The sequence below is a fragment of the Methylobacterium sp. J-090 genome, from assembly GCF_022829345.1.
GTDB lineage: Bacteria > Pseudomonadota > Alphaproteobacteria > Rhizobiales > Beijerinckiaceae > Methylobacterium.
Genome location: NZ_JAKSXV010000096.1, coordinates 332,675 through 428,343, shown reverse-complemented (window position 1 = coordinate 428,343; position 95,669 = coordinate 332,675). Strand labels below are relative to the sequence as shown.

Annotated in this window: 93 protein-coding genes, 3 tRNA genes and 3 pseudogenes (1 of these 99 cut by a window edge); 48 read left to right on the top strand and 51 right to left on the bottom strand. The window is 69.9% G+C overall.

Annotation, left to right across the window (positions count from 1 at the left end):
- Window positions 1-232 precede the first annotated feature (232 nt).
- On the bottom strand, window positions 233-3,961 hold the full coding sequence (locus tag MKK49_RS19040; protein ID WP_244031256.1) for a vitamin B12-dependent ribonucleotide reductase: 3,729 nt from the start codon (window positions 3,959-3,961) through the stop codon (window positions 233-235).
- A gap of 475 nt (window positions 3,962-4,436) precedes the next feature.
- On the opposite strand from MKK49_RS19040, the gene MKK49_RS19035 reads away from it, so the two are divergent.
- Together MKK49_RS19035 and MKK49_RS19030 are read left to right on the top strand one after the other, a co-directional pair.
- Window positions 4,437-4,853, top strand: coding sequence for an NADH:ubiquinone oxidoreductase subunit NDUFA12 (locus MKK49_RS19035; RefSeq protein ID WP_244031255.1), 417 nt, complete (start codon window positions 4,437-4,439; stop codon window positions 4,851-4,853).
- 188 nt (window positions 4,854-5,041) lie between these two features.
- On the top strand, window positions 5,042-5,668 hold the full coding sequence (locus tag MKK49_RS19030) for a DUF2155 domain-containing protein (protein WP_244031297.1): 627 nt from the start codon (window positions 5,042-5,044) through the stop codon (window positions 5,666-5,668).
- A 321-nt stretch (window positions 5,669-5,989) separates the two neighbouring features.
- Here MKK49_RS19030 and aat read toward each other — a convergent pair whose 3' ends face one another.
- Window positions 5,990-6,658 carry a leucyl/phenylalanyl-tRNA--protein transferase gene (gene aat, locus MKK49_RS19025; protein WP_244031253.1) on the bottom strand — a complete coding sequence of 223 codons (669 nt, stop codon included), beginning with the start codon at window positions 6,656-6,658 and terminating at the stop codon, window positions 5,990-5,992.
- 115 nt (window positions 6,659-6,773) lie between these two features.
- The gene (locus MKK49_RS19020) at window positions 6,774-7,109 is read right to left on the bottom strand and encodes a hypothetical protein (RefSeq protein ID WP_244031251.1); all 336 of its coding nucleotides are present in this window, start codon (window positions 7,107-7,109) and stop codon (window positions 6,774-6,776) included.
- Between the two features lie 319 nt (window positions 7,110-7,428).
- Between MKK49_RS19020 and MKK49_RS19015 the strand changes: the two genes are divergently transcribed.
- The gene (locus tag MKK49_RS19015) at window positions 7,429-7,626 is read left to right on the top strand and encodes a DUF4926 domain-containing protein (protein ID WP_147709200.1); all 198 of its coding nucleotides are present in this window, start codon (window positions 7,429-7,431) and stop codon (window positions 7,624-7,626) included.
- Window positions 7,623-7,958: a DUF6883 domain-containing protein gene (locus MKK49_RS19010; protein ID WP_244031250.1), complete on the top strand. Its 336-nt coding sequence runs from the start codon at window positions 7,623-7,625 to the stop codon at window positions 7,956-7,958. Before MKK49_RS19015 ends, MKK49_RS19010 begins: the two co-directional genes overlap by 4 nt.
- A 64-nt stretch (window positions 7,959-8,022) precedes the next feature.
- On the opposite strand, the gene MKK49_RS19005 is transcribed toward MKK49_RS19010, so the two are convergent.
- The 4 genes from MKK49_RS19005 to MKK49_RS18990 all read right to left on the bottom strand — a co-directional run bounded on the left by MKK49_RS19005 (window position 8,023) and on the right by MKK49_RS18990 (window position 11,268).
- Window positions 8,023-8,328, bottom strand: a complete 306-nt coding sequence (locus tag MKK49_RS19005; RefSeq protein ID WP_244031248.1) for a hypothetical protein — start codon at window positions 8,326-8,328, stop codon at window positions 8,023-8,025.
- 202 nt (window positions 8,329-8,530) lie between these two features.
- Window positions 8,531-9,886, bottom strand: coding sequence for an acetyl-CoA carboxylase biotin carboxylase subunit (accC, locus tag MKK49_RS19000; protein ID WP_244031246.1), 1,356 nt, complete (start codon window positions 9,884-9,886; stop codon window positions 8,531-8,533).
- Window positions 9,887-9,899: 13 nt separating this feature from the next.
- Entirely contained in the window at window positions 9,900-10,379 is a 480-nt protein-coding gene (gene accB / locus MKK49_RS18995; RefSeq protein ID WP_244031244.1) for an acetyl-CoA carboxylase biotin carboxyl carrier protein, read from the bottom strand.
- A gap of 100 nt (window positions 10,380-10,479) precedes the next feature.
- Complete coding sequence (locus MKK49_RS18990; RefSeq protein ID WP_244031242.1) at window positions 10,480-11,268, bottom strand: DsbA family protein; 789 nt, start codon at window positions 11,266-11,268, stop codon at window positions 10,480-10,482.
- A gap of 190 nt (window positions 11,269-11,458) precedes the next feature.
- On the opposite strand from MKK49_RS18990, the gene MKK49_RS18985 reads away from it, so the two are divergent.
- The 3 genes and pseudogenes from MKK49_RS18985 (at window position 11,459) to MKK49_RS18975 (ending at window position 14,713) form a co-directional block, all read left to right on the top strand.
- On the top strand, window positions 11,459-12,655 hold the full coding sequence (locus MKK49_RS18985) for a pyridoxal phosphate-dependent aminotransferase (RefSeq protein ID WP_244031241.1): 1,197 nt from the start codon (window positions 11,459-11,461) through the stop codon (window positions 12,653-12,655).
- A 310-nt stretch (window positions 12,656-12,965) separates the two neighbouring features.
- A pseudogene (locus MKK49_RS18980) lies at window positions 12,966-13,766 on the top strand (transglutaminase-like domain-containing protein); the annotation flags it as partial.
- A 272-nt stretch (window positions 13,767-14,038) separates the two neighbouring features.
- On the top strand, window positions 14,039-14,713 hold the full coding sequence (locus MKK49_RS18975) for a metallophosphoesterase family protein (protein ID WP_244031240.1): 675 nt from the start codon (window positions 14,039-14,041) through the stop codon (window positions 14,711-14,713).
- A gap of 272 nt (window positions 14,714-14,985) precedes the next feature.
- Here MKK49_RS18975 and MKK49_RS18970 read toward each other — a convergent pair.
- Window positions 14,986-15,519, bottom strand: a pseudogene (locus MKK49_RS18970) (helix-turn-helix domain-containing protein); the annotation flags it as partial.
- A 279-nt stretch (window positions 15,520-15,798) separates the two neighbouring features.
- Between MKK49_RS18970 and MKK49_RS18965 the strand changes: the two are divergent.
- Complete coding sequence (locus MKK49_RS18965; RefSeq protein ID WP_244031239.1) at window positions 15,799-16,764, top strand: helix-turn-helix domain-containing protein; 966 nt, start codon at window positions 15,799-15,801, stop codon at window positions 16,762-16,764.
- Between the two features lie 189 nt (window positions 16,765-16,953).
- On the opposite strand, the gene MKK49_RS18960 is transcribed toward MKK49_RS18965, so the two are convergent.
- Complete coding sequence (locus tag MKK49_RS18960) at window positions 16,954-17,820, bottom strand: tetratricopeptide repeat protein (RefSeq protein WP_244031238.1); 867 nt, start codon at window positions 17,818-17,820, stop codon at window positions 16,954-16,956.
- Between the two features lie 124 nt (window positions 17,821-17,944).
- Between MKK49_RS18960 and MKK49_RS18955 the strand changes: the two genes are divergently transcribed.
- Window positions 17,945-19,333, top strand: coding sequence for a leucyl aminopeptidase family protein (locus MKK49_RS18955; protein WP_409565104.1), 1,389 nt, complete (start codon window positions 17,945-17,947; stop codon window positions 19,331-19,333).
- A 12-nt stretch (window positions 19,334-19,345) separates the two neighbouring features.
- Here MKK49_RS18955 and MKK49_RS18950 read toward each other — a convergent pair whose 3' ends face one another.
- On the bottom strand, window positions 19,346-20,284 hold the full coding sequence (locus MKK49_RS18950; RefSeq protein WP_244031237.1) for an EcsC family protein: 939 nt from the start codon (window positions 20,282-20,284) through the stop codon (window positions 19,346-19,348).
- Window positions 20,281-21,747: an AmpG family muropeptide MFS transporter gene (locus MKK49_RS18945; RefSeq protein ID WP_244031236.1), complete on the bottom strand. Its 1,467-nt coding sequence runs from the start codon at window positions 21,745-21,747 to the stop codon at window positions 20,281-20,283. The genes MKK49_RS18950 and MKK49_RS18945 overlap by 4 nt, the downstream gene beginning before the upstream one ends.
- 363 nt (window positions 21,748-22,110) lie before the next feature.
- Here MKK49_RS18945 and MKK49_RS18940 point away from each other — a divergent pair, with 363 nt between their 5' ends.
- Both MKK49_RS18940 and MKK49_RS18935 read left to right on the top strand, forming a co-directional pair.
- Window positions 22,111-23,229, top strand: coding sequence for a histidine kinase dimerization/phosphoacceptor domain -containing protein (locus tag MKK49_RS18940; protein ID WP_244031235.1), 1,119 nt, complete (start codon window positions 22,111-22,113; stop codon window positions 23,227-23,229).
- Window positions 23,217-23,666: a response regulator gene (locus MKK49_RS18935; RefSeq protein ID WP_244031234.1), complete on the top strand. Its 450-nt coding sequence runs from the start codon at window positions 23,217-23,219 to the stop codon at window positions 23,664-23,666. Before MKK49_RS18940 ends, MKK49_RS18935 begins: the two co-directional genes overlap by 13 nt.
- Before the next feature lie 535 nt (window positions 23,667-24,201).
- On the opposite strand, the gene mutS is transcribed toward MKK49_RS18935, so the two are convergent.
- Both mutS and MKK49_RS18925 read right to left on the bottom strand, forming a co-directional pair.
- Window positions 24,202-26,958: a DNA mismatch repair protein MutS gene (gene mutS / locus MKK49_RS18930; RefSeq protein WP_409565100.1), complete on the bottom strand. Its 2,757-nt coding sequence runs from the start codon at window positions 26,956-26,958 to the stop codon at window positions 24,202-24,204.
- Window positions 26,959-27,116: 158 nt separating this feature from the next.
- On the bottom strand, window positions 27,117-27,419 hold the full coding sequence (locus MKK49_RS18925; RefSeq protein ID WP_244031233.1) for a hypothetical protein: 303 nt from the start codon (window positions 27,417-27,419) through the stop codon (window positions 27,117-27,119).
- Between the two features lie 602 nt (window positions 27,420-28,021).
- On the opposite strand from MKK49_RS18925, the gene MKK49_RS24715 reads away from it, so the two are divergent.
- From MKK49_RS24715 to MKK49_RS18910, 3 genes are all read left to right on the top strand, one after another.
- Window positions 28,022-29,965 carry a methyl-accepting chemotaxis protein gene (locus MKK49_RS24715; protein WP_313899190.1) on the top strand — a complete coding sequence of 648 codons (1,944 nt, stop codon included), beginning with the start codon at window positions 28,022-28,024 and terminating at the stop codon, window positions 29,963-29,965.
- Window positions 29,966-30,050: 85 nt separating this feature from the next.
- Window positions 30,051-32,543, top strand: a complete 2,493-nt coding sequence (gene hrpB, locus MKK49_RS18915; protein WP_244031232.1) for an ATP-dependent helicase HrpB — start codon at window positions 30,051-30,053, stop codon at window positions 32,541-32,543.
- A gap of 351 nt (window positions 32,544-32,894) precedes the next feature.
- The gene (locus MKK49_RS18910) at window positions 32,895-33,326 is read left to right on the top strand and encodes a DUF805 domain-containing protein (protein WP_244031231.1); all 432 of its coding nucleotides are present in this window, start codon (window positions 32,895-32,897) and stop codon (window positions 33,324-33,326) included.
- Between the two features lie 124 nt (window positions 33,327-33,450).
- Here MKK49_RS18910 and cmk read toward each other — a convergent pair whose 3' ends face one another.
- The gene (gene cmk / locus MKK49_RS18905) at window positions 33,451-34,092 is read right to left on the bottom strand and encodes a (d)CMP kinase (protein WP_244031230.1); all 642 of its coding nucleotides are present in this window, start codon (window positions 34,090-34,092) and stop codon (window positions 33,451-33,453) included.
- Entirely contained in the window at window positions 34,089-35,438 is a 1,350-nt protein-coding gene (gene aroA, locus MKK49_RS18900) for a 3-phosphoshikimate 1-carboxyvinyltransferase (protein WP_244031229.1), read from the bottom strand. The genes cmk and aroA overlap by 4 nt, the downstream gene beginning before the upstream one ends.
- Window positions 35,439-35,706: 268 nt before the next feature.
- Between aroA and MKK49_RS18895 the strand changes: the two genes are divergently transcribed.
- From MKK49_RS18895 to MKK49_RS18880, 4 genes are all read left to right on the top strand, one after another.
- On the top strand, window positions 35,707-36,099 hold the full coding sequence (locus MKK49_RS18895; protein WP_313899189.1) for a TIGR02300 family protein: 393 nt from the start codon (window positions 35,707-35,709) through the stop codon (window positions 36,097-36,099).
- A 207-nt stretch (window positions 36,100-36,306) separates the two neighbouring features.
- A tRNA-Ala gene (locus MKK49_RS18890) sits at window positions 36,307-36,382 on the top strand.
- Window positions 36,383-36,429: 47 nt separating this feature from the next.
- Window positions 36,430-36,505 (top strand) — tRNA-Ala (locus MKK49_RS18885).
- Between the two features lie 182 nt (window positions 36,506-36,687).
- Entirely contained in the window at window positions 36,688-37,251 is a 564-nt protein-coding gene (locus MKK49_RS18880) for a hypothetical protein (RefSeq protein ID WP_244031228.1), read from the top strand.
- A gap of 229 nt (window positions 37,252-37,480) precedes the next feature.
- On the opposite strand, the gene rfbA is transcribed toward MKK49_RS18880, so the two are convergent.
- The 4 genes from rfbA to rfbC are packed head-to-tail and all read right to left on the bottom strand — an operon-like array spanning window position 37,481 to window position 40,939.
- Window positions 37,481-38,374: a glucose-1-phosphate thymidylyltransferase RfbA gene (gene rfbA / locus MKK49_RS18875; protein WP_244031227.1), complete on the bottom strand. Its 894-nt coding sequence runs from the start codon at window positions 38,372-38,374 to the stop codon at window positions 37,481-37,483.
- Window positions 38,371-39,276: a dTDP-4-dehydrorhamnose reductase gene (rfbD, locus tag MKK49_RS18870; protein ID WP_244031225.1), complete on the bottom strand. Its 906-nt coding sequence runs from the start codon at window positions 39,274-39,276 to the stop codon at window positions 38,371-38,373. The genes rfbA and rfbD overlap by 4 nt, the downstream gene beginning before the upstream one ends.
- Entirely contained in the window at window positions 39,277-40,353 is a 1,077-nt protein-coding gene (rfbB, locus tag MKK49_RS18865; protein WP_244031223.1) for a dTDP-glucose 4,6-dehydratase, read from the bottom strand.
- 34 nt (window positions 40,354-40,387) lie between these two features.
- Window positions 40,388-40,939, bottom strand: a complete 552-nt coding sequence (rfbC, locus tag MKK49_RS18860; RefSeq protein WP_244031222.1) for a dTDP-4-dehydrorhamnose 3,5-epimerase — start codon at window positions 40,937-40,939, stop codon at window positions 40,388-40,390.
- Between the two features lie 168 nt (window positions 40,940-41,107).
- Between rfbC and MKK49_RS18855 the strand changes: the two genes are divergently transcribed.
- The 4 genes from MKK49_RS18855 to MKK49_RS24845 all read left to right on the top strand — a co-directional run bounded on the left by MKK49_RS18855 (window position 41,108) and on the right by MKK49_RS24845 (window position 42,530).
- A complete protein-coding gene (locus MKK49_RS18855) occupies window positions 41,108-41,533 on the top strand; it encodes a DUF2147 domain-containing protein (protein WP_244031221.1) in 426 nt (141 codons plus the stop codon).
- A gap of 394 nt (window positions 41,534-41,927) precedes the next feature.
- Window positions 41,928-42,200: a DUF4926 domain-containing protein gene (locus MKK49_RS18850; RefSeq protein ID WP_244031220.1), complete on the top strand. Its 273-nt coding sequence runs from the start codon at window positions 41,928-41,930 to the stop codon at window positions 42,198-42,200.
- A gap of 23 nt (window positions 42,201-42,223) precedes the next feature.
- Window positions 42,224-42,433, top strand: a complete 210-nt coding sequence (locus MKK49_RS18845; RefSeq protein WP_244031219.1) for a DUF6883 domain-containing protein — start codon at window positions 42,224-42,226, stop codon at window positions 42,431-42,433.
- Window positions 42,375-42,530: a DUF6883 domain-containing protein gene (locus MKK49_RS24845; RefSeq protein WP_409565099.1), complete on the top strand. Its 156-nt coding sequence runs from the start codon at window positions 42,375-42,377 to the stop codon at window positions 42,528-42,530. Before MKK49_RS18845 ends, MKK49_RS24845 begins: the two co-directional genes overlap by 59 nt.
- A 193-nt stretch (window positions 42,531-42,723) precedes the next feature.
- On the opposite strand, the gene alaS is transcribed toward MKK49_RS24845, so the two are convergent.
- On the bottom strand, window positions 42,724-45,375 hold the full coding sequence (gene alaS, locus MKK49_RS18840; RefSeq protein ID WP_244031218.1) for an alanine--tRNA ligase: 2,652 nt from the start codon (window positions 45,373-45,375) through the stop codon (window positions 42,724-42,726).
- 227 nt (window positions 45,376-45,602) lie between these two features.
- On the opposite strand from alaS, the gene MKK49_RS18835 reads away from it, so the two are divergent.
- From MKK49_RS18835 to MKK49_RS18825, 3 genes are all read left to right on the top strand, one after another.
- The gene (locus MKK49_RS18835) at window positions 45,603-46,013 is read left to right on the top strand and encodes an MAPEG family protein (protein ID WP_244031217.1); all 411 of its coding nucleotides are present in this window, start codon (window positions 45,603-45,605) and stop codon (window positions 46,011-46,013) included.
- Window positions 46,014-46,152: 139 nt separating this feature from the next.
- Complete coding sequence (locus tag MKK49_RS18830; protein ID WP_244031215.1) at window positions 46,153-47,442, top strand: PQQ-dependent sugar dehydrogenase; 1,290 nt, start codon at window positions 46,153-46,155, stop codon at window positions 47,440-47,442.
- A gap of 414 nt (window positions 47,443-47,856) precedes the next feature.
- Window positions 47,857-48,177, top strand: a complete 321-nt coding sequence (locus MKK49_RS18825; RefSeq protein ID WP_244031213.1) for a c-type cytochrome — start codon at window positions 47,857-47,859, stop codon at window positions 48,175-48,177.
- A gap of 54 nt (window positions 48,178-48,231) precedes the next feature.
- On the opposite strand, the gene MKK49_RS18820 is transcribed toward MKK49_RS18825, so the two are convergent.
- From MKK49_RS18820 to MKK49_RS18810, 3 genes are all read right to left on the bottom strand, one after another.
- Complete coding sequence (locus tag MKK49_RS18820) at window positions 48,232-48,618, bottom strand: hypothetical protein (protein ID WP_244031211.1); 387 nt, start codon at window positions 48,616-48,618, stop codon at window positions 48,232-48,234.
- A gap of 84 nt (window positions 48,619-48,702) precedes the next feature.
- On the bottom strand, window positions 48,703-48,912 hold the full coding sequence (locus MKK49_RS18815; protein ID WP_244031210.1) for a hypothetical protein: 210 nt from the start codon (window positions 48,910-48,912) through the stop codon (window positions 48,703-48,705).
- A 224-nt stretch (window positions 48,913-49,136) separates the two neighbouring features.
- Entirely contained in the window at window positions 49,137-50,057 is a 921-nt protein-coding gene (locus MKK49_RS18810) for a LysR family transcriptional regulator (RefSeq protein ID WP_244031209.1), read from the bottom strand.
- Between the two features lie 89 nt (window positions 50,058-50,146).
- On the opposite strand from MKK49_RS18810, the gene MKK49_RS18805 reads away from it, so the two are divergent.
- On the top strand, window positions 50,147-50,959 hold the full coding sequence (locus MKK49_RS18805; RefSeq protein WP_244031208.1) for an NAD(P)H-dependent oxidoreductase: 813 nt from the start codon (window positions 50,147-50,149) through the stop codon (window positions 50,957-50,959).
- 274 nt (window positions 50,960-51,233) lie between these two features.
- Here the strand turns inward: MKK49_RS18805 and recA are convergent, their stop codons facing one another.
- The 8 genes from recA to flgB form a co-directional block, all read right to left on the bottom strand.
- Entirely contained in the window at window positions 51,234-52,325 is a 1,092-nt protein-coding gene (recA, locus tag MKK49_RS18800; protein ID WP_244031207.1) for a recombinase RecA, read from the bottom strand.
- A 139-nt stretch (window positions 52,326-52,464) separates the two neighbouring features.
- The gene (gene cckA, locus MKK49_RS18795) at window positions 52,465-55,113 is read right to left on the bottom strand and encodes a cell cycle histidine kinase CckA (RefSeq protein ID WP_244031206.1); all 2,649 of its coding nucleotides are present in this window, start codon (window positions 55,111-55,113) and stop codon (window positions 52,465-52,467) included.
- Window positions 55,114-55,505: 392 nt separating this feature from the next.
- On the bottom strand, window positions 55,506-56,573 hold the full coding sequence (gene flhB / locus MKK49_RS18790; protein WP_244031205.1) for a flagellar biosynthesis protein FlhB: 1,068 nt from the start codon (window positions 56,571-56,573) through the stop codon (window positions 55,506-55,508).
- A gap of 263 nt (window positions 56,574-56,836) precedes the next feature.
- Window positions 56,837-57,601 (bottom strand): flagellar biosynthetic protein FliR, encoded by a 765-nt coding sequence (gene fliR / locus MKK49_RS18785; protein ID WP_244031204.1) that lies wholly within the window; start codon window positions 57,599-57,601, stop codon window positions 56,837-56,839.
- 18 nt (window positions 57,602-57,619) lie between these two features.
- Window positions 57,620-57,886, bottom strand: a complete 267-nt coding sequence (fliQ, locus tag MKK49_RS18780; RefSeq protein WP_244031203.1) for a flagellar biosynthesis protein FliQ — start codon at window positions 57,884-57,886, stop codon at window positions 57,620-57,622.
- A gap of 290 nt (window positions 57,887-58,176) precedes the next feature.
- Complete coding sequence (gene fliE / locus MKK49_RS18775) at window positions 58,177-58,494, bottom strand: flagellar hook-basal body complex protein FliE (protein ID WP_244031201.1); 318 nt, start codon at window positions 58,492-58,494, stop codon at window positions 58,177-58,179.
- 60 nt (window positions 58,495-58,554) lie between these two features.
- The gene (gene flgC / locus MKK49_RS18770; RefSeq protein ID WP_244031200.1) at window positions 58,555-58,965 is read right to left on the bottom strand and encodes a flagellar basal body rod protein FlgC; all 411 of its coding nucleotides are present in this window, start codon (window positions 58,963-58,965) and stop codon (window positions 58,555-58,557) included.
- A gap of 30 nt (window positions 58,966-58,995) precedes the next feature.
- Window positions 58,996-59,463 carry a flagellar basal body rod protein FlgB gene (gene flgB, locus MKK49_RS18765; RefSeq protein WP_244031199.1) on the bottom strand — a complete coding sequence of 156 codons (468 nt, stop codon included), beginning with the start codon at window positions 59,461-59,463 and terminating at the stop codon, window positions 58,996-58,998.
- A gap of 232 nt (window positions 59,464-59,695) precedes the next feature.
- Between flgB and MKK49_RS18760 the strand changes: the two genes are divergently transcribed.
- Window positions 59,696-61,231, top strand: a complete 1,536-nt coding sequence (locus tag MKK49_RS18760) for a hypothetical protein (RefSeq protein ID WP_244031198.1) — start codon at window positions 59,696-59,698, stop codon at window positions 61,229-61,231.
- A 108-nt stretch (window positions 61,232-61,339) separates the two neighbouring features.
- The gene (fliP, locus tag MKK49_RS18755; RefSeq protein ID WP_244031197.1) at window positions 61,340-62,095 is read left to right on the top strand and encodes a flagellar type III secretion system pore protein FliP; all 756 of its coding nucleotides are present in this window, start codon (window positions 61,340-61,342) and stop codon (window positions 62,093-62,095) included.
- 3 nt (window positions 62,096-62,098) lie between these two features.
- Here the strand turns inward: fliP and MKK49_RS18750 are convergent, their stop codons facing one another.
- From MKK49_RS18750 to fliL, 7 genes are all read right to left on the bottom strand, one after another.
- Entirely contained in the window at window positions 62,099-65,446 is a 3,348-nt protein-coding gene (locus tag MKK49_RS18750; RefSeq protein ID WP_244031196.1) for a hypothetical protein, read from the bottom strand.
- Window positions 65,447-65,669: 223 nt separating this feature from the next.
- Window positions 65,670-66,071 carry a hypothetical protein gene (locus MKK49_RS18745; RefSeq protein ID WP_244031195.1) on the bottom strand — a complete coding sequence of 134 codons (402 nt, stop codon included), beginning with the start codon at window positions 66,069-66,071 and terminating at the stop codon, window positions 65,670-65,672.
- 91 nt (window positions 66,072-66,162) lie between these two features.
- On the bottom strand, window positions 66,163-66,846 hold the full coding sequence (locus tag MKK49_RS18740; protein ID WP_409565103.1) for an invasion associated locus B family protein: 684 nt from the start codon (window positions 66,844-66,846) through the stop codon (window positions 66,163-66,165).
- A gap of 161 nt (window positions 66,847-67,007) precedes the next feature.
- Window positions 67,008-67,853, bottom strand: a complete 846-nt coding sequence (locus MKK49_RS18735; RefSeq protein ID WP_244031194.1) for a MotE family protein — start codon at window positions 67,851-67,853, stop codon at window positions 67,008-67,010.
- Window positions 67,850-68,380, bottom strand: a complete 531-nt coding sequence (locus tag MKK49_RS18730) for a DUF6468 domain-containing protein (protein WP_244031192.1) — start codon at window positions 68,378-68,380, stop codon at window positions 67,850-67,852. Before MKK49_RS18730 ends, MKK49_RS18735 begins: the two co-directional genes overlap by 4 nt.
- Before the next feature lie 5 nt (window positions 68,381-68,385).
- Window positions 68,386-69,591: a flagellar motor switch protein FliM gene (gene fliM / locus MKK49_RS18725; RefSeq protein ID WP_147710209.1), complete on the bottom strand. Its 1,206-nt coding sequence runs from the start codon at window positions 69,589-69,591 to the stop codon at window positions 68,386-68,388.
- Window positions 69,592-69,630: 39 nt separating this feature from the next.
- Window positions 69,631-70,128, bottom strand: a complete 498-nt coding sequence (fliL, locus tag MKK49_RS18720) for a flagellar basal body-associated protein FliL (RefSeq protein ID WP_244031190.1) — start codon at window positions 70,126-70,128, stop codon at window positions 69,631-69,633.
- A 271-nt stretch (window positions 70,129-70,399) separates the two neighbouring features.
- Between fliL and flgF the strand changes: the two genes are divergently transcribed.
- The 4 genes from flgF (at window position 70,400) to flgH (ending at window position 73,841) form a co-directional block, all read left to right on the top strand.
- Window positions 70,400-71,140: a flagellar basal-body rod protein FlgF gene (gene flgF, locus MKK49_RS18715; RefSeq protein ID WP_244031188.1), complete on the top strand. Its 741-nt coding sequence runs from the start codon at window positions 70,400-70,402 to the stop codon at window positions 71,138-71,140.
- A 12-nt stretch (window positions 71,141-71,152) separates the two neighbouring features.
- Window positions 71,153-71,944, top strand: coding sequence for a flagellar basal-body rod protein FlgG (gene flgG / locus MKK49_RS18710; protein WP_056093146.1), 792 nt, complete (start codon window positions 71,153-71,155; stop codon window positions 71,942-71,944).
- Between the two features lie 17 nt (window positions 71,945-71,961).
- Window positions 71,962-73,014: a flagellar basal body P-ring formation chaperone FlgA gene (gene flgA / locus MKK49_RS18705; protein WP_244031186.1), complete on the top strand. Its 1,053-nt coding sequence runs from the start codon at window positions 71,962-71,964 to the stop codon at window positions 73,012-73,014.
- An 80-nt stretch (window positions 73,015-73,094) separates the two neighbouring features.
- On the top strand, window positions 73,095-73,841 hold the full coding sequence (flgH, locus tag MKK49_RS18700; protein ID WP_244031185.1) for a flagellar basal body L-ring protein FlgH: 747 nt from the start codon (window positions 73,095-73,097) through the stop codon (window positions 73,839-73,841).
- A 78-nt stretch (window positions 73,842-73,919) separates the two neighbouring features.
- Here the strand turns inward: flgH and MKK49_RS18695 are convergent, their stop codons facing one another.
- From MKK49_RS18695 to MKK49_RS18685, 3 genes are all read right to left on the bottom strand, one after another.
- Window positions 73,920-74,096: a hypothetical protein gene (locus MKK49_RS18695; RefSeq protein WP_244031184.1), complete on the bottom strand. Its 177-nt coding sequence runs from the start codon at window positions 74,094-74,096 to the stop codon at window positions 73,920-73,922.
- 213 nt (window positions 74,097-74,309) lie between these two features.
- Entirely contained in the window at window positions 74,310-74,729 is a 420-nt protein-coding gene (dksA, locus tag MKK49_RS18690) for an RNA polymerase-binding protein DksA (RefSeq protein ID WP_056093152.1), read from the bottom strand.
- Window positions 74,730-74,961: 232 nt separating this feature from the next.
- On the bottom strand, window positions 74,962-76,326 hold the full coding sequence (locus MKK49_RS18685) for an MBOAT family O-acyltransferase (protein ID WP_244031183.1): 1,365 nt from the start codon (window positions 76,324-76,326) through the stop codon (window positions 74,962-74,964).
- Between the two features lie 247 nt (window positions 76,327-76,573).
- Between MKK49_RS18685 and MKK49_RS18680 the strand changes: the two genes are divergently transcribed.
- Window positions 76,574-76,807: a DUF2171 domain-containing protein gene (locus tag MKK49_RS18680; protein WP_279595622.1), complete on the top strand. Its 234-nt coding sequence runs from the start codon at window positions 76,574-76,576 to the stop codon at window positions 76,805-76,807.
- A gap of 52 nt (window positions 76,808-76,859) precedes the next feature.
- Window positions 76,860-77,405, top strand: a pseudogene (locus MKK49_RS18675) (ferritin-like domain-containing protein); the annotation flags it as partial.
- Between the two features lie 235 nt (window positions 77,406-77,640).
- Here MKK49_RS18675 and MKK49_RS18670 read toward each other — a convergent pair.
- Window positions 77,641-78,066 (bottom strand): flagellar assembly protein FliX, encoded by a 426-nt coding sequence (locus MKK49_RS18670; protein ID WP_244031182.1) that lies wholly within the window; start codon window positions 78,064-78,066, stop codon window positions 77,641-77,643.
- Between the two features lie 367 nt (window positions 78,067-78,433).
- On the opposite strand from MKK49_RS18670, the gene MKK49_RS18665 reads away from it, so the two are divergent.
- The 3 genes from MKK49_RS18665 to MKK49_RS18655 are packed head-to-tail and all read left to right on the top strand — an operon-like array spanning window position 78,434 to window position 80,412.
- Window positions 78,434-79,525, top strand: coding sequence for a flagellar basal body P-ring protein FlgI (locus MKK49_RS18665; RefSeq protein WP_244031287.1), 1,092 nt, complete (start codon window positions 78,434-78,436; stop codon window positions 79,523-79,525).
- Window positions 79,526-79,562: 37 nt separating this feature from the next.
- A complete protein-coding gene (locus tag MKK49_RS18660) occupies window positions 79,563-79,943 on the top strand; it encodes a rod-binding protein (RefSeq protein WP_244031181.1) in 381 nt (126 codons plus the stop codon).
- Window positions 79,927-80,412 (top strand): hypothetical protein, encoded by a 486-nt coding sequence (locus tag MKK49_RS18655; RefSeq protein ID WP_244031179.1) that lies wholly within the window; start codon window positions 79,927-79,929, stop codon window positions 80,410-80,412. Before MKK49_RS18660 ends, MKK49_RS18655 begins: the two co-directional genes overlap by 17 nt.
- A gap of 4 nt (window positions 80,413-80,416) precedes the next feature.
- Here MKK49_RS18655 and MKK49_RS18650 read toward each other — a convergent pair whose 3' ends face one another.
- The gene (locus MKK49_RS18650; RefSeq protein WP_244031178.1) at window positions 80,417-80,734 is read right to left on the bottom strand and encodes a porin; all 318 of its coding nucleotides are present in this window, start codon (window positions 80,732-80,734) and stop codon (window positions 80,417-80,419) included.
- Between the two features lie 113 nt (window positions 80,735-80,847).
- On the opposite strand from MKK49_RS18650, the gene MKK49_RS18645 reads away from it, so the two are divergent.
- Window positions 80,848-81,315, top strand: coding sequence for a BLUF domain-containing protein (locus MKK49_RS18645; RefSeq protein ID WP_244031177.1), 468 nt, complete (start codon window positions 80,848-80,850; stop codon window positions 81,313-81,315).
- Window positions 81,316-81,430: 115 nt separating this feature from the next.
- Entirely contained in the window at window positions 81,431-81,883 is a 453-nt protein-coding gene (locus MKK49_RS18640) for a response regulator (protein ID WP_244031176.1), read from the top strand.
- Between the two features lie 60 nt (window positions 81,884-81,943).
- On the opposite strand, the gene MKK49_RS18635 is transcribed toward MKK49_RS18640, so the two are convergent.
- On the bottom strand, window positions 81,944-82,735 hold the full coding sequence (locus MKK49_RS18635) for a DUF2189 domain-containing protein (RefSeq protein WP_244031175.1): 792 nt from the start codon (window positions 82,733-82,735) through the stop codon (window positions 81,944-81,946).
- Between the two features lie 463 nt (window positions 82,736-83,198).
- Between MKK49_RS18635 and MKK49_RS18630 the strand changes: the two genes are divergently transcribed.
- From MKK49_RS18630 to MKK49_RS18615, 4 genes are all read left to right on the top strand, one after another.
- A complete protein-coding gene (locus MKK49_RS18630) occupies window positions 83,199-84,782 on the top strand; it encodes a cryptochrome/photolyase family protein (RefSeq protein WP_244031174.1) in 1,584 nt (527 codons plus the stop codon).
- 47 nt (window positions 84,783-84,829) lie between these two features.
- Entirely contained in the window at window positions 84,830-85,927 is a 1,098-nt protein-coding gene (locus MKK49_RS18625) for a spore photoproduct lyase family protein (RefSeq protein ID WP_409565098.1), read from the top strand.
- A 185-nt stretch (window positions 85,928-86,112) separates the two neighbouring features.
- Window positions 86,113-86,496 carry a DUF6894 family protein gene (locus MKK49_RS24710; protein ID WP_313899187.1) on the top strand — a complete coding sequence of 128 codons (384 nt, stop codon included), beginning with the start codon at window positions 86,113-86,115 and terminating at the stop codon, window positions 86,494-86,496.
- Window positions 86,497-86,672: 176 nt separating this feature from the next.
- Window positions 86,673-86,915 (top strand): hypothetical protein, encoded by a 243-nt coding sequence (locus MKK49_RS18615; RefSeq protein ID WP_244031172.1) that lies wholly within the window; start codon window positions 86,673-86,675, stop codon window positions 86,913-86,915.
- Window positions 86,916-86,984: 69 nt separating this feature from the next.
- Here MKK49_RS18615 and MKK49_RS18610 read toward each other — a convergent pair whose 3' ends face one another.
- The gene (locus MKK49_RS18610; RefSeq protein ID WP_244031170.1) at window positions 86,985-88,604 is read right to left on the bottom strand and encodes a peptide chain release factor 3; all 1,620 of its coding nucleotides are present in this window, start codon (window positions 88,602-88,604) and stop codon (window positions 86,985-86,987) included.
- A 117-nt stretch (window positions 88,605-88,721) separates the two neighbouring features.
- Complete coding sequence (locus tag MKK49_RS18605) at window positions 88,722-89,474, bottom strand: SDR family oxidoreductase (protein ID WP_244031168.1); 753 nt, start codon at window positions 89,472-89,474, stop codon at window positions 88,722-88,724.
- Between the two features lie 99 nt (window positions 89,475-89,573).
- Here MKK49_RS18605 and MKK49_RS18600 point away from each other — a divergent pair.
- Window positions 89,574-89,648, top strand: a tRNA-Gln gene (locus tag MKK49_RS18600).
- 525 nt (window positions 89,649-90,173) lie between these two features.
- Here the strand turns inward: MKK49_RS18600 and MKK49_RS18595 are convergent.
- Window positions 90,174-90,587: an Hpt domain-containing protein gene (locus tag MKK49_RS18595; RefSeq protein WP_244031166.1), complete on the bottom strand. Its 414-nt coding sequence runs from the start codon at window positions 90,585-90,587 to the stop codon at window positions 90,174-90,176.
- A 78-nt stretch (window positions 90,588-90,665) separates the two neighbouring features.
- Between MKK49_RS18595 and MKK49_RS18590 the strand changes: the two genes are divergently transcribed.
- Window positions 90,666-91,052, top strand: a complete 387-nt coding sequence (locus MKK49_RS18590) for a response regulator (RefSeq protein WP_244031164.1) — start codon at window positions 90,666-90,668, stop codon at window positions 91,050-91,052.
- 21 nt (window positions 91,053-91,073) lie between these two features.
- Here the strand turns inward: MKK49_RS18590 and MKK49_RS18585 are convergent, their stop codons facing one another.
- Window positions 91,074-91,967: a WcbI family polysaccharide biosynthesis putative acetyltransferase gene (locus tag MKK49_RS18585; protein WP_244031162.1), complete on the bottom strand. Its 894-nt coding sequence runs from the start codon at window positions 91,965-91,967 to the stop codon at window positions 91,074-91,076.
- Between the two features lie 178 nt (window positions 91,968-92,145).
- On the opposite strand from MKK49_RS18585, the gene MKK49_RS18580 reads away from it, so the two are divergent.
- Window positions 92,146-93,195, top strand: a complete 1,050-nt coding sequence (locus MKK49_RS18580; protein ID WP_244031286.1) for a GSCFA domain-containing protein — start codon at window positions 92,146-92,148, stop codon at window positions 93,193-93,195.
- Window positions 93,196-93,199: 4 nt separating this feature from the next.
- Here the strand turns inward: MKK49_RS18580 and hemC are convergent, their stop codons facing one another.
- Entirely contained in the window at window positions 93,200-94,147 is a 948-nt protein-coding gene (hemC, locus tag MKK49_RS18575) for a hydroxymethylbilane synthase (RefSeq protein ID WP_279595621.1), read from the bottom strand.
- Between the two features lie 207 nt (window positions 94,148-94,354).
- On the opposite strand from hemC, the gene MKK49_RS18570 reads away from it, so the two are divergent.
- A complete protein-coding gene (locus MKK49_RS18570; RefSeq protein ID WP_244031160.1) occupies window positions 94,355-94,693 on the top strand; it encodes a hypothetical protein in 339 nt (112 codons plus the stop codon).
- Between the two features lie 41 nt (window positions 94,694-94,734).
- Window positions 94,735-95,148, top strand: coding sequence for a hypothetical protein (locus MKK49_RS18565; RefSeq protein ID WP_244031158.1), 414 nt, complete (start codon window positions 94,735-94,737; stop codon window positions 95,146-95,148).
- Between the two features lie 123 nt (window positions 95,149-95,271).
- Here the strand turns inward: MKK49_RS18565 and MKK49_RS18560 are convergent, their stop codons facing one another.
- Both MKK49_RS18560 and MKK49_RS18555 read right to left on the bottom strand, forming a co-directional pair.
- Entirely contained in the window at window positions 95,272-95,571 is a 300-nt protein-coding gene (locus MKK49_RS18560; RefSeq protein WP_244031156.1) for an antibiotic biosynthesis monooxygenase family protein, read from the bottom strand.
- Between the two features lie 26 nt (window positions 95,572-95,597).
- Window positions 95,598-95,669, bottom strand: partial view of a Kdo hydroxylase family protein gene (locus tag MKK49_RS18555; RefSeq protein WP_244031154.1) — the final stretch only. Its footprint extends 795 nt past the window's final position; the window shows 72 of its 867 coding nt (coding positions 796-867); its start codon lies beyond the right edge, outside the window; the stop codon is at window positions 95,598-95,600.

Here is a 95,669-nt window from a genome sequence, read left to right as displayed (position 1 = left end):
CGCCGGCCTCAGATGCCGTGATCGCGATGGAGGCCGGGTGCCGGCACGTCGCCCAGGGAACCGCCCCGGACCGGAACCTCACGGGGCTCGTAGTCGCGTACGGCCGACATGCTCGACGACTTGATGAATCGAGCCACCACGGCGCATCTCAATGCCGTTTGACTGACCTGAAACGCCGCGCAACACGCAACGTTTCAGTCCTCAACATGCCGACATCACGTCCGGGGCGTGGTTACGAGCAGCCCGTGGTCGAACCGCAGGTGTCGCACTTCAGGCAGGTTCCGTTGCGGACCAGCGTGAAGTTCGCGCATTCGGGGCAGGCTTCGCCGACGTAGCCCTTCATCTTCGCCTCGGCGCGGCGGTCGGAGACCGTGCGCTCGGGTTTGGCGAAAGGCAGGGACTCGACCAGGGTCTCGGCGATCCCGGCCGGGACCGGCTCCGACTTCAACGCCGTGGCGCCGCGCAGGGCGTGGACCACGCCGCCGGCCGGGGCCGAGACGCCGGCACTCGGCGCTCCGACGCCCACCGTGCCGCCGGCCGGGCCGCCCTGGATCAGGGTGAGGCGGTCGGCCGAGCCGCGCAGGAGGCCGCGCGAGACCACGTTGGCGGCCACCGGATCGGGCTTGTCGCCGCGCGCGCCCTCGCCCTCGCCCTTGCCCATCACCGTGTTGCCGATCTCGGACGGGTCGACATGGGCGAGATCCATGCGGCCGAGATACGAGATGGCGAGTTCGCGGAACACGTAGTCGAGGATCGAGGTGGCGTTCTTGATGGCGTCGTTGCCCTGCACGAAGCCCGCCGGCTCGAAGCGGGTGAAGGTGAAGGCGTCGACGTACTCCTCCATGGGCACGCCGTACTGGAGGCCGATGGAGATCGCGATGGCGAAGTTGTTCATCAGGCTTCGGAAGGCGGCGCCCTCCTTGTGCATGTCGATGAAGATCTCGCCGATGCGGCCGTCATGGTACTCGCCGGTGCGGAGATACACCTTGTGGCCGCCGACCACGGCCTTCTGGGTGTAGCCCTTGCGCCGGTCGGGCAGCTTTTCGCGAGACCGGATGCGCTCGACGCGCTCGATGACCCGCTCGACGATCTTTTCCGCGAGCTGGGCGGCCTTCGCCGTTGCCGGCTGGGCGGTGAGCGCCTCGATCACCTCCTCGGCATCCTCCTCCTCGTCGGCGATGAGGGCCGAGTTCAGGGGCTGCGACAGCTTGGAGCCGTCGCGGTAGAGGGCGTTGGCCTTGAGCGCCAGGGTCCAGGACAGCTTGTAGGCGTTCTTGCAATCCTCGACGGTGGCGTCGTTCGGCATGTTGATGGTCTTGGAGATGGCGCCCGAGATGAAGGGCTGGGCCGCCGCCATCATGCGGATGTGGCTCTCGACGGACAGGTAGCGCTTGCCGATGCGGCCGCACGGGTTGGCGCAGTCGAACACCGCGTAGTGCTCGAGCTTGAGGAACGGAGCGCCCTCGAGGGTCATCGCCCCGCAGATGTGGGTGTTGGCCGCCTCGATGTCCTTCTTCGAGTAGCCGAGGAACGGCAGGATCTCGAAGGCCGGATCGGAGAGCTTTTCGGCAGGAACCTTCAGCACATCCGTGAGAAAGGCATCGCCCAGCGTCCAGCGGTTGAACACGAACTTGATGTCGAAGGCCTGCTTCAGTCCGGCCTCGATGGCCGCGATCTTGTCGTCGGTGAAGCCCTTGGCCCGCAGGCTCCCGGCGTTGATGGCCGGGGACTGGCCCATGGAGCCGTGACCCACGGCGTAGGCCTCGATCTCGGCGATCTCGGATTCGCGGTAGCCGAGCGTCCGGAGCGCATCCGGCACGGCGCGGTTGATGATCTTGAAGTAACCGCCACCGGCGAGCTTCTTGAATTTCACGAGGGCGAAGTCGGGCTCGATGCCCGTCGTGTCGCAATCCATCACCAGGCCGATGGTGCCGGTGGGCGCGATGACGGTCGCCTGGGCATTGCGGAACCCGTGCTCCTCGCCGAGCTGGAGGGCGCGGTCCCAGGCGTGGCGGGCCCGCTCCGCCAGATCGGCCTGCGGGATGTTGGCGAGGTCCAGCGGCACCGGGTTGATCGAGAGGAACTCGTAGCCCTCCGCCTCGCCGTGGGCGGCGCGGCGATGGTTGCGGATCACCTTGAGCATGGCGTCGGCATTCTCCTCGTAGGCCGGGAAGGCCCCGAGTTCGCCGGCCATCTCGGCCGAGGTGGCGTAGGACACGCCGGTCATGATCGCGGTGAGCGATCCGGCGAGCGCCCGGCCCTGATCGGAATCGTAGGGCAGGCCCATGCTCATCAGGAGGCCGCCGATATTGGCGTAGCCGAGACCCAGCGTGCGGTAGCGGAACGAGAGCTCGGCGATCTCCTTCGACGGGAACTGCGCCATCATCACCGAGATCTCGAGGACCACGGTCCAGAGGCGGTTGAGGTGCTCGAAGGCGGCGACGTCGAAGCGGTTGGTGGCGCGGTCGTACATGGTCAGCAGGTTGGCGCTGGCCAGGTTGCAGGCGGTGTCGTCGAGGAACATGTATTCCGAGCACGGATTCGAGGCGCGGATGCGCCCGCCCGCCGGGCAGGTGTGCCAGTCGTTCATGGTGGTGTTGAAGTGCAGGCCCGGATCGGCCGAGGCCCAGGCGGCCTCGCCGATCTTGTCCCACAGCTCACGCGCCGGCAGGGTTTTCGTGGTTTTGCCGGTTGTCCGGGCCTTGAGCTCCCAGTCCGAATCGGCCTCGACGGCGCGCAAAAAATCGTCGGTGAGGGAGACGGAATTGTTGGAGTTCTGGCCGGCGACCGTGAGGTAGGCCTCCGAATCCCAGTCGGTGTCGTAGACGGGGAACTCGATCTTGGTGAAGCCCTGACGGGCGAACTGGATCACACGCTTGGTGTAGGAATCCGGCACCATGTCCTTGCGGGCGGCCTTCACGGCCTTCTTCAGGGCCGGGTTGCGCTCGGGGTCGAAGCAGGCGTCGCCCTCGGCCTCGCACTGGGTGCAGGCCTTCATCACGGCGGTGAGGTGCTTGGAGACGATCTTGGAGCCGGTCACCAGGGCGGCGACCTTCTGCTCCTCCTTCACCTTCCAATCGATGTAGGTCTCGATATCCGGGTGATCGATGTCGACGATGACCATCTTGGCCGCGCGGCGCGTCGTGCCGCCGGACTTGATGGCGCCGGCCGCCCGGTCGCCGATCTTGAGGAAGCTCATCAGGCCCGACGACTTGCCGCCGCCGCCGAGCTTCTCGTTTTCTCCACGCAGCATCGAGAAGTTGGAGCCGGTGCCGGAGCCGTACTTGAACAGGCGGGCCTCGCGGACCCACAGGTCCATGATGCCGCCCTCGTTGACGAGGTCGTCCTGCACGCCCTGGATGAAGCAGGCGTGGGGCTGCGGGTGCTCGTAGGAGGACGCCGACTTCGTCAGCTCACCGGTGCGGTAATCGACGTAGTAGTGGCCCTGCGCCGGACCATCGATGCCGTAGGCCCAGTGCAGGCCGGTGTTGAACCATTGCGGCGAGTTCGGCGCCACCATCTGGCGGGCGAGCATGAAGCGCAGCTCGTCGAGGAACGCGGAGGCGTCCTCCTCGGACGTGAAGTAGCCACCCTTCCAGCCCCAGTAGGTCCAGCAGCCGGCGAGCCGGTCGAACACCTGCGTCGAGGAGATCTCCGAGACGTAGCGCTCGGCCTCCGGCACCTCGGCCAAAGCCGCCTCGTCGGCCACCGAGCGCCACAGGAACGACGGGACGTCGTTCTCTTCCACCTTCTTCAAGCGGGCGGGGACGCCGGCCTTGCGGAAATACTTCTGGGCCAGCACGTCGCTGGCGACCTGGCTCCAGCTCTCGGGGACCTCGATGCCCTCCAGGCGGAACACCACCGAGCCGTCCGGATTGCGGATCTCGCTCAGGGTCTTGCGGAAGGGAATCGTGGCGTAGGGGGATTGCCCAGCCGTGGTGAGGCGACGCTCGAACCGCATGAAACCTGTCTCCCGCCCATGGCGCGATGGCGCCGGCGCTGTGATGCTGGACTGGTGCGGACACGCGACCGCGAACGCCCGCGCCGCGCTGTTCGAACCAGACAAAATCGATGAACCGCCGAGGGACCGGATCGCTTCGGCGACATCCGAAAGCTAGCGCGTCGAGGGCCCTCGCGTCAACAACTTGTGTGCGTCGGCTATGTTCCTGACTAGATGTTGTGTCGGCATCCTAAATCCTGTGGATATCCGAGGCTTTCGGATAAGTGCTCTTTGGCGCTCGCGGAATCGCCGCGAAGATTTTTGGAGCCCACAGGTTGGAGCCGATCGGACCCGGTCCGCCGCATGGTTAACGTCGGCGGGGTGTGACAATCCGGGCGCAGGCGGGCACCCCGACTGGACTTGGGGGCAGCGCCTCACCATAGTCCCGCGCGAATGACGGACCGGCGGCCGTGACGGCCCCTTTCAGGCGAACGCGATGGCTCTCAAGGACACGCTCCTGCGCATCTTCACCTGGTGGAACGGGCAGACCATGTCGCTCGCCCTCTACACGGCGCGCAAGGGCCAGCTCGTCGGCACGGATGACGGCGGCAACACCTATTACCGGGCGCTCGGGCCCCTCATCGACCGGTCGGTCGGGCCGGAGCGGCGCTGGGTCGTCTATAACGGCTACGCCGACGCCTCGAAGGTGCCGCCCGGCTGGCGCTCCTGGCTGTGCCACAACGGCGACGTGCCGCCGAGCGAGGAGGCCTACACCCCGCGCGCCTGGCAGAAGCCCCATGTCGAGAACCTGACGGGGACGCTCGGCGCCTACCGCCCCAAGGGCTCGCAGCTCAGCACCGGCCAGCGCCCGGCCGCCACGGGCGACTACGCGCCGTGGACTCCCGGAGACTGAACTCCTGGCGACTGAACTTTTGGCGACTCAACTCCCGGCGGCGGAATCGCCGGGCGCGGCCCTTTTTCCACCAAGGTTGCGCCCTTAAACGCAGGGCGCGCCGCCCCTGCCCGGCCGCGCCTTGTCCAAGGGAGCGAGCCGTGAGCCGCAGCACCGCACGCGTTTCGCGCGCCCGCCTTCTCGCCGCCCTGGTCGCCGTTCCGGCCCTGGCCGCGACGGCGTTCCCGGCCCAGGCCGACAAGATCAAGAACCCCACGGCCGTGTTCTCCGGCCTCGACAAGATCACCGGCCGGATCGTGTCGTTCGAGGTCGCCGTCGACGAGACGGTGCAGTTCGGCGCCCTCCAGCTCACCCCGCGCGTGTGCTACAGCCGCCCGCCCACGGAGAGCCCGAAGACCACCGGCTTCCTCGAGGTCGACGAGGTCACCCTCGACTCGAAGTACCGCCGCATCTTCACCGGATGGATGTTCGCGGCGAGCCCGGGCCTGCATGCCATCGAGCACCCGATCTACGACGTCTGGCTCGTCGACTGTAAGGGTGGCTCCGACGTGATCGCGGAGGCGAAGGAGCAGGAGGACGTGCCGGTCATGGCCTCCAAGCCCGAGAAGACCCGGCGCCAGCGCGGCGGGCAGGACGCGACCCGCACGGCCCAGCAGGTCAACCCCAACGGCCAGGTCGACGTCGAGGCGCCGCGCGGCGTGCCGGTGCAGCCCAAGCAGAAGCCCTCGCGCAAATTCTTCCCGACGAACGAGGGCCCGGCCCCGGCCCCGCCGCCCCAGCAGCCGCAGAACCTGTTCGACGCGCTGTTCCGGTAGGCTGACGGGCGGTCCGAACGGCGTTGCCAACCGCAGCGGTCGAAGCGCGCTTCCCCTCACGCCGACTGGATTCACCGATCGGTTCGGCAGTGGATTTCGAGAGGCATGCTGCGTCGGCGTCGGGCGCAATGGTGCTCCCTCTCCTGTCTGGGAGAGGGTTGGGGTGAGGGTCGTGGACGCTCCGGAAAGCTCGCACACCTCACCCTGTCCCTCTCCTTCCAGGAGAGGAGACCCGCGCTGCTCGCACGATGTCCGAACCCGGTCGCCACGATGGAGCCACCGGACCCGCGCGCGCCCTGCGTCATCCTTAGAACTTTTTCCTCAAGGCGCCGCGAGCGCCGCCAGCGCGGTTTGTCCGTCGATGATCACGCCGCGCGGCCACACGTCCCAATCGGCCGAATGGGTGATCGCGTCGGCCAGACGCCGCTTGTAGACGTGGCGCGGCACCTCCTCGGCGCCGAACTGCAGCAGGTGGTCGGTGACGAACTGGGTGTCGGCGAGGCGGTAGCCGCCGGCCCGCAGGCGGGCGACGAGGTGGACCAGGGCCACCTTCGAGGCGTCCCGGACGGTGTGGAACATGCTCTCGCCGAAGAAGGCCGCGCCGAGGGACACGCCGTAGAGGCCGCCGACGAGGCGGCCCTCGGCGTAGACCTCCACCGTGTGGGCGTGGCCGGCGTCGAACAGGGCGCCGTAGAGGTCGCGGATGCGGGCGTTGATCCAGGTCTTCTCGGCGTCCCGGCGCGGGGCGGCGCAGCCCCCGATCACCGCGTCGAAATCGTGATCGACCCGGACCTCGAACCCATCCGCCCGCACGGTGCGGGCGAGGCGCTTGGCGACGTGGAAACCGTCCAGCGGCAGGATACCGCGCGCCTTGGGCTCGACCCAGTAGATCGCCGGATCGTCCGCATCCTCCGCCATGGGGAAGATGCCCGCCGCGTAGGCCTTGAGCAGGATCTCGGGCGTGATGTCCACGCGGTCTGCGTCGTGCATGCCGGGACTGTGGCGTGGCCGACGCCGGAACGCCAGGGCGGAAGCACCGCTCCCGACGCAAAACGGCGAAGCCCGAAGGCTTCGCCGCTGCGCGAATCGGGTCCTGCAGGAGGCCTTAGAACTCCGGGCCGCCCGAGGTGGTGCCGAGGTTCGGCACGGTGCGGTTGATCTGCTCGGCGTTGCCGCCCTTGGCCGAGTCGACGATGATCGCCTCGCTGTTCGACGGCAGCGGACGGGGTCCGACGCTGCCGGTGGCGTCGAGATCGAGGAGGCCGGTATCGGCGTTGCGGTAGGCGCCGGTGACGGACGGATTGTCGAGGGGACCGCGGGTGGTGTTGCCGGCCTGCGGGAACGCCCGCTCGGGCTGGCCGACATTGCCGGAGGGGGACTGGGCCAGGGCGCCGGTGACGGACAGGGCGAGGGCGGCGACGGCGAGGGTCACGGAACGCATGGATGTCTTTCGGGATGTCTTGAGCGGGATGTTTTGGGATGTGTCCGGGTGGCGCGGAGCGTTTGCCCCGGCTGGAGGAACGATCGTCTTCCGTCCGGTGTGATTGGGCAATTCAATTGCGCGCAATCAGTTCCCAGAAAAACTGCGTCGGCAAAATGTCACGCGAAATCGGGTTTGCGGCGGGTGGCTGACAGGCACCGGGCGGGCGCCTATGTTCGATGGCGAACCGAGGCGCAAGATGCCCCCACCTCCCCACCCAGGTCCGTCCACGCGATCCACGCTCCGTAAGAGTGGCGCCTCCGACGTTGCCCGGACGCCCATGCCGGAATTCAGCATGGTGACGCTGTCCGCTCCCGTCGACTTGGACGATGGGCGGACCCTTCCCGTCGGCGCGGAGGGCGCCATCGTCGCCGTCTGGGCGGACGGGGAAGCCTACATGGTCGAGTTCGTCGCCCCGTTCCCGGCCGTGGTGACGGTTCCGGCACCGAGCCTGTCGCGGGCCCCGGCCGACGCGTGAGCGCGACGGTCCCGCCGCGCGCCGTCGCACAGGCGAAAATCACTCGCTATCTGCTCAACCCCACCCACAAGCTCGGTGGTCCGAAATCGGTGTTCTTCCGGGCGTTCGGTTTCTCGGTCGACCGGTGGGAGATCATGGCGGCCGCCCTCGCGCAGCACCCGGATCGCAACCCCGTCGAGAAAACCATCTCCGATCGATGGGGCCTGACGTTCGTCGTCCGATGCAACATCAAGACCCCGGACAGACGCAATCCGTGCATCCTGTCCGTCTGGATCGTCCGCCCCGGTCGGCCGGACGCCGAGTTCGTCACAGCGTATCCCGCGGCTTCGTAGGCACGAAAAAGGCCGGCCCCGCGGGACCGGCCTTCGCGCCGTCGAGGACGCTGTCGCGAGAAGGCTAGCGCGCCGGGCCGCCCGCGGTGCCGCCGGTGTTCGGCACCGGGCGGTTGTTCTCGTCGGCATTGCCGCCCTTGGCCGAATCGACGGCGCCCACGCCCGGCGACATGCCGTTCTCGCCGGACGGCATCGATCCGGTCCGGGCCGGCGCCATGTCGCGGGTCGAGGGCTTGTCGATGGGACCGCCCGCCGTGTTGCCGGCCTGCGGCACGCCGCGCTCGGGCTGGCCGACATTGCCGGACGGCGACTGGGCCAGGGCCGGGGTGGCGAGCAGCGCGGACGCGATCAGAAGGTGGGACAGGCGCATGACAAAATTCCTCGGGACGCTCGGGTACGGTACCGGCCGGCGGGTCGCGCGGGTGGCGCGGCCGGTCCGGCGGTCTGCCGAATGAACGAAGTCCGCCGCGTCCCGTTCCCGTTCCGAAAGATCGGCCCACATCATCGGTGCCCGGGCAAGGTATCGGCACTCGGGCAAGTCATCGGCGCCCGGCGCCGATGATGTCGCGGCCCTACGGCTCGTCGAGGCCGCCCGCCGCCAGGAAGTTCTCCAGCCAGTGGATGTCGTAGGCGCCGTTCAGGACGTCGGCGTTGCGCACCAGGGTGCGGAACAGGGGCAGCGTGGTGTCGACGCCGTCGACCACGAACTCGTCGAGTGCCCGGCGCAGGCGCATGAGGCACTCGTTGCGGGTGCGCCCGTGCACGATGAGCTTGCCGATGAGCGAATCGTAGTGCGGCGGGATGCGATACCCCTGGAACACCGCCGAATCGACGCGCACGCCGAGGCCGCCCGGCGGGTGGAAGTAGGTGATGAGGCCCGGCGACGGCCGGAAGGTCGCCGGGTGCTCGGCGTTGATCCGGCACTCGATGGCGTGGCCCGAAACCTTGATCTCGTCCTGGGTGACCGACAGCGGCAGGCCGGCGGCGACCCGGATCTGCTCGTTGACGAGGTCGATCCCGGTGATCATCTCGGTGACCGGATGCTCGACCTGGATGCGGGTGTTCATCTCGATGAAGTAGAACCGGCCGTCCTCGTAGAGGAACTCCACCGTGCCGGCGCCGAGGTACTTCAGCTCCTGCATGGCCCGGGCGCAGATGCCGCCGATCTCGGCCCGCGTCGCCTCGTCGATGACGGGCGAACCGCCCTCCTCCCACACCTTCTGGTGCCGGCGCTGGAGCGAGCAGTCGCGCTCGGCCAGATGCACGGCGTTGCCCTGCCCGTCGCCCAGCACCTGCACCTCGATGTGGCGCGGCTTCTCTAGGTACTTTTCGAGGTAGACGGCGTCGTCGCCGAAGGCGGCCTTCGCCTCCTGGCGCGCCATGCCGAGGGCTTCCTCGAGGTCGGCCTCCGTGCGCGCCACCTTCATGCCGCGGCCGCCGCCGCCGGAGGCCGCCTTCACCAGCACCGGATAGCCGATCTCGGCGGCGATGCGCCTGGCCTCCACCGGGTCCTCGACGCCGCCCTCGGACCCCGGAACGCACGGGATGCCGAGGCGTTTCGCCGTGCGCTTGGCCTCGATCTTGTCGCCCATGATGCGGATATGCTCGGCCTTGGGGCCGATGAACCCGATCTCGTGGTGCGCCAGCACCTCGGCGAAGCGCGCGTTCTCCGACAGGAAGCCGTAGCCGGGGTGCACCGCGTCCGCCCCGGTGATCTCGCAGGCGGCGATGATGGAGGGGATGTTGAGGTAGCTGTCGCGGGCGGCCGGGGGGCCGATGCACACGCTCTCGTCGGCGAGCCGCACGTGCATGGCGTCGGCGTCCGCCGTGGAATGGACGGCGACGGTCGCGATCCCGAGTTCCTTGGCCGCGCGCAGGATGCGCAGGGCGATCTCGCCGCGATTGGCGATCAGGATCTTGTCGAACATGATGCCTCGCGCCTCACTCGATGACGAGGAGGGGTTCGCCGAACTCGACGGGCTGGCCGTCCTCGACGAAGACGGCCGTGACGGTGCCGGCCCGGGGGGCCACGATCTCGTTGAAGGTCTTCATCGCCTCGATGAGGAGGACCTTCTCGCCCGCCTCGACCTTCGAGCCGACATCGACGAACACCTTGGCGTCCGGCGACGGCCGGCGGTAGGCGGTGCCGACCATGGGCGAGGGCACGGCGCCGGGATGGCCCGCGCCCGCCCGCGCCCGCTCGGGGACCGCGCCCGGACCAGCCGCGGGCTGGGGCGCCGGGGCCAGGGCGGCCAGCGCCGGGGCGGGGGCCGCCACCTGGACGTGGACGGGCTCGATACGGCGGGCGACGCGGATGCGCAGGTCGCCCTTCTCGACCTCGATCTCGGTGAGATCCGTCTCGGTGATGAGCTTGGCGAGCTCGCGCACGAGCTCCGGATCGAAGGGATCGTTCTTGGACATCGGCTCCTTGGGCATCGGCTCGGTCGTCGTCAGGCTGGAAGTTTCTTCGTCGGGAGGCCAGCGGTCTCCCGGGTTCGGGACCCGTGCGGGTTCGGGCGGTTCAGCAGCTGGCGTGGCCGCACTGCCGGACGTCGCTGATGGTCTTGCGGATCGGGTCGACGCCGACGGCGCCGGGGATGATCTCGTCGCCGATGATGAAGGCCGGGGTGCCGGACAGGCCGAGCTTGTCGCCGAGACTCACGTTCTCGGAGAGCGCCGTCTTCACTTCGGGGCCCTGGGCATCCTTGGCGAGACGCGCCGTATCGAGGCCCATCTCCTTGGCCACCGCCAGGGCGCGCTCGCCCGTGACCCGGCCCTTGGTCTCCAGGAGCTTCACGTGGAATTCGAACATCCGATCGGCCTTGAGCTGCTGCTTGGCCGCGAGCGCCAGCTTGCTGGCCTCGAGCGATTCGGCCCCGAGCACGGGGAAGTCGCGCAGGACCACGCGCAGCTTCGGATCGGACTTGATCAGGGTCTGGATGTCGCCGAGGGCCTTGCGGCAATAGCCGCAATTGTAGTCGAAGAACTCCACCACGGTGACGTCGCCCGCCGGGTTGCCGACGACGACGCCGTGGGGCGAATTGGTCAGGGTCTCGCGGGATTCCTTCACGGCGGCGGCCTGGGCGAGCTTCTGGGTCTCCTGGGCGCGCTTCTCGCCCTCGGCGATGGCCTCCTGCAGCACGTCCGGATTCTTGACGAGGTAATCCTTGACGATGGCCTCGATGGCCTGGCGCTGGGTGTCGGAGAAGACCGGGGCCGCCGCCGGAGCCGTCTGCGGGGTGGTCTGGGCCCAGGCGGCGGAGGCGCCGAACAGGACGACGGAGGTGAGTAGGGACCGGAGCAGGGGCATGCGTCCTCGCGGGGGGCGACCGGATGGGAAACGCGGCCGGCCTGGAGAGGATCGGACACGAGATCGGGTGCGTCTATCGGCGGGGTTAGGCGTTTTCGCGGCGGCCGGTCAATCGCGCACGGCCGCGCGGCGCGGTTTCCGTCTCGTGGCGCGGTTTCCGTCCCGGGGCGAACGGCTTTACGGAGGGAGGATGACGGTTCTGCTTTCCCCCTCCGCCGGCTTGTCCTCCAGCTCCCCCTTGCCCTCGCAACGCGCCGCCCGCGTCGCGCCGTTCCTCGCCATGGACGTGATGTCGGCCGCCGCCGCCCGGGAGGCGCGCGGCGACGCCGTGATCCACATGGAGGTCGGCCAGCCCTCGGCGCCGGCCCCGCGCGCCGTGATCGCGGCGGCGCAGGGCGCGCTCGCCGGCGGCGCCCTGCCCTACACCCAGGCCCTGGGCCTCCCGGCGCTGCGCGCCCGCATCGCCCGGCACTACGCCGACACCCACGGCATCGACGTGGCGCCCGGGCGCATCGTCGTCACCACGGGCTCGTCCGCCGGCTTCATCCTGGCCTTCCTCGGGCTGTTCGACGCCGGCGCCCGGATCGCCGTGCCGCAGCCGGGCTATCCCGCCTATCGCAGCATCCTGCACGCCCTCGACCTCGTGCCGGCCCCCCTGCCGCTCGCGGACACGGACCGCTACGCCCCGACGAGCGCGGGCCTGCGCGCGCTCCACGCGGCGGACCCGCTTGCCGGCGTGCTGGTGATGAGCCCGGCCAACCCCTCCGGCACGGTCATCGCGCCCGAGCGCCTCGCCGACCTCTGCGCCACGGCCCGCGCCCTCGGCCCCCGCTTCATCTCCGACGAGATCTACCACGGGCTGAGCTACGGCGTGCCGACGGACACGGCGCTCCGCTACGACCCCGACGCCGTCGTCATCAACTCGTTCTCGAAGACCTGGTGCATGACCGGCTGGCGCATCGGCTGGATGGTGGTGCCCGAATGGCTGGTGCGCGCGATCGAGCGGCTGGCCCAGAACCTGTTCATCTCGGCGCCCTACCTGTCGCAGGTGGCGGCCATGGCGGCCTTCGACGCCGTGGAGGAGGTCGAGGCCGTGCGCGCCGGCTACGCCGCCAACCGCGCCCTGCTCCTCGACGCGTTCCCGGGCCTCGGCCTCGGCCGCACCCACCCCGCCGACGGGGCGTTCTACCTCTACGCCGATGTCTCGAACCTCACCGACGACGCGGCCGGCTTCTGCCGTCGCATGCTCGACGAGGCCGGAATCGCCGCGACCCCGGGGCTCGATTTCGACGCGACGGAGGGACACCACCACGTCCGGTTCTCCTTCGCCGGCTCCCACGCGGACTGCGCCGACGCCGTGCGGCGCCTTCGGGGCTGGCTCCGCTGAGCGGGCTGGCCCTCTTCCTGCATGGGACTTCGGCCTGAAGGAGGCTCGGACCCGAATGGGTTTCGGACGATCGACGCCGATGGCAACGTCCGAACAATCCTGCACCGGCAAAACGCGGCGCCGCCTTGCCACCCGGTGTCGGGCTCTGCATCCTGGCCGGATATACGATGGTGCCTGTGTTCGGATCAGTCTCCGGCCGATCCATAATTCATAGGCTTCGGTGCAACGACGATCTGTTGCGGGCGTTGTCTGTTTTATCCCCGATTTCGACAGGTCCAGCTTGGGCTTGCACTGGAGCATAGCCGCCATCATGAAGATCCGGACCGGTTATGCCATCACGTACGAGACGTTCCAGCCGACTCCGATGATGTTCCTCCTGAGCGTCCATCCCTCGCGGGCGGCGGACATCCTCACGCCGGAGGTGATGACGTTCGATCCGCCGGTGGACGCGCACCAGTACCGCGACGCCTTCGGCAACGTCACCACCCGCATCCTGGCGCCCGCCGGCCGCATCACCGTGGCGACGGACTTCCTCGTCCACGATTCCGGCGAGCTCGACCCGGTGGTGCCGGACGCGGTCCAGCATCCGGTGCAGGACTTGCCCGACGAGGCCATGCGGTTCCTCCTCGGCAGCCGCTACTGCGACACCGACAAGCTCTCGAACATCGCCTGGGAGCTGTTCGGGGCCGGGCCGGAGGGCTGGGCCCGGGTCCAGGCCGTGTGCGACTTCGTCAATCAACACATCAAGTTCAACTATCAGGACGCCGACGCCACCCGCTCGGCCTACGACGCCTACACCCAGCAGCGCGGCGTCTGCCGCGACTACGCGCATCTCGCCGTCGCGTTCTGCCGCTGCCTCAACATCCCGGCGCGCTACTGCACGGGCTACCTCGGCGATATCGGCGTGCCCGTGGTGCCGCCGCCGGACTTCTCGGCGTGGTTCGAGGTCTATCTCGGCGGCGCCTGGCACACCTTCGACGCGCGCAACAACCGCCGCCGCATCGGCCGCATCGTCATCGCCCGGGGCCGCGACGCCACGGATGTGGCGATCTCGACGAGCTTCGCCACGGCCCTGCTGATCCGCTTCGACGTGCACACGGACGAGGTTCTGGAGGCGGGCCAGAAGCCGACGCCGATCCTCACGAAAGAGCAGGCCGCCGCGGTCCCCGGACAGGTGGACAAGCCGAAGGCCGCCGCGCCGGCCCGTGCGGTGGAGAAAGCCGCCGTTCCGCCCGGCGCTGCCGTGGCGGAGTCGCCCGGGAGTCCCAAGGCGTCCGAGGCGCAGAAGACGCCCGAGAGTCCCAAGGCGTCCGAGACGCAGACGGCCCCGAAAACGGCCGCCGGCCTGACGAAGGTCGCCTGACCGGCCGGCGCGACGGCGCGATGTCCACCGGCCTGACCTACGCCATCGGCGACATCCACGGATGCGCCGAGGCCCTGCGGCGACTCCTGGCCGCCATCGACACCCACCGGGCCGGCGCCCCGCGCCGCCTCGTCTTCCTCGGCGATGCCATCGATCGCGGCCCCGACAGTGCCGGCGTCGTCGCGACCTTGCGCGCCCTCCAGACCGCCGAGCCCGACGCCGTCACCTGCCTCATGGGCAACCACGAGAGCCTAATGCTGACGGCCTACCGCGATGGCTTCGGCACCGCGCCCTGGCTCGAGAACGGCGGGGTGGCGACCCTCAAATCCTACGGCACCCGCGACCCGCAGGCCCTGCCCCACGACGTGCTGAACTGGATGTCGGCCCTGCCGACGGTCTGGGAGGATGCGCGGCGCTACTACGTCCATGCCGGCTTCCGCCCCGGCCGGCCCGGCATCGACCCGGACGTGCCGACCCGCCTGTGGATTCGCGAGCCGTTCCTGTCCGCGGATTACGATTTCGGCCGCCACGTCGTCCACGGCCACACGCCGCAACTGACCGGCCGGCCCGACCTGCGCCGGCACCGGACCAACCTCGACACCGCCTGCGTCTTCGGCGGCACCCTCACGGCCGGCGTGTTTTCGGACGCGCAGGACGGGCCGGTGGACATGTTGCAGGTGGCCGCGGAGGGGTGAGTCCGCGCCGTCGCCTGCCCCGGACGGGTGCAGCGCGAAGTCCCGGATCCCCGTCCGCTGCGCTTCAGGCGTCCGGGACAGGACGGCGGCTCCGCTCGTTCGAGTGATCCAAATCCAACGCTTGGTCCCGTCCGCTTGCGACCCTACACAGACCCTCAGAGGGTCCGCTTCGGGGCAGCTTGGTGGAGGATGATCTACATCCGGGTCGGGTGGAAAACATATTGCTCTGGTCGTGCCCCGAGAACTCTCGGCCAGTCATTACGCCACACCCTTGCCAGATAGGCCGCGCGGCCCTGGGCCTGATGGCGCGGTCGAGCCGAGAGTTTGCGATACCCCATCGCCCGCAAGACCCGGCTCAAGGTCTGCTCAGAAACCGACACCCTGTGATCCTCGCACAGGATCTGCGCCAAGATCTGCGCCAAGTCGCACAAGCGCCAGCGCACCACGCCGTGGGCGGCGGGCGTCGGCTCCCGTTCGACGAGCCCCTTGAGGACCTCGCGCTGATCGGCGTTCAGGCGCGGGCGGGCACCGGGGGCCTTACCGTCGATCAGTCCGTCCGGACCGTCCGAGTTGAAGGCCACCACCCAGTCGCGCACCGTCTGCAACCCGACCCCGCCGATCTCGGCCGCGTCCGAACGCAACCCGCCCGCCGAGATCGCCGACAGCGCCAAAAGGCGGCGGGTCTGGGCCGGATCGCGCGAACCCCTGGCCAAAGCACGCAAGGCTTGCGCATCGAAATCCGACCGCAGCGGCACAGGAGCAGCCATCGCATCCTCCTCAGGCTTCAAACCCGAGGACTGAATCACAGCCCGCTCCGTACCGCTACTCAGTGTGAGTCCTTATCAACGAGGCTTGGTATGAGAGCGCAAATTCTTCTGCTGTCCTGCGAACGCCAATCATTGTTCGCTGCCGTACAAGTTTAAGTGTCTTCTGTATATATCGCATGGGTAAATAAGGTAATTTAAATAGAAGCATAAATAATACATAGTCTAAGATACGGACGTGACATAGGCACTTGTGCAAATTGCTGCAATGCAGTATTCGTGCATCTGTACCCTAATATCGGATCTAAACTAAAAGTTGCAATGCAAACCATTTTCTCGACAGACGGGGTGCTACCGAAAAATCGGTTTCGCCATGGGAAAGATATTTGCGAAGATCGAATTGTCTCGCTGAATCAAAGTTGCCTCGACGATGAGCCCTTCAACGCCTCTATTAAGGGCGCAAATATTGGTGGCTTGGACTTCACATGGTTCGCGTTGAGTAATCTTAGAGTCTCGACGACACCGCGGACACTTCGGAACGAAAATCACAAGACCGATCAGCTCTTCTTAAACATAGTGTTGACCGGCACCGTATGCTCACACCAGAACGACCGATCGAGCACTGACGAGGCCGGTGACTTCGCCATACGCGACACGAACACACCCTGGGCTAACGAGCACAACGGTTACAGCGAAGTAGTGGCCATCTCAATCCCGCGGAGGCGGCTTGAGGGCGTCCTGGGGTCAGCCCGAATTTTCGCTGGTCTGACGGTCGATAGCCACCAGCCGGTGGCGACCCTGACCCGCTCTTTCCTGTGCAACCTTATGCGCGAAGGCGATCGGCTGCCGCCTTCTGCTGCTGAAAGAATGGCTGAGGTAGGGATCGACCTTGTCATCGCCAGCCTTGCTGAGCGCCTCGCAAAGGAGGTTCCTGGACCAATTTCAGGAGTTTTGGTGATCCAACGCGCCAAAGCGTACGTTGAGGCAAATCTCAACAACGTAAGCCTGGATCCGCCGCTACTCGCAGCAGCAGTTGGCGTTTCGCTGCGGCGACTTCAGCAGCTGTTCCACAATCACGGACAGCATATATCCGACTGGATCTGGCAGCGGCGGCTGCTGGCGGCGTCCAGACATTTGAAGAATCCCGGATGCCGCCACATATCGATCGGTATACTTGCATATGAGTGTGGTTTCGCAAGCCAACCGCACTTCTCCCGCCGCTTCAAGGCACACTTCGGAATGACGCCGAGCGAATACCGACATGCGTCGAGGATGCGAGATCTGTAACAGCGCCTACGCGTCCAGAATTCCCTAAGCTGCAGCGCAGTCAAACGTCCGTCTTCGCAGCGGCACGAGGGTCGCGATACAGCCGTGAAGGGTCGAACACCGAACATCCGCTTCCGGGCGGAGGGCTAAAGCCCGCTCCCCACCCATCACGGACGCACGCGGCGGGTACCAAGCGTCAGAGTTCCCCCACTAGCCCCGCCCGGCGGGCTTGGCCTTCGCGTCCGACGCCTTGATGGCCTTCCAGGTGTTCGGCTGGGCGACGACGGCGCGCAGGGCCGCCGTGTTGGCGGCGGCCTCGTCGGGGGACAGGTCCTGGCGGGACACCGCCTCCGCGTCCGAGAACTTGCCCTTGAGGCCGTAGACCAGGGCGAGGTTCTGGCGCACCCGGGCATCGGCGCGCGGCTGGGCGGCGGCGCGCTGCAGGGTCGCCTCGGCCGCGTCGAGGCGCTTGGCCAGGGCGTAGGACAGGCCGAGATTGGACAGGATCACCGGATCGTCGGGCTGGATCTTGAGGGCGGCCTCGTAGAGTCCCTGGGCGCGGGCATGGTCGCCGAGCTGGTCGGCCACCGCCCCCTGCGCCGAGAGCACGCGCCAGTCCGGCTGGGCCGCCGTGTGGGCGTTCTGGAGCACGTCGGCCGCTTCGGCGAAGCGGCCGGCTTCGGCCAGACTCTTGCCGTAGGCGGCGAGCACGGCGGTGTTCTTGGGGTTGCGCAGGGCGATCTGCTGCAGCACGGCCACGGCCTGGGCGCGCTGGCCCGTGGCGCGCAGGGCCTGGGCGTAGCGCAGGGCCATGGCGACGTCGCCGGGGTCGGCGGTGTAGCGCTCGCCGAGCGCCTCGACGTCGCGGCGGGACACCACGTTGGACGGCTTGCGGCCGAAACCCGGCAAGCCCAAGCCTGCGAAGGAATTCGTGCCGCCGGAAGACTCCGTGCCGCCGATGGAGCCCGTGGTCTCGGGGCCGCTCGAGCGGTTGCAGGCGCTGGCGAGGACGGCCAGCCCGACGACGGCGCCGAACCGCAGGGCCCTGCGAGACGCTTCCAAACGCGGCCTGACCATCTCGCGACTCCGCTATCCCACGGCCGGCGCGCTTCCCGCCACCGGTCGGCCGGTGATAGACCGTTAACCCTAAGCGGCGGTTAACCCGCCGCCGCGTCCGAGGAGCCCCGCCCTGTCCCAGCTGATCGCCCGCGCGCCGGATTTCACGCCCCTCATCCCGATCACCTGCGTCGGCGGTCCCGACTGGCCCGCGGTCGAGGCCGGCCTCGCGTCCCGCGAGGCGGCCTATGCAAGGGCGACGGAGTTCGCGCCGACGGCCGGGCGCATCGCCCTGCTGCCGGGGCCGGAGGGCGGGCTCGCCCGGGTGCTGTTCGGCCTCGGCGAACCGGGACCGGCCCGGGACCGGCTGCTCGTCGGCAAGCTGCCCGGGTCACTCCCCGCCGGCACCTACCGCCTCGAAGGACCCGTCGACGGCGCCGAGGCGAGCCTCGCGTGGCTGCTCGGCAGCTACCGCTTCACCCGCTACCGCGCGGCCGTTCCGGCCGGCGCGGCCGGCGCCGCCCTGCCCGGCCTCGTCGCCCCCGAAGGCGTCGATGCGGACGCGGTGGCGCGCATCGCCGCCGCCGTGGCCATGGGGCGCGACCTCGTCAACACGCCGGCCAACGATCTCGGCCCCGCCGAGATCGAGGCGGCGGCCCGCACCCTCGCCGAGAAACACGGCGCCTCCCTCACGGTGGTGTCGGGCGACGCCCTCGCGAAGGACTTTCCCCTGGTCCACGCGGTGGGCGCCGCCTCCCCGCGTGGCCCCCGCCTCATCGACCTCGCCTGGGGCGATCCGGCGGCCCCCCGCGTCATCCTCGTGGGCAAGGGGGTGGCCTTCGACACGGGCGGCCTCGACATCAAGCCGTCGGCCGGCATGCTGCTGATGAAGAAGGACATGGGCGGGGCCGCCGCGGCGCTGGCCGCCGCCGACATGGTGATGGGGGCGGGTCTCCGGCTGCGCCTGCGCGTCCTCATTCCGGCGGTGGAGAATTCCATCTCGGGCGCGGCCTTCCGCCCCGGCGACGTGATCCGCAGCCGCGCCGGCCTCACGGTGGAGATCGGCAACACCGACGCGGAGGGCCGCCTCATCCTCGCCGACGCCCTGGCGCTGGCGGATGCGGAGAAGCCCGACCTCCTCATCGATTTCGCCACCCTGACGGGGGCGGCCCGCGTGGCCCTCGGGCCCGACCTCCCGGCCTTCTTCACCGAAGACGAGGATCTCGCCGGGGCCGTCACGGCGGCGGGCCGGGCCGTCGCCGATCCCGTGTGGCGCCTGCCGCTGCACGCACCCTATGCGGGCCTGCTCGACTCGAAGGTGGCCGACCTCAACAACGCGCCGGGCGGCCCCTTCGCCGGGGCGATCACCGCCGCCCTGTTCCTGCGCCGCTTCGCCCCCGGGACGACGGCGCATGTGCATTTCGATCTCTACGGCTGGAACCCGTCGACCAAGCCCGGCCGGCCGGAGGGGGGCGAGGTCCAGACCGCGCGCCTCGTCCACGCGCTCCTGGCGGCCCGGTATCCGGCGGCCTGACCCGCCACCGGCTCAGGCGGCGGTCGCGGCCTTCTCGGCCTCGTAGGCCGTGCGCACGAGGGCGGCGCCGTAGGTCCGCTCCAGGCGGCGCACGGTGAAGTGCGCCCGGGCCATGGCCTGGAAGTGGTCCATGAAGGCGGCGTTCACGGCGGCGCCGCCGACGGCGCCGAGGATCGGCACCGCCTGCGCCGCCACCTTCTGCGAGACGACGATGCCAAAACGCGCGGCGATCTGCGCCGAGAAGCGGATGAGCGCAGGGGCCGCCTCGTCGAGGAGCGCCCGGTTGCCGGCGTAGCGCGCCGCCTCCGCCATGGTCTTGGCGAGCGCCGCGCGCACGGCGAAGTAGCCGCTCTCGGTGAGCGGGGTCTCGCTGCCACGTCCGCCCAGCGCGAACACCTGCACGCAGGCGAGCGCGTTCTCCGGGTCGGCCAGATCCTCGCCCTCCTCGCGGGCGATTCCCGCGATGGAGCGCAGCATCAGGGTGGTGGAGAGGGGCAGCTCCACCGCCAGCGTCGCGAGGCCGAAGGCGCCGCCCACGGCGCCCGAGACGGCCGCCATGGCCTTGTGGGCGAAATCGCTCGACGGCAGCATCCGACCGAGCCGACTCGCCGTGCTCACGGGTGCGGCCGCGACGGTCTCCACGAGATCGGTGCCGGCGGGCACCAGGGTCTTCTGCGCCTCCGGCAGGGTGGCGAGCGCCACCCGCAGGGCCGTGTGCATGGCGCTCTCGGTGGCGCGCGACACCGCGCCGGTGACGGCCTCCGGCAGGGCGCGGCCGATCATGTCGAGGGGCGCGCCGGCGGCGGCCGACAGGCGCGCGGCCAGCCCCGGATTCTCCAGGGTGCGCACGGCCCGGCGCAGGGCGGCGGCGTCCGCGTCGCTCAGGGCGGCGCCGCCGGCGGGCACGGGCGCGGTGTCGGAAGAGGTGTCGACGAGGGAAATGTTGCTCACGTCTGCGGTCTCATGCCTGGGCCGGGCGCCGGAACGCCGCGGCGGTCGGGAGAAGCAAGCCCGGGGCCGCCGGGATGGTTCCCGCCGGACGCGTCGGGGTCGGTTGCATCCGGCAGAACCGCCGCGGTCGCGGTGGCCTCGGCCGCCCGCGCGGCGCTGCGCTCGCCGGCCCGCCCGACGAACAGGCACAGCACCACCACGGGGATGCCGACCGCCGCCGTGATGGCGAAGAACACCGGGTAGCCGTAGGCCGCCACGATGTAGCCGGAGGTGCCGGCGACGAGCTTGCCCGGCAGGGCGTAGAGCGAGGAGAACAGGGCGTACTGGGTCGCGGCGAAGCCCGGTGCGGTCAGGCTCGACATGTAGGCGATGAGGGCCATGCCGGCGAAGGAGCCGCAGAAATTGTCGATGGAGATCGCCGCCGCCAGGCGCCACACCTCCGGCCCGCCGAAGGACAGCCACGAGAATGAGAGGTTCGAGGCGGCGCCGAGGAAGGCCCCGACCATGAGGGTCGGGAACAGGCCGAACCGGGTCATCGCCCAGCCGCCGACGAAGGCGCCGGCGATGCCGACCCAGATGCCGTAGAGCTTCGAGACCGCGCCGATCTCCGTGAGGGTGAAGCCGACCTGGCGGTAGAGCGGGCTCGCCATCACGCCGGAGATGAAGTCCGGCATCCGGTAGAACGCCACGAGGACGAGGATCGCCCACAGGCCGACGCCGAGGCGGCGGTGGAGCTCGGCCAGGGGCTCCAGCACGGCGCCCCTGAAGGTCCAGACCTTGGCCGGACGCCCGGCGGCTTCCTCGACGGCCGCCGCCGCGCGGGCCGCGTCCCCCGTCCGGTCGAAGGCGGGGGCCAGCAGGGCGGCCACGAGCCCGACGACCATGAGGGCCGCCATGGCAAGGTAGGCCACCTTCCAGCCGTAGGCGTCGGCGACGAACAGGGCGCCGGCCCCCGCCGACATCAGGCCGAAGCGGTAGCCGAGGTTCGAGGTCGCGGCGAGCACGCCCTGGAGGTCGGTGCCGGCGGCATCGATGCGCCAGCCGTCGATGACCACGTCCTGGGTGGCGGCGCAGAACGCCAGGAGGAAGGCGCCGAGCCCGAGGAGGGCGAGGCTGGTCGCGGGGTCGGCGAACGCCATCAGGGCGAGGGCGGCGGCCACCGCGCCCTGCGTCGTGACCATCCAGGCGCGCCGGCGCCCGAGGCGGCGGGTCAGCCCCGGCACGTCGAACCGGTCGATGAGCGGCGCCCACAGGAACTTCAGGGTGTAGGGTAGCGCGAGGTAGCTGAAGAGGCCGATGGCCTTGATGTCCACGTCCGAGTAGGCGAGCCGCGTCGAGAAGGTGCCGAGCACGAGGAGCAGCGGCAGGCCCGACGAGAAGCCGAGTGCCAGCATCAGCGGGATGCGCGGGTCCTCGGCGAGATCGCGCAGGCGCGGGCGGCTACGCACTCGGCTTGTCGCCATGGGATGGAACTCCTCTCAGGCCCGACGCTTACTTCGGACGAGCGTCGCGGATGGCGACCATGACCCGCCGCCCGGTCGCGCGGCCACTCCGGCCGCGGCCGCCGGACCAACCTCAGAAATGGCCGATAACTTGTTAACAGGGTGCGTTCAAACTGCTCGTCTGCCAATCGGGACCTTGCGCCACGGTCCGTCCGTAGGGTGCAGTCCGATCGTCGGCGGTGCGACGCCGTGCTCAATCGGGATGCCCCACGTGACGAACCGTCTCATGCATCCCCGAACCCTTCGGCCCCATTCGAGCCGGCCATGACCGACAGGATCAGTCCCGACGCGCAGGTTTCGTCCCAGAAGCGATTTCTTCCCCCGATGCAGACGCAGCTCGAGGGCACGACCCTTGTCTCGGCCTTCGCCGAGAGTCCGACGCCGATGGTGCTCACGGAAGCCCGCGGTAGCGACCATGCCATCGTCTGGACCAATGCGGCGTTCCTGGCGATGACGGGCTACGCGTGGGACGAGGTCGCGGGCCGCGACTGCCGGATGCTCCAGGGGCCGCTGACGGACCGGGAGACGGTGGCGCGCATCCGCGACGCCCTCGCGGCGGGACGCACCTTCGAGGCCGAACTCGTGAACTACCGCAAGGACGGGTCGTCGTTCTGGAACGGCATGACCCTCTCGCCCGTGCGCGATGCCGCCGGCACCATCACCCACTACTACGCGGCGCAGGCCGACATGACGGGCAAGCACAGCCTCGAAGTCGCCATGACGCACGCCAACCTCGATCTGGAGCGCCGCGTCGCTGAGCAGACCGCGGACCTGCGCGCCGCCCTGGAGCAGAAGACTGCCCTGCTCCACGAGGTCGATCACCGGGTCAAGAACAACCTCCAGGTGATCTCGTCCCTGATGCTGCTCAAGGCGCGGCGCACCCCCGAGGGCGAGGCCCGCGCGGCCCTCAACGGCATGGCCGAGCGCATCGGCGCCCTGTCGACGGTGCACCGCATGCTCTACTCGGCCGGCGACGTGACCCGGTTCAACCTGCAGGAATTCGCCGACGACTTTCTGGCTGACCTCGTGGCCGGCCTCGACGGCGAGCGCACGGCCGTGAGCGCGGCCATCGATCCCATGGCGGTCTCCGCCGCCATGGCGGCGCCCCTGGCCCTGATGCTGCATGAGCTGGCGACCAACGCCGTGCGCCACGCCTTCCCGGACAACCGGGCCGGCCGGGTCAGCATCACGGCGCGGCGCCGGGACGGGGCGCTCCACATGCTCATCGAGGATGACGGCGTCGGCCTGTCCGCCACCGTCCCGAACCCGGCCGGCTTCGGGCGCTCCCTCGTCGAGATGGTGGTGCGCCAGCTGCGCGGCACCATCGCGTGGAGCGAGACCGCCCCGGGCACCCGGGTCGAGATCAACGTGCCCCTCGACGCGGTCTCCCTCAGCGAGGCCGTACCCGATCCAGACGTCGAGGTTCCCCGATGGGCCACGTGATCCCGCCCCTGCGAATCCTCGTGGTCGAGGACGAGGTCCTCATCGCCCTCGAGCTCGAATGCCTGCTCGACGACCTCGGCCACGTCACCGTGGGGGTCGCCGGCTCGTCGCAGGAGGCCATCGCGCTGGGCCTCGCGACCCATCCGGACGTCGCCCTGGTGGATATCCACCTCATCGACGGGCCGACCGGCGTCGCCGTGGCGCGGGCGCTCAGTGCCGACCCGCGCACCACGGTGGTGTTCATGACCGCCAACGCCAAGCGCATCCCGGACGATTTCGCCGGGGCCCTCGGGGTGATCGCCAAGCCCTATTCCGAGCGGGTGGTGGCCGGGGCCCTGCGCTACGTCGCCGACCACCGTGCCGGCCACCCCGCGAGCCTCGAAGGCCTCGACGGGTTTCGGCTGGCCGCCGACGGGTCCGAGCGGCTGCACCACTGAGGGCGTGCCGGGTGCCGGTTTTCGGAGTTCGGCTCGGGCCTACGGCCGATGATCGGCCCATCGTGCGTAGCGGAGGGCACCGTAGCCCAGGGCCAGGGCGGCGGCCGGCACGAGGGCGAGGGCGAGGAAATCCAGAATGCTCATCCGATCAGCTCCCCGAGATACCGGCGTGCAGAGATATGTAGGGCCCCGCTGGCGATCCAGCAAACCAGCGAAATGCTGACGATTGCCCAGACGGGGATCACAGGTTGAGTGCTGGTATAGAGCACTGCAAAGATCTGTGCCAAGCCGCCAACTGTAAAAACTGACCCGGCGATGGTGTTGACGTATCCGGCAGTCAGCTTTGCTCGTTCGTTCGCAACGAGAATCGTTCGAGAATTGGGTTTTGACCGAAAGAGTGCCCTGTCCATTGCCGAGGGCCTCTCTTCGCGAATTCCGATCACCCCTTCGAGATGAGGGGGCCGCATTTCCCATATCCAGGCTACCCAATGCATGCAACCTGAAAGATAGCTTACGAGAAAAACAACTCAGAGATTCACCCGTCCCGCGCCGCCTTCAGGCGATACAGCGCCTCCAGCGCCTCGCGCGGGGTGAGCGCGTCTGGGTCGATCTCGTCGAGCACGCGGCGCAGGCCGTCCGCGCGCTCCGGGGGGGCTTCCTCCATCGGCGGCGCCGAGAGGGCGGCGAAGAGCGGCAGGTCGTCGATGCGCGGGCGGGTCGGGCGGTCGCGCTCGGGTTTCTCGAGGTTCTTCAGGATGGCGCCGGCCCGCGCGATGACGCCCGGCGGCAGGCCGGCGAGGCGCGCGACCTGGAGCCCGTAGGAGCGGTCGGCGACGCCCGGCACCACCTCGTGCAGGAACACCACCGTGCCCTTGTGCTCGGCGACCTTCAGGGTGGCGTTGTCGAGGTGCGACAGGCGCTGGCCCAGCGCCGTCAGCTCGTGGAAGTGGGTGGCGAACAGGGCGCGGCAGGCGTTCTTCTCGTGCAGGTGTTCGAGGCAGGCCCAGGCGATGGACAGGCCGTCGAAGGTCGCCGTGCCGCGCCCGATCTCGTCGAGGATCACGAGGGAGCGCCGCGTCGCCTGGTTCAGGATCGCGGCGGTCTCGACCATCTCGACCATGAAGGTCGATTGCCCGCGCGCCAGATCGTCGGCGGCCCCGACGCGGGAGAACAGGCGGTCGACGAGGCCGAGATGGGCCGACGCCGCCGGCACGAAGGCGCCGATCTGCGCCAGCACGGCGATGAGGGCGTTCTGGCGCAGGAACGTCGACTTGCCGCCCATGTTCGGGCCGGTGATGAGGCGGATGCGGCCGCGCCCCTCCCCCGACAGGTCGCAATCGTTGGCGATGAACGGCGCGCCCGAGAGCTTGAGCGCCACCTCGACCACGGGATGGCGCCCGCCCGTGACGGTGAATCCGTAGCCGTCATCGACCACCGGGCGGCGCCAGTCGCGCTCCACGGCGAGATCGGCGTGGGAGGCGGCGACGTCGAGGGCGGCCAGGGCGTCGGCGACGGACGCGATGGCCGCGGCCTCGGCCAGGACCTCGCCCGAAAGGGCGTCGAACACCGCCGATTCGAGCCTCAGCCCCCGGTCGGAGGCGCCGGAGATGCGGGTTTCGAGGTCACCGAGCTCGACGCTGGTGAAGCGCATGGCGTCCACCATGGTCTGGCGGTGGATGAAGGTCTCGCGCATCACCCCCTTGAGGCAGCCCTCCCCCACGGCCTGGGGCACCTCGATGTAGTAGCCGAGCATGTTGTTGTGCTTGATCCGCAGCGTCCGGCAGCCGGTCTCCTCGGCGTAACGCGCCTGGAGCGCCGCGATCACCTTGCGGGAATCCTGGCCGAGCACGCGGCACTCGTCGATCTCGGGCGCGTAGCCCTCGCGGACGAAGCCGCCATCCGTGCGCTTGAGGGGCAGGTCGTCGGCGAGCGCGGCGCTCAAGTGAGCCACGAGGCCGGCATCGACCTGCGCCAAGCGCTCGCCCAGGGCGGCGAGGTCGTCGGGCAGATCATCGAGGGCGGAAAGATGCGCTGCCAAGCCCTGCGCGGCGTCGAGTCCGTCGCGGAGCGCGGCGAGGTCGCGCGGACCGCCGCGCCCGAGGCCGAGGCGCGACAGGGCGCGGGCGAGGTCGGGCGCCCGCGCCAGGATCTCGCGAAAGGCCTTTCGCGAGACGCCCTGCTCGGCCAGCCACGCCACGACCGCATGCCGCCGTTGAATCGCGAAAAGGTCGGTGAGCGGTCCCGCGAGGTGCTCGGCCAGCAGCCGCGCCCCGCTCGCCGACACCGTGCGGTCGATGGCGTCGAGGAGGCTGCCCCGGCGCTCGCCGGCCAGGGTGCGGGTGAGTTCCAGGTTGGCCCTGGTCGACGCGTCGATGGCGAGCGTCGCCCCGGCGGTCTCGCGGGTCGGCGGCGACAGGGTCGGGCGCGCGCCGATCTGGGTGCGCTCGATGTAGAGCAGGGCCGCGCCCGCCGCCGCGAGTTCGGCCCGGCCGAACTGGCCGAATCCGTCCAGCGTCGAGACGCCGAACTGCGCCTTGATCCGCCGCTCGGCCGCTGCCGGCTCGAGCTCGGCCTGGGCCAGCGGCGTCACGGGGGCCGGGATCTCGCGCCACAGGCGGGCGAGGGCCGGATCGGCGTGGATCGTCTCCGACAGGACGATCTCGCGCGGCTCGTGCCGGGCGATGGACGAGGCGAGCTCAGAGGCCGGCACCTCGCTCAGATTGAACCGCCCCGTGGAGATGTCGAGGGCGGCCAGACCGTAGACGTGATCCGCCTCCCCCTTGCCGGTCCCGCCCCTGGTCCGGCCGATGGCGAGCAGGACGTTGGCGCGGGCCGGATCGAGGAGCCGGTCCTCCGTGATGGTGCCGGGGGTGACGAGGCGCACGACCTCGCGCCGGACCACGGATTTCGGCCCGCGCTTCTTGGCCTCCGCCGGGTCCTCCGTCTGGGCGCAGACGGCGACGCGGTGGCCGAGCGCGATGAGGCGGCTGAGGTAGTCGTCGGAGCGCTCCACCGGAACGCCGCACATGGGGATGTCGGCGCCGCCGTGCTTGCCGCGCTTCGTCAGGACGATTCCCAGCGCCCGCGAGGCGATCTCGGCATCCTCGAAGAACAGCTCGTAGAAGTCCCCCATCCGGTAGAACAGCAGGCAATCGGTGTTGGCGGCCTTGATCTCGATGTACTGCGCCATCATCGGCGTGGCGCCGGCTGTGTCGAGAATCGCCGCGCTGGTGGTGTAGTCCGACGGGGCGGAGCCGGTCTTCGGCACGGAGCGGGCGGGGCGCTGTTGCATGGCGCCAGCCTAGCAGACCCGGGCGGGCCTGATCAGCGCGGGCGCCCATCTGCCCTGGGGAGAAGGGTGGACAAGGGGGCCGCCCACGAAAAAGGCCGGCGCTCGCGCACCGGCCTCCTCCGTCGGCCGACCTGAACGGTCGGCGTCCTGCGAAAAGCTCAGTAGCGCGGGCCGCCCGTGGTCTGGCCCTTCTGCTGCATGAAGCCCGGCTGCTGCGGGTTGCGCGAATTCGGGTTGCTGCCCATGCGCGAGGCCGGCATGCGGCGCATGTGGCGGCCGTGGCCCATGCCGCGGTGGCGCATGCCCTGGTAGTGGCGGTGACGGTAGGCGGCCTCGTCCACCGAGTGATCGCCGGCGACGATGGGGGCGCCGACCGGCATGGCCGGGGCAGCGGAGGCGGCGGTCATTCCGAAGGCGCCGAGCAGGGTGCTGGCGGCGAGGGCAATGGCGATCTTGGTCATGCGGTTCGTCTTTCGTCGATGCACCCGGCGGGCGTCGGGGCATCAAGTCGCCGCTCCGGATTCCGTTCCCGGAAATTCGTCCGGGAATCGCCGCCAACGGCCTGAAACCACTGATAATTTTCGTAACCTGAACGGGATTAAGTACTCCACCCCGGTTTGACCGCCGAATCCCGGCGGCGCGGGGGCGGGATCGCTGCCCCCGGACCGCCCTGGTCGCGGCGCGGGCCGTGTGCGTGCCGGGCCGATACGGCCGCCGGGATGGTCGTTTCCCCGGAACATCACCGGATCGACGGTCGCCACCGAGCAAGGCGACCGGCCGGAAGGCTCTCGACGGTCGCGAATGCGGACACGCGACTGACGAGGACTGTTTCGCGCGGCGGGACGGGACGGGAAAAGCTTGCCGGCGTCGGCAGGACCGGATGGCGATAGCGTTTTTCGGTGAAAAGTCTTCTTCGTCTCCGCATCGTCTTCTATTGTACAAGATATCGAGACCCTTGAGCTTTCGGGATCGGGACAAGAGGGGGCGTTTCAGCGGAATATTAATTGTTACCCGTCTAATGTTCCGACGGTTTCAGGGATGTGTCGCCGCTATGAGATTGCCCGTGCTCCGGTTCGACCTGCGGTTCCAGATCGCCGCGCTCGGTGTCGGCGGCGTGCTGACCCTCGGAATCGTGTCGTTCGCGGCCGGGCAGATGCAGGCGCATTACCAGCGGGTCGCCGATGCGAGCCTGCACCTGCAGGAGCAGATTTCCGCCGTCGCCGACGACCTGCTCGCCGCCCGTCAGATCGAGACCGAGTTCCTGCTTCGCCGCCGGGACGCGCTCATCGCCCAACGGCAGGCGTTGATCACCCGGGCGGGGGAGCGCCTCGGCGCCGTCGAGGGCCTCGTCGCGTCGCTCCCCGCCGACGATCCCCTGCGCAAGGCCGAGGTGATCCGCGCCGGGCTCAACATCTACGCCATCCGGTTCCAGAACGTCGCCGCCGCCCAGCGGACCCTCGGCTTCACCGAGCGGGACGGCCTGCAGAACGGCCTCCGCACGGCGGTGCACGCCGTGGAGCAGCGCCTCTTCGAATTCGACCAGCCGCGCCTGTCCGTGCTGATGCTGATGATGCGCCGGCACGAGAAGGATTTCATGCTGCGCGGCGAGGACAAATACGGCGACGAGCTGCGCGAGCGCGTGTCGGAGTTCGAGACCGCGCTTCCGGCCTCGTCCCTGGCGCCGTCCGTCAAATCCGAGATCGCGGGCCTGATCAGGGCGTATGAGAGCCGCTTCCTCGCCTATTCGGCGGGCGCCTCGAGCCTGAGGGAAGAGGCGGACGATCTCGCGGCGATCTACGGGCGCCTGGAGCCGCTCGTCGCCGAGGTGAAGCGGGCGGGGCAAGCCAATTACGGGCGGGCGCAGGCCGAGAGCGCGACGTCCCGGGCCCGGTTCGCCGAACTGCTCTGGGCGATCGTCGGCCTGACGATCCTGTGCGCCGCGTCCCTGTCCTGGTGGGTCGGGCAGCGCACGTCCGGGCCGCTCCGGACGATGGAGCGACTGGCCGGGGGCGACCTTTCCGTGACCGTGCCGCGCCTGGAGCGGCGCGACGAGATCGGGGCCATCTCGCGGGCCTTCGCGATCTTCCAGGCGAAGATGGCCGAGAACGACAGTCTGACCCGCGCGCAGGCGGCGGCCCGGACGCGGGGCGAGGCCGAGCGGAAGGCGGCCCTGCGGGCGATGGCCGATGGCTTCGAGCGCGCGGTGAGCGGCATCGTCGGCCTCGTGGCGTCGGCGGCCACCGAACTCCAGGCCACCGCGCAGGGCATGGCCGGCACGGCGACCGAGACGGCCCGGCAATCCGGCACCGTGGCGACGGCGGCCGAGGAAGCCGCCGCCAACGTCGATTCGGTGGCCGCCGCCGCCGGGGCGTTGGGCGCGTCGGTCCAGGAGATCGGCCGCCGGGTCCAGGGATCGGCCTCGTTGACGCAAATCGCGGTGAGCGAGGCGGCCCAGACGGCGCGGCTGATGCAGGACCTCGACGGCGCGGCGACGCGGATCGGCGACGTGGTGACCCTCATCGCCGCCATCGCGGGGCAGACCAACCTGCTGGCGCTGAACGCGACCATCGAGGCGGCCCGCGCCGGAGAGGCGGGACGGGGCTTCGCCGTGGTCGCGGCGGAAGTGAAGGAACTGGCCGGCCAGACGGCCCGCGCCACCGCGGAGATCAACGGCCAGATCGGCCGGATGCAAGGTTCGACGACCCGGGCGGTCTCGGCCATCGACGGCATCGCGGCCCGCATCCGGGAGATCGACGGGGTCGCGAGCGCGATCGCGGCGGCGGTCGAGGAACAGGGGGTCGTCACGCGTGAGATCGGGTCCAACGTCACCCAGGCGTCCATGGGCACGAGCGCGGTGACCGGCACCATCGTGGGTGTGGCCCGCGCCGCCGGGGAAACCGGTGCGGCGGCGAGCGAGGTGCTGTCGGCGGCGTCCGAACTCTCGCGCCAGTCCGAGCATCTCGCCGGTGAGGTCGAACGCTTCCTCGCCACCGTGCGGGCGGCCTGAACCGGGGCGCGTCCGGGGCCGATTCGCGCGGTCGTCCGATCCGCCGGCTTGCGGCAACGCCCGGTTCGCGGCACCAGCATGGGCGATGCCGTCCGTGCCCCCCCTCCCCGATCTGCCCATCGAAGCGGTGCTGCCCGCCCTCGGGGATGCCCTCGCGGCGCGCGCTTCCTGCGTCCTCGTGGCCCCGCCCGGCGCCGGCAAGACCACCCGTGTCCCCCTCGCCCTGCTCGACGCGCCATGGCTCGCGGGCCGAAACATCATCCTGCTCGAACCGCGCCGCCTCGCCGCCCGGGGCGCGGCCGAGCGCATGGCCCGGACCCTCGGCGAGCGCGTCGGCGACACGGTGGGCCTGCGCGTGCGCCTCGGCTCGAAGATCTCCGCCCGCACCCGCATCGAGGTGGTGACCGAGGGCGTCTTCACCCGGATGATCCTCGACGATCCCGAACTCACCGGCATCGGCGCCGTGCTGTTCGACGAGTTCCACGAGCGCTCCCTCGACGCCGATCTCGGCCTCGCCTTGGCGCTCGATGCACAAGCCGGCCTGCGCGAGGACCTGCGCATCCTCGTGATGTCGGCGACCCTCGACGGGGCCCGCGTCGCCCGCCTGCTCGCCGACGCGCCGGTGATCGAGTCGGAGGGCCGCGCCTTTTCCGTCGAGACCCGCCATATCGAGCGCGACCCCAACCGGCGCATCGAGGACGCGATGGCGGACGCGATCCTGCGGGCGCTCAGGGCCGATCCGGGCTCGGTCCTCGCCTTCCTCCCCGGCCAGGGCGAGATCCGCCGGGTCGCGACCCTGCTCGCCGAACGGGTCGACGGGACCACGGACATCGCCCCCCTGTACGGCGCCCTGACGCCGGCCGAGCAGGACCGCGCCATCGCGCCCGCCACGCCCGGCCGGCGCAAGGTGGTGCTCGCCACCAGCATCGCCGAGACCTCCCTCACCATCGAGGGCGTGCGCATCGTGGTCGATTCCGGCCTGTCGCGGGTGCCGGTCTACGAGCCCGGCCTCGGCCTGACCCGCCTCGTCACCGCCCGGGCCTCGCGCGCCTCCGTCGATCAGCGCCGGGGCCGCGCCGGCCGCACGGAACCGGGTGTCTGCCACCGCCTGTGGTCGGAGGCGGCGACGAACGCCCTCGAGCCGTTCGGGCGCCCCGAGATCCTCGCCGCCGACCTCGCGGGCCTGCTCCTCGACTGCGCCGCCTGGGGGGTGGCCGACCCGACCACCCTCGCCTTCCTCGATGCCCCGCCCGCCCCCGCGCTCGCGGAAGCCCGCGCCATGCTGCGCGAACTCGACGCCCTCGACGCCGACGGCCGCCTCACCCCCATGGGCGAGGCCCTGCGCGCCCTCCCCCTCCCCCCGCGCCTCGCCCGGATGGTGGTGGCCGCCGCCGCGCACGGCCGCGCCCGCGCGGCCGCCGATCTCGCCGCCGTCCTGGTGGAGCGGGGCCTCGGCGGCGACGCCGTCGACCTCGGCGACCGGGTCGACCGCTACGGCCGGGATCGCGGTCCCCGCGCGCAGGACATGCGCCGCCTCGCGCAAGGATGGGCCAGGCAGGCCGAGACCTTCGCGTCGAAGGCGCGGCCCGCCGCGCAAGCCCCCGTCGATCTCTCCGCGCCCGGTCCCCTCCTGGCGCTGGCCTATCCCGACCGGGTGGCGCGGGCGCGGGGCCGCGACGGCGAGTTCGTCATGGCCAATGGCCGCGCCGGGCGCCTCGATCCGGCCCTGGCGCTCGCCCGCGAACTGTTCCTCGTCATCGCCGACATCACCGGCACCGCCGCCCAGGCCCGCATCCTCGCCGCCGCGCCGATCTCCCTCGAGGCCATCGAGGCGCTGTTTCCCGAGCGCATCGCGTCCGCGACCCAAGTGGCGTTCGACCGGGGCGCGCGGGCCCTGCGCGCCCGGGCGCTCCGCCGCCTCGGCCCGATGATCCTCGGCGAGCGCATCCTGCCCGTGCCGCCGGACGCCGACTCCGCCGCGATCCTGGCCAGGGGCATCGCGGAGATCGGCCTTGCCGCCCTGCCCTGGACGCCGGCCCTTTCGCAATGGCTCGCCCGCCTGCGCTTCCTGCGCGCGGCGGACGCCTCCTGGCCCGACCTGTCCGACGAGGCCCTCACGGCGACGGTGGACGCGTGGCTCGCCCCCGAGATCGTCGGGCGCCTGAACGTGGACGCGATTCACCCCGACGATCTCGGCCGGGCGCTCCACGCCCTCGTGCCGTGGGACCTCCGCGCCCGCCTCGACGCGGAGGCGCCGACCCATATCGCGGTGCCGACGGGCTCGCGCATCGCCCTCGACTACGCCGCCGAGGGCGGTCCGGTGCTGGCGGTCAGGGTGCAGGAGCTGTTCGGCCTCGAACGCCACCCGTCCATCGCGGGCGGGCGGATACCGCTGGTGCTGCACCTGCTGTCCCCGGCCTCGCGGCCGATCCAGATCACCCGCGACCTGCCGGGTTTCTGGCGCGGCTCGTGGAGCGCCGTGCGCGCCGAGATGCGCGGGCGCTATCCGCGCCATCCCTGGCCCGAGGACCCCGTCGCCGAGCCGCCGACCCGGCGGGTGAAGCCGCGCGGCACGTGATACGAGTTCTGGTCGATCCGCTCGATCGATCGCACGTTCCGCCTGAGGCAGAGACAAAGCCTGGGTCCCCTCTCCGTCCCGGCAGGGCGATCGCAGATGAACCGCGACGGGCCCCCTCTCCTGTTTGGGAGAGGGTTGGGGTGAGGGTCGTGGACTGTCCGGAAAAGTCACACACCTCACCCCCGCCCTCTCCTTCCAGGAGAGGGGGCCTGTCGCGACCGTTCGAAGCGCTTTGCCTCGCCGTTCGAACGCCGGGAAAACTCATCTGCGATCGCCCTCCCTGGAAGGAGAGGGGGCCTGTCGCGACAGCGCGATCCGAAGCGATCGAATGGGAACCGCATGAGTCTTTCGATGGCCCTCGGGTGCGTGGCGGGCGCCTTCGATCCGCGCGGGCGGATGTCGGCGGGCGCCTATCGTCGGTTCATCGTGCGGACGATCCTGTCCGGGGCCGTCCTGCTCTGCCTCGGCATCTGGCTCGGCTCGCTCGGCGCGCGCTGGGCGGCGATCCTCACGATCGCGGCCCTTCCCGCGGTCGGGCTCGTGGCGCTGGCCGCGACGGCCCGCCGCCTGCACGACCGCGACCGCTCCGCCGGATGGCTCGCCGTCTGGGTCCTCGCCCAGGCCCTGGGCTTCGCGCCCCTCGACCGGTTCGTGGACACGCAGCCCCTCCCGGTGATCGGCCTGCTGCTGGCCATGCTCGGCTATTCGGTGTGGTTCTTCCTGGAGACCGTCCTGCGGCGGGGCACGCCCGGCCCCAATCGCTTCGGTGCGGCGGAGGAGTGAGGGACCTCGGATCGGCCCCTTCGCCACCGTTCATCGGACGGGCGAAGGCCCTGCGCGCAGGCCCTCGCCCCGCTTGCGGGGAAAGGGGGATGCGCGCAGCCGTTCGGTCTTGTGAAAAGAAAGACTAATGCGGCCGCACGCGGTCGATCACGTCGCGCGCCGCTGCGAAGGCGGCGTCGGCGTCGAGATCCGTGGTGTCGAGCAATACGGCGTCGGCCGCCGCCTTGAGGGGGGCGGTGGAGCGCTGGGCGTCGCGGGCGTCGCGGGCGACGATGTCGTCGAGGATCGCCCCGAGGGACGTGGTCTCGCCCCGGCGCTGGAATTCGAGGTGGCGCCGGCGCGCCCGCTCCTCGGGCGCCGCCGTGATGAACAGTTTGACCCGCGCGTTGGGGCATACCACCGTGCCGATGTCGCGCCCGTCGAGGACCGCGCCGGTGCTGTTGCCGGCAAAGCGCTGCTGCCACGCGAGCAGGGCCGAACGCACGGCCGGCACCGCCGAGATGCGGGACGCCGCCTCGCCCATGGCGCGGTCGCGCAGGCGCGGGTCGGCGAGCCGGTCGGCGATGAGGCCGGCGGCGGCCCGGGCGGCGGCCTGATGGTCGTCGAGGTTGTAGCCGGCGTCGATGACGGTGAGCGCCACGGCCCGGTAGAGCAGGCCGGTGTCGAGGTGGGGCAGGCCGTAATGGGCGGCGATGCGCTTGGCCAGCGTCCCCTTGCCGGAGGCCGCCGGCCCGTCGATGGCGATGACCAGGGGGATAGTGCTCATGGGGCGATCCGCCCGCCCAGCGCCTGCATGGTCGGCAGGAAGCTCGGGAAGCTCGTGGCGATCATGGCGCCGTCATCCACGGTGACGGGCTCGTGGGTGGCCAGACCCAGCACGAGGAACGCCATGGCGATGCGGTGGTCGAGATGGGTCGCCACCGTGCCGCCGCCCCGGGGCGCCGTGCCGTCGCCGTGGACCACGAGGTCGTCGCCCTCGACGACGTGGGCGATGCCGTTGGCCTTGAGGCCGTCGGCCACCGCCGCGAGGCGGTCGGATTCCTTCACCCGCAGCTCGTGCAGGCCGTTCATCCGGGTGGTGCCCTCGGCGAAGGCGGCGGCGACGGCCAGGATCGGGTACTCGTCGATCATCGCGGGCGCCCGCTCGGGCGGCACGTCGACACCCTTGAGGCGGCTCGCGCGCACGCGCAGGTCCGCCACGGTCTCGCCGCCCTCGTCGCGCTCGCGCAGGCGCTCGATGTCGGCGCCCATCTCGATGAGTGTCGTGATGAGGCCGGTGCGGAGCGGGTTCATCATCACGCCCTCGATGACGACCTCCGAGCCCGGCACGATGAGGGCCGCCACCAGGGGGAAGGCCGCCGAGGACGGATCGGCCGGCACCACCACGTCGGTGCCGCGCAAGGTCGGCTGGCCCGTGAGCGCGATGGTGCGGCCGTGGCCCTCCGGCCCGTGGGCGGTGACCTCGACATGGGCGCCGAACAGCCGCAGCATCCGCTCCGTGTGGTCGCGGGTGGCCGCCGCCTCGATCACCGTGGTGGTGCCGGGCGCGTTGAGGCCGGCGAGCAGCACCGCCGACTTGATCTGTGCCGAGGCCACCGGCGTCTCGTACGTGATGGGGATCGCCTCGCGCGGGCCCCGCAGGGTCAGGGGCACGCGCCCGCCCTCCTGCTCGCCGACCACCTCGGCGCCCATCCGCACCAGGGGATCGAGGATGCGGCGCATGGGGCGCTTGCGTAAGGACGCGTCGCCGTCGAACGTCGCGGTCACCGGCTGGCCGCCGACGACGCCCATCATCAGGCGCGAGCCCGTGCCGGCATTGCCGAAATCGAGCACGTCCGCCGGATCGGCGAGGCCGCCGAGCCCGACGCCGACGATGCGCCAGCGACCCTCGCCGAGGCGCTCCACCGTGGCACCCAGCGCCTCCGCCGCCGCGGCGGTGCGCAGGACGTCGTCGCCTTCGAGCAGGCCCTCGACCCGGGTCTCGCCGATGCTGAGCAGGCCGAGGATCATCGCCCGGTGCGAGATCGACTTGTCGCCGGGCGGCCGCAGCGCCCCCCGGAGGGCGAGGCCGGCGGTGGCGGTGAGGGGCTGGGGCGGGAGGTCGTGTGACACGGGCAGCGACTTTTCGGCGTCTGGGTCACGTCACCGTCCCGGACGAGGGTCCGGGCCGGTTCGTGCCGCGAGGGGGCCGGGATCGGTGATCCGGCTCTATGACAGGCCGGTTATCACGCAGGCGGGGCCGCGTCATCCGAGCCGGCCCGACCCGGAACGATCGCCGCAGGAAAAGCCGGCCCCGCCGCGGGCCGGGACCCGTATTTGACAGGAGCGTCGTGCGCGACTAACGGGGCCCCTCCCCGAAAAATGACTCTAGAGGTTGCCCGTGGCCAGACCGGAACTCGGCTTGAAGCGTCAATGCATGAGCTGCGGCGCCAAGTTCTACGACCTCGACAAGGACCCGGCCACCTGCCCGAAATGCGGGACGATCTATCAGGCCATCGCGTCCACCAGCCGCGTCGCCGCCCCGGCGCTGGCTGCCCGCGCCGCCGCCGTGCCGGCCGATGACGACGAGGATGCCGACGCCGAGAAGGGCGGTCCCGAGATCGTCTCCCTCGACGAGGTCGAGGCGGCCGAGGACGAGGCCGACACCGCCACCGACGACAGCGAGTCCGATACGGCCGATGCCGACGACACCTTCCTCGAGGAGGAGGATGCCGGCGACGACGACGTCGCCGACCTCATCGACGGCGACATCGAGAACGACGAGGAGAGCTGAGCCTCCTTCCTCGGGCTCCCTTCCCCCGGGCTCCTTCCCCCGGGCTCCCATCGGACGAGGCCGGCAAAAAACTTTGCCGGCCGGCGAGAAAGGGGGTTGAGGCCCGCGCGGGGGCCGAATATAGAACCGCCATCGCCGGCCGCCACCGCGGAGGCCGGTCGAGACGCTCCCGGAGATGGCCCCCCAGGCCGGTTTCGGGGCGAAAGTGGGGCCTTAGCTCAGCTGGGAGAGCGCTTCCATGGCATGGAAGAGGTCATCGGTTCGATCCCGTTAGGCTCCACCAATCAGGTTTTCCCGAACCTGACCCGAGACGACCAGACGCGACAATGTGGGGCCTTAGCTCAGCTGGGAGAGCGCTTCCATGGCATGGAAGAGGTCATCGGTTCGATCCCGTTAGGCTCCACCAGTCCGGTCCGTCGTCGCCGGACCATCCTCCCATCCCAAGCGAGATGTACTCCTGCGGCCCGGCCGTGACGGAGTGACGACGCCAGACCCGGCGAAGGTTCGCCGCGGGGTCCGCGTTCGCATGCCGGTCTCCAGTTCCGATCCCCCTGTTCTAACTCCCTTGCCGATCCGGTGTCCCAGGTCATGACGCTGCCCGCCGATCCGGCATCCGACGCCGAGGGCGGACGCGCGCAGACGCTGACCGCCGCCCTCATCGCCCGCCTCCTGGCCGGCTCCAGCGCCACCGCGGTTCTGGAGACGTGGTGCGCCGAGCGTGGGCTGTCGGAAGCCGGCCTCGGGGCCGAGCGGATCCCGGGACCGGAGAAGCCCCTGGGAGCCGCCCAGCGCCAGCGGCTCGCCCTCGCCGCCCGCGAGACCGTGCGCCACCGGCGCGTCCGCCTCGTCTGCGGAGCCCACATCCTCTCGCTCGCCGACAACTGGTACGTCCCCGGCCGTCTGACGCCGGCGATGAACCGGAGCCTCGACGCCACGCGGGTGCCGTTCGGCCGCGTGGTCCACGCCCTGGCGCCGACGCGCCGGACCCTCGCCGTGCGCCTCCGGTGGAGCACCCCCGTCGCCCCCGGGGCCGACGAGCCCCTGTTTTCCGTCTCGGCGCTCCTGGCGACGCCGGACGGCGTGCCGTTCTGCGAGGTCGAGGAGACCTATCTCGGGGCGGTTCTTCGCCTGTCCCGGGACGGAGCGGCCTAGCGCATTTTCCGCCGAAGTGGTTGCCGGCTTTCGGAAAAGGACGATGCTCTAAGTTCTTGTGTTCGCAGGGTGGTTTCGAAAAAACCGGCGTCCGCTTTCCCGCCTCATGCGCCGGGGCGCGGTCCGACGAAGGGTCGGCGGGTCGTCGAAGGGATACGGCGCCGCCACGACGAAAAATGCCCGATCCTGGCGGATCGGGCATGGAAGACGAACCGTCCTGGCAGGCCGCTCAGCGCGCGGCGAATTCCGCGAACGCGTCGTCCTTGGCGAGCCGCAGAAGATTCTGCCCGTAGGCGGTCTTGGCGAACAGGTTGCCGCGCGCGATGAGCTGCTCCTTGTCGATGAAGCCCTGCAGGTAGGCGATCTCCTCCAGGCACGCCACCTGAAGCCCCTGGCGGTGCTGGAGGGTGCGGACGAATTCGGCCGCCTCCAGCAGGCTGTCGTGGGTGCCGGTGTCGAGCCAGGCGTAGCCGCGCGACATCCGCTCGACATGGAGCTGGCCGCGTTCGAGATAGGCCTGGTTGACGGATGTGATCTCGAGTTCGCCGCGCGGCGACGGGGTCACGGCGGCGGCGATGTCGAGGACCTGGTTGTCGTAGAAATACAGGCCGGTGACCGCCCACGGGCTCTCGGGCTCCGGCGGCTTTTCGACGAGGCGCAAGGGGCGGCCGTCCTTGTCGAGGGTGACGACGCCGTAGGCCGCCGGATTGTCGACGTGGTAGGCGAACACCGTGGCGCCGGACGTGCGGGTGCGGGCGCGGGCGAGGAGCTCGCTCATGCCGTTGCCGAAGAACAGGTTGTCGCCGAGCACCAGGGCGACGTCGTCGGTCCCCACGAAATCGCGGCCGATGACGAAGGCCTGGGCGAGGCCTTCGGGGCGCGGCTGGATCGCGTAGGAGAACTGCAGGCCGAACTGCTCGCCGGTGCCGAACAGGCGCTTGTAGTTGTCGAGGTGTTCGGGGCTCGAAATGATCAGGATCTCGCGGATGCCGGCCAGCATCAGAACCGAGACCGGGTAGTAGATCATCGGCTTGTCGTAGACCGGCAGCAGCTGCTTGTTGATCGACAGGGTGGCCGGGTGCAGGCGCGTGCCCGATCCGCCGGCAAGGACGATGCCCTTCATGCCCGGGTCTCCGTTCTGGTGTGAACCGGCCCGACGAGCCGGTCGAGGATGTCGCCGAGGGCGGCTTCCCAAGGGCGCGGCACGATCCCGTAGGCCGCCGTCAGGCTCGCCGTGGAGAGCCGGGAATTGGCCGGGCGCCGGGCCGGCGTCGGATAGGCGCTGGTCGGGATGCCGGTGACCGGGATCGACCGGCCGCCGCGCGCGGCCGAGCCCGCCACGATGGCTTCGGCAAAGCCGGCCCACGTGGTCGCGCCGGCATTGACGCAGTGGAACGTGCCGGTGGGCGCGTCCGGCTCGGCCGCGAGCCGCAGGGCGATGGTGGCGCAGGTCTCGGCCAGATCCGTCGCCGAGGTCGGGCAGCCGTGCTGGTCGTCGACCACGGAGAGCGCGTCGCGCTCGGCCGCGAGCCGCAGCATGGTTTTCACGAAGTTGCCCCGGTGCGGGCTCACCACCCAGGCCGTGCGCAGGATCGCGTGGCGGGGGTTGGCCGTGCGCACCGCCATCTCGCCCGCCGCCTTGCTGGCGCCGTAGACGCTGCGCGGGTTCACGGGGGCGTCGGGAGCGTAGTCGCCCGCGTCGTCGCCGGCGAAGACGTAATCCGTCGAGACATGCACCAGCGGGATGCCGCGCGCCTGCGTGGCGGCGGCGAGGATCGCGGGGGCCAGGGCGTTGAGGCGCCAGGCCGCGACCACGTCGGACTCGGCCTTGTCCACGGCGGTGTAGGCCGCCGTGTTGATCACGGCCGAATACGCCGTGGCGTCGAGGGCCCGGGCGACGGCCTCCGCATCAGTGATGTCCAGCGCCGCCCGGTCGGGGGCATGGACGCGCACGCCGCCGCCCCAAGCATGGGCCTGCAGCTCGGTGCCGACCTGACCGGCGCCGCCGAGGATCAGGATCTCCATTCAGGAGGCTTTCGTCGCGGACGCCTGCGCGGCGCCGAGGCCGAGGCGCTCGCCGGTGTAGCGGCCCTCGCGGATCGGGCGCCACCACGCCTCGTTGTCGAGGTACCAGCGCACGGTCTCCTCGAGCGCCGTCTCGAAGTTCTTCGTCGGCGCCCAGTCCACCTCGGCTTCCGCCTTCGACGGGTCGATGGCGTAGCGCCGGTCGTGGCCCGGACGGTCGGCGACGTAGGTGATGAGGCGCTCGTGCGGCGCGTGCTCGGGGCGCAGGCGGTCGAAGGCGGCGCACAGCCCCTTCACCACCGCGAGGTTGTTGCGCACGGAGCGCCCACCGAGCAGGTAGGTCTCGCCGAGCCGCCCGTTCTTCAGCACGGCCACCAGCCCCTTGGCGTGGTCCTCGACGTGGATCCAGTCGCGCTCGTTCAGGCCGTCGCCGTAGACGGGCAGGTTCCTGCCCTCCAGGGCGTTGAGGATCATCAGCGGAATGAGTTTTTCGGGGAAGTGGCGCGGGCCGTAATTGTTCGAGCAGTTGGTGATCAGCACCGGCAGGCCGTAGGTCTCGTGCCAGGCGCGGGCGAGGTGGTCGGACGCCGCCTTCGACGCCGAGTAGGGCGAGCGCGGGTCGTAGCGGCTCTCCTCGGTGAAGAACCCGTCGGGCGGGAGCGAGCCGTAGACCTCGTCCGTGGAGACGTGGAGGAAGCGGAAGGCGGCCTTCGCCGCGCCGGTCAGCGCGTCCCAATAGGTGCGGGCGCCGTCGAGCATCACCTGGGTGCCGACCACGTTGGTGCGGATGAACGCGCCCGGATCGGTGATCGAGCGGTCGACGTGGCTCTCGGCGGCGAGATGCATCACGGCATCCGGCTTGAAGTCGGCGTAGAGGGCGTGGACCGCCTGCGGGTCGCAGATGTCGGCCTCGGCGAAGCGATGGCGCGGGTTCTCGGCCAGCGGCTGCAGGGAGATGGGATTGGCCGCGTAGGTCAGGGCGTCGAGGGTCAGGACGTCGTGGCCCAGATCCTGAACCAGATGCAGGACGAGGGCGGAGCCGATGAAGCCGCAGCCGCCGGTGACCAGGATGCGCATGCGTGTCTTCTCCCTAGAACCTTGCGATGGATTGTCAGAACGCGGCGCCGAGATCCGCGAAACGCGGGGCGGCGCGGTCCTTGTCCGACAGCACGGCGGCGGCCTCGTCCACGGGCCAGGCAATCGCGAGGTCGGGGTCGTTCCAGACCAGGTTGCGGTCGTGCGCCGCGCTGTAATACGCGCTGACCTTGTAGGCCACCATGGTGTCGGGCTCCAGGGTGCAGAAGCCGTGGGCGAAGCCGGCGGGCACGTAGAGCTGCTCCCCGCCCTTGGCGTCGAGGGTCACGGCGACGTGGCGGCCATAGGTCGGGCTGTCGCGGCGGAGATCCACGGCCACATCGAGGATGGAGCCCGCGAGCACCCGCACGAGCTTGGCCTGGGCCGCCGGGTTCAGCTGGAAGTGCAGGCCCCGCACGGTGCCGGTCTGGGCCGAGAACGACTGGTTGTCCTGCACGAACGGAACGTCGATCCCGCCGGCCGCGAGGGCATCCACGCGGAAGGTTTCCGAGAACCAGCCCCGGTCGTCGCCGAAGCGGTTGGGCACGACGCGCTTGACCGCCGCGATCTCCGTCTCGATCACCCGCATGGTGGATTCCGCTCCGCGCACCCGAAATTCGAACCGTCCTAGGCCGGGGTTCTCGCCGGGTTGTCAAGGCTGGGACACGACTTGAAGCGCTTCGGGCGCCGCTTGCCCAGCCCGTCGGGCCCGCGCTATGCCGCCCGCCCGCACAGGGCCTTCGAGGGAGATCGCACGATGACGACGATGACGAACCGGACCGCCCGCGCCGCGGCGGTCGCCCTCCTCCTCGCCCTCACGGGCACGGCCTCGGCCCAGAAGGCGCCCGACCCCACCGGCCTCTGGCTGACGGAGACGGGGGATTCCAAGGTCCGCATCGCCCGCTGCGGCGACGGCTATTGCGGCATCCTCGCCAGCGTCTCCGGCCCCGGCCTCGACGCTCAGAACCCCGACGCATCCCTGCGGGGCCGCAGCCTCATCGGCGTGCAGATCATGAATGCCAACCGCCCCAAGGGCGATGGGTTCGAAGGCTCGCTCTACAACCCGAAGGACGGCAAGACCTACGCCGGAAGCCTGACGCCGAAGGGACCGAACGTGGTCGAGGTCGCCGGCTGCGTCATGAGCGTGTTCTGCAAGACCCAGACGTGGAAGCGGGTGAACTGACGCCTGTAAGCGGATTGGCCGGCGCGGGTGACCGAAATCGGCCAAACTCGGCCGGTCGCCGACCGGGGGCGGATCACAGGCCAGAACCCTGTTTGTGCTTCGCCGGTTAGCCCGGCATCGCGGCGTTCCGGCAAAGCCGAGGCGGATCGTGCCGAACCGGCAAAGGCAGCGTGGGGAGAGGATTTCCTTGCCGCCATCGATGCCCGAAGGCTCCGGCGGACCGCCGCCGAACGGGGTGATCCCGATTCCGTCCGGCGCTTCAGTGCGCTCGCTGGTCGCCTGGACGCGTCCTCGTCCCGAGTACCTTGCCATCGCGACGACGGAAGGCGCTTTCGACCCATGACCTGACATCCGGGGAGGTTGGGCCTATATTGATTTTGAACCTCGGTGCAGAATGACCCGCCCCCTGACCTACTTCGCAACGGCCGGCCTCCCAAAGCGCCGCACGCGTGTCGCCAAGACGCGTACGCCTCTGGACGAACTGTCCATGGCTGTCCTGTCGGCTCCCATCACACTGGACGACGGCCGAACTCTGCCCATCGGCTCGCGTGGTGCCATCGTGTTCGTTTACGAGAACGGCGCGGCCTACGAATTCGAGTTCAGCGAACCATTTTCGACCGTCGTGACGATTGAAGCACAGCATCTTAAAGAGGCGATGCTTGCGTGACTGCCCGAGTTCCTGAACGCAGTGTGCCGCAGTTCAAGATTACCAAATACCTTCTCAATCCGGATCATGAAAAAGGTGCTGCCAAAGCGGCCTACTTCGCCCGCTTCGGCTTTTTGGCCGATCAATGGGAAGCCCTAGCAGACGGCTCTGCACGACCACCCGGACCGCAATCCAGTGGAGGACGTGATCCGAAGCCGTTGGGGGACGAAGTACGTGGTCCGATGCAACGTTGAGACCCCGGATGGACGCAACCCGTGCATCCTGTCCGTTTGGAACGTTCTACCCGGCACGACCAATGCGCTGTTCATCACCGCTTATCGAGGGGATTGATGCGCTCGCGCCGGATAGCGCTTCAAGCGTCCTTGTTTCTGAGCGTCACTCGAAGAAAGGCATTCACCCGGTCGCTGTCCGTCTCGTGACTTGAGAAGGGCGACGCCGGAGGTGGGTTTCGGCCCGGCTACCCCCCACGGCGAACGCCTTCCCATCACGGGAGCAGAGGCGCTCGGTCGCGTCGCGTCCGGGTTCAGCCGGCCAGCACGGCCCGGATCGCGTCCAGGGCACCTTGCGCCCCCGCCCCGTCCGGGCCGCCGGCCTGGGCCATGTCGCGGCGGCCGCCGCCGCCCTTGCCGCCGAGGTGGCCGGCGCCCGCCCGCACCAGGGCGACGGCGTCGAAGCGCTCGATCAGATCGGCGGTGACGCCGACGACGAGGCCGGCCTTGCCATCCGGCGCGACGCCGACCAGGGCGACGATGCCGGAGCCGATCCGGGCCTTGCCCTCGTCGGCGAGGGACTTGAGGTCGCGCATCTCGACGCCCTCGACCACGCGGGCCATGAGCTTGACCCCGCCGATTTCGGCGATCTCGTCGCCGCCCGAGCCGGCGCCGCCCATGGCGAGCTTCTTCCGGGCGTCGGTTAGTTCCCGCTCCAGGCGGCGGCGGTCCTCGATGAGGTTCGCCAGACGCTCGGGCACGTCGGCGGTCGCGGATTTCAGCAGCCCGGCGATCTGCGCCAGGGTCCGGCCCTCCTCGGCGCGGAAGCGCCGCGCCGCGCCCGCCGTCAGGGCCTCGATGCGGCGGACCCCGGCGCCCACCGCGCTCTCGCCCACCACCGAGACCTGCCCGATCTCGCCCGTGCGCGCGGCGTGCGTCCCGCCGCAGAGCTCGACCGAGAACGCCTTGCCGCCGCCTTCTCCGGGCAGGCCCATGGAGACGACGCGGACCTCGTCGCCGTACTTCTCGCCGAACAGGGCGCGGGCGCCCGAGGCCACGGCCTCGTCCTGGGCCATGAGCTTCGTCACCACGGGCGTGTTCTGCAGCAGCACCGCGTTGGCGATGTCCTCGACGGCGCGGATCTCGGCCTCGTCGAGGGGTTTGGGGTGGCTGAAATCGAAGCGCAGGCGCTCGGCCGAGACCAGCGAGCCCTTCTGGGCGACGTGGTCGCCGAGCACCTGGCGCAGGGCCTCGTGCAGGAGGTGGGTCGCCGAGTGGTTGGCCCGGATGGCGGCGCGGCGGCCGGCCTCGACGGCGAGCTCGACGGCCTGATTGAGGGACAGCCGGCCCTCGTCCACGGTGACGTGGTGGACGAACAGGTCGCCGAGCTTCTTCTCGGTGGCCGTCACCCGCGCCCTGAGGCCGCCCGCCGTGAGGGTGCCGGTGTCGCCGACCTGACCGCCGGATTCGGCGTAGAACGGGGTCTGGTTGAGCAACGCGAGGCCGGTCTGGCCGGCCTCCAGGGCCTCGACCTCGGCGCCGTCGCGAAGCAGAGCCGTCACGATTCCTTCGGCCGCCTCCGTCTCATACCCCAAAAACTCGGTGGCGCCGGTGCGCTCCCTGATCCCGTACCACACGGTCTCGGTGGCGGCCTCGCCGGAGCCCGTCCAGGCGGCCCGCGCGGCCTTGCGCTGGCGCTCCATGGCGGCCCCGAACGCGTCCGTATCGACGCCGATGCCGCGCGCCTTGAGGGCGTCCTGGGTCAGGTCGAGGGGAAAGCCGTAGGTGTCGTAGAGGGTGAACGCCGTCTCGCCCGACAGGTTCTGACCCTGCGCCAGCTCGCGGGTCTCGGCGTCGAGGATGGCGAGCCCCCGCTCCAGGGTGCGGCGGAACCGGGTCTCCTCCAGCCGCAGGGTCTCGCCGATGAGCGCTTCCGCGCGGGTGAGCTCGGGGTAGGCCTGCCCCATCTCGCGCACCAGGGTCGGCACGAGGCGGTACATCACCGGCTCGCGCGAGCCGAGCAGTTCGAGGTGGCGCATGGCCCGGCGCATGATCCGGCGGAGCACGTAGCCGCGGCCCTCGTTGCCCGGCAGCACGCCGTCGGCGACGAGGAAGGACGCGGCGCGCAGGTGGTCGGCGATGACCCGGTAGGAGGCGACGTTGCTGGGTTCGGGCGGGCGCCCGACGGCGTGGCTGACGGCGTCGATGAGGGCGCGGAACAGGTCCGTCTCGTAGTTGCTCGTCACCCCCTGGAGGATGGCGGCCATGCGCTCCAGGCCCATGCCGGTGTCGATGCTGGGCCGCGGCAGGGCGAGGCGGTTGCCCGGCTCGATCTGCTCGTACTGCATGAACACGAGGTTCCAGAACTCGAGGAAGCGGTCGCCGTCCTCGTCGGGGGAGCCGGGCGGTCCGCCCTGAAGGCCCGGGCCCTGGTCGATGAAGATCTCCGAGCACGGGCCGCACGGGCCGGTATCGCCCATCTGCCAGAAGTTGTCCGACGTGCCGATGCGGATGATCTTGTCGTCCGAAAACCCGGCGATCTTCTTCCAGAGCGCGGCGGCCTCGTCGTCGTCGGCGTAGACCGTCACCAGCAGGCGGTCCTTCGACAGGCCGAACTCCTTGGTGATCAGGGTCCAGGCGAGCTCGATGGCCTGCGGCTTGAAGTAGTCGCCGAAGGAGAAGTTGCCGAGCATCTCGAAGAAGGTGTGGTGGCGCGCGGTGTAGCCGACATTGTCGAGGTCGTTGTGCTTGCCCCCGGCCCGGACGCATTTCTGCGCCGTGGTGGCGCGGTCGTAAGCGCGCTTCTCGACGCCGGTGAAGACGTTCTTGAACTGCACCATGCCGGCATTGGTGAACATCAGCGTCGGATCGTTGCGCGGCACCAGCGACGAGGACGGCAGCACCGTGTGGCCCGCCGCTGCGAAGTAGTCGAGGAAGGTCGACCGGATCTCGTTGACGCCGCTCATCGCTGTAATGACTCTGTCGGTTGGCCCTGCCGGGTCGGTGCGGGCCGCCCCGAAGGCCGGAGCGCCCGCGCAACGGCTCGCAAGGCGAGCCGACCGCGCAGGCGTCTCATACGGAGGGTTCCGGCTCAAGTCACGGGCGGTTTCGCGTTTCGCACCGGCGGGTGCCCCTGGCGGGCGCAATGCATTAGGTACGGGGAATCACCGTTCACGAAGGACACACCGCCAACATGCCCGTCGAAATCCGCCTCCTCGCCTGGTCCTGCTTCCTCGGCCTCGTCCACGTCATCGCCGCCTCCTACAGCGGCCTGCAGCAGCGCGGCGGGTTCGCCTGGGCCGCCGGCAACCGCGAGGGCAAGACGCCCGAGGTGACGGGGGCCGCGTCGCGCCTGGAGAAGGCCTCGAAGAACTTCTTCGAGACGTTCCCGATCTTCGCCGCCCTGGTGCTCGCCTGCGTCGCCACCGGCCGCCACAACACCGCGGTGGTGCTGGGCGCCTACCTCTACTTCTTCGGGCGCCTCGCCTACCTGCCGGTCTACGGGCTCGGCATCCCCAAGGTCCGCTCGCTCCTGTGGGGCGTCTCGGTGGTCGGCATCCTGCTCGTGCTGTGGGGTCTGTTCATCAAGATCCTGCCGTACTGATACCCGCGATTCGGGCACCCGCGATCCGCGCCGCGTCTCGCGGGCATCCCGCCGCAAGTCTTGTGGAGACGGCCGACAAGCCGGTATCGTCCATCCGGCAACCGCCCCGATCACGCGGGCGGAGCCGGGAGAGAAGCCCATGCGATCCGTCCTCACCGCGACGCTGCTGGCCGGCGTCGCCGTCTGTCTGACCGGTTTCGGCGCCCTGGCGCAGGGCGCCGCCCCCGCCGAGACCAAGGCCAAGGCCGATGCCCTGGAAAAACTCCAGGGCATGCAGAGCACGGGCACGGCGGAAGCGCCCGAGATTCCCCAGACCGGCCGGCGCGCCGATGCGCTCCGCAGGACCCTCGCCAAGATCAAGCTCCCCGAGGGCTTCAAGATTGATCTCTACGCCGTGGTGCCCGATGCCCGCTCCATCGCGGTCGGCCCCAATGCGGGCGTGCTGTTCGTCGGCACCCGCAAGACCAAGGTCTACACGGTGACCGACCGGGACAAGGACCGGGTCGCCGACGAGGTCCGGGCCTTCGCGCCGGGCCTCGACTTCAAGATCCCCAACGGCGTCTGCTTCTCCAGGGACGGCGTGCTCACCATCGCCGAGCAGAACCGGGTGCTGTCGTTCCCGGCGGCCGAGTTCTTCTACGAGAGCCCCGACGTCGCCGCCGGCGTGCTGGTGAAGCAGGGCGCGCTGATCCCGGCCGCCGAGGAAAGCTACAACCACACCGCCCGGATCTGCCGCGTCGGCCCCGACGGCAAGACCTACATTTCCCTGGGCCAGCCCTACAACGTGCCGCCGGCGGACAAGCGCGACCTCTACGCGAAGACCGGCATCGGTGGGATCATCCGCCTCGACGCCGACGGCAAGAACCGTGAGGTGTTCGCCACGGGCATCCGCAATTCCGTCGGCATGGATTTCAGCCCCGCCGACAAGTCCCTGTGGTTCACCGACAACCAGGTCGACGGCATGGGCGACGACACCCCGCCGGGCGAACTCAACCGCGCGGCGAAGGCCGGCGAGAATTTCGGGTTCCCGTGGTACGGCGGCGGCACCGTCCGCACCGTCGAGTACAAGGACGAGACCCCGCCGAAGGACGCCGTGCTGCCCCAGGCCGAGCTGCCGCCCCACGCCGCCGACCTCGGCATGGCGTTCTACACGGGCAAGCAATTTCCGAGCTCGTATCGCGGCGGCATCTTCATCGCCGAGCACGGCTCGTGGAACCGCACCACGCCCGTCGGCGCCCGGATCATGTTCGTGGCGATCGATACGAACGGCAAGGCCGGCGCACCGACGCCGTTCGCGGAGGGCTGGCTCACGGCCGACGGCGAGTATCTCGGCCGCCCGGCGGACGTCGCCGTGTTCCTCGACGGCTCGCTGCTGGTCGCGGACGACACGGCCGGCGCGATCTACCGCATTTCCTACGAGGGGAAGTGATTTTTCGGGGAGGATGGGTGTGGCGCCCCGCTCTCTCCTGACCCCCGCTCTCGCAACTCTCGCGTAAGACGCGGGTCTCCTCTCCGTCCGGGCTACCGGATTCACACAACCCAGCCGTTGCCCACTTCATTGAGGGATCGCGTCAAGCATAGTGTCCGAGCGTCGGCGTAGAGCGCAGCGGCGCTCCCTCTCCTGGAAGGAGAGGGTTGGGGTGAGGTGTGCGAACTCTCCGGAAAACCCCCACACCTCACCCTGTCCCTCTCCTTCCGGGAGAGGGGACCCGCGCTCTCTGCGAGATGTGTGGGAGGCATGGCTCGCCGGGAGAGGAAATCCGCGCGTCTCGTCCCGGCGCTTTCGCCTCTCGAATGAGAGTCAGGGCGCGGATGCGTGATCGCCAATCTACCCGGAGCCCACATGACCCGTTCCGCTACCGTCCTGATCCTCGCCCTCCTCGCCACCCACCCGGCGCAGGCCGGCGACGCCAGGGCGGGCCGCAAGGCCGCCACCGCCTGCCAGACCTGCCACGGCATGGACGGGCTCTCGAAGCTCCCCGAGGCCCCGAACCTCGCCGGTCAGGTCGAGCCCTACCTCGTCAAAGTGCTCACCGAGTACCGCGACGGCCGGCGCACGAACGAGATCATGAACGTCGTCGCCAAGGGCCTGTCGGATGCCGAGATCGCCAACCTCGCGGCGTTCTATGCCGGCATCGCCATCGAGGTGCTGCCGCCGGGGTGAACCCGGCGGAGCCGCCGGGATGAACCCGACGGTGCCGCTGGAGTGAGCGCCGCGTCAATCGAGGCAGCGGGCGAAGGTGATCTGCCGGATCTGTTCCATGGCGGCGAAGCCCTCGGCGCGGGGGCTGAGCAGCTCCGGCCCGTCGGGCACCCGGCCGAAGAACCCGCTCGACAGGTCGACGACGAAGCCGCGCTCGCCCGTGTAGAGATCGTCGCGGTTCTTGACGTTGACGGAGCCGCACACCCACGGGCCGTCCGCCCGGCGCAGGACCGTCACCTTCGGGTCGAGGGCCTTGAAGCGCTGGGCGATGAGATCGAGGATTGTCCGCGTATCGGCCTTGCCCAAAGCCGCATCGGACCCGTCCTCGACGACCTGCGCCCACGCGGGGGGCGGGCCGACGAGCGCGAGGGCGAGGACACCGGTCAGGAACGCCCTTCTCATCGGCTGCTTCTCAAGGATGGGTCGGGGGGCGGTTCCGCCCGCCCCGGCAGTGACGCGAACCGGTGCCGGCCCACGCGTCGGGGCTCAGCGGCCCGATGTCCCGACGCGTTTCCCCTGCGGGGAGGCCGGCCTGGATTCGGCGATCAGGATGTCGAGGGACTGGCGCACGATCTCGACGGCGCCGACGCCCTTGGCATCCGCTTCGGCCTGGACCTGCGCCCGCTCCGCCGGGGGCATGCCGTCGAGCAGCACCTGCGCCACACCGGCGGAGGCATCCTTGTGATGTTTGGTCATCGAGACTGTGCCGGCTGCGGGGTTGCGAATATTGCGGGGTTGTAGATATGGACGACCACTAATCTGATAAATTTCTTATAAGGTAGTGTGCACGATCGATCCGATACGCAAGTCCACTGTCAGGAACCATGTCCTCGTCCGCGCCGTCAAGATCCCGACGTCGCGAAACGTCGGGATGGGCCCAGCCCCTCCGCCGTTCGCGTTCGGGCGATCGGATACCGGCTTCAGGCCGGGTCGATGCCGGGCAGGGCCGCCAGGGCGGCGGCGATCTCGTCGACGAGGAGGCGCACCCGCCGGATGCAGGTGCGGCCGGGGACGATGAGGATGGAGAGGGGGACCGGGTCCGGGGTGAAGCCCGGCAGGACGACCTCGAGGGCGCCCGTCGCCAGGAGGTCCTGCACGAGCCAGACGTGGCTCGCCGCGATCCCGCGCCCCTCGGCCACCGCTTCGCGCGCCGCCAGCCCGTGATCGATCAGCATCCGGCCATCGAACGGCAGGCTGGTCCGCGCGCCGTCCGGTCCGCGCAGCACGAGCGTCTCGCTCCCGGCGACGTTGCTCATGCGGATCGCTTCATGCCGCAGGAGGTCGTCGGGCCGGTCCGGTCGCCCATGGGCGTCGAGGTAGCCGCGCGACGCGACGAGGAGGCGGCGCGACAGGCCGATCGCCCGGCGGTGCAGGGTGCTGTCTTCGAGGGGGCCCAGGCGGATGGCGACGTCGGTCGCCTCGCGGACGAGATCGATCGGCGCGTCGCACAGGCTGAGATCGACGCGGATGCCCGGGTAACGGTCCTGGAACGCGAACAGCGCCCGGCAGACGTGGCGCACGCCCAGGGCGGCGGTGCACGAGACGCGCACCTGTCCGGTCAGGCCGCCCCCGGCGTTGCGGGCCTCGTCCGTCGCCTCGTCGACGAGGCGCAGGATGGCGCGCGCCTCGGCGTGATAGCGCCGGCCCTCGTCGGTGAGCGTGACCCGGCGGGTGGTCCGGCTGAGCAGGGTGACGCCGAGGGCGGCTTCCAATTCGGCGAGGTGTCGCGTGATGGTGGATTGGCCGACACCCCGCTCGCGGGCGACCGCCGACAGGCTGCCGCGTTCGACGACGCGAACGAACGAACTCATCCGCTCCAGGGTGACGAGCGACTTATCCAAGTTTTGGAATTGTCCTATTCATTGTCCCGCTCTACCGCACCAATGAAAACCTGCCTAGCCTCGGGCTTCGACAGTCGAGAGCCCCCGGCATGAACATCCTCATCGTCTCCGCCCACCCCGAGCCGGCCTCGCTGACCCATGCGCTGCGTGACGTGGCGGCAACGCAGTTGCGCGCCGACGGGCATCACGTCCGCCACACCGATCTCTATGCCGAGGGTTGGAAGAGCGCCGTCGACGGGGCCGATTTCCAAGCCCTGCACGGGGGCACGCACCCGCGCGAGACCCCGCGCCTGCACGTGCCGGCGGCCTCCGGTGCGGCCTTCGCCGCCGGAACGCTGACCGACGATGTCCGGGCCGAGCAGGCCAAGCTGCTGTGGGCGGACGCCCTGATCCTGGCGTTCCCGCTCTGGTGGTTCTCCATGCCGGCGATCCTGAAAGGCTGGATCGACCGGGTCTATTCCTTCGGGTTCGCCTACGGCGTCGGCGAGCACAGCGACACCCGCTGGGGGGACCGCTACGGCGAAGGCACCCTCGCGGGCAAGCGCGCGATGCTCCTCGTGACGGCCGGCGGCTGGGAGGCGCATTATGGCCCGCGCGGCATCAACGGGCCGATGGACGACCTGCTGTTTCCCATCCACCACGGCGTGCTGTTCTATCCCGGCTACGCGGTCCTGCCGCCGTTCGTCGTCTACCGCGCCGACCGCCTCGACGACGCCGCCTTCGACGCCGCCGCGGACGCCCTGCGGACCCGCATGCGCGGGCTGTTCACCACCGCGCCCATCGCGTTCCGGCGCCAGAACGGTGGGGACTACCTGTTCCCGTCCATGACCCTGGACCCCGGGATCGTGTCCGCGACCGGATTCGCCGCCCATGTGCGCGACCCGGAGCCGGAGGCCGATTAGGGCCCCGCCCCATCGCCCTCCGGAACGACGCAAAAAGCCGCCGGGTCCGGACCCGGCGGCTTTTTGCCTACACGCGACGCTTCAGGAACTCATACGATTTCCGGGTGATCCGTTCGGCTTCTGGCAGGCGCGGGTCCCCACACCTTCCGGGAGAGGGACAGGGTGAGGTGTGCGAACTCTCCGAAAAGGTCCCACACCTCACCCCAACCCTCTCCTTCCAGGAGAAGGAGCCTGTCGCGAGCGCACGATCCGAAGTGATCAAGCGGAGGCCGTATCAGGCCTCGCCCTCGTCCAGATCGTCCTCGGTGGGCTTGGCCGTATCCAAAATCTTGTCGGCCAGGATGCCGGAATTCTGGCGGATCGAGGCCTCGATCTTGGCCGCGATGTCCGGGTTGTCCCGTAAGAAGCCCTTGGAGTTCTCGCGGCCCTGGCCGAGGCGCTGGCTGTTGTAGGAGAACCAGGCGCCCGACTTCTCGACGATGCCGGCCTTGACCCCGAGGTCGATGAGCTCGCCGACCTTGGAGACGCCCTCGCCGAACATGATGTCGAACTCGACCTGCTTGAACGGCGGGGCGACCTTGTTCTTCACCACCTTGACGCGGACCTGGTTGCCGATGGCCTCGTCGCGGTCCTTCAGGGTCGAGATGCGCCGGATGTCGAGGCGCACGGAGGCGTAGAACTTCAGGGCGTTGCCACCCGTGGTGGTCTCCGGCGAGCCGTACATGACGCCGATCTTCATGCGGATCTGGTTGATGAAGATCACCATGCACTTCGAGCGCGAGATCGAGCCCGTGAGCTTGCGCAGGGCCTGGCTCATGAGCCGGGCCTGGAGGCCGGGCTGGCTGTCGCCCATCTCGCCCTCGATCTCGGCGCGGGGCGTCAGCGCCGCCACGGAATCGACCACGAGGACGTCGATGGCGCCCGAGCGCACCAGGGTGTCGGTGATCTCCAGCGCCTGCTCGCCGGTGTCGGGCTGCGAGATCAGGAGATCGTCGAGCTGCACCCCGAGCTTGCGGGCGTAGATCGGGTCGAGGGCGTGCTCGGCGTCGACGAAGGCGCAGACGCCGCCCTTCTTCTGGGCCTCGGCGATGGTGTGGAGCGCCAGCGTGGTCTTGCCCGAGGATTCCGGGCCGTAGATCTCGATGACGCGGCCGCGCGGCAGGCCGCCGACGCCCAGCGCGATGTCGAGGCCCAGCGAGCCGGTGGAGACCACCTCCACCTCCGCCACCTGGGCGTTCTTGCCCAGCCGCATGATCGAGCCCTTCCCGAAGGCCCGCTCGATCTGCGACAGCGCGGCGTCGATCGCCTTCGCCTTGTCCTTGTCCACCATGGGAGCGTCCACAACTTTCAGCGCGGGCTGGGCCATTCGTCGGCATCCTTATGCATGGGGTGGGAGCAAGGCTCAATGCGCCCCGGATGACGATTGATGTACTCGTTTTGTTCTCATCGTGCAAGGCCGGCGCCCGCGGATTCCCGCGAACGCCGGCACAACGCCCCGCACAAAATCAGCGCGCGATAGTCTCCTTCACCGTCTCGACGAGCTGCTTCAGGCTGAAGGGCTTGGGCAGGAAGTTGAAGTCCTCGCCGTCGGGGAGGTTCTTGCGGAACGCGTCCTCGGCGTAGCCGGAGACGAAGATCACCTTGAGGTCGGGGTGGTGCTTGCGCAATTCGCGCAGGAGCGTCGGGCCGTCCATCTCGGGCATCACCACGTCGGAGACGACGAGGTCGATGACCTGCGTCTTGTCCTCGATGATCTTGAGGGCGTCGAGGCCCGAGGCCGCCTCCAGCACCGTGTAGCCGCGCGCCGAGAGGGCGCGGCTGTTGACGGCGCGCACGGGGTCCTCGTCCTCGACGAGGAGGATGACGCCCTGGCCGGTGTGGTCCGGCGCCGGCTTGCGCGGCGACGGGGCCGCGAGTTCGGGCGTGCCCTTGAGGCGGTGGGCGGCGATCTCGCCCGTCGTGCTGGCGGCGGGGAGCGGCACGGGTTCGGGCTCGGCCGCCGGCTCGTGGCGCGGGAAGTAGATGCGGAACGTGGTGCCCTCGCCCACCGTGGAGCGCACGTCGATGGTGCCGCCGCTCTGCTTGACGATGCCGAACACCGTCGAGAGCCCGAGGCCCGTGCCCTTGCCGATCTCCTTCGTGGTGAAGAACGGCTCGAAGATCTTCTCCATGACGTCCGGCGGGATGCCCTGCCCGGTGTCGATGACCTCGATGAGGACGTGGTCGCCCGCCGGCATGCCGAGGCGGGCCTCCGCCGGGGTGGCATCGTGCACCACGTTGGCCGTGCGGATGAGGAGGCGCCCGCCCTCCGGCATGGCGTCGCGGGCGTTGACCGCGAGGTTGACGATCACCTGCTCGAACTGGTTCACGTCGGCCTTGATCGGCCAGATCTCGCGCCCATGCTTGAGGTCGAGGTCGACCCGCTCGCCGAGCAGGCGCTTGAGCAGCAGGGTGAGGTCGGACAGCGCCTCGCCGACGCTCATCACCTCGGGCCGCAGGGTCTGGCGGCGGGAGAAGGCCAGCAGCTGCCGCACCAGGCTGGCGGCCCGGTTGGCGTTCTGCTTGATCTGCATGATGTCCTGGAAGGCCGGGTCCGTCGGCCGGTGGCTCGCCAGCAGCAGGTCCGAGTAGCCGATGATCGCCTGGAGGACGTTGTTGAAGTCGTGGGCGATGCCGCCAGCGAGCTGGCCGACCGTGTCCATCTTCTGGGCCTGGGCCACCTGCTGCTCGAGCTGGCGCTGGGCGGTGGTGTCGAGGGCGTAGAGGATCACCCGCTCGCGGTCGCCGGATTCGTCGGGGCGGCCGCCCTCGGCGGCGCCCTCGACGCCGGCCGGGCTGAGCCAGACCCGGGCCGAGCGGTTGCCGGGGCCCGTCAGCATCACCTCGATGGGCTCGATGGCGGCCAGGCCCTCGGCGGCCTTGGCGAGCGCCGTCTCCAGGGCGGCCCGGTCGCGCTCCACCAGGGCGTCGCAGACCGTGGGTTCGGCCTCGAGGCTGCCCTGCCCGTCCGGCATCGCCTGGCGCGGGGTGCCGCCGAACAGGCGCGCGAACGAGGCGTTGGCCCGGGCGATGTGGCCGCCGTGATCGACGGTGGCGATGGCGATGGGGCTGTTGTTGAGGAAGCGGGCGAGGCGCACCTCCGCGGCGCGCTGGGGCTCGTCGGTCTCGGCCCCGGCCGAGCGGTTGAGGACGATGGTGCGCGACGGGCCGGGCCTGCCGTCCTGCCCGAAGGCGACGCGGTGGTAGAGCCGGGCCGGGAGCGGATGGCCGTTGCGGCGGCGCAGATCGAGGTCGAACCGGTCGGTGCGGACCTCCCCGGGCAGGCCGCCCGTGGCCGTGAGCACGTCGGCGCCGGGCGCGATCTCGGGCAGGCGCAGGCCGCCGGAGCCGACCGTGGCGAGGTCGTAGCCGAGCCAGGCGGCGAGGGTCGCGTTCATGTAGACGACGGACCCGGCCGGATCGATGGAGAGGAAGCCGGCCGGCGCGTGGTCGAGGTAGTCGATGGCGTGCTGGAGCTCCTGGAAGACGTTCTCCTGGCGCTCGCGCTCGTGGGTGATGTCGGAGACGCTCCACAGGGCGGCGGACCGGCGCGGCCGGTCGATGGGGCGCACGGCGATGCGGTACCAGGCGAAGGCCCGGTCGCCGGCCCCGTCGGGGGGCGGCGCCATGCGGATCTCCTCGCCGTGGCCGAGCCCCTCGCGGGCGGCCTGGGCGAGGCGATAGACCGCCTCCGACACCTCCGGTGAGCCGACGAAGACCCGTTCCACGGGGCGCAGGTTGGCGAAGGTCTCGCCGCCGGCGATGCGCAGGTACGCCTCGTTGGCGTAGATGAGGCGGCCGCCCTCCTCCACCACGATGGTGCCCTCGGGGGACGCGTCGACGATGGCCTTGGTGATGTCGTCGCGCCCGGTCTGGCCGGCGAGCTGGAGGGCGCCGATGGCGAGCGCGAACAGGCAGAACACGCCCGCCATGGCGAGGAGCGCCAGCAGGCCGAGGATGAGTGGCTGGGCCTGCTCGTTGGCGACGAAGGACAGGCCGACGGCCGCGCCCACGAGGAGTCCGGCCAGGACGAGGAGCAGCCCGACGCGGCCGGGCCGCTCGGACCGGTCGATCGCGTTCGGCGCGGCCTTGGTTGGTCCGCTGAACTCAGCCATCCCGGGTCGATCCACCTGTCTTGTGACACCCGGTTAGCGCCCGGTCCGCCCGTGCGGCAAGGGTCATCCCGCCACGGCGTCCGACAAAATACGGGGAAAAAGGTGCACAAACCGTGGTGCTTGGCCGATGCGGCGCACAGCCGCGATGCAGACGCGTCCCGGAAGAATGGCGGTGCGGTGAACCCCATTGGTCGCGGCCTGCACGGGTCCCCTCTCCTGGAAGGAGAGGGACAGGGTGAGGTGTGTGACCTTTTTGGAGAGTTCGCACACCTCACCCCAGCCCTCTCCTTCCAGGAGAGGGGGCCTGTCGCGCTTCACGCCGGCCCATGGCGACTTGCGAGAGCGGTGATCGGGCGAAGGTATGACGAGAGTCTCAGGGGCGTGGAGACCGCTCACGCCGCCCGGCGCCGCAGGCGCATGACGAAGCCGATCACCTCGGCGACCGCGCGGTAATGCTCGGCCGGAATCTCCTCGTCGATGTCCACGGTGGCGTGCAGCGCGCGGGCGAGGGGCGGGTTCTCCAGCACCGGCACGTCGTGCTCCTTGGCCAGCGCCCGGATGCGCAGCGCGAGGGAATCGACGCCCTTGGCGACGCAGATCGGCGCCTGCATCCCGGCCTCGTAGCGCAGGGCCACGGCATAGTGGGTCGGGTTCGTGACGATGACGGTGGCGGTGGGCACGGCGGCCATCATGCGCTTCTTCACGCGCTGGGCGCGGATCTGCTTCATGCGGCCCTTCACCTCGGGGTTGCCGTCGCTCTCCTTGTGCTCCTGCTTCATCTCCTCCTTGGACATGCGCAGCTTCTGGCGCCACTTGAAGCGCTGGTAGACGGCGTCGCCGAGCGCGATGGCGACGAACACCGCCAGCATGCCGCCCATGAGCTTCAGGCACAGGGACAGGATCGCCGCGAGCGTCGCCGACGGATCGAGGCGGACGAACACCTCGAGGCGGTCGCGCTCGCCCCACAGGATGGTGCCGCCGACGATTCCGACCATGGCGAGCTTGGCCAGACCCTTGATGAACTGGAACAGGGCCTCCATGCCGAAGATGCGCTTGGCGCCGGCCATGGGGGAGACCCGCTCCCACTTGAGGCCGATGGCCTCGGTGGAGAACACCAGGGGGTGCTGGAGGAGGCCGGCCGCCAGCCCCGCCACCACCACGAGGCCGATGGGGATGGCCAGCGCCTGGGCGTAGAGGAGCATCGTGCGCAGGCCCATGGCGGCGTAGACGTGCGGGTCGGACGGGACCGCGTGGGCGTTCATGAGGAAGCCGCGCATGCCGGCCACGAGGTCGCGCGCGATGGACCCCGACGCCATCACCAACGCGAGGGTGAAGGCCGCGAGGATGAAGAACGTGTTGATCTCGACGGAGTTCGGGACGTTGCCCTGCTCGATCGCCTTCTCGATGCGCCGCGGTGTCGGGTCTTCGGTCTTGTCTTCCTGTTCCGCGCCCTCGGACATGGCTCAGACCGTTCCGCGGGGGGTGGGGAGATGAGTCCGAGTGGGGAGGCTCCGATCTCCCCGACGCGCCGCGCCACGAGGCGCATTCGCAGAATTGGGTGAGACACCGCCGTGCTCCCTCTCCTGGAAGGAGAGGGTTGGGGTGAGGTGTGGGACCTTTCCGGAGAATCCGCACACCTCACCCTGTCCCTCTCCTTCCAGGAGAGGGGACCCGCGCCGCCCTCGGGAGGTCCCGACGACGCGAGCGATGGCGAAAGGCCCCGTCACCGCCCGGCCAGATCCGAGAGGTAGTGGCCGATATTGTCCAGAAACACCGCCATCATCACGCCGAGGCTGCCGAGCAGCACCAGCATGCCGATGAGGACCGAGGCCGGCACCGCGACGAAGAACACCTGCATCTGCGGCATCAGCCGGGCCAGCACGCCGAGGCCGACGTTGAACAGGATGCCGAAGGCGATGAACGGCGTCGAGATCTGCACGCCGAGGGCGAAGCCCCGCGCGATCGCCTTCAGGGCGAGGGCCGCCGCCTCGCCGAGGCCCGGGATGCCATCGGGCGGCAGCAGCACGTAGCTGCGGCCGATGGCGTAGAGGGCGACGTGATGCAGGTCGGTCGCCACGATCAGGGTGACGCCGAGCAGCGCCAGGAAGTTGCCGATGGCGGTCTGCTGGCCGCCCTGCGTCGGGTCCACGGTCATGGCGTAGGACAGGCCGAGCTGCTGCGACACCACCACGCCGGCGGTCTGCAGGGCGGCGAGCACCATCCGGACGGTGAGCCCGAGCACCAGCCCGACCAGCACCTCGCCGAACAGCAGCGCGACGAGCCCCGGCCCGGCGATGGCCCCGCCCTGCATCGGCAGCAGGGGCCGCACGGTCGGGAACAGCACGAGGGTGAGCAGCAGGGCGAAGGCCAGCCGCAGGCGCGGCGACACGAGCTGCTCGCCGACGCCCGGCATCAGCATCACCAGGGTCCCGACCCGGGCGAAGGTGAGCAGGAAGGCCGCCGCGATGCCGGGCAGGAGCAGGTTCATGACCCGTCATAGCAGGCTTCACCCGCCGGCGACGATGCGCGCGGCGATGCGGGTCATGTAGCCGCCGAGCGCGTCGCCCATGAAGGGCAGCATGAACAGCAGGGTGGCGAACACGGCCACGATCTTGGGCACGTAGATCAGGGTCTGTTCCTGGATCTGGGTCAGGGCCTGGAGCAGCGAGATCACGAGGCCGACCAGGAGGGCGACGAGCATGATCGGCCCCGCGACCTTGAGGAACACGAAGATCCCGTCGCGCGCGACGTCGATAATGGCGAGGCCGGTCATGCTGGTTTCGATTCTCGAGTCCGGGGGATCGTCGAGGCCGTCCATCCAGAGAGGGTGGCCGCTTTGGGGTCGTCCCGCAGGCAGCGCGGGTCCCCTCTCCTGGAAGGAGAGGGACAGGGTGAGGTGTGCGAACTCTCCGGAGATGTCCCACACCTCACCCCAACCCTCTCCTTCCAGGAGAGGGGGCCTGTCGCGTTTCACGCCGCCCCCGTCATGACGTCCGAAAACCAGCCACCGAGCGGGTGTCCGGTCCCGGAAGCCCCCGAGTGGAAGGGCGCGCGCTGTTCGTCCTAGATCTGCATCCGCATGATCTCCTCGTAGGCCGAGATCATGCGGTCGCGCACGGCCACCAGGGTCTGGAGGGCGGTCTCGCTCTCGGCCACCGCCGTGACCACGTCGACGACGTTGGCCTTGCCGCCCGCCACCGCCAGGGCCTGGGAATCGGCCCGGCGCCCGGCGTCGCCGACGGAATCCAGGGTCGAGGACAGCAGCGAGCCGAAGTTCATGCCCTGCGGGTTGGCGACCGGCGCGGCCTTGGCCATGGCGCCCTTGGCGCCGATGTTCTGGATCGCGGCGTAGGCGCCGGCGGCGAAGGCGTTGGTGGCCATGGCGGAGGGTCTTTCGGGCGCAGGGTCTTATGGGCAGGGGGCGGCGGGCCGGAGGGTCGATCAGGCCTTGAGGATCTCGAGGGTCTTGGCCACCATCCGGCGGGTGGCGGTGACCATGTTGAGGTTGGCCTCGTAGGAGCGCTGGGCCTCGCGCATGTCCATGTTCTCGATGAGCCCGTTGACGTTGGGCAGGCTCACGTCGCCCTTCGCGTTGGCCGCGGGGTTGCCCGGATCGTGCTTGACGCGGAACGGCGCGGAATCGCGGCGGACCCGGCCGGTCTCGACGAGGCTCGCCCCGGTCTCGCGGTCGATCTGCTGGGTGAAGGTCGGGATCTTGCGGCGGTAGGGCTCGCCGCCCGGCGAGGTCGGGGCCGATTCCGCGTTGGCGATGTTCTCGGCGATGACCCGCATCCGGCTCGACTGGGCCTTGAGGCCGGACGCCGCGGTGGTGAGGGATTTGAGGAAGTCCATGGCGCTCTCGCGGGTTCAGGGGGACGCGGTTCAGCGCTTGCCGATGGCGATCTTCAGGGTCTCGAGGCTCTTCTGGTACATCGACGAGGCGAGCTGGTAGTCGGCCTGGTTGTCGCCGGCCTTCATCATCTCCTCCTCGAGGTTCACGCCGTTGCCGCTCGGGCGGATCTCGAAGCCCTTGACCCGGCGCGGATCGGCGCCCGGTCCCTCCCCCGCCTGGGCCAGGGCGATGTGGGACGGGCTCGTGACGGCGAGGCCGGCGCCGGACGCCCCCACGGGCTGGGCGAGCGCCATGGCGCCGAAGCTCGCCGCGCCCCCCATCCCGGCGGCCGCACCCGCCCCGGCGCCGCGACCGAGATCGGGGTTCGCCAGGTCGCGGGGCTTGAAGCCCGGCAGGTCGGCGTTGGCGACGTTCTCGGCGAGCAGCTTCTGGCGGGTCTGGTGCCACTGCATCCGGGTGCGCAGCATGCCGAGGATGGGCAGGTCGGTGACGGACACGGCGTGGCTCCAGCCCCCGCACCCGGTCAGATTTGCCGGGCGATGGGCAAAATCTGCCGCCACCATGGTTAACGTCGCGTTAAGACCCCGCGCCGACGCCACTCTTCGCCGGTGCGTGAAGGAGCTGTTAACGAAGTCTTAACGTTATTGCCCCGGCCCGGCGGGAGCGTGATACTGCTGCGGTCAGCGTTGCGTCGGGCCGGTGGCCCCCAAAAAGCGAGAGACCCCGGTCTTGTCTTCGTTCTTCAGTTCAGACGGTTCTTCGACGATCCAGTTTGCGATCATCTTCCTCGTCATCTTCGCGGTGCTGGCGGCCGTGGTGTTCGCCTTCCGCCGCCTGACCGGACGGGGCCATGCCCTGTCCTCGAAGCTCGGGGCCCGCGGCCGCCAGCCCCGCCTCGGGATCGTCGACATCTACGAACTCGACCGGCAGCGTCAGCTCATCCTGCTGCGCCGAGACAACGTCGAGCACCTGCTCCTCGTCGGCGGGCCCAACGACGTGGTGATCGAGCGCAACATCTCGCGCGGCGTCGGCGCGCGGCTGGGCACCGACGAAGCGGCCCGCCCCGAGCCCGAGGCGGAGCCGGCCGCCTCCCTCGAGCCGCCCCGCTACCCGCCGGCCTTCGAGCCCGCCTTCGAGATGCCCGTGGTGGTGGCCCCGCCCGTGCCGGGCTCGACGGCGCGGCCGGCGAGCGTCGGCCGGCCCCTCGACCTGTCCGGGCCCGATGCGCCGGACCGGACCGACCCGGTGCGGGCGCCCGATCCCCTCGAGATCTTCGAGCCGCAGCCGGATTTCGAGCCGAGACGCGACGGCGCGTCCGCACGGTCGTCCGACGCGACGGTCGTCCCGCCCCGTCCACCGGCCGAGCCCCCCGCGGCGTCGCGCCCGGCCCGGCGCCTGCCGCCGTCCCTCGCCAACCTCGTCCCCGGCGCGGCCAAGCGCGCCCGCGCCGCCGAGGAGGCCTCGGCGGCGGAGGTCCGCTCCGAGCCGCCACCGGTCCCGGCCCCCTCGATCCCCGCACCCCCGGTCCGGGATTCTTCAAGCCGGGATTCTTCGGTTCTCGCGCCCCCCGCGCCGCGCAGCTTCGATGCGGCGATCCTCTCCGACATGGCCCGTCAGCTCGAAGAGGCGGTGCGGCGCCCGTCCTCGGCGGTGATGCCAGCCCGTTCCGCCGAGACCGAGGCCCCGTCGCCCGAAATCTCCCAGCCCGAGATCTCCCCGTCCGAAAGCCCCTCGCCCGAGCCCGTCGAGCCGACCTTCGTCGCCGCCCCGGCGGCTCCCGTGCCGGTGCCTCCGCCGGTCTCGATGGCCGGGCCGAATCCGCAGCCCGAGGTGGCGTCGTTCACGGAGGTCGCGCCCGCGGAGCCGAGCTCCGTCGCGCTCGCGGTTCTGATCCCCGATTTGCAGGAACCGGCGCCCGTCGAGCACCCCGTTGATCCCGCCGTCGATCCTATGGCTGCCGCCATGGCGGCGACGGCGGAGGTGACCGAACCCGACGCGCCCGCGACCGACGACCTGTTCGAGGCGGACCGTCCCACCCCGGTCGCGGACCGTTCCGCACCCCCGGTGGACCGTTCCGTCTCGCCCGCGGGCCGTTCCGCGCCGACACCGGACGGAACGGCGTCCGCCCCCGCGATTCCGGCACCGCCCGACCCCGCGCCGGCCCGTCCGGCCAGACCGAACGCGGCCCCCAATCCGTTCTCCGTCGAGGAGATCGAGGCCGAGTTCGCCCGTCTCCTCGGCCGGCCCCTCGACAAGAAGAACTGACCCGCGGGCACCGCCCCGGCCATGACGCCGACAGTTTTCCGGCGGAAGACGGCTTGCCCTGGAGCGTCGGCCCATCCGATTCTCCGGGCTATCCCCTTCGGAAACCAGATGATTCGCCTTCCGCTCCGCCTCCCGCGCCTCGCCGCCGTGTCGACGCTCGCGGCCCTCGGTCTGACCCTGGCGGCGGGCGGTGCCGCGGCCCAGAGCCTGTCCGTCGATCTCGGTGCCGGCGGCGTCACGGAGCGGGCGCTGCAGCTCGTCGCGCTCATCACGGTCCTGGCGCTCGCGCCCTCGGTCCTCGTGATGGCGACCTCGTTCACCCGGATCGTGGTGGTGTTCTCGATCCTGCGCTCGGCCCTCGGAACCCAGAGCGCGCCGCCCAACGCCGTCGTCACGAGCCTGGCCCTGTTCCTCACGGCCTTCGTCATGGCCCCCGTCGGCCGGGAGGCCTACCGGACCGGGATCGAGCCCCTCATCGCCGGCCAGATCACCCAGAGCGTCGCCTTCGAGCGGGCCTCGGCGCCGTTCAAGGCGTTCATGCTGAAAAACGTCCGCGAGAAAGACCTCAAGCTTTTCCTCGACATGGCCAAGGTGCCCACCCCCTCGGGGCCCGAAGCCATCGGCCTTGAGATCGTCACCCCGGCCTTCATGATCTCGGAGCTGCGGCGCGCCTTCGAGATCGGATTCCTGCTGTTCATCCCCTTCCTGATCATCGACCTCGTGGTGGCCTCGATCCTCATGGCGGTGGGCATGATGATGGTGCCGCCCGCCACCGTGGCCCTGCCGTTCAAGCTGATCTTCTTCGTCCTCGTCGATGGCTGGACCCTGGTCGCCGGCTCCCTGGTGCAGAGCTACGGCACCTGAGCCTCAACCGGGTGGCGGCGCCGGGCTGCCCTGCGCGTCGGCGCGGGTCTCGCCGTCGCGCTTGCCCCGCTCCGGCACGGCGGTCTCGGGATAGCGCTTGCGGTACTCGGTGAGGAACGACTGCAGGGTCTCGGCGCTGGTGGCCTTCTGGGCGATCTCGCGAAAGCCCGTCGTGCGCACGGCGTTGGGCTGGGTCAGGAGGGCGAAGGTGCGCGCGTCGAGGCTCTCGGCCATGGGATCCGCGAACTTCGCCCGGAGGCGCTCGAGGCTCAGGACCTCGTTCGCCAGGCCGTACGCGATGGCTGCACGCAGGACGTCCGTGCGGGCCTTGTCGTCCAGGGGCACGCGCTGGCGCCAGGCATCGCCCACGAGGGTCTCGTGCGCCTCGCCGGCCTCGCGCCAGCGCCGCCCGGTCCACAGGATGTCGGCCCGCAGGCGCGCGGCGTCGGCCCCCGCCTCGCCGTCGATGGTCTCCAGGGCGAGATCGGTGCGCGAGAGGTCGGACAGCGCGCGGGCGCGCAGGAGCGCGCGGGCGCGGCGCAGGTCCTCGGGCAGTTCGGGCAGGTAAGTCGCGTCGAGGACCTGCAGCGCGGGGAGTGGTTTCTCGTCCATCAGCCGGATGGTGGCCAGGCGCGCCGCCACCTCGGCGCGGGCCGGCCCGGTCAGGCGGTGATCCACCTGATGCTGCAGGAGATCGCCCGCGGAATCAAGAAGGTCGAGTTCCACGAGGCGGTCCGACAGGCGACGGACGATTTCGTCGCCGCGGCGCCCGATGGGCGCATAGTCCTTGAAGTCGAAATACAGCCCCAGGGCCTCGACACCGGACAGGTTCGCTCCGCGCTCTCCGAGGTAGAGCTCGTCGAACAGCGCCATGGCCGAGTCGTGCAGGGTGTGGGCGATGGGCGATTGGCCGCGCAGGGCGTCGGCCCGGCGCGCGGCGGTGAAGGCCTGGCGCCAGCGGCCGGCTTCCTTGTACAGGCCGGCGAGGGCCGCGATGGCCCGCGTCTCGATCTCGTCGCCGTGCCAGGTGAGCGTCAGGGCCTCGATGCGCTCGATGGCCTTGGCGAGTGGCAGCTTTCCCGACGCATGGCCGAGGATCGCCGCCCGCAACGCGGCATCGGCGGCCACGGGCCCATTCCCCGCCTCTGCGAGGCGACGGTAGCTCTCCAGGGCGACGACGGTCCGTCCCGTCACTTCGTCGATGCGCGCGCGGAGCAGGCCGAGCTGGTCGCGCTGGGACGGCTCGGGTGAGCGTGCACCCGCCAGGGTGAGGTGGCGGCTTCCCGAATCCCAGTCCCCCGCTTCGATGGCCGCTTCCGCCGCCGCGCTGCGCAGGACGACCTGGAGGTCGTCGGGGTAACGCTCGATGACCCCGGTCGTCTCGCGAAACGCCGCGTCGGCCTTGCCCCACCGGCCGGCCAGGGTGTCGAGGTACCCTTGCCAAAGGCGCACTTCGGCATCGGATTTGAGGCCGTCGCCCTCGAGAATTTGTCGAGCTTCCGCCGCGTGCCCCATGCGTGCGGCGGCGATGGCGATGAGAAGGGCCACGTCGCGCTGCCCGGCAAGGACCGGGTCTTCGGCCACGGCGACCTTGAGAACGCCGTAGGCCTCGACGGTCAGACCATTGGCGAGGAAGCCTTTGGCGAGGGTCAGGCGCAGGAGCCCGCGCGCGACGCGGGGGGCCTCCGTGACGGCTTCGAGCTGGCGGCGCAGGAGGTCGCGTACGTCGCCACGGCGGGATGCTTCCCAGGGCGCGCGATCGACGGCGAGGTCGCCGATGCCGGCAAGCGGCGCGTCCACGGCACGCGCGACGCCGGAGACCGCCATGCCGGCGTCGCGCCCGATGGCGACGCCGTCGATATCGGGCCGGACGAGCAGATCATCGGCCTGTGCGAGGACGGCGACGCCCTGGCGGCTCGGCAGCAGTTCGAAATCGACGAAGGTCTGCCGTTTGGGAATGCCGGCGGGCTTCGGGCCGTATCCGGTGACGACACCGATGCGCTCGCCGTCGAGGTCGAGCCATGTGGCCCCGCCGGGGTTCGGCAGCTTCACACCGACGCCGAGGCGGCCGTTCGCTCCGGCCGTCCGGATCGCCGACAGGGGCTCGCTCGCGGAGAGATCGGTCCCGGCCACCAGCTCCCAGCCCGTGGGGGCGTCGGCGGGACCGGTCGGCACGAGGTCGAGGAGGCGCTCGCGCGGCACGGGAAGACGGATGGTGACGAAGCCGCCCGTCCGGATGGGAGCCCCGAACGGCACGAGGATTGGATCACCCGCCGGAATCGTGACAGGTTGGGACGTCTCGAACACCAAGGTCGCGATCCCGGCCCGCTCGAAGAGGGCGGCGGCCGGCATCCGCGTGAAGGGAAACACCCATCCGGGGCCGGCTGGGCGGACGACGACGGGGGGTGACGCAGATGTCGGCGGTTTGATCGACGCCTGTGCGACGGGTTTCGCCTCGATCCGGCCCGTCCCGGCCTCACTGCCCGCCGTCCCAGCGTCCTCGGATGCTTGCGGAATCCGTGCCTCGACCGGCTTCGTCTCGCTCGCCCTGCGCACCACATCGAGGGTGGCACCGTCCGCATCGCGGGCTGACCTGATTTCGTAGCCATCGGCCGGCGTTACCAGGAGGCGCGCGCCCATCGCGTCGTCCTCGACGGACAGGGCCGCGATGGCGGGCTTGAGGCGTCCACGCGTGGCGGTCTCGTCAATCCGCCAGGACCCGGGCAGATCGAGTCGCGTGACCGGACCGTCGCGTTCAAATCGCGCCGCCGCGGACTCGGGCAGACGCAGGCTGAGACGCACGAGGTTCGGGCGCAGGGCGAGCTCGAGGGGCAGGCGCACAATCTCCGGCGGTTTCGGTCGCGCGGCCCTCAGGGCGGCCTCGGCGGCCTGGGTCCGGGCGAACAGCTCGGCCACCACCTCCGGCGGCAGGGGCGGCGGCAGGCCCGCCCAGTCGAGGGGCAGGAGATCGATGAAGGTGGTCTCGCCCGCATTCTGCACGTTGACGCGATACGGGCGCTGCAGGGCGAGGCGCAGGCCCGTGCCGTCCGGATCGCGTCGGACCACGGACACGTAGTCGGGCATCTGCGCGGCAAGCCGCTCGGCGAAGGCGGAGCTGCGCTCGGAGAAGGCGATGACGAGGACAGTGCCCGAGACGCGGGCCTTGACCGTGACGGCCGTATCGAATGTCAGGGTGATGCGGCCGTAGCGCTCTGCCTGGACCCCCGCGGCGGCCGTCAGGCGCGCGGCCGCGGCGGGGCCGCACAGGACGAACCCGGCAAGGATCGACGCTGCGGCGAGGCCGACCCAGGGCCGACGTCGTCGTGTCGCGATACCGGCACCCAGACCCATCGCAGGATACGCCAACTCCGACTGGCGCCCCACCCGCTCGGCGAGCGGGGCGCCTTACGCCACACAGTCCGGCCACTCTCTATGGTCTGGGCTAACGGGCGCTTAAGAGCCCGATGCCCCCTTCCGCTTGCTCGAAGCGGAAGGAAGCAAGCCCGCGCGACGTCTGAGGATGATCGATCTTCGCCATCCCGAAGCGATCCGTCGGGCGTCCTATGACATGCCGCTAAGGTGTTGTGCGCTTGACGACGAGGTTGGGGATCGTGGTGCCCGCGGGACCAAAATTGGCGTCGGCCCGGGCGCAACTCGCGGACGTATCCTTAGTGTAGACCTCCGTGTAGGTGCGCGAGCGCAGCAGGAGATCGCCCGCCGACAGATCCTCCAAGGTTACACCGAGACCTGCCACGACGTCCTTGAAGCGGGTGTAGTCGGGCTTGAGGTCCGGGCAGGCGTTCTGGACGAAGTAGAGCAGGCCGGCGAGCTTGGCGGCGCTATTGCGTTGGCGCTCGGCTTTCGTTTCGGGGGGACGGGTCTCGGGTGCGGCGGCGTCGGGCGGCGGAGCGTTCTGAGCCAGGGCGGGCGCGGTCAGTGCGGCCACCAGCAGGCCGGCGGTCAGGAATCTTCTCATCGGCGTTTCCTCGCGGTTGGTTCTGGGAGCAGCGTCGTCGTTGATCGAATTTTTTCGGGATGCGCTGCCGTTCTCAATCGCGCTGCCGAACTCAACCGGTCAGGGCGACCGCGCGTGCCAGGGCCGGTCCAAAGCCACCGAGCGGTACGGTGATCACCAGCGGTTCCTTGGCATCAGGCCTAGTGGCCGTCACGGTCAGGGCCTTGGCCGTCTTCATGGTGTCGGTGGCCAGGGTCGGGAAGCTGACGGGGACGATGCAGCCCTCCTGGCTGCAGCTGAGATAGGGAGCGCCCTGCCCGAGGACCGCCTCGTCGAGCTTGAACTGGACGCCGCCCTCGATGTTGACGCCCAGTGGCATCAGGATTAGCCCAGCGGCGCGGCCCTCGGCCGGCGCGCGCAATTCGATGGCGAAGGAGCGGCGTCCATCGGTCTTCGAGCCTTGCGCCTGCATCAGGGTACAGGTCGCCGGCCCGGCTCCCTCTCGGGCGCAGACCACAGTCCAGTCGCCGTAGACTTCGCTCACCGAGGCGGCACCGACCGGCCAGACTGCCGTTGGGGCCGGTGCCGCCGTCGCGGTGGCGGGTTTTGCGGCCGGCGCGGGCTTGGCGGCGGGGACGGGCTTCGGTTTGGGCTTCGGCTTCGGGGCCGTTTCCACTGGGGCCTCCGGCTCCCCGGTATCCTGGGCGAGGGTCGGACCGATGGCAGCCGGTAGGAGGATGAGGGTCAGGAGCACACCGAGCGCGGCGGAGGGAAGCGGTCGGAGCAGACAGGGCAGCGGCAAGCGGGGCCTCCAGGGACGTCTCGGGCATCGGAGGCTCTCACGCAGCGTCTTAACCCGCCCTCGATGGGGAGCTTCGCGCGCGATAACCTCTGAGCCTGCCGCCTAACCCCGACGCACGGCACACGCAACCGTAAGGGTTCGTTAAGATCGTCGCCTCAGCGTCTCGGGTCTACCCTGCCCGCGGATTCGATGGCCGGAAGCTCGTTGGGTCCAAGACCGGCAACCGACGGGGCCTGTGACGGCGGTTGGGTGCCGCGCGCGCGATTCGCGAGGGCGACAGTGAGTTTCTCGGCGGGTTCCGACTGCATCAACGCCAGGACCTCCGCCATCTTGCGCGGGTTCATGGCGAGGACGATGGGCACCAACACTTCGAGGGTGAGGCGATCGAAGACCCGTGCGGCGTCTTTGGGCTTCATGGTCTCGTACATGGTGACGATATTCTTGAGGGCGGCCTTCTCGGTCTCGGCGCGCTGATTGGCCCCGCCCTCGGCGCTTCCCTCGCCCTGCCTGAGGGCATCGACGCCGGTCTCCAGCTTGCGTTCGGCGGTACCGATGAGCTGCTCGCGCAGGTCGAGGGCGTCGCTGCGCTGTTTGAGGGTGTCACGGCGGGTCGCCAAGCGCTCGAGGATCGCACGCTCGGATGCCGGCATCGCCTCCGGGGGCGGAGGGGGGCGAGCCACCGGCTTCTCGGGTTCCGGCGGCGGCTTCTCGGGCTCCTTCGCGCTGACGGAGCCGGTGGTGGTTGGGTCGGACGGCTCGTAGCCCGTACGGGCTTTGGCGAGCACGCGGGCGAAGTCCGGTAGGGGCGCGTCCGGCGCGGGTTTCGAATCCTCGATGGTGATCGCCCCGAGCTTCAGGACGAGAAGGCCGACAGCCGCGAGGGTGACGGCATCGATCAGGCGTAGCTTGAGCGGGCGCGGCTGTGGAAAACGGACGCGTAGACCCGGCTTCCCGGCCTTCTTGGCCTGTCCCGGAAGCCGTGGAGAGGCCGGATTGGTCATGCGGCCTTGCTCCGCAGGCGTTCGAGGGCCCGTTCGGACATGGCGAGCGCGGCGGCGGCGGCGGCTCCGAGACGCTCACCATTCGGGCTGGCCGGAACACTTATCGGGATACGGGACTGAGGTCTCACGGACTGCGGGGCGTCATGGGCGGGCTCGTCCGCGATGCGTGGTGCCGGGCGGGCAATGCCTCCGTGCGCGCCGCCGGCTTGCGCGACGATGGCCGAGATCCGTCCGATCACCGTCTCGCCGGCTATCACGTGGGCGGAGAGGTCGGCGGCGTAGCGCTCGGCGGTGGCGAGACGGTCGGCGAGGGTCCGGTCGCATTCGTCGAGGGTGGCGCGCAGGCCCGCTACGGCGCGTTCGGCGGTGGCGCTGGCCACCACGAGGTCGCCGATGGTCTGCCGCATACCCGCCTCGTCGGCCTTCATCCGGGAGATACGCCGGCTCAGCCGCACGGACGAGACGATCGTGGCGACGAGCAGGATGGCGACGAGGATATCGGCGCTGAGGGTGGCGAGGAGACTCATGAGGCTCACCCGTCGTTGCGGTTGTTCATGGAGGCCTCGAAAGCCTGGAAAGTGGTGCGGGACCGGCGTAGCGGCCGGGTCAGCTGCACGGCGATACTATCGTCCACCCGGCCGATCCGTCCCTGCGTCAGGGCCCAGTCGCCGCAGCGGACGGAAATGAGGTCGGAGGGTTTGGTATCGAACATCAGGGTGTCGCCCACCTTCAGGGACAGCACCTTCTTCAAGGGGAGCATCGTCTCGTGGAGCACGGCCTCCATGGTCGCGTCGGCCTGCCAGATCTCCGTGGCGAGATGGCTTTCCCAGACGTGGTCGCGTCCGAGCTTCTCGCCCATGAAGCTCTGCATGAGCAGTTCACGGATCGGCTCTATGGTGGCGTAGGGGAACAGGATCTGGAGCAGGCCGCCGCGCCCGTCCATGTCGAGCTTGAGGCTGATCAGGATGGCGGCGTTGGCCGGGCGCGTGATGGTGGCGAAGCGCGGGTTGGTCTCGATTCGGTCGATGGCGAAGCGGACGGGCGAGAGCGGCTGGAACGACAGTTCGAGGTCGGTGAGGATGATCTCCACGAGACGGCGCACGAGCTGCATCTCGATGGTGGTGAAGGGCCGTCCATCGAGGCGCGTCGAGGTGCCGCCGCGCTTGCCGCCGAGCAGCAGGTCCATGGTCGAGTAGGCGAGATTCGATTCGACGGTGACGAGGCCTGAGTTCTCCCAGGCATCGGCCCGGAACACGCCGAGCAGGGTCGGCAGGGGGATTGCGTTGAGATAGTCGCCGAACCGCACTGAGGTGATGTTGTCCAGCGTCACCTCGACGTTGTCCTGGAAGAAATTGCGCAGGCTCGTCGAAAGCAACCGGATCATCCGGTCGAAGACGATTTCCAGCATCGGCAGGCGTTCGTACTGAACGACGCCCGAATCGACGATGGCGCGCACGCCGCCGGCCCCGGAGGCCGACAGTTCGCGCAAGGAGAAGCCGAGGACGCCGTCGATCTCATCCTGGTTCAGGATACGGTCGTTGCCGCTGAGCTCAGGTAGGTTGTCGGTCTCCCCGTCCTCGATCATCGTCGCCCATTCGGCGGCGACGTCGCTGGCGTGGGTGGTCGTACCCTGTTCGGCCAGGGCCGCGCCCCATTCGTCGGCGAGGGAGGAATCGCCCCCGGCCTCGTTCTGCGCGATGAGGGCTGCGGCCCAGTCGTCCTCGTCGGCGTCGGCCATGGAAGTTCCGAATGCGGGTGTGAAAGGGGTCGGTGAGGGCTACTGGACGATGACGTCCTTGAAGAGCACCGCCTCGGCCCGGGCCGGGTGGATCGCGACGTTGACCCGCCGCAGCAATTCCTCTCGCAGGCGGTAGAGACCGGCGGAACCCGACAGATCGCTGGCGCGCAATTCGCGCATATAGACTTGGAACGCGTCTTCGATGCGCGGCATCAGGGGCTTCACCTCCTGCTCGACCTTGGCGTCCTTGAGCTCGATGGAGATCTTGATCTTGGCAAAGCGTGCCTTGTCCTGGCCAGCCTCGCTCGACAAGTTGACCATCATCTCCCGTACGTCGAGGAACACGATCGGCGCCTTGACCTCTGCCACGGCCGGCCCGTGCCCGTCGCCGCTGGCCTTCTTCTTCATCAGGAAGACCCCGCCGCCGCCGAGCGCCAGGACGGCCACCGCCGCGATGATGATGAGCTTCTTCTTCGAACCGGCCGGAGCCTCGCCCTCCGCGCCCTCAACAGCGGCCTTCTTGGGCTTCTTGGCCATCGATCCCGCCCCGAATACAGCGCCGTCCTTCCAAGCTTCGCGCACATGCGAGGCCCGTGAGAGCGAGATATCGGCCGCGAGGGTTAACGCGCCGTTAAGGCGGCAAGAACTGCCGGGTCGGACTTGCCGCGCGGACCCGGCATGGGCTGCGGGTGCCGGACAGATTTATCGACAAGTAATTGAAAGAATTTGATAAAATTTGATCGCTCGGCCTGGCACGGCCCATGCGGACCTGTTCCGTAGTTACCGCTCGTCGCAGTTGGGTCGTGTCATGCAGAACGCAATGTTCGTGGGGGTCTCGAGCCAGGTCGCGCTTCAGCGCGAGCTGGAGGTGATCGCCAACAACATGGCCAACGTCTCGACCAACGGCTTCAAGGCCCGCAATTCGCGTTTCCAGGAATACCTGATGCCGGTGGCAAGCGCGGATTCGTTCCAGAAGCCGGATCGGCGCGTCTCCTACGTCATCGACCAAGGGACGGCCCTCGATCTCGGCCAGGGGCCCATCGAACAGACCGGCAACCCCCTCCACGTCGCCGTGCGGGGCGAGGCCTTCCTCGTGGTGCGGACCCCATCGGGCGATCGCTACACCCGCAACGGCGCGTTCGAGACTGACGCCCAGGGCAACCTCGTCACCAGTGACGGCTATGCCGTGCAGGGCGACGGCGGTCCGATCCAGATCGGCCCGCAGGAGACCGGGATCGCCATCGGCCCCGACGGCACGGTCTCGACCAATCTCGGCATCCGCGGCCGGGTCCGGCTCGTGACCTTCGCCAACCCGCAGGCCCTCACCAACGAAGGCGCCAACCTCTACGCCTCCACCGCCGCGCCGACCCCCGCGGGACTCGCCGGCCGCGTCGAATCGGGGGCGCTGGAGCGATCCAACGTCAAGCCGGTCATCGAGATGACGCGGCTCATGGACGTGAACCGTACCTACACCATGGTTTCGGGCGTGATCTCGCGCCTCGACGAACTGCGCGGCACGGCGATCCGTCGCCTCGCCGACGTCGCCTAAGGATCAGCACCCATGCGCGCGCTCTACGCTGCCGCCACCGGCATGGCGGCCCAGGAACTCAACGTCCAGGTCATCTCCAACAACATCGCCAACCTTCGGACCACGGGCTACAAGCGCCAGCAGCCGCATTTCCAGGATCTGCTCTACCAGAACCTGCGACGGGCCGGCTCCTCGACTTCTGACCAGAACACCCAGTTGCCCGCGGGCCTCGCCATCGGTTCGGGCGTGAAGACCACCTCGACGGCCCGGGTGATGTCGCAGGGCACCCTGACCTCGACGGAGAAGGACTACGACGTCGCCATCCGCGGCGAGGGCATGTTCCGCGTCACCATGCCGGACGGGCGCACGGCCTATACCCGCGACGGCTCGTTCGACCTCTCCGCGCAGGGCCAGCTCGTCACCCGCGACGGCTACCTCGTCGATCCCGGCATCACGGTCCCGAACAACGCCACCTCCGTGACCATCAGCGCGCAGGGCGCGGTGCAGGCGACCGTGCCGGGACAGACGGCGCCCCAGGCGCTCGGGCAGTTCCAGTTGGCGCGCTTCGTCAACAAGGTCGGGCTCGAATCCATCGGCGACAACCTGTTCATCGAGACCGCCGCTTCGGGCCCGGCCATCGCGGCGACGCCGGGTTCGGAGGGATTCGGCAACCTGCAGCAGAGCTACCTCGAAGAGGCCAACGTCAACGCGGTGACCGAGATCTCGTCCCTGATCGCGGCTCAGCGTGCTTACGAGATGAATTCCAAGGTCGTCACTGCCGCCGACCAGATGATGTCCACCACATCTCAGATGTTCCGCGGTTAATCGGGAGCGCCATCATCATGTACGCCCTGAAATACGTTCATCCCACTGTGCGGACCCGCGTGTCACCGGTCAATCCGGCGATGGTCGTTCGCGCATTGCTGGCGCTCGTGGCGCTTGGACTGCTCACCCTTCCGGTGCTGGCGGAAGGGCCGGCCCAGCGCCTGCGCCTGCGCGGCGACGTCACGGCGCGCGGCGACGTGCTGACATTGGGCGATCTTGTCGAGGGGGCGAGCCCGGATCTCTCGGCGCGCCCGCTGTTCCGCGCGCCGTCACTCGGGGCCAGCGGAACGATCCAGGCCCGGCGCATCGCCGAGGCCGTAACGGCACTCGGCCTGGGTGAGATCGAGACGGGCGGGCGCGTCCAGGTCGCGGTCCAGCGCGCGGCACGGCGCGTCGCGCAGCCCGAGATCGAGGCCGCCCTGAAGCGCTCCCTCGAGACGGCCTACGGCCTCGACGGCCGCACTCTGGCGATCCGGCTCGACGGCGAGGCCCCGGTGCTGCTCGCCCCCGTCGACCTCGACGGCCAGGCCTCCGCCCTCGACCTCACCTACGATCCGCGCTCGCGGCGGCTCGCCGCCCTGGTGACGCTCGGCGAGCGTCAGGCGTCGCTCCGGGTCACCGGCCTCGTCCTCGAGATCCGCGAGGTCGTCGTCCTCGGCCGCCAGCTCAATCGCGGCGAGGCCGTCACGGCGGCCGACTTCACCATCGAGCGCCGCCCCAGGGAGGCGGTCCCCACCGATGCCCGGACGGGCGCGGCGGATTTGGCCGGCCAAGTGGCGCAGCGGGCCTTGAGCGCCGGTGCGATCCTGCGCGGGGGCGACGTCGCCCCGCCCGACCTCGTCCTGCGCGGCGAGGCCGTCACCATCGTGTTCGACGCGCCCGGCCTCGCCCTGTCCCTGCGGGGGCAGGCCAACGAGAGCGGCCGCCTCGGCGCGGCGATCACCGTGACCAATCCGGTCTCGAAGAAGGTGCTGCCCGCCACCGTCACCGGACCGGGCCGGGTCTCCGTCGGCCCGGCGCCCGCGCCGGTCGTGCGGCAGGCCAACGCCGCCCTCGACGGCGCCCGCTGATCCTCATGTCGCGAAACGCCATGTCCCCGAACGCCATGTCCCCGAACGCCATGTCCCAGCACGCTTCGAGCACGGTCCCGATGAGCCATCGCGTCCGCCCCGCCCTCGCCGTCGCGCTCCTGTGCACGGGTTTGTCCGCCTGCAACACCGCCGACCGGCTCTCGCAGATCGGCGCGACGCCGGCCCTCTCGGCCATCGAGGACCCGACGTCCCAGGCCGGCTACAAGCCCGTGCGTCTGCCGATGCCCGAGGTCCAGCCGGTCTCCTACGCGCCGAACTCCCTCTGGCGCACGGGATCGCGAGCGTTCTTCAAGGACCAGCGCGCGGCCCGCATCGGCGACCTCGTGACCGTGAAGGTCAACGTCACCGACAAGGCCAACCTCAACAACGAGACCAAGCGCTCGCGCTCCAACGCCGAGGGGTTCGGGCTGCCCAACGCCTTCGGCCTGGAGAAGAACGCAGGCGTGGCCGCCGCCGGGATCGCCGCCGACAAGCTTCTCAACGCCACCTCGACCACGTCGAGCGACGGCACCGGCTCGGTCCAGCGCAACGAGACCGTCACCACCAGCATCGCCGCCATCGTCACGCAGATCCTGCCCAACGGCAATCTTGTGGTGGAGGGCAAGCAGGAGATCCGCATCAACTTCGAGGTGCGCGAACTCGTCGTCGCCGGCGTGGTCCGGCCCGAGGACATCGAATCCGACAACACCATCGAGTCGACCAAGATCGCCCAGGCCCGCATCGCCTATGGCGGCCGGGGCCAGATCACCGACGTTCAGCAGCCGCGCTACGGCCAGCAGATCGTGGACGTGCTGCTGCCGTTCTGACGCGATTGCGAGGTCGCCGCGACGGTACCGATGCGCCGTCGCGGCGGGAGCAACGCGGGGCCGTGAAGGGGGAAGCCCTCAATGCTCCGTGCCCGGACGGTTCGGGCGCGGGGCCTCGCCGTGATCCCTGGTGAAGGCGGAGCGCTCGGGGTCGTTCTTCTTGGCCGCGACGCGGGCGCGTTGCCAGAGGGCGACGCCGATGACGAGGCCGAGGGTCACGACGGCGAGGACGAGGACGAGAACTTCATTGTTCATGGCGTTGTCTCCCGGACGATTCTGTTCTCGTCAGGAAGCCGAGCCGGACTCGGAAGGTTCCGTGATCCGGGTGCAGGTCTTCGTCAAGTCACCGGATTGTATCGAGGCCGCGATCGCAGTGTGCCCGATCGGAAAGGGGCTCGCGCGGCGCCAAGTGCTTGACGGGAACTGAATTCCCGCGCCGGGCCGGTGCCCGTCGCGTCCGACGAATGCCTAATCGTCGCGGTAGACCCGCTCGCGGCGCTCGTGCCGTTCCTGGGCCTCCAGGGACAGGGTCGCGATGGGGCGGGCGTCGAGGCGCTTCAGGGAGATCGGCTCGCCCGTCTCCTCGCAATAGCCGTAGGAGCGGTCCTCGATGCGCGCCAGGGCCGCATCGATCTTGCCGGTGAGCTTGCGCTGGCGGTCGCGGGCGCGCAGTTCGATGGCCCGGTCGGTCTCGGACGAGGCCCGATCGGCGAGATCGGGATGGTTCTCGTTCTCGCTCTGGAGGGCGACGAGGGTGTCCTGGGCCTCGCGCAGGATGTCGGATTTCCAGCCCAGGAGTTTCCGGCGGAAGTACTCGCGCTGCCGATCATTCATGAAAGGCTCGCTCTCGCTCGGTACGTAGCCGTCCTCGAGTGTGATCTTCGCCATTCGCGCCCCTCGCAAGTCCGTCGCGGTCAGTCTGCGGCGATATTTTGCGTGGCTATAATGCAGGGATCGGTCCACGACAACGCGCGGATACCACAGGGAAGCCCAATCGTAACAGATGGAGCGTGCGATGCGGCAAACACGCAACGGCTGTAGGGCGTGATGGTGCACCCCGGCACCCTCGCCCCCCGTGCGTTCTGCCCACCGTGCGCCCTGCCCCGTGATCGCGGCCGGATCAGAACTGGAAGTAGATGAAGGCGTAGTTCGCGTCCTCGCCGATCCGCAGCAGGAGGGCGACGAACAGCAGGCCGAAGCCGACGGCCGCGAGGCGGCTCGGTGGCGTGCGCTGCACGACGGTCCAGGCCGTGGGGCCGAGACAGGCGATCGCCGCCGCCGGCGCCAGGGTACGCCAGGGCAGACCGGTGCCGAGCGGCGCCTGCCCGGCGAGACCGCCGAGGATCGCCAGGGCCGCCGGGAGATTGTGCGCGCGAAACAGCACCCAGGTCGCCGCGACGAAGCCGAAGGTGAGGAACCAGCCCAGGGCCGCCGGCAGGGCGAGCCCCGCGCGCCGCCACAGCAGGCCGACGCCGAGGCCGAGGCCGTGGGCGGCGCCCCAGGCCACGAAGGTGAGGCCGGCGCCGTGCCACAGGCCGCCCAGCGTCATGGTGGCCCCGAGGGCGAGGAACTGGCGCGCGAGGCCATGGCGGTTGCCGCCCAAGGGAACGTAGAGGTAGTCGCGCAGGAAGCGCGACAGGGTCATGTGCCAGCGCCGCCAGAACTCCCGCAGGGAGGTGGCCCGGTAGGGACGGTCGAAGTTCGGCGGCAGGACGATCCCGAACATCAGGCCGAGGCCCAGGGCCATGTCGGTGTAGCCGGAGAAGTCGAAGTAGATCTGGAAGGTGAAGCCGAGCGCGGCCTGCCAGGCCTGCGCGACGGTCACGGGGCCGCCGGACGCGGCCAGGTCGAAGACCGGATTGACGAGGGCCGCCAGGGGATCGCCGAAGAACACCTTCTTCGCGAGGCCGAGGCAGAGCAGCATCAGCCCCTGCCCGAAGCGCTCGGGCGCGACGGGGTCGCGCTCGGCGAACTGGTGCATCACCTCGCGCCAGCGCACGAGGGGCCCGGCGAGCACCTGTGGGAAGAACGCGATGTAGAGGGCGTAGGACCGCAGATCGAAGGCCGGAGCCCGGCCGGCCCGGAGGTCGGCGAGGTACATGCAGTGGTGGAAGGTGAAGAACGAGATGCCGAGCGGCAGGGCGAGGCCGGCATGGCCGAGTTGCACCCCGGGAATCCAGGCGACGAGGTCGGCGAGGAAATCGAGATACTTGAAGACCGCCAGGGCCGCGAGGTTTGCCCCGATGGCGAGCGGGATCAGGCCGCGCGGCCGGCTGCGCAGATAGGCCCGGGCGACCAGCCAGTTCGCCAGGATGGACAGGGCCAGCAGCGGGACGAAGCGCGGGTCCCACCAGCCGTAGAACACGAACGACAGGAGGAGCAGGCAGTCGGGCCGCGCGGCGGGACGCCACCGCAGCACCAGGCCGTGGAGCCCGAGGGCGACGGGCAGGAAGCCCAGCAGGAAGACGATCGAGTTGAACAGCATGCGCGCCGGCCCACGGGTGCGAGGGATCGCAGCCCGTCCGCGTGTCCGGGTTCAGGGATGGTGCGGCTTGTCGGGGATCGACGCGGGGGCGTCAACGGCAGGTCCCGTCGGGGATATCGATTCGGGCTCCGCCGAGGGGGCGGGGGATGCGATCCTGCGACAGAATCCGCCCATCCCCCGTCATCCGTTCTCGGCCAGGAACCATGCCCGACGGGCCACGTTGGGCTCGGCTGGAACAGGGGCGATCATGAATATCGAAGACATTCGCGAGCATATGCCCGTCGTCGGATCGGACGATATCCACGTTGGAACCGTCGATCATCTTGAGGGCCAGCGTATCAAGATGACGAAGACTGACGAAGATGCGGGCGGAAAGCATCACTATCTTCATGTCGATTCCATCGCGGCGGTCGCGGATGGGTGCATCACGCTCAATCGTACCGCGGCGCAGGCCAAGGACGAGTGGGCTACCGCCGACTGACCTTGGGACCCGACGCCCGAAACCATCGCTCCAACATCCGAGAGACCTGACCATGGCCACCAAGCAGAAGACCCTCGAAGACGCCTTCTACGAGACCCTGAAGGACGTGTACTACGCCGAGAAGCAATCCGTCCGCGCCCTCAAGAAATCCGCCAAGGCGGCGGAGAACGACGAGCTGCGCGAGGCCTTCACCACGCATGCCGAGGAGAGCGCCCATCAGGTCGAGCGGCTGGGCCAGGTGTTCGAGATCATCGGCAAGCCGGCCCGCGCCAAGACCTGCGAGGCGATGCAGGGCATCACCTCGGAGATGGAAGAGGACCTCGAGGATTTCGGTGACAGCCCGGCCGCCGACGCCGTGCTCATCGGCTGCGCCCAGGCGGTGGAGCATTACGAGATCGCCCGCTACGGCACCCTCAAGACCTGGGCCCGCCAGCTCGGCCACGAGGACGCGGCCAAGCTCCTGGAGGAGACTCTCGAGGAGGAGAAGAAGACCGATGCGCTCCTGAGCGAGATCGCCGAGCGGATCAACGTGGACGGCTCCGAGACGGACGCGGCCGAGGGGGACGCGCCGCGCGGCAAGGCGGCGAAGGGCAAGGCCAAGGCCGACCCGGCGGACGCGGCCGACGACCTGGAAGAGCCGGCCAAGGACGAGCCGGCCAAGGGCGCGAAGGCGAAGGCCAAGGCCTGATCCCCGGTTCGCAGCCCGACGGGACGCGACGCCAGGCCGTGCCCGATCCGACAGGATCGTGCACGGCCTTCGTCGTTCCGGGGGTCTTCGAGGATCCCATCCCAACGCCGCTTGATCCCTTCTGGATGGCGGAGTCGGGTTTCGCTCAGGCGGCGCGGGAGACGGAGAGCTTGGCGAGTTCCACGGCCGCCCGCAATTCGATGTCGGCGATGAGGCCGTCGAGGCGGGGGTCGCCGCTGTCGCCGCTGCGCTGCGACAGGCGCCCGGCGATGGCCTGGAGGTCCCGGGTCGAGACCCGTCCCATGATGAGGGAGGCCTTCAGGCGGTCGAGGCCGTCGAGGAGGTCGTGGCCGCGCCGGGTCGCGCGGCGGCGGCGTTCCTCGGGCGTGTCGGCGTTGGTCTGGAGGGTGAGGATCGCGTCGAGGCCGGCGAGCGAGGCGGTGGGCGTCGCGGCGGCGCTCGTGGTCGCGGCCGGCATCGGCCCGAGGGCGAAGGCCGGGCCCGTCTCCGGGCGGCGCGGCGCGGCGGCCCCACCCGCGGGGGCGGCGGCGAAGCGGGGGTCGATGCGCATGGTGGGACGACCGTTCCGAACCCGCGCGGCCCCTCTCATCCGCCCCGGAGCCGCGCGGAGCCGGGGGGCGGCCGACCCGACCTCCCCCGACGCGGGGATGGGGATCGGTGCGAGGCGGCAGAATCCGGCCGGAGTGGTTAACCACCGGTAAACACCCCGGCAGAACCTGCCGGGTCGGCACGAAGCGCGCCCGGCAGGGCCGCTCACACCGGCTTCGATGCCAGAAAAACTTGTTCGATTTCAACGGTTTGCGGAAATCGTGCGGTTGGCATGCTCCTGGCAGATTGCGGATGGACTGAGCCCTCCATCGAAGCGCACCATGCGAATTCAGATGCCGTCATCGATCGAACGCCTCGCCCGGTGCCTGATGGCCCTGGCCTGCGCCCTGACGCTGGCGGCCCCGAACCGGGCCTTCGCCCTGTCGCGGGTTAAGGACATGGCGAGCATCGAGGGCGTGCGCCAGAACCAGCTCGTCGGCTACGGCATCGTCGTCGGCCTCAACGGCACCGGCGACACCCTCAACAACATCCCGTTCACCAAGCAGTCGCTCCAGGCCATGCTGGAGCGCCTCGGGGTCAACACGCGGGGCGCCACCATGCGGACCCAGAATCTCGCCGCCGTGATGGTGACGGCGAGCCTGCCGCCCTTCGCCACCCAGGGCAACCGCATCGACATCACCGTGTCGTCGCTCGGCGACGCGAAGTCCCTCCAGGGCGGCACCCTGCTGGTGACGCCGCTGCTGGGCGCCGACGGCGAGGTCTACGCCCTGGCCCAGGGATCGGTCGCCATTGCGGGATTCTCCGCCGAGGGCGACGCCGCCAAGATCACCCGGGGCGTGCCCACCAACGGGCGCGTGCCCAACGGGGCGATGATCGAGCGCGAGATGGCGTTCAAGATGAACGACATGCGCTCCTTGCGCCTGTCCCTGCGCAACCCCGACTTCACCACCTCGAAGCGGATCGCGGCCGCCATCAACGATTTCATGGGCGCCGACACCGCCGAGCCGACGGACCCCGCCACCGTTACCCTGCAGATCCCGCCGAAGTACAACGGCAACATGATCCGCCTCGTCACCGAGATCGAGCAGCTCAAGGTCGAGCCCGACCAGACCGCGCGGGTCATCGTCGACGAGCGCTCGGGCATCATCGTCATGGGCCGGGACGTCCGGGTCTCCACCGTCGCCATCGCGCAGGGCAACCTCACCGTCACCATCACCGAGCAGCCGCAGGTGAGCCAGCCCGCGCCCCTGTCCAACGGCCAGACCACGGTGGTGCCGCGCACCGGCGTGAAGGTCGATACCGGCGAGGGCAACAAGCTCGCCCTGGTCAAGGAGGGCGTGACCCTGCGCGAGCTCGTCGACGGCCTGAACGCGCTCGGCGTAGGCCCCCGCGACCTCATCTCGATCCTCCAGGCGATCAAGGCCTCGGGCGCCCTCCAGGCCGATATCGAGGTGATGTGATGCCGCTTCCCTTTCCTTCCCGCACGAGAGGTTGACCATGCTGCTTGCTCCCCTCGCCGCCTCCGCCGCCATCGGCGTCGGAAAGGCCATCGTCGGCGACATCGCCAAGACGGTGGCGGGTGCCTCGAAGACCGCCGCCGCCACCGCGACGCCGAAGAGCGCCGCCGAGGCGAAGGCGCGCAAGGCCTCGAACGAGTTCGAGACCATGTTCCTCGAGCAGAGCCTCGATCGCCTCGCCCAGTCCGAGGGCACCGAGGGGCCGCTCGGCGACAACGGCACCGGCGGCGGCGTCTACCGCTCGATGCTCACCAAGGAATATGCCGGCCAGATCGTGAAGAGCGGCGGCGTCGGCATCGGCGATCAGGTGTTCCGCGAGATGATGAAGATGCAGGAGGGCGGCCGTGGCAGCGTCAACTGAAGGGTCTCTTCGCATCGTCGACCGCGCGGGGGCCGGCAGCCTCGTGGCCCGGGTGATGGAGAGTCTGGAGGCACTGGAGGGCGTGCTCGCCCGGGAGAGCGACCACATCCGCGTCGGGCGCCTGCGCGAGGGGCTGGCGGAGGCCGAGCGCAAGACCGGCCTGTCGGCGGCCTACCTCCAGGGGCTCGAGACCATCAAGGCCAATGCCATCGCGCTCGCGCGCTTCGCCCCCGAGGGCCTCGAGGCCCTCAAGGCGGCCCATCGGCGCTTCACGGCGGTGGTGGAGGCCAACCAGATGGTGCTCGCCACGGCCCGCTCCGTCTCGGAGGGGCTGGTGAAGTCGCTCGCCGAGGAAGTCGGCCGCGCCCGCGCGCCCACCGTCTACGGCCGCCCGTCGCACGCCCCCTCCCCCTACGCCCGCCCCGGCATGGGCGCCGGCCAGTCCCTGGTGCTGTCGCGCAGCCTGTGAGGGATCAGGGCCGGCCGGTCCCCATGCGCACGAAGCCGCGGACGGGGCCGTACTCCGTGGCCGTGCGCGTGTCGATGGACAGGCGGCCCATGGAGAGCGGCGCGGTGGTCCGTCGGTCCGCCGCGAGGCCGGCCGCCACCCGGCCGGACAGGCGCAGGCAGGTGGTGGTGCCCGGCACCCGGACGAACCCGGCCCCCTGCGACGGGCACGGCAGGAGATCCCCGGCCGGCGCAACCGCCCGCTCGCGGGCCAAGGCCGGGCCGGCGAGCCCGATCCCCAATCCGAGGGCGACGAGGAACCCTTTGGCCGACGATCCCGGCATGATTTGCTCCCGAACGGGTCTGACGATGAGCGGTGTCCGCGCGCCGGTGGTCTTTACGCCCCGTTATGTCTCTTCTGTCTAGGCTTCCGTTGCGGACATCACGGGCCACGATCATGCGCGCCAAGCGGACGAGTCTCGTCCACCTCATCTACTTCTCCCGGCTCAACCTGGCGGCCGATGCGCCGACGCGCAGCCGTCAGCTCAACGAAATCACCCGGCACGCGCAGAAGAAGAACGAATTCTCCGTCATCACCAGTTTCCTCGTGGTCGAGCAGAACGTCGCCGCCCAGATCATCGAGGGCGAGCGTGCTTCGGTCAACGACACCTTCAACCGGATCGCCGCCGATTCGCGCCACCGCGACGTGCAGATCGTGGAATGGCGCGAGATCGTGAAGCGGGAATTCGTGCACTCGTTCTCCACCGGCGTGCGCGGCCCGGTCAACGAGGCCATCTTCCTGAAGGCGAACCTGATGCCGATGTTCCAGCGCGGGACGCCGAAGGCCGGCGGCATCCACGCCCTCGCCATGCAACTGCAGACGGAATCCATGTCGAAGCAGGGCATCGATCACCTGTTCGTCTGACGGTGCTCCCGAAACGCCGGGTCTCGTCGCGCACCCCCCGGTGCGGCGGACGTGTCCCGAGAGACATCGATCCCCCGGACGACCTGTCGCCGCCACGGCCTGAGATCCACGATTCATGAGCGAGACGCCTCCGATCCTCATCGTCGACGACCAGGACAAGCTCCTGAAGCTCGTCGTCCTGCTCATGAACCGGCTCGGGTTTCCGGATGTGGACGGCGTCAACGATGCGGCCACGGCCCTCGAACGCCTGCGCACCCGCAAGTACGCCCTCGTGATCTCCGACCTCGACATGGAGCCCATGGACGGCCTCGCCTTCCTGCGCGAGATCCGGGCCGACGACGCCCTGATGAACACGCCCTTCATCCTGACCGAGGCCTCGTTCGACTTCGAGGACATCAACCTCGCCCACCAGGCCGGCGCCGATGCCTTCATCCTGAAGCCGTTCGACATGTCGGTGCTGAAATCCAAGCTGAAGCAGGTCATCAACCGCAAGCCGCGCAAACGCGAGGCCCCCCTCGCCGCCGAATCCGCGCTGAGCGTCGATTTCCCCATGCTGGGCAAGTTCTGACGGACGGCCTCCGGCTCTTCGAAGGCCGCTCCGGACCGATGCGCCGTCAGGCCTTCGCCGTCAGGCCGGCACGAGGCGCCGGTAGAGGTGCCAGGTGGCGTGCCCGAGGACCGGCATGACCACGGCGAGGCCGATGAAGAGCGGCAGCGAGCCCATCACCAGCAGCCCGGCGACGACGAAGCCCCAGGCCACGAGGGTGCGCGGGTTGCGCCGGAAGGCCGCAAGCGAGGTCTCGACGGCCGTGAGCGCATCGACGTGCCGGTCCACCACCATCGGCACCGAGACGAGGCTGACGGCGAGCACCAGCACCGAGAACGCGAAGCCCACGAGGTTGCCGAGCACGATCAGCGCCCAGCCGCGCGGCGTGGTGAGGACGTCGGCGACGAAGCCCAGCACCGTGTCGGGCTGCGCCGTGCCGTAGAGTGCCCAGTACAGGCCCTGCGCGGCGATGAGCCAGGCGACGAAGATCACCGCCAGGACGAGGCCGAGCATGCCGAGGGCCCAGGCCGAATGCCGCCGCAGGCTGGTGAAGGCGCGGCGCCCGTCCGTATCGAGGCCGGCCGCGCGGCGACGGCTGAGTTCGTAGAGGCCGACGGCCGCGAACGGCCCGATGAGGGCGAAGCCGGCCGCCAGGGGAAACAGCATCGGCAGGACGTTGTTGCCGAAGGTGAGTCCGGCGAGGAACACCCCCGCCAGGGGATAGATCAGCCCGAGGAAGAAGACGTGGCTCGGCATGGCCAGGAAATCGTCCAGGCCTTGCCGGAGCGAGGCCCTGAGGTCCTCGGCGCCGATGTCGCGGACCGCCGGTTGGGCGGTGTCCCGAGCTTGGTGGAGTGTCTGAATGGTCGCCATGGTGGTCCGCCCTCGATCAGGGTGACGCTCGCGACCGTCCACAGGCGAGACACACGAACCACGCTCGCAGATGTCGAGAGCAGATGGCCCACAGGCTACACCCGGAACGGCGCGCTGTCCGCCCAATTCGACGGCGTGGAACCTTGGCTATACAGTTGATGCGTGCCGAACATCGGAGATCGGTCCGAAAGCGGGCATCGCTTTCGACGAAAGCCGATGCTTCACGGCGGGTTGGTCGGAAACGCGCCGCCGGCCTACCAAGCCTCCGTTCGCTTCCGGTCATCCGCGATGTCGGTGAACCGCACGGCCGGGGGCCCTTCGTCCTCGTCGTTCAGGAGGAAGGCGGCGGTGGCCATGGCGGGCGCGCCGTCGCTCGGCGAAACCGGGTGCGACCTTTCGGGGCGATCCAGAACGAACGGGGAACGCTAGAACCGGTCGACGTTCCGCGCGAGACCCGTTGCCCATGTCTGCCCCTCGCTTGTCCGCCCTACGCTCGTCCGCCCTTCGCTTCGTCCTCGGCGACCAGCTGACCCGAACCCTCCCGACCCTCGACGGCCTCGATCCCGAGACCGATACCGTGCTGATGGTCGAGGTGATGGAGGAGGCGACCTACGTTCCGCACCACAAGCAGAAGATCACCCTGATCCTCTCGGCCATGCGCCACTTCGCGGAGGATCTGCGCGCCGAGGGCATCCGGGTCGACTACGTCGCCCTCGACGACCCCGCCAACACAGGGTCCTTCACGGGCGAGCTGGAGCGCGCCGCCCGCCGGCACCTGCCCGACGCGATCGTGGTCACGGAGCCCGGGGAAGCGCGGGTCCTGGCGGCCATGGAAGGCTGGCGGACCCGTCTCAACGTCCCCGTCGAGATCAGGCCCGACACCCGCTTCTACTGTTCCCGCGCGGCCTTCGCCGCCTGGGCCGGGGGCAAGGCCAGCTACCGCATGGAACCGTTCTACCATGCCATGCGCACCCGGACCGGCCTGCTCATGGAGGACGGGGCGCCGGCCGGTGGTCGCTGGAACTTCGACGCCGAGAACCGAAAACCCTGGCCGGCCGACCGGGCTCCGCCGCAGCGCCTGCGCTTCGCGCCGGACGCGACCACCCGAGCGGTCATGACCCTCGTGGCCGCCCGCTTCGCCGGGCATTTCGGCGATCTCGACGGCTTCAGCTGGGGCGTGACGCGGGGACAGGCCCTGGCGGCCCTCGAGGACTTCGCCACGGCCTGCCTTCCCGCCTTCGGGGACTATCAGGATGCCATGCGCTCGGGCGAACCGTTCCTCTATCACGCGACCTTGTCGCCCTACCTCAACGCCGGACTTCTGACCGCCCGCGAGGTGGTCGACCGGGCGCTCGCCGAGTACCGGGCGGGGCGGGTGCCGCTGAACGCCATCGAGGGCTTCGTGCGCCAGATCCTCGGCTGGCGTGAGTTCGTCCGCGGGGTCTACTGGTTGCGCATGCCGGACTACGCGAACAGCAACGCCCTCGGGGCGGAGCGTGCGTTGCCGACCTTCTACTGGACCGGCGAAACGGGGATGAACTGCCTGCATCAGGCGATCGAGGACACCCGGCGCCACGCCTACGCCCATCACATCAACCGGCTCATGATCACCGGCAATTTCGCCCTCCTCGCCGGCATCCGTCCGGCCGAGATCGAGGAATGGTACCTCGTGGTCTATGCCGACGCCTACGAATGGGTCGAGCTCCCGAACGTCCACGGGATGGCGATCTTCGCGGATGGCGGGGTGATGTCGTCGAAGCCCTATGCGGCGGGCGGCGCCTACATCGATCGCATGTCGAACTATTGCGGCGGCTGCGCCTACAGTCCCAAGGTCAAGACCGGCCCCAAGGCCTGTCCGTTCAATTACCTGTATTGGGCATTCCTGATCCGCAACGCCGACACCCTGTCCCGGAACCAGCGCATGGCGATGCCCTACCGGACCCTCGCATCGTGGGACGGGCCACGCCGGGCCACCATCGTGGCGGAGGCCGACCGCTTCCTGGACGGGCTGGCGACGGGCTACCCCGCGGCGCCGGGGCGGGGCTGATCGCCGCCGCACGGAACCGGGATCGGCCGGGTCTCTTGTCGAGGATCATGCCCACAGCCGTGCCCACTTCGCCGTCGCCCCCCGTCGCCCCCCGCCTCTGGCAGCCCCACCGCGTTCTCATCACCCGCGCGGCGCGCGGTTTCCCGCACGGGCGGGCCATCGCCGAACGGGCCGCCGCCCTCGGTGCGGACGTCGTCGAATTGACCGGTGACCGGCTCGTCAACCCGAAGCACGACGACCCGCGTGCCGCCTACCGCGCGGCCAAGGCGACCCTGGCGGTGGTGGTCGCGCCCCCGAGCAAGCGCCGGCTGCAGCCGATCCCGCCCTCGGCCGACTGGCGGTTCGACCTCGCCGAGGGCTGCCATGCCCATTGCCAGTATTGCTACCTCGCCGGCTCCCTCGGCGGTCCGCCGATCACGCGCGTCTACGCGAACGTGGACGAGATCCTCGCGGTCCTGCCGGCGCATCTCGGCACCGGTCAGGTCACCTCGGCCTCACCCGAGCGGGCGCACGAGGGCACCACCTTCGAGGGTTCGTGCTACGCCGATCCCCTCGGCATCGAGCACATCACCGGCAGCTTGGCGGAAGCGGTGCGCTTCTTCGGGCGCTGGGAGGCGCCGGTCCAGCTTCGGTTCACCAGCAAGTTCGGCAATGCCGCGCCGCTGATCGGCCTGCCGCACGGCCGGCGGGTCAGGGTGCGCATGTCCGTGAACGCGCCGGCGCTGATCCGCTACGAGGGCGGCACCAGCCCGCTTCAGTCCCGCCTCGACGCCCTCGCGCAGCTGGGCCGCGACGGCTACCGGATCGGGCTCACGGTGGCCCCGATCCAGCCGTTCCCCGACTGGCCGGCGGGCTACGACGATCTGTTCGCCCGAACCGCCGCTGTCCTCGCGGGCATCGACGACCTCGACCTGACGGTGGAGCTCATCACCCACCGGTTCACCCCCGCCTCGAAGGCCGTCCTGGGGGATTGGTATCCGGGCAGCGACCTCGACCTCGACGAAGGGGCCCGCACCCGCAAGCTCACGAAATTCGGCTCGACGAAGTTCGTCTATCCCGCCGAGACCATGCGCCAGTTGCGGACATCCCTTACCGACCTGGCGGGGCGGCACTTGCCCATGGCCCGCCTGCTCTACTGGACCTGATCGCGCCCGGGGCTTCGTCCAATCGGGGATTCGGACCCGGTGAGATCCCGTGCGCCCGGGACGCGGTCACGCCGCCGCCGAATGGGGCGGACGAACCCCTTGCCCGTCCCCGTCCACGACATATAACAAGAACGTATCATGAACTCGTCGGTGTCTGAAGCTTTCGCGAAGAGGACGAACGCCCCATGGCCCGTTACCGCTTCCACGCCCTGAACGGTTCCGAATTCGTGTTCGATGCCGTCGGCAAGGACATCCGTGTTCCCGACCGCGTGACGCGCTGGGCCAGGAAGGTGGCGCAGGACTCCATGCGCAGTTTGGACGAAGGCGGCGACTGGTCGGACTGGTACGTCAGCGTCCACGACCTCAGCGGTCGGCGCATCCTCGTGCACCCCTTCGTGGGCAAGGATGGGACGCATGACGGCATCCCTCACCCCGACGGCTACGGTCTTCACACATCTCGCGGGAAGCGCAGGTCCCCTCTCCTGGAAGGAGAGGGAGCTCCAGTGCGCCTCCCGCCCGCATCCGGATGCCTGCCGCTGCACGGAATCGGCCCGTTCGCAGTTGTGTGAGTCCGGTAGCCCCGACAGTGCGGGTTTGCGGCGGGGCGGAGGATTGTCGTCCGCCGGATCGCGGGCCGTGTCGAACGCGGCAAACTGAGCGTCCGTCGCCTGGGCTCGGACCCTCTGCGTCATCATGGAGGCGGCCCCGCAGCGAACCCGGGATCGCATCGGCCGGTTGAGGTGCCATGAGCCAGCCAACGCCCGAATCCGATCCGCAGATCGTCGACGCCCGTCGTCGCGAGATGGCCATCGAACATCTGCTGTTCGGCACCATCCGCTTCCTCGCGCAGCACCATCCCGAACTGCTCGACGACCTCGACGCCAGCGTCGATCACCTCTGGGACAAGGGCCCGGACGCGGAGCGCGACGACGAGGCCGTGCGCCATGTCGCACGCCGCTTCATCGGAAGCCTGCGCGCCGAGCGCTAGGACGGCGCGCGCACGGACACCACCCGGAAGACGGCAGGCTCGGGTGCCGGGACCAGCGTCCCGCGTGTCTCAGGCGGCGCGCTTCTGGTAATCCTTGATGTCGGTGAACCGCACGGCCGGTGCCCGCTCCTCCTCGTAGCGCAGGGAGAACGCGGTGGTGGCCATGAACACCGGCGCGCCGTCGAGGTCGCTCGCCATGGCCGAGCCGTGGCTGCCGATGAAGCCGTCGAGGTCGGTCTCCTTGTCGGATTCGATCCAGCGGCAGATGGAGAACCGGGTCGGCTCGTAGTCGATGGGCAGGCCGTACTCGGCCTGGAGCCGCTCCTTCAGCACGTCGAGCTGGAGGGCGCCCACCACCCCGACGATGGCCTGGGAGCCGTCATGCGGCCGGAACACCTGCACCACGCCCTCCTCGCCCATCTGCTGCAGGGCCTCGCGCAGCTTCTTCGCCTTCATGGCGTCGGTGAGCTTGATCCGGCGCAGGATCTCGGGGGCGAAGCTCGGCACCCCGCGGAACACGATCTCCTCGCCCTCCGTGAGGGTGTCGCCGATGCGCAGGGTCCCGTGGTTGGGGATGCCGACGACGTCGCCCGCGAACGCCTCGTCCGCGATGGCGCGGTCCTGGGCGAAGAAGAATTGCGGGGCCGAGAGCGACATGGGTTTCCCCGTGCGCACGAGCTTGGCCTTCATCCCCCGGCTCAAGCGTCCCGAGCACACCCGCATGAAGGCGATGCGGTCGCGGTGGTTCGGGTCCATGTTCGCCTGGATCTTGAAAACGAAGCCGGTCATCTTCGGCTCGGTCGGCTCGACGAGGCGCTTGTCGGCGTCCTGGCCGCGCGGCGGCGGGGCGAAGCGGGCGAGCCCGTCGATGAGGTCGCGCACGCCGAAGTTGCGCAGCGCCGAGCCGAAGAACACCGGCGTGAGATGCCCCTCGCGAAAGGCCTGCAGGTCGAAGCGCTTGAGGCCGGTCTCGGCGAGCTCCGCCTCCTCGCGCCAGGTCGCGACCTCGCCCTCCTCCGTCAGGAGCTGGTCGAACAGCGGATCGTCGACGCCCGTCACCGCCACGGTGCCGGCGTCGTCGGCCGCGTCGAGGCGGCGGACCCGGCCGTTGCCGAGGTCGTAGGTGCCGGCAAAGCTCCGGCCCCGGCCGATGGGCCAGGTGACGGGGGCGACGTCGAGGGCCAGCACCTTCTCGATCTCGTCGAGGAGCTCGAACGGGTCGCGGGCCTCGCGGTCGAGCTTGTTCACGAAGGTGACGATGGGGATGTCGCGGAGCCGACAGACCTCGAACAGTTTTCGCGTGCGGGCCTCGATGCCCTTGGCCGCGTCGATCACCATCACGGCCGAATCGACGGCCGTCAGGGTGCGATAGGTGTCTTCCGAAAAGTCCTCGTGGCCCGGCGTGTCGAGGAGGTTGAAGACGCAGTCGCCGTACTCGAACGTCATCACCGAGGTGACGACGGAGATGCCGCGCTCCTTCTCGATGCCCATCCAGTCGGAGCGGGTCGAAACCCGGTTGCGCTTGGCCTTGACCTCGCCGGCGAGCTGAATCGCGCCGCCGAACAGCAGCAGCTTCTCCGTGAGCGTGGTCTTGCCGGCATCCGGGTGCGAGATGATCGCGAAGGTGCGGCGCCGGGCGACGGGGTCGCCTTTCGCGTCGGGCGCTTTGGTTTCGGTCTGCATCAGCATGGCGGGCAACGGTGTTCCGGGTCCGCGACGGGCGGACGATGGTCGCCGGGCGGCGACCAGATGGGGTGGGGCTGTGTAGGCGTTTCCGGGGGCGAGCGCAAAGACGCGGCGTCGGCCTCAGCCCCGGCCGATATACGGCATCTTCGTCGCCAGCACGGTTATGAACTGGACGTTGGCCGAGAGGGGGAGCCCGGCCATGTACACCACCGCGTCCGCCACATGGGCCGCGTCCATCACCGGCTCGGGTTTGATGCTGCCATCGGCCTGGCGGGCGCCTTGCGAAAAACTCCGGGTCATGTCCGTTTCGGCGTTGCCGACGTCGATCTGGCCGCAGGCGATGTCGTGGGCGCGCCCATCGAGGGAGGTGGCGCGGGTGAGCCCCGTCATGGCGTGCTTGGTCGCGGTGTAGGGCGCGGCGTTCGGGCGCGGCACTTGGGCGGCGAGGGAGCCGTTGTTGATGATCCGCCCGCCGCGCGGGTCCTGCGCCTTCATCAGCCGGAACGCGCCTTGCGTGCACAGGAAGGCGCCCGTGAGGTTCACGTCGAGGCTGGCGCGCCAATCGGCGAGGGCGACCTCGTCGATGGGCACGCCCGGCGTGAACACGCCGGCATTGTTGAACAGCACGTCGAGGCGGCCATACGCGTCCCGCGTCCGCGCGAACAAAGCCGCCACGGCGTCGGGATCGGCGACGTCGGCCGCGACGGCGAGGGCCTCGCTGCCCGCGAGTCGCACCGCGTCGGCCACGGCCTCGAGCCGGTCCCGCCGCCGCCCCGCCAGCACCACGGCGTACCCGGCCCCGGCGAGCCCGAGGGCCACCGCCCGGCCGATCCCCGACCCGGCCCCCGTCACCATCGCGATCCGTCCCGCCATCCGCCCACCCGCTCCGGTTTCCGGCTCGCTCATAAAGGCGCCCCGCCCCTGTTGCCAGCCTTCCCCACTCCGTCTAGACACCACCCGGCCTTGCGCCGATGGGGCGTCGCCAAGTGGTAAGGCAGCGGTTTTTGGTACCGCCATTCCCAGGTTCGAATCCTGGCGCCCCAGCCAAGCCCTGTAAAATTCAAACAAAACAATGACTCGGGGCGCGGATCGGCGTCTCGCCGATATCCGTTATCCGTAACAGTTCGCCGGGTGCGACGGGCGTGTCTGTCGGCATGGTCCGACCGTGCGCTTACGCTGCAAGCGAAAAGCCCTGGCGTTGCCGCGCCAGGGCTCGATGCCGGTCGGTCGTGTTCGCGGTTGGGCTAATTCTTGTAGCTGAACGCCACCAGCGTCCCCTGGATCGTGGCGTTGAGGTCGCCTCGGTTCGTTGCGTGGGATCGACCGGCTTGGCTTCGGGACCACCATCTTCGATGAAATCAGGCTCCGGCGTCGATTGACTGCCAAGGTCGAGACGCTCCAACCGCGACGCGACGCGACACGCGCAGGCAGGCCATGGGCGCGTCGGGCCACCACGAAATCCTGGGATCGAACGCCGGTGCTTTCCGGAGGGGAAGACCGGTTCGTCGGAAGCGGGCGACCTGCAACGAAAAGTTGGCGGCGTGGTCCGATCCGGCCGGATCGGGCACGGCTCTAGGGCGCGCAGGCTTCCATGTCGCAGATGGCCGCGATCGCACCCTCGGCCGCCGCGCGGGCCGCGCTCAAGGGGGCCACCAGATCGGCGCCGAGGAGACAGGCCTGCTCCATTTCCAGGCAGCGCCGCGACAGGTCGAAGAAGCCGAGGGAGCCGCTGACCGACAGCAGGGTGTGGGCATCGTGCCGCAGGGCCAGACGGTCGGTGTCCGGCCAGCCGAGCCGCTGCGAGATCTCGATCTTGAGGTGGGCCAGGAGATCCATCAGCCGCGCATGCCCGAACACGCCTTCGAGCTCGGCCAGGGTCGCCGGATCGTAGACCGGCACCGCGCCGGCGGGATGGGACGCGACGCTCGCGCCGGAGGGCCCGTCGAGGATCGTCGTGTCAGGGAAGGGGTGCGCGGATATCGGCACGGGCGAACCATCGCTCACGTTGATGGAGACTTAACCATTACCGGGTAAATGCGTCCGTGCAAAGAGTTGGAACGTGTGATGGATTCCCGCTGTCGGGTTCTGATCGTCGAGGATAACTACCTGCTCCTCGACATGCTCACCCGAGTCTGCGAGCAGGGCGGCCTGCACGTGATTCCCGCCTCCAGCGGCGAGGCGGCCCTGACGGCGATCCGCGAGACGGGACGCGCCATCGATTGGTTGTTTACGGATATCAATCTGCCCGGCCTCGTGGACGGCTGGAGTGTCGCCGACGCGTTCCGGGCCCTGCATCCCGGCCGGCCCGTGGTCTACGCCTCCAGCGGCACGCATCCCCGGGGGCGGGCCGTCAGCGACAGCCTGTTCGTCGCCAAGCCGTTCCGGATGCAGCCCATCGCCGAACTCGCCCGCGGCATCGCCGCCGCCACGGGATCGCACGCCGCCGGCTGAACGGTTTCGGGCCGATCGGCGTCAGGAGAACATCGCCCGCACCGCGGGGGCGCCACGCCAGGCCGCCACGCGCGGACAGACGAGGGCCTCCATGGGATGGCGGGCATAGGCCGCGAAACTGCCGGCGACGAAGGCTTTGCGGTCGAGCAGGATGGTGCTCGCGCCGCCCCGCTCCTTCGGCTTGAAGTGGGTGGTGCCGGCGAGCCCGTAGCGCCGCGCGATCTCGGGATAGAGCGGCCAGACGGCATCCGCCACGAGATCGTCGGCGAGGTAATCCTCCGCCGCCAGGTCCAACGGCGCCAGGCCCGCTTCCCGCGCGAGGCGCCGGGCGAGGTCGGCGAGCACGAAGACTTTCGGGTGGTTGAGGACGTGCATGAAGCAGCCTCGGCGCGCCCAGCGCGCCAGCTCCGCGTCGAGGGGGAAAGCGATGTCGCGGGCGCTGCCGAGGAGATAGGCGCTCGCTTCGCTCCAGGCGTCGTAGTAGCCGAGGTGCGCGAACACGTCGTCCCGGAACAGGGCGAGGGTCTCGTTCACCGTGCGGCCCTCGAGGTAGGCGCAGAGCGCGATGGCCGAATGGTACGGTCCCATGGGCGAGTGCACGAGGCGAGTGGCCGAGAGCGCGCCGACATCGCCGACATGGACCATGTCGGGGTGGAAGGCCGGGAACAGGATCGTCGGGTACAGGCGTATCCGCGGGTCGTTCCGCGCGAGGGCGTGGACGTTGCCGCCCGCGACGAAGCCCTCGGGAAAGAACTGGGAGAAGACGTGATCGAACGGGGTGAGGTGATCACGCAGGCGCGCCAGGGTGGCGTGGTCCCGGCCCAGGCCGGCCAGGGGCACCAGGGTGACCCGGGCGTCGGGCAGGAGAAGGCTCAGGACGCGCGCGATGCCGTCGGCCTGGCAATTGCCCAGCACGGCGATGCGGGGCCCGGTGCGCTCCGGTTCCGCTTCGGCAGCGGCCCGGCGCCACGGTCCCGCCCAGGATGGCGACCAAGAACCCGGTGATGAGACGGATCGCGCGAGGGTCTCGACCCGTGCGAAGGCCCGGTGCGGCCAGCCTGTGAGCGATCGGATGAGAGGTGCCGCCGTGGTGATGAACCCTTACGCCGATCTACCGGCCGAGCGATTCTGGCGCAAGGCCGTGGCCGGCGTGCCGCCCTTCGCCCTGGCGCCGGGGCCGAGCGGCGCGTTTCTCATCCCGCCGGGCGCCCGGGTCGCCACCGCCGGGAGCTGCTTCGCCCAGCACGTCGCGCGCGCCCTGACGGAGGCCGGGTTCGGCCGCTACCTCGCCGAGCCGGTCCCCGCCGGCCTGTCGCCGGCGGCGGCGGAGGCGCGCCAGTACGGCACCTATTGCGCCCGTTACGGCAACGTCTACACCGCGCGCCAGCTGCTCCAGCTGTTCGACCGGGCCTACGGCACCTACGTGCCGGACCTCGCGGCCTGGACCCGGCCGGACGGGCGCCGCGTCGATCCGTTCCGTCCGGCCATCGAGCCCGACGGGTTCCCGGACGAGGCCGCGTTGCTCGCGTCGCGCGAAAACCACCTCGCGGCCGTGCGGACGATGTTCGAGGAGCTCGACGTGTTCGTCTTCACCCTCGGGCTCACGGAGGGCTGGGAGCACCGGGCCGATGGGGCGGCCCTGCCGGTGGCGCCGGGCGTGATCGGCGACGGCTTCGATCCGGACCGCTACGCCTTCGTCAACGCCCGTGCCGGAGGCGTGCGCGACGACCTGCTCGCCTTCCTCGACCGGCTGTTCCGCGTGAACGCGAAGGCGCGCGTGATCCTCACGGTATCGCCGGTGCCGCTCATCGCGTCCTACGCGGATCGGCACGTCCTGGTGTCCAACGCCTACAGCAAGGCGGCCCTGCGGGTGGCGGCGGAGGAAGTGGTCGAGGCGGAGCCACGCGCGGTGTATTTCCCCGCCTACGAGATCGTCACCAGCACGGCCAATGCCGGCCGCTACTACGCCGACGACCTGCGCTCGGTGACGCCCGAGGCCGTCGCCCACGTCATGCGGGTGTTCCTCGGTGCCTTCACCAACGCCGCGCCCGTCGCGCGGGTGCCCCACCCGCTCGGCCTCGAATACGCCCGCGCGGCCGGCGTGGTCTGCGACGAGGAGGCCATCGAGCGCAGTCTGGTCTGAGCGCCTACTGCAGGTGCTTGAAGTAGGTGTCGCCGGCGGCGCGCTTCAACTCCGCGCCGGCCTCCGCGCCGATGCGGGCCGCGTCGGCGACGGCGCCTGAGCGCTGCACCGCCCAGTGGGCGCTGCCGTCGGGCAGGAACAGCAGGCCGTCGAGGGACAGGGTGTCGCCGTCGATCCGGGCGAGGGCGGCGATGGGCGTACGGCACGAGCCGTCGAGTTCGGCGAGCAAGCTGCGCTCGGCGGCGAGTTCGGCCGTCGCCCGTTGGCTGACCAGGGGAGCGAGCAGTGCGCGCACGTCGGCATCCCCTTCGCGGCACTCGATGCCCAGCGCCCCCTGGGCCACGGCCGGCAGCATCTCGTCGACGGCGAGGACGGAGCGGGCCATCTCGGCCATGCCGAGGCGTTCCAGGCCGCACAGGGCCAGGAGGGTGGCGTCGCAGGTCCCCTCCTCCAGCTTGCGCATCCGGGTGTTGGCGTTGCCGCGCAGGGGAACGATGCGCAGATCCGGCCGGCGCATGAGCACCTGGGCCGCCCGGCGCAGCGACGAGGTCCCGATCCGCGAACCGGCGGGCAGGTCGGAAAAACCGGCGGCGCGGGGCGACAGGAAGGCGTCGCGCGGGTCGTCGCGCTCCAGGATGCAGGCGATGACAAGACCCTCGGGCAGCCAGGTCTCCACGTCCTTCATGGAATGGACGGCGACATCGACCACGTCGGCGAACAGCGCCTGTTCGAGTTCCTTGGTGAACAGGCCCTTGCCGCCGATTTCCGAGAGCGGCCGGTCGAGGATGCGGTCGGCCACGGTGTTGACCACCACGATCTCGGTCTCGAGCCCCGGATTGGCGGCGACGATTCTGTCGCGGACCATCCCGGTCTGGGCGAGCGCCATCGGGCTGCCGCGCGTGCCGATGCGGAGGGGGCGCTGAAGCCTGGGCGGGGTCGTGGGCGAAATCATGGGCGCGGATCGCTCAGGGTGGGTTGCCTGACCACCGTGGTACGCAGTCCGCACGGCCCTGTCACCGGGCATCCGACTCCGCGTCGTCACGGCTTGGGCGATGAATCGAGCGGTTGTGTTAGCCGAAAATTATCGGGTCGTGACGCCTCCTGGTTGCAAAGCTTGGCTGGGCTCTGAGGCGAGACCCGGACGCGAGAACGGCGACGAATGAGACCGAGTAAGCTTGAGCGCTACTATCAGGCCGAGTTCGGCCCGCGCGACGATCCGGATGCGGACGAGGCGCCGCCGCCGCGTGGCCGCCGTCCGGAGCGCGAGGCCCGGCATGAGCGCTCCGCGCGGCGGGGGGTCGGACCGTTCAAGCTCGTGCTGCTCCTCGGCTCCCTCGGATTCTTCGCGGCCTCCGTGCTGATGCCGTGCGGTGCCGGCAACCGCCCGGGCTTCCTGCCGCAGGGCCTCGTCTCGGCCGTCTGCGCCCGTCAGGAGGTCGCCGGCCACGTCCTCGGCCTGGAAGACCGGTTCCGCTCCATCTCCAACGCCCTGCGGTAGGGCTTCGCCGTGCCCGCCCTTCCCGTTCCGAGACTCGACGCATGACGACCTATCGCGACACGCCGCTCTCGCCCCGGATCGCGTCCACGGACACCGCCCTGGAGGTTGCGCGGGCGCCCCCCAGGGAGCCCCGGACGTCGTTCGCCCGGGCGGATGCGGACGGCGCGACGGCCTTCGCGGCGGAGCGCCGGCTGCTCAGGGAATCCTACGCGAAGGAGCCTCGGCGCGGCGGCATCGGCTGGAAGATCGGCCTCGTCGTCGATGTGGCGCTGCTGTGCCTGCCGATCCCGGCGGTGATCGTGATCCCGCCGCTGCTGGAGTGCCGGCACACCGCGATCCATGTCGGGTTCTTCGCGGGCGATTCCTTCGAAGCCTGCGCCCGGCGCCGGATCGTCGCCCGCTGGAACCACCTCGATTCGCGGATGAAGATGATCGTGCGCAATTCCGGGCAGTGAGGCGCCGGGTCCGGCGCCTCATACCAGCTCCGCTCGATCCCGTCGGGATGGCGGAATCGGGCTTCGCTCAAGCGCCGCGCGGACTGCCCGGGACGGGCTCCGGTCCGATCGGGGGAGCCCGCATCAGAACGCCTGGAGCGTCAGTTCCGTGTGCTCGACGCTGGGGGGCGCCTCGAAGAACGGCGACACCATGGCACGATAATCCTGCCAGGCCTGGGAGCCGGTGAAGTCCTTGGTATGGTTCTCCAGGCTGTCCCACTCGATGAGCAGGCGGTAGCGCTGCGGCTTCTCGATGGAGCGGCGAACCGCGAAGCTGCGGCAGCCCTTGGCGGCCCGGAAGATCTCGGCGGCCTTGGCGATGCCGGCCTCGAAGTCGGCTTCCGAGCCGGGCTTGAGATCGATCTGAGCGATTTCGAGGATCATGGCGGGTCCTTGGTCCGGGAAGGGGTTCAGCGCAGGGGCCGGCCGAGGGTCCGGGCCAGGATGCGCTGCGGGCTGCGCTCGGGGTCGGCCTGGTCGGC

What these genes read in the sequence shown, in the direction of transcription:
- MKK49_RS19040 (WP_244031256.1), bottom strand. Translation starts at nt 3,961, where the DNA reads ATGCGGTTCGAGCGTCGCCTCACCACGGCTGGGCAATCCCCCTACGCC.
- MKK49_RS19035 (WP_244031255.1), top strand. Translation starts at nt 4,437, where the DNA reads ATGGCTCTCAAGGACACGCTCCTGCGCATCTTCACCTGGTGGAACGGG.
- aat (WP_244031253.1), bottom strand. Translation starts at nt 6,658, where the DNA reads ATGCACGACGCAGACCGCGTGGACATCACGCCCGAGATCCTGCTCAAG.
- MKK49_RS19020 (WP_244031251.1), bottom strand. Translation starts at nt 7,109, where the DNA reads ATGCGTTCCGTGACCCTCGCCGTCGCCGCCCTCGCCCTGTCCGTCACC.
- MKK49_RS19015 (WP_147709200.1), top strand. Translation starts at nt 7,429, where the DNA reads ATGCCGGAATTCAGCATGGTGACGCTGTCCGCTCCCGTCGACTTGGAC.
- MKK49_RS19005 (WP_244031248.1), bottom strand. Translation starts at nt 8,328, where the DNA reads ATGCGCCTGTCCCACCTTCTGATCGCGTCCGCGCTGCTCGCCACCCCG.
- accC (WP_244031246.1), bottom strand. Translation starts at nt 9,886, where the DNA reads ATGTTCGACAAGATCCTGATCGCCAATCGCGGCGAGATCGCCCTGCGC.
- accB (WP_244031244.1), bottom strand. Translation starts at nt 10,379, where the DNA reads ATGTCCAAGAACGATCCCTTCGATCCGGAGCTCGTGCGCGAGCTCGCC.
- MKK49_RS18990 (WP_244031242.1), bottom strand. Translation starts at nt 11,268, where the DNA reads ATGCCCCTGCTCCGGTCCCTACTCACCTCCGTCGTCCTGTTCGGCGCC.
- MKK49_RS18985 (WP_244031241.1), top strand. Translation starts at nt 11,459, where the DNA reads ATGACGGTTCTGCTTTCCCCCTCCGCCGGCTTGTCCTCCAGCTCCCCC.
- MKK49_RS18975 (WP_244031240.1), top strand. Translation starts at nt 14,039, where the DNA reads ATGTCCACCGGCCTGACCTACGCCATCGGCGACATCCACGGATGCGCC.
- MKK49_RS18965 (WP_244031239.1), top strand. Translation starts at nt 15,799, where the DNA reads ATGCAAACCATTTTCTCGACAGACGGGGTGCTACCGAAAAATCGGTTT.
- MKK49_RS18960 (WP_244031238.1), bottom strand. Translation starts at nt 17,820, where the DNA reads ATGGTCAGGCCGCGTTTGGAAGCGTCTCGCAGGGCCCTGCGGTTCGGC.
- MKK49_RS18945 (WP_244031236.1), bottom strand. Translation starts at nt 21,747, where the DNA reads ATGGCGACAAGCCGAGTGCGTAGCCGCCCGCGCCTGCGCGATCTCGCC.
- MKK49_RS18940 (WP_244031235.1), top strand. Translation starts at nt 22,111, where the DNA reads ATGCAGACGCAGCTCGAGGGCACGACCCTTGTCTCGGCCTTCGCCGAG.
- MKK49_RS18935 (WP_244031234.1), top strand. Translation starts at nt 23,217, where the DNA reads ATGGGCCACGTGATCCCGCCCCTGCGAATCCTCGTGGTCGAGGACGAG.
- mutS (WP_409565100.1), bottom strand. Translation starts at nt 26,958, where the DNA reads ATGCAACAGCGCCCCGCCCGCTCCGTGCCGAAGACCGGCTCCGCCCCG.
- MKK49_RS18925 (WP_244031233.1), bottom strand. Translation starts at nt 27,419, where the DNA reads ATGACCAAGATCGCCATTGCCCTCGCCGCCAGCACCCTGCTCGGCGCC.
- hrpB (WP_244031232.1), top strand. Translation starts at nt 30,051, where the DNA reads ATGCCGTCCGTGCCCCCCCTCCCCGATCTGCCCATCGAAGCGGTGCTG.
- MKK49_RS18910 (WP_244031231.1), top strand. Translation starts at nt 32,895, where the DNA reads ATGGCCCTCGGGTGCGTGGCGGGCGCCTTCGATCCGCGCGGGCGGATG.
- cmk (WP_244031230.1), bottom strand. Translation starts at nt 34,092, where the DNA reads ATGAGCACTATCCCCCTGGTCATCGCCATCGACGGGCCGGCGGCCTCC.
- MKK49_RS18880 (WP_244031228.1), top strand. Translation starts at nt 36,688, where the DNA reads ATGACGCTGCCCGCCGATCCGGCATCCGACGCCGAGGGCGGACGCGCG.
- rfbA (WP_244031227.1), bottom strand. Translation starts at nt 38,374, where the DNA reads ATGAAGGGCATCGTCCTTGCCGGCGGATCGGGCACGCGCCTGCACCCG.
- rfbD (WP_244031225.1), bottom strand. Translation starts at nt 39,276, where the DNA reads ATGGAGATCCTGATCCTCGGCGGCGCCGGTCAGGTCGGCACCGAGCTG.
- rfbB (WP_244031223.1), bottom strand. Translation starts at nt 40,353, where the DNA reads ATGCGCATCCTGGTCACCGGCGGCTGCGGCTTCATCGGCTCCGCCCTC.
- rfbC (WP_244031222.1), bottom strand. Translation starts at nt 40,939, where the DNA reads ATGCGGGTGATCGAGACGGAGATCGCGGCGGTCAAGCGCGTCGTGCCC.
- MKK49_RS18855 (WP_244031221.1), top strand. Translation starts at nt 41,108, where the DNA reads ATGACGACGATGACGAACCGGACCGCCCGCGCCGCGGCGGTCGCCCTC.
- MKK49_RS18850 (WP_244031220.1), top strand. Translation starts at nt 41,928, where the DNA reads ATGACCCGCCCCCTGACCTACTTCGCAACGGCCGGCCTCCCAAAGCGC.
- alaS (WP_244031218.1), bottom strand. Translation starts at nt 45,375, where the DNA reads ATGAGCGGCGTCAACGAGATCCGGTCGACCTTCCTCGACTACTTCGCA.
- MKK49_RS18835 (WP_244031217.1), top strand. Translation starts at nt 45,603, where the DNA reads ATGCCCGTCGAAATCCGCCTCCTCGCCTGGTCCTGCTTCCTCGGCCTC.
- MKK49_RS18830 (WP_244031215.1), top strand. Translation starts at nt 46,153, where the DNA reads ATGCGATCCGTCCTCACCGCGACGCTGCTGGCCGGCGTCGCCGTCTGT.
- MKK49_RS18825 (WP_244031213.1), top strand. Translation starts at nt 47,857, where the DNA reads ATGACCCGTTCCGCTACCGTCCTGATCCTCGCCCTCCTCGCCACCCAC.
- MKK49_RS18820 (WP_244031211.1), bottom strand. Translation starts at nt 48,618, where the DNA reads ATGAGAAGGGCGTTCCTGACCGGTGTCCTCGCCCTCGCGCTCGTCGGC.
- MKK49_RS18815 (WP_244031210.1), bottom strand. Translation starts at nt 48,912, where the DNA reads ATGACCAAACATCACAAGGATGCCTCCGCCGGTGTGGCGCAGGTGCTG.
- MKK49_RS18805 (WP_244031208.1), top strand. Translation starts at nt 50,147, where the DNA reads ATGAACATCCTCATCGTCTCCGCCCACCCCGAGCCGGCCTCGCTGACC.
- recA (WP_244031207.1), bottom strand. Translation starts at nt 52,325, where the DNA reads ATGGCCCAGCCCGCGCTGAAAGTTGTGGACGCTCCCATGGTGGACAAG.
- cckA (WP_244031206.1), bottom strand. Translation starts at nt 55,113, where the DNA reads ATGGCTGAGTTCAGCGGACCAACCAAGGCCGCGCCGAACGCGATCGAC.
- flhB (WP_244031205.1), bottom strand. Translation starts at nt 56,573, where the DNA reads ATGTCCGAGGGCGCGGAACAGGAAGACAAGACCGAAGACCCGACACCG.
- fliR (WP_244031204.1), bottom strand. Translation starts at nt 57,601, where the DNA reads ATGAACCTGCTCCTGCCCGGCATCGCGGCGGCCTTCCTGCTCACCTTC.
- fliQ (WP_244031203.1), bottom strand. Translation starts at nt 57,886, where the DNA reads ATGACCGGCCTCGCCATTATCGACGTCGCGCGCGACGGGATCTTCGTG.
- fliE (WP_244031201.1), bottom strand. Translation starts at nt 58,494, where the DNA reads ATGGCCACCAACGCCTTCGCCGCCGGCGCCTACGCCGCGATCCAGAAC.
- flgC (WP_244031200.1), bottom strand. Translation starts at nt 58,965, where the DNA reads ATGGACTTCCTCAAATCCCTCACCACCGCGGCGTCCGGCCTCAAGGCC.
- fliP (WP_244031197.1), top strand. Translation starts at nt 61,340, where the DNA reads ATGATTCGCCTTCCGCTCCGCCTCCCGCGCCTCGCCGCCGTGTCGACG.
- MKK49_RS18750 (WP_244031196.1), bottom strand. Translation starts at nt 65,446, where the DNA reads ATGGGTCTGGGTGCCGGTATCGCGACACGACGACGTCGGCCCTGGGTC.
- MKK49_RS18745 (WP_244031195.1), bottom strand. Translation starts at nt 66,071, where the DNA reads ATGAGAAGATTCCTGACCGCCGGCCTGCTGGTGGCCGCACTGACCGCG.
- MKK49_RS18735 (WP_244031194.1), bottom strand. Translation starts at nt 67,853, where the DNA reads ATGACCAATCCGGCCTCTCCACGGCTTCCGGGACAGGCCAAGAAGGCC.
- MKK49_RS18730 (WP_244031192.1), bottom strand. Translation starts at nt 68,380, where the DNA reads ATGAGTCTCCTCGCCACCCTCAGCGCCGATATCCTCGTCGCCATCCTG.
- fliM (WP_147710209.1), bottom strand. Translation starts at nt 69,591, where the DNA reads ATGGCCGACGCCGACGAGGACGACTGGGCCGCAGCCCTCATCGCGCAG.
- fliL (WP_244031190.1), bottom strand. Translation starts at nt 70,128, where the DNA reads ATGGCCAAGAAGCCCAAGAAGGCCGCTGTTGAGGGCGCGGAGGGCGAG.
- flgF (WP_244031188.1), top strand. Translation starts at nt 70,400, where the DNA reads ATGCAGAACGCAATGTTCGTGGGGGTCTCGAGCCAGGTCGCGCTTCAG.
- flgG (WP_056093146.1), top strand. Translation starts at nt 71,153, where the DNA reads ATGCGCGCGCTCTACGCTGCCGCCACCGGCATGGCGGCCCAGGAACTC.
- flgA (WP_244031186.1), top strand. Translation starts at nt 71,962, where the DNA reads ATGTACGCCCTGAAATACGTTCATCCCACTGTGCGGACCCGCGTGTCA.
- flgH (WP_244031185.1), top strand. Translation starts at nt 73,095, where the DNA reads ATGAGCCATCGCGTCCGCCCCGCCCTCGCCGTCGCGCTCCTGTGCACG.
- MKK49_RS18695 (WP_244031184.1), bottom strand. Translation starts at nt 74,096, where the DNA reads ATGAACAATGAAGTTCTCGTCCTCGTCCTCGCCGTCGTGACCCTCGGC.
- dksA (WP_056093152.1), bottom strand. Translation starts at nt 74,729, where the DNA reads ATGGCGAAGATCACACTCGAGGACGGCTACGTACCGAGCGAGAGCGAG.
- MKK49_RS18685 (WP_244031183.1), bottom strand. Translation starts at nt 76,326, where the DNA reads ATGCTGTTCAACTCGATCGTCTTCCTGCTGGGCTTCCTGCCCGTCGCC.
- MKK49_RS18680 (WP_279595622.1), top strand. Translation starts at nt 76,574, where the DNA reads ATGAATATCGAAGACATTCGCGAGCATATGCCCGTCGTCGGATCGGAC.
- MKK49_RS18670 (WP_244031182.1), bottom strand. Translation starts at nt 78,066, where the DNA reads ATGCGCATCGACCCCCGCTTCGCCGCCGCCCCCGCGGGTGGGGCCGCC.
- MKK49_RS18665 (WP_244031287.1), top strand. Translation starts at nt 78,434, where the DNA reads ATGGCCCTGGCCTGCGCCCTGACGCTGGCGGCCCCGAACCGGGCCTTC.
- MKK49_RS18660 (WP_244031181.1), top strand. Translation starts at nt 79,563, where the DNA reads ATGCTGCTTGCTCCCCTCGCCGCCTCCGCCGCCATCGGCGTCGGAAAG.
- MKK49_RS18650 (WP_244031178.1), bottom strand. Translation starts at nt 80,734, where the DNA reads ATGCCGGGATCGTCGGCCAAAGGGTTCCTCGTCGCCCTCGGATTGGGG.
- MKK49_RS18645 (WP_244031177.1), top strand. Translation starts at nt 80,848, where the DNA reads ATGCGCGCCAAGCGGACGAGTCTCGTCCACCTCATCTACTTCTCCCGG.
- MKK49_RS18640 (WP_244031176.1), top strand. Translation starts at nt 81,431, where the DNA reads ATGAGCGAGACGCCTCCGATCCTCATCGTCGACGACCAGGACAAGCTC.
- MKK49_RS18635 (WP_244031175.1), bottom strand. Translation starts at nt 82,735, where the DNA reads ATGGCGACCATTCAGACACTCCACCAAGCTCGGGACACCGCCCAACCG.
- MKK49_RS18630 (WP_244031174.1), top strand. Translation starts at nt 83,199, where the DNA reads ATGTCTGCCCCTCGCTTGTCCGCCCTACGCTCGTCCGCCCTTCGCTTC.
- MKK49_RS18625 (WP_409565098.1), top strand. Translation starts at nt 84,830, where the DNA reads ATGCCCACAGCCGTGCCCACTTCGCCGTCGCCCCCCGTCGCCCCCCGC.
- MKK49_RS24710 (WP_313899187.1), top strand. Translation starts at nt 86,113, where the DNA reads ATGGCCCGTTACCGCTTCCACGCCCTGAACGGTTCCGAATTCGTGTTC.
- MKK49_RS18615 (WP_244031172.1), top strand. Translation starts at nt 86,673, where the DNA reads ATGAGCCAGCCAACGCCCGAATCCGATCCGCAGATCGTCGACGCCCGT.
- MKK49_RS18610 (WP_244031170.1), bottom strand. Translation starts at nt 88,604, where the DNA reads ATGCTGATGCAGACCGAAACCAAAGCGCCCGACGCGAAAGGCGACCCC.
- MKK49_RS18605 (WP_244031168.1), bottom strand. Translation starts at nt 89,474, where the DNA reads ATGGCGGGACGGATCGCGATGGTGACGGGGGCCGGGTCGGGGATCGGC.
- MKK49_RS18590 (WP_244031164.1), top strand. Translation starts at nt 90,666, where the DNA reads ATGGATTCCCGCTGTCGGGTTCTGATCGTCGAGGATAACTACCTGCTC.
- MKK49_RS18580 (WP_244031286.1), top strand. Translation starts at nt 92,146, where the DNA reads ATGAACCCTTACGCCGATCTACCGGCCGAGCGATTCTGGCGCAAGGCC.
- hemC (WP_279595621.1), bottom strand. Translation starts at nt 94,147, where the DNA reads ATGATTTCGCCCACGACCCCGCCCAGGCTTCAGCGCCCCCTCCGCATC.
- MKK49_RS18570 (WP_244031160.1), top strand. Translation starts at nt 94,355, where the DNA reads ATGAGACCGAGTAAGCTTGAGCGCTACTATCAGGCCGAGTTCGGCCCG.
- MKK49_RS18565 (WP_244031158.1), top strand. Translation starts at nt 94,735, where the DNA reads ATGACGACCTATCGCGACACGCCGCTCTCGCCCCGGATCGCGTCCACG.
- MKK49_RS18560 (WP_244031156.1), bottom strand. Translation starts at nt 95,571, where the DNA reads ATGATCCTCGAAATCGCTCAGATCGATCTCAAGCCCGGCTCGGAAGCC.